Here is a 113,376-nt window from a genome sequence, read left to right as displayed (position 1 = left end):
CGGTCCAGGTGAACTCCGTGAACTGTTTGGGCAGTTCGTACGGCGACACCGAGGAGCGGCCCTCCAGGCTCGGCACGATGTCGTGCTCGTTGACGAGGGACACCACCCGGGTGCGGGGATCGGCGGCCCGCTTCTGGTCGATGGGCGACCCGATCGCCACCACGTGCGTCACCGTGTACAGCGCGTTGAAGTCGCGGCTCGCCGCCAGGTTCATCGCGGTGATCCCGCCCTGGCTGTGGCCGACCAGCGCGACCTGCGAACCGGAGGGGACGAGCCGGCGCAGGGCCCTGACCACCGCGCGGGTGTAGGTGGTGTCGAGGGCGCCCACGGCGTCGATGGCGCCCAGCAGGTCCTGCGGACTCTCCTGGTTGAAGCTCGGGCCCATTCCGGGCAGCTGGACGACGAACCGGCGCTCGCCGTCCGGCCCGGAGACCTGCTGGACGAGGAGCATGCCGCGGGAGCCGATCCGGCCGATGTTGCGCACGTAGCCGACGATGGTGCCCGAGGTGTCGATGCTGCCCAGCAGCGCGGCCGAGGGGGTGTGCGGTTCGGCGCGGCCGCGGCCCCGGTTGAGGAACGTCCACACCGAGTTGCCGACCCCCAGGAGGTAGTCGGAGGTCAGCGGCCGGCCGGTGGCGATCTGCCAGCCGGCGGTGTCGTTGAAGGGGTTCTCGTCGGTGAGCGCGTTCCACGCCATGATGTCGGTGAAGGACGGCGCCAGCAGGGCCAGGGCGTACTCCGCGCCCTTCTCGGTCAGCAGCCCCCTGAAGAGGCGTACCGCCTCGGCCTGGCGGTCCTCGTCGATGGCGCGCAGCAGCCGCGAGGTGGTGGGGTTGTCGAGCAGCTCCGGGTGGCGCACGGCGGCCGCCCGGATCCGCGCCTTGAGCCCGGCGACGGCCAGGCTGACGGCCAGGCTCTCGCGACTGGTGAGCACCCCGGCCAGCCAGAGCGCCCCGGCGAGCGGGCCGCCGCCCTGCGGGGCCCAGCCCAGGCCCTCCGGGTCCATCAGGGTCCGCAGCAGGCCGCGCTGGGCGGCGCGGGACCGGCGGGGACCGGCCGCCGCCAGCGGCAGCCGGGAGCCGAGGGCGATCCGGGAGGCGTAGCGCGCGGCGTCGCGTACGGCGTCGGCCGCTTCGGCCAGTTCGCGGCAGACGTGGTGCAGGGAGGCGATGTCCGGCTGGGTGACGGACGCGTCGGCTTCGGTCATGTCGGACTCCTCCTACAGCCGGCCGAGGCGGAGCCGGATGCCCGCCGTGTCGAGGATCCCCGGCAGCGGACGCCCCGGGTCGAGCACCGGGCGGGCCCCGGTGAGGCGGTGGCCGCGCAGCACCTCGGCACAGACCAGGGAGGTGAGCAGCAGGGCGACGTACTCGCCCGGGCAGCGGGCGCCGCCGTGGCTGAACGGCGCCACCCGGGTGTCCCGGTGGACGTCCGGAGCCAGCCACCGGCCCGGCGCGAACAGGTTCCCGCCGTCGACCTGCTCCGGGTCGCGCTGGTGGAACCCCATCGGCACCAGGACGTTGGTGCCGGCCGGGTAGCGCACCCCGCGCCACTCGGTCTCCGTACGGGTCACCCGTACGAGATCGGGCACGATCGGGTACAGCCGCACCGACTCCTCCAGGCAGGCCCGCAGCCGCGGCAGCCCGGGGACGCGGTCGGCCGCCTCGGCGTGGGCCGCGTCCTGCTCGGCCGGGTGGTGCGCGAGCAGCAGCAGGGTCCGGGCGACGACCGGCGCGGAAAGGTCGATGCCCAGCAGCCAGTGGTGGGTCTGGCCCAGCGGGTCGGTGCCCTCCGGAGAGGGTTCGGCCAGGGCGCGGGCGACGAGGGTGTGCGCGGGCGCGTCGGCGGCGTACCGGGTGATCCGGGCCTCGATCTTGGAGTAGAGCGCCTTGGCGGCCTCCGGCTTGCTGCGGCCCATCCAGTTGGCATGGCCGCGCAGGGTGGCGAGCCAGTCGGACAGTTCCTGGTCGTCGGAGGCCTGGTCGCCGAGGACCACCCGCCGGGAGATGCGGGTCAGCGTCTTCCACAGCAGCGGGAAGTCGACGACGGAGCGGGAGGTGAGCCGCCGGCACTCCTCCTCGACGACGGTCCGGAACTCCGCGCAGGAGGGGTGCACCGGCTGGTCCGCGGCGAGCGCGTGGTCGTTGACCCGGCGGCGGTCCTCGCGCACCTGGCCATGCGAGCAGATCACCCCGGTGGGTTCGAAGACGGACAGGCTGGCGTACTTGTCGTCCGCGTCCATGGCGAGGTCCGCGACGGGCTGTTCGAAGAACCGCCGGATGTCGGTCTGGTCGAACAGGACCAGCATCTCGCCGGAGAGCGCGCGCACCATCACGGGCGCGCCCCGGTGCCGGGCCCGCATCGCCCGCAGCGTGGCGTTCGACCAGGCCGGCTGGTTGACGCGGGAGTACAGCGCCATGACCGGGAAGCGCGGGCTGGCGACTCCGCGCACGAAGACGGGCAGGGTGTGGGTGGCGACGAAGCGGACGGTCTCCGCCAGACCGGCCCGGACGGGGGGCAGCGCCGCCGCCTCGCCGCGCGCGCTGTCCGGGGCGTCGATGGACTGCGTCATACCGTGACCACCTTCCCGGGGTTGAGCAGGTTCTTCGGGTCGAAGAGCCGCTTGAGGCCGCGCTGGAGCTCCAGGGAGACCGGGCCCAGCTCGCGCTCCAGCCAGTCCCGCTTCAGCGTGCCGATGCCGTGTTCGCCGGTCGTGGTGCCGCCCAGTTCGAGGCCGGCGGCCATGATGGCGTCGTACGCCTCCTGGGCGCGGCGGAGCTCGTCCGCGTCGGACTCGTCGAAGACGACCGTGGGGTGCAGGTTGCCGTCCCCGGCGTGACCGAGGGTGAAGATCTTCAGCCGGTACCGCTCGGCGATCTCCTCGATCCGGCCGATCAGCCCGGGCAGGGCCGTCCGCGGGACCGCGACGTCCTCGATGAAGGCGGTGAGGCCTCCGCCCCGGGCGGCCATGTACGCGGCGAGGGCCGGACTGACCAGCCGGCGCGCCTCGATGATCTCGTACGCCTCCTCGCTGGTGGCGGAGCCCGCGACGTGCTCGGCGCCGGCCTCCTTGCAGAGGATCTCCATGGCGGACAGGTCCGAGGAGGGGGCGGCGGTGTCGCTCTCGACGATCAGGGTGGCGGCGCTGCCGGGGCGCAGCAGCGGGTGGGTGCCGAGGTCCGCGATCGCCTGCGTCGTGGCCCGGTCGAGGAGTTCGAGCGCGGAGGGGGTGTGGCCGGCCGCGGTGATCGCGGCGACGGCGTCCCCGGCGGCGGTCAGGCTGGGGAACTGGGCCAGCAGCGACAGCGCCGGCGGGCGGGCGGGCCGCAGGGCGAGGGTGGCGCCGACGACCACCGCCAGGGTGCCCTCCGAGCCGACGATCAGCCGCGTCAGGTCGTATCCGGCGACGCCCTTGGCGGTGTCCCGGCCGGTGCGCAGGCGCCGCCCGTCGGGCAGGACGAGGTCCAGCCCGAGGACGTAGTCGGCGGTGACCCCGTACTTCACGCAGCAGATGCCGCCCGCGCCGGTGGCGATGTTCCCGCCGATGGTGCAGCGGTCCCAGGAGGCCGGGTCCGGCGGGTACGTCAGCCCGTGCTCGGCCACGGCCTCCGCGAGGCGCCGGGTGGTGACCCCGGGCTCGCAGCGCACGAGGCGGTTGGCGGGGTCGACGGACAGGATCCGGTCCATCGCGGCGGTGGACAGCACCACGCAGCCGTCGACGGCGTTGGCGGCGCCGGCCAGGCCCGTGCGGGCGCCCTGGGGGACGACGGGGACGTCCAGTGCGTACGCGGTGCGCATGACGTGCTCGACCTGCTCGGCCGTGCGCGGGACGGCGATCACGGCGGGGGTGCCGCACTCGGAGAAGGGAGCGGAGTCCCGGGAGTGCGCGGCGAGTTCCGCCGGGTCGGTGAGCAGGGCTTCCGGGGGGAGCGCGGAGCGGAGCCTGCCGAGCAGCAGGGAGGTGGTGTCGCTGGTGGGGGGCATGCGGGCCTTCCGGGGCGGTGTGGTGCGGCGGAACGGGGCGCAGGGGTGGGGGAGGGCTACATGGTGGGGAGCTCGGTGGTGACCGGTACGTCGATGAGCACCGGGCCGTCCTGCTGGAGGGCCGACTCGCGGACGAGCTTGGTCAGTTCGCCGAAGCCGGTCGCCCGGTGGGCGCGGACCCCGTAGCCGGTGGCGACGGCGGTGATGTCCAGGCCCGGGATGTCCAGTCCGGGGGCGCCCTGGGCCTGTTCCACCCGGGCGAACCACTGGAGGATCGCGTAGCGCTGGTTGCTGAGGACGACGAAGGTGACCGCCACCTTGTACGCGGCGGCGGTCCACAGCGCCTGCACGGCGTAGTGGGTGGAGCCGTCGCCGATCACGCAGACCACGGGCCGGCCGGGCGCGCCGAGCTGGGCGCCCACGGCCGCGGCGAGGCCGAAGCCGAGGCCGCCGCCCGCCGTGAAGAGGAAGGAGCCGGGGGTGTCGATGCGCGTGGCGTCGTGGAACTGGCCCAGGTTGGACGGGGACTCGTTGATCCAGAGGGTGTTCGCGGGTGCTCCCTGGGCGATGGCCGTCATCGCGGCGAGCGGGGTGAGCACGCCGTCGGCCTCCTCCAGGGACTCGGCCCGCTCGATCCTCGCCGCCGGGGCCGCGGTCTGCCGTACGGGCAGCTCGGCGAGCAGGGCCCGTACGGTCAGGGCGAGGTCGGCGACCAGCGCGTCCCCGACGGGGGCGCGGGCGGCTTCGTCCGCGTCCCGGGTCAGCTGCACCAGCTCCGCCCCCTCGGGCAGGTAGGCGCCGGGGACGTAGGGGTAGTAGCAGAAAACCGGGGCGCCGATCACCAGGACCAGGTCGTGGCCCTCCAGACAGCGGGACAGCGGCGCGATGGCCGGGGGGAGCGTCCCCCGGTACTGCGGGTGGGACTTGGGGAAGGCGACGCGGCCCTCGGTGGGCGCCGACCAGACGGGCAGGCCGGTGCGCTCGGCCAGTTCCACGACGGCGTCCCAGGCCCCGGAGGCGTCCACGTCGTTGCCGGCGACGAGGACGGCGCTGCGGGCGCCGGCCAGGCGGGCGGCCAGCTGCCGGACCGCCTCGGCGGAGGGGGCGGCGGCGTGCGTCACGGTGCGGCCCGCGGTCCGCCGGGCGGCCCGGTCGTCGGCCTCGTCCAGGACCACGTCGAAGTCGTCCATCGGCAGGGAGAGGAACACCGGGCCCTGCGGCGGGGCTTCGGCGACCTGCACGGCGCGGGCCAGCGCGGGTGCGACGTCCGCCGCGCGCGGGGGCTCGTACGCCCACTTCACGGCGGGCTGCGGCAGCAGGGTGGCCTGCGGGTTGGTGAGCAGGGCCTCCATCGTGAGCATGGCGCGGACCTGCTGGCCGGCGGTGACCACCATGGGGGTGCGGTTGGCGCGGGCGTTCAGGATCGCGCCCATGGCGTTGCCCGTGCCCGGGCCGGTGTGCAGGTTGACCAGGCTGGTGGTGCCGGAGGCGAGGGCGAAACCGTCGGCCATGCCGACGACCACGGCCTCCTGGAGCCCCAGTACGTAGCGGAAGTCGTCCGGGAACTGCTTGAGCATGGGCAGTTCGGTCGATCCGGGATTGCCGAAGACCGTGGTCATCCCACGGGTTCGGAGGACGTCGAGGACCGACTCTCGGACCGTGCGCATGGGCATTCCTTCGCGGAGCGGGCGGAAGCATTGGGTGATCAATCCATCACATTGCGTTGATCAAGGCAAAATCCATGATCCGTTCGGGTCGGACGCCGAAGAAGGCCCGGCAGCCGCCCGCCACGCGTGTTAGGGGGTGTCCGGACGGAGCCGCGCCGGGGCCGGACGGAGCGAACGCGGCGGGTCGGGGCGCGCGGTGGCGGTGGGTCGGATAAACCGCTTTAGGCCATCATGGCGCGGGCCTCGTTGACGGCTTCCCGCCGCGCGGCCAGCGTGGGCACCGCCCTCCGGCAGCGCAGCCGGAACCTCCCCGAAGGCGGCGACGATGACTCGTTCCCCCGTGACCCGCACGGCCATCGCCACGCTGGTGGCCGCCGGCCTCCTCACCGCGTCCGCATGCGGTCTGAGCGGAGGCGGCGCCGGCGCCGAAGAGGCCCGCAGAACCGGCGAGGTGAGCGGCGAGATCACCTTCCGGACCCTCCAGCTGAAACCCAAGTTCACCGCCTACGTGCAGGGCGTCATCGACTCCTTCGAGGCGAAGTACCCCCGGGTCCGGGTGAAATGGGAGGACGTGCCGGGCGACGGCTACAACGAGAAGCTCGTCGCCGACGCCCAGGCCGGGGCCCTGCCCGACGTGGTCAACCTCTCCACCGACTCCTTCCAGCTCCTCGGGGACCGCGGCATGCTCGCCGACGTGGCCCGGCTCGACGGCGAGGTCGCGAAGGACTACGTCCCGGGCGCCTGGGAGCAGTTCAAACTGCCCGGCAAGGGCGACGGCGTGTACGCCTACCCCTGGTACGTGACCCCCGAGATCCTCACCTACAACAAGGACCTCTTCGCCAAGGCGGGCCTGGACGCCGACAGGCCGCCGGTCACCGTCGAGCAGTTCTTCGACTACGCCGAGCAGATCGCCGCGCGCTCCGGCGGCCAGTACGCCGCCTTCATGGCCGACCCCAAGGGCCGGCTCCCCGGCGACTGGCAGAAGATGGGCGTCCCGCTGCTCAACGACGCGCGGGACCGGTTCACCTTCGACACGGACCGCGCCGTCGCCTGGGTCGAACGGATGAAGGACCTCTACGCGAAGGGCGCCATGCCCAAGGAGTCCCTCCTGAAGGCCGACGACATCAACCAGCTCTACGGCGCCGGCAAACTCGTCTTCGGCCCCGGCTCCCCGGGCTTCGTCAGGGACATCAGGCAGAACGCCCCGCAGGTCTACGAACGCACCGGGGTCGCGGGAGCCGTCACCGGCACGCTCGGCCACATCGGCATCTACGCCCAGTCCCTCGGCATCCGCAAGGACACCGAACACCCGGACGCGGCGGCCGAGTTCGCCAAGTGGGTCACCAACGGACCCAACCAGGTGGAGTTCTCGAAGAACGCCACCATCTACCCCTCCAACGCCAAGGGCCTGGCCGACCCGCGCTTCGCCGACCGGGGCGACGGCAAGGACGCCGAGACACTGGCCCGGGCCATCGGCGCCGAGCAGCTCAAGACGGCGGACCTCGACGCCAACACCCCCGTCCAGTGGACCAATCAGGTCGGCGACGCGGTGGTGCGGGAGGTGCAGAAGGCCATCCAGGGCGAGCAGGACGCCCGGACGGCGGTGCGCAAGGCCCAGGAGGAGGCCAACCGGCTGCTGGCCGCCGGGACGCGGAAGTGACCGCTCCCGCTGCCGCGCACCCCGTCACGGCGTCCGGCCGGCCCGACGCGAAGCGGCGCCGCCGGGCGCGACGGGCCATGGAGGCCGAACCGGGCCTGGTCCACCGCAGCTGGTGGACCCCCTACCTCTTCCTCGCCCCCGGCCTGGTGATGGTGGCCCTGTTCAGCGTCTGGCCGTTCCTCAACACCGTCGTCCTGTCCTTCACCGACGCCCGGATCCTCAGCGGCGGCTCCTTCGTCGGCTTCGACAACTACACCCGGGCCTTCGCCGATCCCGACTTCTGGACCGCCACCGGCAACAGCGTGCTGTACCTGGTGGTCGTCGTCCCCTGCCTGGTACTGCTGCCGCTGGCCCTCGCGGTACTCGTCCAGGCGAAGGTCCCCGGCATCGGCCTCTTCCGCTCCGCCTTCTACACCCCGGTGATCGCCTCGGCCGTCGTCGTGGGCCTGATCTGGCAGTGGGTGCTGCGCAGCGACGGGCTCGTCAACACCGTCTTCCGGGGGCTCGGCCTCATCTCCGAGCCGATCCCCTTCCTCACCGACAGCACCATGCTGCTGTTCTCCGCCATGCTCGTGACCGTGTGGAAGGGCCTCGGCTACTACATGGTCTTCTACCTGGCGGCCCTCGGGAACGTCCCCGCCTCCCTCCACGAGGCGGCCGCCCTCGACGGCGCGGGCGCCGTCCGCCGCTTCTTCAGCATCACCGTCCCCCAGGTGAAGCCGATGATGCTGCTCGTCGGGACCCTCTCGGCGATCTCGGCGCTGCGCGTCTTCACCGAGGTCTACGTCCTCGGCGGCGAGAGCGGCGGCCCCGGTGGCGGCGCCCGCACCCTGCCCTTCCTCATCCGGCAGGTCGGCCTCGGCTTCGCCGGTGAGACGGGCTACGCCTGCGCGATCTCGCTGCTGCTCTTCCTGCTGACCCTGGTCTTCAGCCTGCTGGGCCGCCGCCTGTCGAAGGGGGACGACGCGTGAGCGCCACCGGGACGGGCCGCGGGCGCCGCCGGAGCGGCCTCGCCGCCCGGTACGCCGTACTGCTGCTCATGCTCGTACTGATGCTGGGGCCGATCGTCTGGCAGTTCCTGACCTCGGTCCGCGGCCGCACCGAGAACGTGTACGACGGCCTGCTGCCCTCGCGGCCCACCCTCGACAACTACCTGCGCGTCGCCGAGTCCTTCCCGCTCGCCCAGTACGTGGGCAACACCCTGGTGGTGGCTCTGCTGGCGGTCGCCTCCAACACGCTGTTCGCGGCGATGGGCGGCTACGCCCTCTCCCGGGCCGGCTGGAAGGGACGCGGGGCGGTCTTCACCGTCCTCGTGGCGACGCTGATGTTCCCCTTCGAGTCCGTGATGATCTCGATGTTCCTCACGGTCCGGGAGATGGGCCTGGTCGACACCCTCGTCGGGGTGTGGCTGCCCGGCGCGGTCTCCGTCCTCAACGTCATGATCATGCGGGCCGCGTTCCTCGCCGTCCCGAGGGAGATCGAGGAGGCCGCGGTCCTGGACGGCGCGGGGGAGTGGACCCGCTTCACCCGGGTGTTCCTCCCGGGGGCCCGGGGCGCCCTGGCCGTCGTCTGCATCACCAGCTTCATGGGCGCCTGGGACGACTTCCTGTGGCCCCTGCTGGTCCTCACCGACAGCGACCACTACACCCTCCAGCTGGGTCTGAAGACCCTGGCCGGCGCCACCACGACCAGCGACCAGCGGATCGTCGCTGCCGGGGCGATGGCCGCGCTCCTGCCGATGATGCTGCTGTTCCTCGCCCTCCAGCGGTTCTTCTTCAAGGGAGTGGGCGAGGGCGCCGTCAAGACCTGAACCCGCCCGCCCCCCCGGCCGCGATCCGCCCCGCGCCGCCGCTCCCAGCCGTCAGCCGTCAGCCGTCCGCAGCGCGTTCCCGTCCGCCGTCCGTCCGCGTCCGCCGTCCGTCCACGTCGCCGAACGACCTCCTGGAGCCGCCGTCATGCACGACGACCGCAGCATCACCGAACACCGCCTCCGCCGGGTCCTCAAGGAGCGCATCCGGCCCGCCGTCCACTCCCGCCCGTTCCCCCTCACCGTCGAGCGCTGGGAGGCCCCCGGCGAACCGGTCCCGGTCGCCGAGGCACTCGCCGCCCCGTACACGCCCTGCGCGGCCGGCGAGGCCTGGGGCCCGGCCTGGGGCACCACCTGGTTCAAGGTCACCGGCGCCGTACCCGCCGACTGGGCGGGCCGTACCGTCGAGGCCGTCCTCGACCCCGGCTTCGACCGGATGATGCCCGGCTTCCAGTGCGAGGCGCTGGTCCACCGGGCGGACGGCGGCGAGGTCAAGGCCCTCAACCCGTACAACGACTGGGTGCGGGTGGCCGACTCCGCGACGGGCGGCGAGCGGATCGAGTGGTACGTGGAGGCCGCCTCCAACCCCGTCCTGGTCGAGCACGCCCCCACCTACGAGGGCGACCGGCTCACCAGCGGGGACCGGCCGCTGTACCGGATCGCCCGGATGGACCTCACCGTCTTCGAGACGGAGGTCTGGGAACTCGTACAGGACCTCGACGTCCTCCACGACCTGATGACCCAGCTCGGCGAGGACGACGCACGCCGCTACGCGATCCTGCGCGCCGTCGACTCCGCCCTCGACGAGGTCGACCTCGGGGACGTCGCCGGGACCGCCGCGGCCGCCCGTGCCCGTCTCGCCGGGGTGCTGGCAGCCCCCGCCCACGCCTCCGCGCACCGGATCAGCGCGGTCGGGCACTCCCACATCGACTCGGCCTGGCTGTGGCCGCTGCGCGAGACCGTCCGCAAGGTGTCGCGCACCACCTCCAACATGCTCGCCCTGATGGACGAGCACCCCGAGTTCGTCTTCGCCATGTCGCAGGCCCAGCAGTTCGACTGGATCAAGACCCACCGGCCCGCACTCTTCGAACGGGTGAAGAAGAAGGTGGCCGACGGGCAGTTCGTGCCCGTGGGCGGCATGTGGGTGGAGTCCGACACCAACATGGTCGGCGGCGAGGCCATGGCCCGCCAGTTCCTCTACGGCAAGAAGTTCTTCCTGGAGGAGTTCGGCGTCGAGACCAGGAACGTCTGGCTGCCCGACTCCTTCGGCTACACCGCCGCGATGCCGCAGATCGTCCGGCTCTCCGGCGCGCAGTGGTTCCTCACCCAGAAGATCTGCTGGTCCCAGGTCAACGAGTTCCCGCACCACACCTTCTGGTGGGAGGGCATCGACGGCACCCGCGTCTTCACGCACTTCCCGCCCGTCGACACCTACAACAGCGACCTCGGCGGCGCCCAGCTCGGCCACGCCGCCCGCAACTACCGCGAGAAGGGGCGCGGTTCGCGCTCCCTGGTGCCCTTCGGCTGGGGCGACGGCGGTGGCGGCCCCACCCGCGAGATGCTGGCCCGGGCCAGGCGCCAGCGGGACCTCGAAGGCTCCCCGCGCGTGGAGATCGAGCGGCCCGACGCCTTCTTCGAGAAGGCGCGCGCCGAGTACGAGGACGCACCCGTCTGGGCCGGCGAGCTCTACCTGGAGCTCCACCGCGGCACCTACACCTCGCAGGCCCGCACCAAGCAGGGCAACCGGCGCAGCGAGTCGCTGCTGCGCGAGGCCGAGCTGTGGGCGGCGACGGCCGCCGTCCGCGTCCCGGGCTTCCGCTACCCGTACGAGGACCTGGAGCGCCTCTGGAAGACCGTCCTGCTGCACCAGTTCCACGACATCCTGCCCGGCTCCTCCATCGCCTGGGTGCACCGCGAGGCGCGCGCGGTCTACGAGGGGGTCCGCGAGGAGCTGACCGCCCTCACCCTCGCGGCGCAGACCGCCCTCGCGGGACGGGGCGAGGAGGAACTGGTCTTCAACTGCGCCCCCCACGAGCGGCGCGGAGTCCCGGCCGGCGGCGCGGGCCGGGCCAGGGCGGCCGGGCAGCCGGTCACGGTGGAGGAGCGGCACGGCGGCGGGCACGTCCTGGCCAACGGGCGGCTGCTGGTGGAGATCGACGGGCGGGGGCTGATCGTCTCCGCGTACGACCTGGAGGGCGGCCGCGAGGCGCTCGCCCCGGGCGGCGCGGCGAACCTGCTCCAGATCCACCCCGACTTCCCGAACATGTGGGACGCCTGGGACATCGACTCCTTCTACCGCAACAAGGTCACCGACCTCACCGCCCTCGACTCCCTGGAGGTCACCGAGCGGGGACCGGACTCCTGCACCGTCACGGTCACCCGCTCCTTCGGCTCCTCCGCCGTCACCCAGGGCATCACCCTGCGGGCCGGGGCGAAGACCGTGGACATCACCACGGACGTGGACTGGCACGAGACGGAGAAGTTCCTCAAGGCGGCCTTCCCGCTGGACGTCAAGGCCGAGCGGACCGCCTCCGAGACGCAGTTCGGGCACGTCCACCGCGCCACCCACACCAACACCTCCTGGGAGGCGGCCAAGTTCGAGATCTGCGCCCACCGCTGGATCCACGCCGGGGAACCCGGGTGGGGCGTGGCGCTGCTCAACGACTCCACGTACGGGCACGACGTCACCCGCCACATCCGGGCGGACGGCGGCCAGACCACCACCGTCCGCCTCTCCCTGCTGCGCGCCCCCCGCTACCCGGACCCGGAGACCGACCAGGGCCGGCACACCCTGCGCTTCTCCCTCGCGCCCGGCGCGGGCATCGGGGACGCGGTGCGCGAGGGGCACGCCTTCAACCTGCCCGAACGGGTCCTGCCCGGCGCGGGCCCGGTCGCCCCGCTGCTGGCCGTCGACCACGACGCGGTGGTGGTGGAGGCGGTCAAGCTCGCGGAGGACCGCAGCGGGGACGTGGTCGTGCGGCTCTACGAGTCCCGGGGCGGCCGCGCCCGGGCCACGCTCTCACCGGGCTTCCCGGTCGAGGCGGCGGTCGAGAGCGACCTGCTGGAGCGCCCGCTGGCGGGTACGGCGGTGGGGGCGCCCGCCCCGGACGGCGGGGTGCCCCTCACCCTGAGGCCGTTCCAGATCGTCACGGTGCGCCTCCGGCGCGGGTGAGGTCCGCGGAGCCGGGCCGGCCCGCGGCCCGGCTCCCCGGCGGCTCCCCGGTGTCACCGGCGGCGACGCCCCGGCTGCTCCCGGGCGCCGCTCCGGGGCGTCCGCCGACGTCCGCCCGCCCCGGTCCGCCGCCCCCTCCGCGCGTGAACTGCGCCACAGCCCGGTCCGTGCGGGCCCGTGGCACCGGCGTGGAGGGCCTCCGGCGTCTCCACCCGGTTATGCACTTAGTTGCAAAACCGTGCCCTCCTCGCTAGAACAGGTTCATCACCCCCGCGCGAGGAGGCGCCCCCCCATGAGTTCCCAGAGCCGGTACCCGCACCTGCTGAGCCCCCTGGACCTCGGCTTCACCACCCTGCCGAACCGCGTGATCATGGGGTCGATGCACACCGGCCTCGAAGAGCACGCGCACGGCTTCGAGCGCCTGGCCGCCTTCTACGCCGAGCGCGCCCGCGGCGGCGCCGGCCTGATCGTCACGGGCGGCATCTCGCCCAACGACGCCGGGCGCCCCTTCGAGGGCGGCTCCCGCCTCACCAGCGAGGAGGAGGCCGCCGAGCACCGGGTGATCACCGACGCGGTGCACGCCGAGGGCGGGAAGATCGCGATGCAGATCCTCCACTTCGGCCGCTACGCCTACCACAAGGACCTCGTCGCCCCCAGCGCCATCCAGGCCCCCATCAGCCCCTTCGTCCCGAACGAGCTCACCGACGTCGAGGTCGAGCGCACCATCGAGGACTTCGTCCGCGCCGCCCGCCTCGCCCGGCTCGCGGGCTACGACGGCGTCGAGATCATGGGCTCCGAGGGCTACCTCATCAACGAGTTCATCGCCGCCGCCACCAACAAGCGCACCGACCGCTGGGGCGGCGCGTACGAGAACCGCGTGCGTTTCCCGCTGGAGATCGTCCGGCGCACCCGCGCGGCCGTCGGCGACGACTTCATCCTGATCTACCGGCTCTCGATGCTGGACCTGATCCCCGGCGGCTCCACCCTCGACGAGGTCGTCCACCTCGCCAAGGAGATTGAGGCGGCCGGCGCCACCATCATCAACACCGGCATCGGCTGGCACGAGGCCCGCATCCCCACCATCGCCACCTCCGTCCCGCGCGGCGCCTACACCTGGGTCACCAAGCGGCTGATGGGCGCGGTGAGCGTGCCGCTCGTCACCAGCAACCGCATCAACACCCCGGAGAAGGCCGAGGAGATCCTCGCCGACGGCCGCGCCGACCTGGTCTCGCTCGCCCGCCCCTTCCTCGCCGACGCCGACTTCGTCGCCAAGGCCGCCGCCGGCCGCTCGGAGACCATCAACACCTGCATCGGCTGCAACCAGGCCTGCCTCGACCACACCTTCAGCGGCAAGATCACCAGCTGCCTGGTCAACCCGCGCGCCTGCCACGAGACCGAACTCGTCCTGCCGCCCACCCGGACGAAGAAGCGCGTCGCGGTCGTCGGCGCGGGCCCGGCCGGTCTCGCCTGCGCGGTCACCGCGGCCGGACGCGGCCACGCCGTCACCCTCTTCGAGGCCTCCGGGCACATCGGCGGCCAGCTCGACGTGGCCCGCCGCATCCCCGGCAAGGAGGAGTTCGAGGAGACCATCCGCTACTTCGGCACCCAGCTCGCCGCCCACGACATCGACGTCCGCCTGGACACCCGCGCCGACGTCGACGCCCTGCGCGGCTACGACGAGGTCGTCGTCGCCACCGGCGTCACCCCCCGCACCCCGGCCATCGAGGGCGTGGACCGGGACAACGTCGTCAGCTACCTCGACGTACTGCGCGACGGCGCGCCCGTCGGGGAGCGCGTGGCCGTCGTCGGCGCCGGCGGCATCGGCTTCGACGTCGCCGAGTACCTCACCGACAGCGGAGAGGGCGCCGCCCAGGACCCCGACGTCTACTTCCGGCACTGGGGAGTCGACACCGCCTACGCCGGCCCCGGCGGCCTCACCGCCCCCGAGCGGCCCGCGACGCCGCGCCGGGTCACCCTGCTCCAGCGCAAGACCACCAAGGTCGGCGCGGGCCTCGGCACCACCACCGGCTGGATCCACCGCGCGGAGCTCAAGCACCGCGGGGTCGTCTCCGTCGCCGGCGCGACGTACGAGCGGATCGACGACGAGGGCCTGCACATCACCGTCGACGGCGAGCCGCGCCTCGTGCCCGCCGACACGGTCGTCCTGTGCACCGGCCAGGAGCCGCGCCGCGACCTGTACGAGGCGCTGCGCGCCGAAGGCATCGAGGCGCACCTCATCGGCGGCGCCGACGTCGCCGCCGAACTCGACGCCAAGCGCGCCATCCGCCAGGGCACCGAACTGGCCGCCGGCTTCTGAGGCCGTCTCCCCACGGGGAGTTGTGGCGGCCCGCACCGGGCCGCCACAATCGGCGGGTGACGTTGACACCGGCAGACGCGGACAAGATCCTCACCGACAACTTCGCCCCCTGGGTGCTCGCCCTCGGCCTCAGGGTCGAGGAGACCGGCGAGCGGCACGCGGTCCTGCGGCTGCCCTGGTCGGATTCCCTGGCCCGCGACGGCGGCGGCCTCAGCGGCCAGGCCCTGATGGCCGCGGCCGACACCGCCACCGTCATCGCGGTCTGCGCCGCGCGCGGGGCGTACGGCCCGATGACCACGGTCCAGCAGTCGACGAGCTTCCAGCGCCCGGTGACCGGCGCCGACGTACTGATCGACGTACGCATCACCAAACTCGGCAAGCGCATGGCCTTCGCCGACATCACCATGACCCCCGAGGGCGCCGAGGACCCGGCGGCGAAGGCCTCCACCGTCTACGCCCTGCTCGGCTGACGTCATTCGATACGAGCACGAAGACCGCCGGTATTCGTGCTTTCCACCAGTACGGCGCTCCGTCGGCCAGAGTGGAGACTCTCCGTCAGAAGCCGCGGCCCGCGGGAAGGGCCGCCGCCCATGAACACGGGGAGCAGTACGATGAGCGGTCAGCTGTACGACGAGATCGGCGAGGCGTTCGAGGGCTTCAAGACCCTCCCCCTCGCGCGCTACGGGGAGGTGCCCGGCTTCCTCGCCCTCGTCGGTGACGTGAAGGACAGGTCCGTCCTCGACCTGGCCTGCGGAACCGGCTTCTACAGCCGGGAGTTCAAGCGCCGCGGCGCGTCCGAGGTCTTCGGCGTCGACATCTCCGGCGAGATGATCGCCGCCGCCCGGTCCATCGAGGACAAGGAGCCGCTGGGCATCTCCTACGAGATCGGTGACATCGCCGAACTGCGGGCGTTCGAGAAGCCGTTCGACATCGGGATCGCGGTCCAGGCGTTCAACTACGCTGACAGCGTCGCCACCATCGAGCGGATGTGCCGCGCCGTCCACCGCAGTCTCGCGAAGGGGGCCGAGTTCTTCCTCTTCGGTCAGAACCCTGACTTCCGCTTCGGCGGTCCGTCCCTGGCCAAGTACGGGTTCACCTGCGAGGCCGTCGGCGGGGAGAACGAGATCGGGCCCCACACGAGGGTCACCGCGCTCCTCGACCCGCCGATCTCGTTCACCGTCCACCCGCCCCGCCGCGAGGTCTACGAGAACTCGCTGCGGGCGGCCGGCTTCACCGAGCTGACCTGGGTCCCCCTGGAGATCTCCGAGGCGGGCCTGCGCGAGTACGGCGAGGAGTTCTGGGCCGACTTCGCGGCCAACCCCGCGCTGACCATGCTGCGCTGCCGCGCCTGACCCCGGGGTCCGGTCCCCGCGCGAGAGCCCCCGCACGCGCGGTGACCGCACGCGCGGCCCCCGCACGCGTTCCGTACGGCGGAACGCGCGCGGGCCGGCCGCGCGGCGGGGCCGCCGTCAGAACCGCAGGGGTCCGGCCGGGAACGGCAGCGGCGACGCCGGCGACGGCCGGACGTCCTGGCGCTGCGCCGGGGCCGGGACCGACCGGCAGGTCACGTCCCGGGCGGGCAGCCGGCCCGTCGACAGGTAGGAGTTGACCGGGGCGTTGACGCACGAGCCGGGCTCGGCCAGATACACGCTGTGGCCCTCACCGCCCATCGCCAGGACCATCCGCGAGCCCGTCAGCGCCCGATGCAGGCCCTGCCCGCTGACCAGCGGGGTCTGCGAATCCCACTCGTTCTGGACGGTCAGCACGTTCGCCCGGGTCCTCATCGGAGTGGCCGCCTCGGCGGGCCGCTGCCAGAAGGCACAGGGCTTGATGTTGGACGCGAAGTCCCCGTACAGCGGGTACCGGGCCTTGTCCCGCGCCGCGTCCCGCGCGTACTGGCCGGGATCGCGCGGCCAGGAATCGGTGTCCCCGCACACGACGGACCAGAAGACGGCCGTGCCGTTGTCGGACGCCGGGTCCGCGGCGCGCAGCGCCTTCCTCAGGTCCGGCACCGTCAGGCCGGCGGGCTGCGGGGCGCCCTCGGCGGCCGCCTTGAGCGCGCTGACGAAGGGAGCGGCCTGCTGCGGGGAGAAGAACAGCGGGCGCATCGTACGGATGTCGTCACCCGTCAGTTTCGTCCCCTGGAACTCGACCGGCTCCCGGTCGGCCCGGGCCACCAGCCCCCAGAACGTCGCCGACACCGCCTCCGGCGTCGCCCCCAGCCGGTACTCGGCATCACGCTCGGCCGTCCACCGCGCCCAGCGGGCGAAGGCCGGCTCGGCCTCAGTGGCCCAGACCTGGAACATGCCGCGCCACAGCCGCTGCGGGTCGACCCCGCTGTCCAGTACGAAGCGGTCGGTCCGGGACGGGAACATCTGCGTGTAGACCGCGCCGAGGTACGTCCCGTACGAGTAGCCCACGTAGGAGATCTTCCGCTCGCCCAGGGCCTGGCGGATCGCGTCCATGTCGCGGGCCGTGTTGCGGGTGGTGATGTACGGGAGCACCGAACCGGCCTTCTCCCGGCACTTGTCCGCGACGGTCCGCGCCCAGGTGACGTCGGAGGCGAAGGTCTCGGGCCGGTACGGGCGCTCGAAGTTCTGCTCCGCGTCGTTCAGCCCGCAGCTGATCGGACTGCTGGCGCCGACGCCGCGCGGGTCGAAGCCGATCAGGTCGTACCGCTCCTTGACCTCCTTGGGCATCGCCTGGTCCATTATCAGCGGCAGGTCGAGCCCCGGGCCGCCGGGACCGCCGGGGTTCAGGAGCATGACCCCGTGCCGCTTGGCCGGGTTCTGGCTCTTGACCCGGGATATGGCGAGGTCGATGGTCCGGCCGCGGGGCCGCTGGTAGTCGAGCGGCACCGTGAGGGTGGCGCACTCGTAGGCGGCCGGCTGATCCGGGCTGCAGCGGTGCCAGGCGGGCTGCCGCGGACGGTAGTCGTCCGGACCGGGGGCGGCGGCCGCCTGGGTGGCGGAGAGCAGGGGGACGGAAGTCGCGAGGAGGCCGGCGGTGGCGAGCAGGGGCGCGAGCCGTTTCATGCGCACGAAGAGCCGTTCCTTTCGGAGAGGGGGCGGGTCCCTGCCCACCTTGAGGTACGCCGGCGGCGGGGCGAATCATCCCTCAGGGCGGCTCTCGAGCGTCTCCCTGCACCTCGCGAATGAGGAAGATCCGGACAACTGGCCGACGCGCCGAGCCCGTTGAAGGGGACCCGGCATGCCGACGGCCTCCGCGGGTCAGTGCCCGGAGTGCTCCGGGCCGGACTCCAGAGTGCCGCCGAGGCGTTCGCGGAGCCCGGCCAGGGCGTCCGCCGACGGCGCGGTGACCACCCATCGGTTCCCCACCAGGTAGACGCCGCCGTACACCCGTGTCTCGGCCAGCCACGACCGCAGGCCCCGCTCCGCGGCGAAGGTGGTCAGACGGTAGGCGCCCTGGCCGGTGGAACAGGCCCCCTGGCGCAGTTCGTCGGCCTCCGTGCTCACCTCGGCGGTGCAGCCGAGGGCGGCGGCGAGCTCCTCCACCGTGGCGGTCCTCCCCGGCGGGCCGTCGCTCGCCCGGTCCGCGTGGGCCGCCGCGCCGCCGTGCCCGGGCGGACCTCCGGCGCAGCCACCGGTCAGCAGCGCACCGCACAGCGCGGCACCGACCGCGAGGAGGCGGCGGCTTCGACGGTCGTACGGGGGCATGGCGACCTCACTGACTGACGGGGGAGGGGCGGGAGGAGAAGGGGTGTGGTGCCCGGCGGGGAGGGGAGGGGGCCGGGCACCACGGCTCTCGGGTGTTCCGGACCGGCTCAGCCGGCCGCCTTGGCCTTCTTCCCCTTGTCGGTGACGGCCCACCACAGGCCCTGCTTGCCCTGCCCGTTGACGTCCCCGGGCGCCTTGTCACCGGTGAACGTGTAGACCGGCCAGCAGTCGATCGTCAATTGCTCCGTACCGTCGGGCCGTTTCACCGTACCGACCAGTTTCGCGTCGATTCCCGACACCTGGGACGGGTCGACGGGTCCGGCGGGCTTCCAGCTGTCCGTACAGGAATCCACGCAGCCGATTTTCATCGGCCAGGCGCTGTCCTTGTCGAAACGGTAGAGGGTCCAGCCCTCCGCATTCTGGGCGATGGTGCCGAGCCGGGGATCCTGCCGGACCGAAAGCGCGGCTTTCCCCTCTTCCTCCGTTCCCGTTCCTCCTTCCTTCTCCGTTCCGTGTCCCTGCATTCCCGGGGCCTTCGCGGAGCCGGCCGGTTTCCCGTCGGGCCCCAGGACGTGCCAGGTGCCGCCGACTCCCTCACCGAGGGCGTCCCCGGCTTTGGTGTCTTTGGCGTAGCGGTACACCGGCCAGCCCCCGACCGTCAGCTGCCTGGTGCCGTCGGCCCGGGTGACGGAACCGAGCAGGGCCGCGTCCATGCCCGCCCCCGCCGAGGCGCCGTCCGCCGGGACGACCGGCCAGGCCTTGGCGCAGTCGCCCTCGCAGTTGGACTTGGGCGGCTTGGCGGTGTCCTTGTCGAACCGGTAGAGGGTGAACCCCTCGCCGTCGGTGACGCCGGAGCCCACGTTCGCCGTCTCCCGCACCTGGAGCTGCCCGGCCGGACCGCTCTGCCCGGCGCCGGCCGCCGGGGCGGCGCCGGAGCCCTCGCCGGACCCGGACCCGGCGCCCGGACCGTATCCCGAGCCGCCGTCGGAGCCGTATGCGCCGAGTTGATTTCCGGATCCCGCGGGCTGGACCGCATTCGCCTTGGAAGCGGGTTTGTCGGCGACACCGCAACCGGCCGTCAGCAGCAGTACCGCGACCGCCGACCCGGCGATTTTCTCCCGGCGCATTGTCTTCACGATCTCTCCTTGGGATTCGGTCCCGTGGTGCTCGTTTCCTGGGTCATTGATACGGGGCGAAAAGCCGCCGGAGCCAATATCCGCGGGAATTTGTCAGATCGCGCCAAGAATGAACACGGTAGCGTCCCGCGCACGTGCGCCGGCTCATTCCTGGATGCGCAGCGCGAGCGCGGGGCAGCGCCTCACCGCCCGCAGTGCCTTGGGCCGCAGCGGACCCGGCACCGGCATGGACGCCTCCGCCGGGTAGCCGTCCGCGTCGAGCCGTACGACCTCGGGCAGGACGTCCACGCACAGCCCGTGCCCCTTGCACAGGGTCCAGTCCACCACCAGCCGCTCCGGGGGGCTTTCGTCCCGCGGCAGCGGCAGTGCCCCCACGGTGCGGCGCCCGCAGCCGCTGCCGAGGGCGTGGTCGCGGAACTCGTCGGGGAACGCGGCCAGCGCGGAGGCCACGAAGTGCGAGGTGCCGTCGGGGTGGCTGCACGCGCCACGGCCCCGTACGGCTCTCAGCCGCGCCTCCACGGCGTCGAGCGCGCCGCGCCCCCCGCCCCGTACGGCGTCCTCGAGTACGTCGGCCAGCGCGGGCAGTCCCCGTACGCAGGGCCCGCACTGCCCGGCCGACTCCTTCGCCATCCAGCGCGTCACCCGCGCGACCTCCCCGGCCGGGCAGGTGTCCTCGGGAAGCGGCAGCACCGCCCCCGCCCCCAGCACCGCGCCGAAGGCGGACAGGGACCCCCGGGACACGTCCGCCGAGCGGGCCGCCCCGGGATCCAGCCAGCGCCCGTGGTATCCGCCGACCAGTACGCCCTGGCCGGTACGGGTGCCGCAGAGGTCGAGGACGTACGCCAGCGAGGTCCCGGTCGGGGTCTCGACCACCGTGTGACCGGCGACGGTCAGCAGCACGGTGCCCGGCTCGGAGGGCAGGCCGGCCGTCCGGTAGTCGGGGGCGCCCATCCGGGCGGCGACGGCGAGCTGGGCGTAGGTCTCGGTGTTCGACAGCAGCGTCGGCACCCCGCCCAGACCCCGTTCGCTGGTCCGCACCCGCCGCCCCGACGGCAGGGCCGCGCCGCCGTTCAGCCCGCCCACCAGGGCCGTTCCCTCGCCCGTCACGAAACGCTCGGGCAGCCGTGACACGCGGACCCGGCGCCCGCCCGGGCCGCGTTCGGCCACGGCGTCGCGTACCGAACGCTCCACGTCCGCCCGGGTGACGGCCACCACCACCTCCTGCGCGGCGACCGCGGCGGCGGCCAGCAGCGCGCCGTCGAGCACCAGGTGCGGGGCGTGCAGCAGCAGGGCGGTGTCCTTGAGGCAACTCGGCTCGCCCTCGCTGCCGTTGACCACGACGGCCGTCGGCCCCTCCCGCTCCTGGGCGGAGCCCATGACGGCACGCAGCTTCCGGGTGAAGGGGAAGCCGGCTCCGCCGCGGCCCCGCAGGTCGATGTCGGCGGCCAGGGCGGCGAGTTCCTCCGGGGAGTAACGGGGCAGCGGTCCGTGCGCCGCCAGATGGGCGTCGCGGTCGAGCCGCGGATCCCGGTCGAGCCCGGCCAGCAGCCGGGGGGTGCCCACGCAGCCGAGGCCGGGGCGGGCGGCGCCGCTCACGACCACCGCTCCCCTTCGCCGCGCCGCCCGGCCCGCCGTCCTGCGCTGCCGGGACCCGCCGCGGCGCCCGCGTACGGCGCGGGCCCGGGCGGTGCCGTACGCGGCGGGGGAACGGGAGCCGCGCCCCTGCTCGGACGGGGGCGTACCAGCAGGTCCGCGAGCGGCACGTCCTGGATGAAGAACGGGCGTACGCGGCCGGGTTGGGCGGGCGCCTCCCCGGCCCCGGTGTGCTGCGGGGCGGAGGGCCGCCAGGCGGCGCCGAGCCCGCGGGCCCGGAGGCGGAAGGCGAGCAGGCCGATGACCCCGGCCAGGCACAGTCCGTAAGCCGCCGTCACCCAGGTGTCGGCGGCGCGGCCGGCCTTCAGTCCGTGCAGCAGTGACGCGCCCCACGCCGGATAGGCACCGATGTGCAGGGCCCGCCACCACAGCGACCGGCTCTTGGTGGCGAACACACTACGCAGGGCCCCGGAGACCGCCACGGCCACGAAGAGATATCCGGCCAGGGTGCCCAGGCCGATGACGACGGGTCGGTCCGGGTCCGCGAACGGCACCACGGCGGCGGCGGCCTCCGCCTGCCGCTCGGCCACCTTGACCCAGACGTGCAGGCCGAGGAAGCCCAGGCCGGCCACGGCGAGGCCGCGGTGCACGCCCTGGGCCAGCAGCCGGTGACCGGACCCGAGCAGCACCCGGTCGGTGGCCACCAGCCCCCACAGGACGGTGGCGGTCAGGCAGACGAGCGAGAGCACGCCCGCCCCGAAGTCGAGGAACTCCCACAGGCGGGTCAGGGCGCCCGCACGGGCCGCCACGAGGAGCGAGACGAGGGCGGCGCCGGCGCCGCACAGGGCGCTGGTGCGCAGCCTTCCGGGGGCGGGCAGCAGCGGGGGCCGCCGGACGGCCCGCCGGCCGGCGGCCGGAGCTGCGGCGGCCTCCGCCGCGTGGCGACTCCTGCGTCGGGCCCTGTGGGAGCGGGGTATGTGCGGCTGGGGCAGGGGCATGCGGTTCTCCTGAGCACCCGGGCTCCGAGCGGTCCACCTGGCGCTCGGCACCCGGGGGTTGGGGACGGGGACGGCCGGCAGCGCTGCGAATTCCCGCGCCGGCCGAAGGGCTCGGGGGCCGGAGTGCAGCAGCATCGTGGAGCTGCGCATCATCTCCACAGGATTTATCGAAACGTGATAATTTCTCGCGCCGCGTCTACGGCGCATCGAACAACCCCGGAAGATTCCCCTCCAGTGGAGGTCGTGACAGGCCACCGCGTCGTCGGCCATCCATGCGTCCCCGAGGGCAAAAACAAGGCAAACCCGCGGGGCGCAAAGTGGCCGGAACCCTCCAGAAGGGGATGCGGTGGCTGCAACTCTCTTGGCAGACAGGGTTGTTGGCGAGGCAGGCAACCCTGGAGGGTCTGTCACCCCTGCACCGGACAGGCCTCACCCCGGCAAGAACGAGGAAACGATGTGCGAACTTCTGAACCGCATCTGGTCCCGCCCGCGCGGAGAGTGGACCCGTGTCCTGCGCAGGGAACTCCCCGCGCTGGCCGCGGAGATAGTGGAGGAGCTTCTGCATGGAATTCCGGGATTTTCCGCACTTGTCGATGACAACGATGCCATCGATGACGATCTGCTCAGGCTGAGGGTGGAGGAAGCCCTTCTTTCCGCTCTCGGATACCGCGACGCGGGCGAACGGGGCCCCCAGTGCCCGCCCCCCGCCGCACGACCCGTCGCACCCCCCGCCGCGGCTCCCCTCGCGACCCCCGTCGCGGCTCCGGACGAAGACCGCCACGACGGCCGCGTCGAGGAAACCCGCGCCGGCGTACGGGAGCACGTACGCGAGACCGCGCGCGAGCACGACCCCGCGGGTGGCCCCGGCCCCGGCCCGGGCCACCCGCCCCGCCAGGATCCCGCCGCCCCGCCCGAGCGGGCGCGGCAGGAACTGTTCCGCGCCCTCACCGACGACCGCACCCCGTGCGAGAACTCCCTCGGCGAACTCGCCGAGGCCGCCCACTGGCCCCTGCCGCCCGCCGTACGGGCCGTCGCCCTGGCCACCCCCGGCGAGACCCAGCAGCTGGCGGCCGTACTCGACGACGCCCTCGCCGGCATGTTCGCGGGCCGGCCCTGCCTGCTGCTCCCCAGCCCCGACCCCGACGCCCGCGCCGCCCTCGAACTCCCGCTGCGCGGCAGGTTCGCGGCCGTCGGCCACGCCGTCCCCCTGCGCGACACGGCCTCCTCCATGCGCTGGGCGCTGCGCCTGCTCACCCTGACGCCCCACCGCGGCGGCCTGGACGCCCGGGCCGTCTTCGTCGACGACCACCTCTCGACCCTGCTGCTGCTCCAGGACGAACCCCTCGCGCACGCCCTGGCCGCCCGCTGGCTCAAGCCGCTCGCCGACCTCACCCCGCGGCAGAGCGAGCGGCTGGAGGTCACGCTGCTCGCCTGGCTGGAGGGCGGCGGCGCCCCGGAGGCGGCCAAGGCCCTGAGCGTGCACCCGCAGACGGTGCGCTACCGGATGCGGCAGCTGGAGAAGCTCTTCGGACCCGGCCTGCGCGACCCCCGGACCCGCTTCGAGCTGGAGATGGCCCTGCGCAGCCGCCGGCTGATGGCGCAGGTGCGGCGCCAGAACTCCCGTACCGGCCGCAGGAACGGGCGGGTGGTCACCGCCGACTTCGCCCCTCCGGCGGGACGGATGGCCCGCGTCAACGGGCTGTGAGACGGCGGCCCGTCCTCGGACGCACTGCTACGGGCGGTGGCCCGGAGCCGTACGGCTCCGGGCCACCGCCCGTACGCGGGGGAGGGACCGCGCCGGTTCAGCGGCAGCTGCGCCCGCCGTTGATGCACCCCACGGCCCTGGCCATCAGAGCGTCCGACATGACGTTGATGAAGTCGCCGTGGTCGGTCACCGGCTTGTGCAGCTGCTCGGGGAAGCTGTCCACGGCGAAGCGCGCCCCCGGTGCCACGCCGTAGGTGATGCGCTGCACCAGCTGCGGAACGGCCGTGAAGCCCTTCTTGCAGCGCCCGTCGCCGTCCGCGAAGTCCACGTGCGTGCGGTGGTTCGCGCTGTCGGTGTTGCGGCCGTCCCAGCAGCTCTGGAAGGTGAACGTGCGCACCACGTCGCTGCCCTTGGGGCAGACCGGGTACTTGTCCTTCAGCTGGCGGTCCTCGAAGCCGGTGCAGCTCCAGGAGGCGTTGGCGTTGGCCGTGCCGTTGCTGAACGCCTTGGCGTCACCGGTGATGATCCGCAGGAACCGGGGCATCGCCCTGACCTGGCCGACGGGGCTCCCCTTGAAGCTGATCGTGACCTGCTTGGGCCGCAGGATCGTGCCCACGTTGGCGTCCTGCCCGCCGCCCGGGGCCTTGGCGTCCTTCTCCGCCCGGCCGTCGCGCAGCCGCAGCACCGGCCAGTAGTAGGTCGACTGGTCGCCGTTGCCGCAGGTGGTGCCGGAGGCGGCGAGGCTGTCGTTGGTGGAGAAGGCGTCGGTGGTCTTGTTGCCCACGTAGTCGTGCATGTGGTGCGCGCCGTTGGAGACGCCGGGGGCGACGATGACGTTGTCGGGGTTGAAGTGGCCGTTCTCGTTGCGGCCGCACTCGGAGGTGAAGGAGCCCTTGGAGGCACCCCGCCGGGGCTCGGGGGTGCGTACGTTCGGCTTCACCTTGGTGATGTCCACGAAGTCGCTCCGGGCCGGGCCGCCCTTCTGCCCGAAGCTCCGGGCGGCGGTGTCCTGGCCGTCGGCCGCGGCGGCCGCCGCGTCGGGCGCCTCCTCGTCGGGGGCGGCCGGTGCCTCCTTCATCTCGCACCCGCTGAGCTCCTCGAGCCCTTCCGGGCGTCCGGAGGAGCGGCCTATCGCGTCGGACACCCGGCTGATGGTCGTGGCGCGCTGGTCCCGCAGCCGCCCGAGGAGGGCGTCCTTCTGCTTCTCGTCCCGTACCTGCCCGGAGGCGAGCTGACGGTAGGCGTCGGCCACCTGGACGTCCAGCTGGGCGAGGTTCTCGTCGACCTCGCCCCTGGCCTGGTCGGGGACGGAGGTGAGGCGGTCGCCCACGTCCGGGCAGTCGATGGTGGCCGTCACCTGCCCCGTGCGGCCGTCCTGCCCGGCGTTCGCGCTGCCGGCGACGACGGCGGCGCCGCCACCGCCCAGCACCAGGGCGGAGACCACCGCGAGGAGCTTGAACCGGGGGCGCCTGTGGCCCTTGTGACTCATGCGATCACTTCACTTCGTTTCGTCGGTCGGACATCTGAGGGGGCGCGGCCCCCTGGTGGTGGACCGGGGCGGGGGAGGCGGGCGCCCGGCCCGCGTCGGAGAGGGAGTCGAAGTCGACCAGCCCGGTCTCCTCCAGGACCGTGATGTGGTCCAGCACGGTGGCGTTGGCCGAGGTGGCGAGGGCGCGCACCATCGAGTTGCGGGTCTGCGCCCGGATCTGCGCCAGCAGGGCGAACACCTTGCCGTGCGCGCGGCGCAGCAACTGAACGAAGAGCCGTTCGTACTCACCGCCGGGGGCTTTCGTCAGCTGGTTCAGCCAGTCCTGCTGCTGGGCACTGGGCCCGTCCGGGAGGTCCACGCCGAGGGCCTGGCCGACCTGGATCACCTGGCGGTCCAGGTCGGCGTGGCCTTCCACGAGGTGCGTCCCGGCCGTGCGCACCGAGGGGCGGGTCCCGCGCTGCTGGGCCTGCCGCCCGGCGGGGCCCTCCCACAGTCCGGCGAGCCGCACCTTGCGGACGAAGTCCCGGTCGGCGGCGGTCAGGGGCCCGTACGCCGTGCTCATGGTCCCGGCGCCGTCGTCGTCGGTACCGGGAGCCGCGGCCGCCCCCGCCACGGCGGCCGGGTCCCGGTCGCCGAACTTCGAGACGGGGATCAGCAGCGCGATGAGCGTCACGGCCAGGGCGGTGATGACCAGAGCGCTCCCGATCGTGTACCTCGTGGCCACCGACAAGCCGCTGACGGATCGCCGTCGCAGTGACAGCACAGTGCCTCCTCGCTCCGTGGGCAGGCAGGAGCAGCGGGGCGGCAGCGGCGGCAGGCGCCCTGCGGTGCGCACCCGAACTCCTGGGGTGCCACGGGACGCTAGCGCCCCGTCCGGGGGCGCCGCGGAAGGACCATCACCATCGGATAAACATCCGGGCAAGCCCTCGGAGGGCTGCTATCTTGCCGCCGTCTGCCGGTCTGGCGTGGTGTACGCGAAGTTCAGCGCGACCCGCCGCAGTCCCGGCCGGCGCAGCCCGGTCACCCGGTGGGCGGTGGTGTCGCTGCGCAGCAGGTAGCCGTCGCCGGGCCGGTGATGGGCCCGGCGCGCGAGCTCGTCGGACGCCGGCGGAGCACCGCCGGCGGGCCCGTACTGGAGCAGCCCGCCGTCGCGGGCCGACCCGGGCGCCTCGGTGAAGACGACCAGGGCCAGCGGGTGGGCGTGGTGGTGCGCGCCGTGGGCGTCGCCGTGCGGGTGCAGGATGTCGACCACGTGCCGCTCCAGCGGATCGGCGACGGTCACGGCCTCCAGCTCGGAGATCCCGCGCACCAGCCCGATCAGTGCCGGGTCGTGGTAGACGCGGGGGATCAGCTCGGACTCCTCGGCGATGATCCGTCCGCCGAGGGTGGTCATCGGCCGGGGCGGGGTCGCCGGGTCCTGGTGCGCCGCCATCGATTCGAGGCGGCGGATCTCGCGCCGGAGCAGGGGGAGCCGGTCGAGCGGCACGAGTCCGGGGAGCGGTACGTAGCCTTCCGCGGCGAAGCGCTCACGTAGGCCGCGGTGGTCGGCAGGCAAGGACAGCACGTACCGGTACTACCCGGCGACGCGCGCCACCAGACGGCCCGCCGGGCGAGGCCATCCGGTCGGCCCCACCGTCACCGGCGGCCGCCCCCGTCGCCCGGGCACAGGTCGAGCGGGTCGCAGAGCGTGACCTCCTGGTACGGGCCGCCCCCGCCGGGCTCCGCGCCGTGCGGCGCGAACCTCCACTGGGAGGGCTTGACGTGCCGTGTCCGGTCCTTCTTCTCCACGTGGGCGTGCAGGGTCCGCGTCGCGGAGTCGTTCGTCTCGACCATCACCTCGTCCGGGCCGAGCGGGAAGTGGTCGTGCAGGAGGCACAGACCGAAGCGGTCCAGGTTCCCGTGCTTCTCGAGCACCTCGACGAGGTCCCGTACGAAAGCCGCGTCCGAGGGGCCCAGCCCTTCGGCCTCCTCGAAGCGGGGGAGCGGCTTGCGGGTGGCGGTTTCCTTCGGCTGGGTCATGGCGTGTCCCGGGGCGAGATCGGCTGGAGCCCCTGAATCCATCATTGGCCGCCCCCGGCGCGGCCGCAATCGGGTCGCCCGCGCTCGGCACGGCCCCGATCCGGTCGGCCCCGATCCGGTCGGCGGCGGCCGGGCAGGTGAGCGCCGGTCCGGCGGCCGCGTGTCCGCGTGCGAGGGGTGCGGCCCGGTGTTAAGGCTGCACGGACGGAGTGCTGGACGGCGATGCGGACGGGGCGCGACGTGAAGACCCGCTGGTGGTGCCTGTTCCTCCTGCTGCTCGCTGCCGTGGTGGCCTCGGCAGGGGCGGCCCGGGCACACGGGGCCGACCCCTGTGACGCCGGGAAGCTGCAGGCCCGCAGGGTGACCGCCGGGCTCGACTTCGACTACCACGACCGCAGCTACGCCCAGGTGATCTCGAAGCTGACCGTCAGCGTCTCGGCGAAGGAATGGCCCCGCGCGACGGATCTGGCGCTCAGCGAGAAGACGGCCCCGTACCGGAAGGCCATGCGCTGCCTCCTGCGCGGCGACGAAGAGACCCCGCGCAGCCGGGAGTGGCGGTTCCAGGACCCGCGGGTGAGGGTGCGGGGCGACGTGGTCACCGTGGACTACGAGGCGACGGCGTGGATCGAGCAGAACAGGCCGTTCCTGCTCGGGCCGTGGAAGATCGACGTCGACTCCAAGGGGGAGAGCTGGCGCGTCTTCCTGCGGCCGCCGAGGACACTGGGCAACGCCGCATGGGGGCCGGTCGAGATCCGGCTGGACGGGCTGGAGGCCACCAACGTCTTTCCCCCGCCCTCTTCCGCCGACCGGGACCGTCTGGTGTGGTCCGAGCCGAAGCCCTTCAACGTGCGGGTGGAGGTCGACCCGCCCTGGCAGCGCTCCTTCAACGTGGGCGAGCAGTGGTGGTCCCTGGGCTGGGTGGGGGTCGCCTCGTGGTGGGTGTTCACCTCGGCGGTGAGCGCGCTGGCCGTGGGCTACGCGGCGCGGCCGAGGCCGTCCGGCCGTCCGGATTCCGCCGCCCCGCCCGGACCGCCGGCACGAGACGGCCTCGCCCGGGTGATCCTGCTGTGGGCATCGGTCAGCGTCGTCGTGGCCGCGGTGCTGCGGGTGCTGATCGTGGACCATCCCGCGTCCCTCCCCCCGCCCGCGCGTTCCCTCGTCGCCCTCGCACTGGGACTCGCGCTGGTGCTCGCCGCCCGCCCGTGGCGCCCCCTCGCCTCCGCGTCGGTGGCCTCCCCCACAGGGCGGGAGGCCTCCGGCGCCGGACGCGTCCGGCGCCGGAGGCGGGCGGTGATCCTCACCGCCTCGGCCGTCGCGGTGACCGGAGCCGTGCCGGCCGTCGCGGCCCCCGCCGGGGTCGCCGGGCTGACCCTGGTGGCGCTGGCCACGCTGTGGCTGTGGCTCGCCGCGATGACGGCATGGGCATGGCGCCTCGTACGCGAGGGTGAGATGGTCCGGCACTCCTGGAACGCGGCGTGGGACGGGGCGCCCGTCCGCTGCACGGTGGTCGCGTCGGCGGTACTGGCGACGGTCGCGGCCGCCCTGCTCGCTTCCTTCTGGTGGACCCACGAGCGCTGGTGGAGACGGGCGTACTGGCTCGTCGACCAGTCACGGACCGACCGGGACCGGGAGTGGGTGGAATTCCTGAAGCAGTTCCCCTACGCCGGGCTCACCTGGGTCTACGCCTACGCGTGGCTGCTGACGGGCATCGCGCTCGTCGCGCTGCTGCGGACCCGCGTCAAGGCGCGGCTGGCCGGGGCCGACGCCGACGGCGAAGGGCCTCCGCTGGGGCCGGCCGGAGCCGACCTCCTGCTGACGGTCGCGGTCTTCGCCCTGTGCGTGGGATTCCGGCAGGTCGAGTTCGCGGGCTCCAACGTGCTGTTCGGAGCCTGGCTCCTGCTGATGATCGCGTCCCTGTACGCCGTGGTCGTGATCGGCCGGCGGTTCTCCGTACTGGGCCGCACGGAGAAGGAGTTCCGCATCCGGAGGCTGGGATCGAAGCGGCGCCGGCACGTCCTCCTCAACAAGGCCCACGAGTTCCGCAACCTGCACCACAAGCTGTACGCGCTGGACCGGGGCCGGGGAGAGGGGGACCTCTCGCGCGAGGAGCTGGAGAAGAGACTGGACGGGCTGCACCACTGGCTGTTCGACGGGTGGTCCGGGGGCCGCCCACGGCACCAGATCTCCGTACTGGACGCCGCACTGAGCTGGGGACCCGGCGGCGACTGGTGGGAGAACGCGCGGAGCGCCGCGCGCCTGGCCTTCGGCTTCGGTTTCCCGGCCAGCATCGCCCTCGTCTGGCTCAGCTACCTCAAGGACGACCGCACCCAGATGGCCACGTTCCAGAGCCTCTCCGGAGTACCGGAGATCGTGGCGAAGTGCCTGGCCTGGCAGGTGGCGTGGGCCGGAGCGGGTCTGGCCCTGGGTGCGCTGTGGCGAGTGCTGCCCGGGCGGCGCAGCCCCGTGCGCGCGCTCAGCCTGACCGCCGCCTACGCCCTCCCCGTCTGCGTGGGCGCGCTGCTCACCCAGATCACCGACACGGAACTCGGGTACGTCTTCCTGCACGTCGCGCTCATGCTGCTCGTCCTGACGCTCACCAGCATCTGGATGGACATGGAGACCTTCAGCGAGGAGAGGAGGTTCTGGCCCAGCCGCCTCGGCCTGCTCCTCTCGGTCTACCAGTTGCGCGGGCTGTCCACGCAGGTCGCCTATCTCGCCGCCCAGCTGGCGATCGTCGTGAGCGTCTGGCGCAGCCTGGCCGGCAGCGACTTCCGTCCCAAGTAGGGACGCCCGGTCCCCACCGCACTCCGCCGGGCTCCGCCCCGGGCGCCGCCGTGAGGATTCCGTCACCGGCCCACCCGTGGCCCGCGCGCTCCGCATGCCGTTGAATGCCTTCCGGACGACGACGAAGGAGCGGGTCATGGGACGTGGGAACAGGCGGCGCCGACCGCTGGTGGCGGGCGCGGCGGCGCTGGCGGCGGTGCTCGTCGCCGCCGGGCTCTACTGGTTCCAGCCGTGGAAACTCTGGCAGGACCGGACGGTCCACGAAGCCCTGCCCAGCGCCGTTCCGGCGGCCACCGCGCCGTCCCCCGCCACGTCCGCCGCCCCCGGTGGCCCGCGCACGCTCGCGCGGGGGACCCTGATCAGCCACGAACACACCACCACCGGCACGGTGAGGATCGTCCGTCTCGCGGACGGCTCGCACACCCTCCGGCTGGAAGGCCTGGACACCAGCAGTGGGCCTGACCTGCGGGTCTGGCTGACCGACGCCCCGGTGAAGGAGGGCACCGCCGGCTGGCGCGTCTTCGACGACGGCAAGTACGTCAGCCTCGGCGGGCTCAAGGGCAACAAGGGCGCCCAGAACTACCCGATTCCGGCCGACGTGACGCTGTCCGAGTACACCAGCGTCACCATATGGTGCGACCGCTTCGACGTATCCTTCGGCGCCGCCGCCCTGACCGCCGCCTGATGTCGCTCCCCGGCCGCCCGCCCGTGCCGGCCCGGGTCCCGCCGTACGGTTCCGGCGTCCGGACCAGGCCAGGGTCAGCGCCGGTGAGGAAGAGTGACGGGCGCGGAGCCGGGTAGCCGCCTGGCATGAACGAGACCGACTACCGGACGCGCCTCATGACTGTCGGGTCGCTGGACGAGCTGGCCGGTCTGCTTTCGGAACGGCGGGGTCTCTACGTGCGCTGGTCCCTCGGCCCGCACACCGATCTGGCCTCTCCCTCCAGCCGCGACGAGCTGACCGGCGTGGAACTCCCCGGACTGTCCGCCAACCCCCTCGACGTCGAGGAATGGTGGCGGGACCGGCCGCTGCGCACGTGGGCCGCCCGGCGTCTGTACGACTACTCCCACCTCCCACGGGTCCGCGACGGCCGCGTCAAGCCCTGGCTGCTGCACGGCACCGAGGCCGGCCGCGGACCCGACAACGAGCCCCTCGTCCGGGATGTGGAACCGATCGGCTGGATCGACGAGAGCGTGATCACCGAAGCCGAAAGGGAAATCGGACGACAGGACGGCGCGTGGGGGCCCATCGATCGCCTCGGGAGCCCCGACGCGCACGGCACAGCCACGAGGAGCAAGACCCTGGGTGGCGCTCGGCAACCCGAAGCACGGCGCGGCGGAAAGGGCGCCGCCACCCCACAGGACAGCCGCCACCTGAAGGCGGCCCGACCGGAGAAGACGGGAAACGAACAGCAGGACCAGTCACGGACAGGAACCCCCACCCCTCCGGAACAGCGCCCCGGCCACCCCTGAGCACCGCCGGCCCGGGGCGTACGCGGAGGTGCTGGTCACACGCCCGCGCCGCCGAGACCCAGCGGGCCGGCCGCCGACATGTGCCCGCCGAGGTCTCGGACGAGGAATACCTGATCACGCTGAAGTACTGCAGCGCATGATGCGCAACGCGGGAGGAACGGTGTCCCCGGCCTGACAGACACCGCGGGCAGCCGCCGGAGACAGGCACCTGTGCGGCCACCAGCGGTCCTTGGAGGCGGAGGCGGAGGCGGAGGCGGAGGCGGGGGCCGCCCCTCGGCCGTACGGCCGCGTCACCGGCGGCGGCAGCGGCGGAGCCGCCTCCTCAGACGATCACCGAGCCTGCCGGCGAGCCGTGGGAGCCGGCACCGGACGCCCTGTCCGCGCTTCTCCTGCCCCGAGGCCGGGACGCTCGCCCGGCCTCTCGCGCCTCCGCCGCCGTCTACGGGTGGTTCGCGGAGAAGGAGGGCGTTTTTCCCAGGGCTTCGATCGTCGCCTCCATCTCGAGGACCTGACGGCGCAGCCGCACCAGTTCCTCCCGCTCGGCCGTGGTCAGCCCGCCCGCCGGCCCATCGCCCCGCTCCACCTCCAGTTCCTCCGCTATCGCCGCCGCGAACGCGTCCACGTCGGCCTCGGTGGTGTCGAAGGAGGTCATCCAGCGGACCTCGCCGGCCTGCTCGTCCCAGGTGTAGAAGCGGAAACGCTTCTGAAGACGCTCGGTCACGGCCGGCGGCAGGACGGCGAAGATCTGATTGGCCTGCACCGGGCGGGCGATCTCCAGGCCCGGCAGTTCGCGCACCGCCTCGTACAGCCGCCGGGTCATCGCGTTCGAACGGGCCGCCGAGCGCAGCCAGAGGTCACCGCCCAGCAGCGCCTCGAACTGCACCGACATGAACCGCATCTTGGAGCCCAGCTGCATGCTCGTCTTGCGCAGGTGAGCCATGCCGCGCACCGCGTCCTCGTTGAGCACGATCACCGCCTCGCCGAAGAGCAGCCCGTTCTTGGTGCCGCCGAGCGAGAGGACGTCCACGCCGACGTCGGTGGTCATCTCGCGCAGGGACACACCGAGGGTGGCGGCGGCGTTGGCGAGCCGGGCCCCGTCCAGGTAGACGAGCATGCCGAGGCCGTGCGCGTGGTCGCAGATCGCACGGATCTCGTCCGGCGTGTAGCAGGTACCGAGCTCGGTGGACTGGGCGATCGAGACGACCTTGGGCCGGGCCCGGTGCTCGTCCTCGAATCCCCATGCCTGCCGGTCGATCAGCTCGGGGGTGAGCTTGCCGTCCCAGGTGGACACCGTCAGGAGCTTGATCCCGGCGACCTTCTCGGGCGCCCCGCCCTCGTCGACGTTGATGTGGGCCGACTCGGCGCAGACCACGGCCTCCCAGCGGTCGAGCATGGTCTGGAGCGCGACCACGTTCGCGCCGGTGCCGTTGAAGACCGGGTACGTCTGCGCGGTGGGGCCGAAGTGTCCGCGCACCACTTCCTGGAGGCGCTCGGTGTAGACGTCGGCGCCGTAGCTGACCTGGTGGCCGCCGTTGGCCAGGGCGATCGCCGCAAGGACCTCCGGGTGCGCCCCCGCGTAGTTGTCGCTGGCGAAGCCGCGCTCGTCCGGGTCGTGCCGTCGCTGTACGGTCATGGTGCTCGCTTACCTGTTTCGGTTGTACGGGTGTGACAGATGCGGTTCGGGCGGGCGCCGGCCGCGCCGGCCTTCTCCAGGCCGCGCACCAACCGCGGCACGGCGGCCCCGCGGCGACGACGACCGCAGCCCCGTCCCGGTCCCGGGCAGAGCTGTACGGACCGGAACGGTGACCGCGGTCCTGATCGTGATCTTTCTAGCCGGGCGCCTTGAGTCCGGTCAATGGATCACCGCAAAAACATCTGCGAGAGCGTACCCGAACCGCATATTTTCCTGAACGGAAACGGTTCGGCGGGGCTCCTGTGACGGTGAAGCCGCCGTGCTCGCGCTGCCGACGCCGCGGCGGTGATCGACGCGGCCACCGCGGCCGGGCTGCGGGTCGGGCCCCCGCCGGAGACCGCCCTCGGGACCGGCATCCAGACCGCCCGTGGCGTCGTCCGGAGGGGCGTCCCGTCTCGTGGCCCCGCGCGGGCGCGCATGCCGACTGACGATCATTGGTTGATCATGGCCAGCTTCTGGATCGAATTTGAGCCAAGTTGACCCAGAAAGATCGTTTCATTCCCCTCAAACCGGCCTAAATCACGGGCCGAGCACGGCTGTGTGGGGTTGCGGAATGGCCGGGGTGGGCGCACGTTTTGGAGCTCGCCCACCGCGCGCGGGTTCTGACGTCCGCCCCTGCAATTGCGCAGGGCGCGCCGGGGCGACACGCAACACAACGAGGCGCGCCGAAAGGGAAGCAGGGATCTCATGACAGTGCAGGCCATCAAGCTGCCCATACTGAGGATGCCGTACCCGGTGCGGGTGAATCCGTACCTGCTGGCCCTGCGCGAGGAGACCGAGACGTGGGCGCGAGAGATGGGCATGCTGGACAGCGGCGGAGCACCGCCGGCCCGCCGGGCGATCTGGACCCTGTCCCAGTTCCACGCCATGGCCGTTGACCAGCTGACCGCCTGGGCTCTTCCTGACGCCTCACTCACCGACCTCCGGCTCAATCACCGGCTCAACCTCTGGGCTCTGGCCTGGGACGACTACTTCGCCTCCGCCTTCAAACGGACGGGCGACCTCACAGGCGCACAAGCCTTCACCGCCCGCCTCCATGCCTTCATACCGCCGGAGCCGGGCGCCCGGTTGCCGGAGCCGACCAACGCCGTCGAAAGGGGCATGGCCTACCTCCAGCAGCGGCTGTTCCCCCCGAGAATGGCGCACTGGCGGCAGGGGCTCAACCGTGCCCTGGCAAGGTACATCGACGCGGGAGTTCAGGAACTGGCCAACAGCCGCGCCGGCCGTGTCCCGGACCTCATCGAGTATGCCCAGTTCCGCCGTGAAAGCTTTGCCGCCTATACCGCCCCCTACTCCGTCGAACTCTCCACCGGAGCACGGATCCCTGAGCGGATCCGGCACAGCCGGGCCTTCCGCGCACTGCTCGACGCCTTCATGGACTACATGGGAATGGCGAACGACATCGCCTCCTATCAGCGGGAAGTCCATGACGAACACGACGTCAACAACCTCGTCATAGTCCTCCAGACATCCCTGCGCATCACTGTCCAGGAGGCGATGCACGCGGCCGCCGATCTGGTGACCGCCCGGCTGCGCCACTTCGAGCACCTCACACGGAGCGAACTGCCCCCGGTCGTCCAGCGAGCCGGGTTGAACCACGGCGAACGGATCGAGCTGGAGGCGTGGCTCCGGGGAGCCCGCAGCTTCCTGTCCGGCCTCCACGCGTGGTACACCGGGGCGCCCCGCTACGCTCCGGCGGACGGTCCGTTCCCGGCGCAACGGACTTCCGCCGCCGCTGCGCCCACCGTCGAGCGGTGTGTCTCAGCGTCATCAGGCCCCACGACGTCGACGGCGCGCGTGAACTGATGCGGGCTGCGAGGCCTACAGCCTCCGCAGGAACCACCTCAGCCGCGCCCGCCACGAGGTGCGGGGTTCGGTCGGACGCGACAACTGCTCCTCTGGCAAGGGCCATTGCGGCGCCGTCGGAACACCGCTGCTTGGCGGGGGCGCGGCCGGCAGCGGTGTCAGGACATCGTGGGCTTCCGGACTGCGGGACGCGAACTTCACGGGTAGCGCCGTCAGATGCCGGGACCAGGTGGAGGAGCGCCAGGTGAGGTCTTCCTCGGGTACGGCCAGGCTGATGTCGGGAAGCCGGGTGAGCAGGATGTCGATGCCGGTGTCGGCGATGACGCGGCCGATGTCCTGGCCGGGGCACTCATGCGCGCCGGCGCTGAACGACAGGTGCGCGCGGTTGTGGTGCACGCGGGTCGAGGGGTCCGGGCGGACCACGGGATCGACGTTCCCGGCGGCCAGGCCCAGCAGGAGCATGTCTCCCGCCTTGATCTGCTGTCCTCCGAGGGAGGTGTCACCGGTGGCCCAGCGGCCGGGGCACACCATCAGCGGTGGCTCGTCCCAGAGCACTTGCTCCACTGCTTCCGGCAAGGTCATCTGGCCCCCGGCCAACGACCCGCGGAACCGTGGGTCGGTGACCGCCATTCGCAGTACGTTGGACATGAGATTGGCGGTCGTCTCATAGCCCGCGAGCAGGATGAGACGCAGGTGGTGCTGCACCTCCTCGTCCGTGAGGCCGGCCGGGTGGGCCATCAGCACGGATGCGATGTCCTGCCCGGGCAGAGCGCGCTTGGCGACGACGAGCTGTTCGAGGGTCTCCAGCACATAGGCGTTGCTCGCGAGCGACGTTTCGGTTCCCTTGAAGAGGTCCCGGGCGGCGTGCACGAGCTTGGGACCGTACTCGTCCGGCATTCCGAGCAGGTGGGTGAGGACGAGCATGGGCAGGTGCTCGGTGAACTGACCGACCAGCTCCGCCCTGCCCGTTTCGCAGAAATCATCGACCAGCTGGTGCGCGAAGCGGGTGATGTGGCGGCGGATTCCGCGCTGGTCGAACTGGTTGAGGCCGGCCGTGACCGCGCCCCGCAGGCGCTGGTGCTCTTCGCCGTCCGCACATACGCAGTCGGGTCGCCAGCCGATCATCGGCACCAGTGGCGAGGTGGTGGCGTCGATCTCGCCACTCTTCCAGCCGTGCCAGGTGCGGGGGTCGCGGGAGAACTGGGTGGAGCGGCTGGCCACATCACGGTTCTCGAGGTATCCCAGGACGAGCCAGGCCCGTACGTCCCCGTCGAGCAGGACGGGCGCCACCGGACCGTGGGCGGCACGCAACTTTTCGTACAGGCCCATGGGGTCGGTCTCGGCCGCGACGCCCCAGAGCGGGGTCGCCGCGTCGAGTCCCGTGGCGGTGTGTGCCGGGCAACCCGGAGGCGGGGTGAGCCCTGGTTCCGTGGAGGTGTGGTCAGTGGGTGGGACGGTCATACGGACTCCTGAGCGGCGGCGAGGGTGCACAGGTAACCCATCAGCGAGAGCAGGGCGTCGCGGCTGGACGACCGGTCGCGTGCGTCACAGGTGATGATGGGCACCGATTCGTTGAGCGCCAGAGCGGTACGCAGGGCTGGTACCGGGTGCTGCGGCGCCTCGGGGAAGGTGTTGACGGCCACGACGAAGGGGACGCGGCGGTCTTCCAGACGGGTGATGATCTCGAAACAGACTTCGATCCTGCGGGTGTCGACGAGGACCACGGCACCGAGCGCGCCTTCGAAGATGCCGTTCCACAGGAACCAGAAGCGCTCCTGTCCCGGCGTCCCGAAGAGATAGAGGATCAGCTCCTCGTTGATGCTGATGCGACCGAAGTCCAGAGCAACGGTCGTGGTGTTCTTGCGTTCCGCACCGGGATTGTGGTCGATCCCGACGCCGGCCTGAGTCATGGATTCTTCGGTGGTCAGGGGCGGGATCTCGCTCACCGCCCCGACCATGGTCGTCTTGCCCACCCCGAAGCCGCCGACGATCACGACCTTGACCCCCCTGGCGCCGTGCGGCAGCAGCACGTCCGAGCGGCGGGGGCCGGCGGCGGGAGCGTCAGAGCCTGCGTAGTCCATGGATCACCGCCTCCAGAAGGCCGAGTTCGGGGACCGCCGCGACGGGAACGGGAGCAGTGGCCTGCACCCGCTCGTTGTCCACGAGCTTGGAGAGCAGCACCGTGATGACGCTGAACGGCAGGCTGAGGTACGCGGAGATCTCGGCCACCGACAGCGGGTACTGGCACATGGTGAGGATGGCCGCCTGCTCGGGCTGCATACCGGGTTCGGGTGCGGACCTCGATGAGATGAGGGTGACCAGGTTGAAGGCTTTGGCGGAGGAACCCGGGCCACCGGAGATGACATAAAGCGGCACGGGACTGCCTTCGTCCCATGCTTTCCGGTTCTGTGACGTCACATCGCCTGCCCGACGTCCTCACGAGGCGGGCTGGTCATGTGCTGGCCGATCCTGACCACCAGCGTGCGCATGCGGTCGCCCAGCAGGCCCGCGTCCACCTCCGCGTCGGCCAGCACCGCGAGATTGGCCCCGGGACCGGCCGCCATGAGGGAGAAGTACCCGCCGTCGACTTCGATTCCCACCATGTGGGTCGAGCCGTCTCCGTGCGGGAACTTCTGTGCGATGGCCTTCGCCAGGCTTTGGATTCCCGAGCAGGCGGCGGCGATCGCGTCAGCGGTGTCGGGCTCCGTGTTCGCTTGACCGATGCACAGACCGTCCGATGACAACACGACCACGTGTCGCACGTACGGGACGCTGGTTGCCAGCTCCTTGAGCATCCAGTCCATGTTGGGCAGTGGCGGCACGGTTACTCACCCTCGTCTGATGGCTCGTTGGTTCGAATGGAAGGGCCCGCACTCGGCCTCTTCTCGCCGCTGAACGCCTCCCACATCAGGCCCGGCTGCCGGGGTGCGCCGGCCGTTCCCGGGGTGGCGGCCGGAGCGGCCGGCGGATGGGGGGTCGTGCGGACGACCGGTGTGGGGACGGGTGACTCGCGTCGCCGTTGAGGCAGTCCGTTGACCGTCTTTTCGGCCCCGACGGAACCCGCTGCGGCATCGTGCGTCATCGTCGGCCTCGGCGCGGCCGGTGTGCCCGTGGGCCTCGGCGTGAACTGCTGGACTTTCGAGGCGGGCTGCTGAACCGTCGTGATCAGGCGCCGCGGAACGAGCACGACGGCCCGCACGCCCCCGTACGCGGAGGTGCGCAGGTCGACGTCGAGGCCGTGCTCGCGGGCCAGCCGGCTGACGACGGGCAGGCCGAGCTGCGTCGCCTCGCCCAGGTCGGCCAGATCCATGCCGGACGATGCCTGAGCCATGACGCGGTCGACGCGCTGGCGGGCCTCTTCGGTGAGCCCGACACCACGGTCCTCGATCTCGATCGCGACACCGGAGGGCACCTCGCTCGCGGTCACCTCGACCGGGGCGTGCGGCGGTGAGAAGGTAGTGGCGTTGTCGAGCAACTCGGCGAGCAGGTGGATCAGCGGCTCGGCTCCCTGGCCGATCACAGCCACCTCTGTCACCGACTGCAGCTTCACGCGGGGATAGTCCACGATGCGTGACATGGCCCCTCGCACGATGTCGTAGAGAGGGATCGCCTTCGACCACTGACGCCCGGGCCGGGCGTCACCCAGTACCGCGATGCTGGCCGCAAGGCGCCCGATCAGGGCGTTGCGATGGTCGATGTCCTGCAGGCCATGGGAGACCACTACATCCGTGCCGTGCAGGATCTGCATGTCGCGCAGGTCCTTGGCGAGTTGATGCACGATCGCCTGGACCCGCCGGGCGATCGCCACCAGTGCCCGCTGCGACGAGTCCCGTGTGCGTTCCTCGGCCTCCACGGCTTCCAGGAGCGTCCGCAGAGCTGCCCGGAGCGCTTCGGCGAACTCGCTGTCGAGATGTTCCCCGAACGGGACGGACTGCAGGATCTCCGAAGGGGGCTCACCCTTCTGCAGGCGGGCGACAGCCGCGGGGAGGAGCTCTTCGGCGAGCCATACAGTGGTGGCCCGCTGATCGGACAGGCGTGCGAGCAGCACGGTCTCGCGTTGCGCGTAGTACCGCTGCACCTCGGCATTGGCCCGTGCGTAGCGGGCCGCCTCCGCCAAGTGCGTCCGGCGCGCCGTCTCAGCCGAAGCGACGGCCGTCAGGACGACCGCGACGAGGCCGCACCAGGCAACCGGCGTGCGTATCTGGGCGGGTACAAAGATCAGCGCCACAACGCAGGCCCCGGCCAGAACACCAGGGGGGATAAGCCATGCTGGAGCCACTGCACGTGGCAGCGCTCTAGGGGTTGAACCTGCACGAACCATCGAAGGGTCCCTAAACAGTCTGGAATTGGTGGACTGGGCGTGATGCGGCGCGCCGACAAGAACGGTCGGGACTTCGCTCGACCGGGCAGAGATGTTCCAATGGGTGCGCCCGACGGGCCGGTTCGAGATCGCATCGGTGGTCACGCCTCCCGCGGCCAGGCTCCGTCTGCGCGCAATGCGACGTTCGACTCGCGGTGAGTGCAGTGCAACACGCGAGGCGAGCATAGTCAGTTCGGGTACGCCAGGTGGCCTTGACTGGAACGGAAGTCTCCGTTGATCGATCTGGACCCGTAGTTGATCGATCACCGCCGTGACGCGCACTGCGCATGCATGGAATCGACCGTATCCAGCAGCTTGCTGCTCATGGCTCCCAGCTCCGGCCTCCGGCGCCTCCAGGTCCGTGCGCTTGAGCGAGTTCGCGCGCATTGGCTGCCCCGTCCAGGGCCATGTCGCCGCCGACGGGCAGGCCGACGGCCGTGTCTTCGCGGCGGCGAGGCGGGGTGGCGCCGGCGGATGCCTCCGTGGTCCAGGCGTCGACCACGCTGCCGCGTTCCAGGAGTGCCACGGAGTCCATGGCGAAGGTTCGGCAGTCGGTCAGCGCGAGTCCTGAGAGAGCTGGGGAGAGCTGACCGGACATGCGAATGGCTGTAATCTGCGGGGACCGCCCTTGACCTGCAATGAGCAGGCAGGGAGCAGACACACCGGGAGTATTCGCATGCTTCGTACCATGTTCAAGTCCAAGATCCACCGAGCCACCGTGACGCAGGCCGACCTGCACTACGTGGGGTCCGTGACCATCGATGCCGATCTGCTCGATGCCGCCGACCTGCTGCCCGGGGAGCTCGTCCACATCGTGGACATCACCAACGGGGCGCGGCTCGAGACGTACGTCATCGAGGGGGAGCGGGGGTCCGGCGTCATCGGGATCAACGGGGCCGCCGCGCATCTCGTGCACCCCGGGGACCTGGTGATCCTCATCAGCTACGCCCAGGTGGACGACGCCGAGGCGCGGGCGCTCAAGCCGCGCGTCGTGCACGTGGACGGGGACAACAGGATCGTCGAGCTGGGGGCGGACCCGTCCGCCCCGGTGCCCGGGACGGACCAGGAGCGCAGCCCTCATTCCGTGGCTGTCTGAGCTGAAGGAGCGGGGCCGTGGCGATCGAGCTGGTGGACGAGCGGAAGGCCGGGCGGCTGCTGGCCGTCGAGGACCGGAGGGTGGTCGGGTTCATCGCGTACTTCGTGCTCGCGGCGGAACCCCACGCCCTGGTGGCGGTGCACACCGTCGTGGAGCCGGGGCAGGAGGGCCGGGGGATCGGCGCGGAGCTCGTGAAGGGGTTCTACGGGATCGCCGCGGCGCAGGGGGTGCCCGTCGTGCCGCTCTGTCCGTACGCGGCGAGCTGGGCCGGCCGGCATCCCGAGCAGGCGCCCGAGGCGCCGGCCGCGGTCGTCGAGGCCGCCCGGGCGCGGCTGGAGCGGGACGCCGACCTGTGGTGACCGGGCTGACGCTGCTCCACACCTCCCCGGTGCACGTCCCGGTCTTCGAGGCGCTGCGCGAACGGGAGCACCCGGGGGCCGTGCTGCGGCATCTGGTGGTTCCCGAGCTGCTGGACATGGCCCGGGAGCGGGGGCCGGAGGCCGTGGAGGCCGAGGTGCGGGCCGTGCTGGCGGAGTGCGGCGGGCCCGTGCTGGTCACCTGCTCGAGCATCGCGGGCGTCGCGGAGTCCCTGGCTCCCGAGCTCGGGTTCCCGGTGCTCCGGGTGGACCGGCCGATGGCCGCCGAGGCCGTGCGGAAGGGCCCGCGGATCGTCGTGCTGGCCTCGGTGGAGTCGACCCTGGCGCCGACCGGGGCCCTGCTGGCCGAGGAAGGGGCACGGGCCGTGCGCAGCCGGGTGGTGCCGGGCGCCTGGGAGCGGTTCACGGCCGGGGACGAGGACGGGTACCTCGCCGCGGTCGCCGGGGCCGCGGACGCCGTCACGGACGCCGACGTCATCGTCCTGGCGCAGGTCTCCATGGCCGGGGCCGCCGCCCTGGTGCGGACCCGCGTCCCGGTGCTGTCCAGCCCCGCGGCGGGGCTGGCCGTCGCCCTCGCCGGGGGGCGTACCGGCTGAGATCGGGGGAAGGTGGGCGGTATGGTGCGAAAACTTGAGCAGACGCAGCCGCCCGTACCGGACCCCGGGCCGGGCCCCAACCCGTTCCCGCCGCTGCCGGACCCGGAGCCCGTGCCGCGCCCCGTGCCACCGGTACCGGGGCCGGTACCCGAGCCCGACCCCGTGCCCCCGCCCCCGGGGCCCGCGCCGATCCCGCAGCCGGGGCCGCTGAGCTGACGTCCGGGTGCGGGGCAGGACCCGTACGGTGACCTCGCCGGGCCCGTACGCGGCCTGCCGCGCGCCCGCGGTCCTGGCCCGTGCCCGGCCGGGAGCCGGAGACCCCATGCCCACAGGTTGTCCCTGACCGGCACCGGGGCCCGCCGGCCGCAACCCGTCGATGCCGAGATCCGTGTCATGACGGCGCCGGGCTTCGGGCCCTTGCAGGCCGGCGGTGGCCGAAAGGCGCGCCGGTCGGCTCCCGTCTCGTGGACCACGCCCGCGTGCTCCTGGAGGAGCAAGGCGCGGGTGCCCTCCGCGCCGACGGAACGCCGTGCGCCGCGTTCCTTGACCGTCTTGACCAGGTCGGTGGCGGTGGCGAGCCGCCGGACGCGGTAGGGATTCCCCGGCCCCGCAGCTCCCCCGTCTCCGGTGTGGGCCGACCGGGGTCCGACTCCCGCGTGAGCGTCAACTCACCTCGTGGGACGGCTGGTTGTCGCCCTTGTCAGACCATCGGGCCGCCGTTAGGTTGTGCGGTTCCTGATGTCTTCCAGGGGGGCTCCCATGGGTGTACGGGGCCGGCACCGCCGGTACCAGCCGAGCAGCATCAACCGGGCCTCGCTCGCCGTCACCGCCGGCGGCGCCGGCATCGCGCTCCCCCTCATGGGAGCCGTGGACGCGCAGGCCGCCTCCGGGGACACCTGGAACAAGGTCGCCGCCTGCGAGTCCACCAACAACTGGAAGACGAACACGGGGAACGGCTACTACGGCGGTCTCCAGTTCAGCCAGAGCACCTGGCGCGAATTCGGCGGCACCGCATTCGCCCCCCGGGCCGACCTGGCCACCAAGGACCAGCAGATCGCGGTCGCCGAGAAGGTGCTCAAGGGGCAGGGGCCCAAGGCGTGGCCCGCCTGCGGGCCCAAGGCCGGACTCAGCCGCAGTGCGGCCGCCCCGCAGACCGGCGCCGCTCCCGCCAAACCCTCCGCGACGCGGGCGAAGCCGCCGCAGGGGCAGGCGCCCAAGGACCGGATCCAGCCGACCAAGGCCACCACCGGGGCCCCCGTCAGCACGCCCAGCCCGACCGGGACCTCCGTCCTGCCGCACCCGTACGTCGTCGCCCCCGGGGACTCCCTCTCGACGATCGCCTCCGAGCAGCACGTGGAGGGCGGCTGGCAGGCCCTGTACGAGACGAACCGGTCGACCGTCGGCGGCAACCCGAACCTGATCTTCCCGGGTCAGCGGCTCACCCTCCGGATCACCACCGCCCCGCCGGCCCAGAACCCGGAGAAGCCGCCGCGCACCGCCGAGCCGGTCAAGCCCGTGGAACCGGCCGCGCCCAAGCCGGAGCAGGCCAAGCCCGAACAGGCCAAGCCCGAGCAGCAGAAGCCCGAACAGGCCAAGCCGGCCGAGAAGCCGAAGCCCGCCGAGACGCCCAAGCCCGGGCCCGAGCCGGCCGCCAAGCCCGCCGGCAAGCCCGTCTCAGCGGAGCAGAAGCCCGCCTCGGGCAGCGGCGCCTTCACCTCGCCCGTCGACTCCGGCATCGGCACCGCCTACCGCGTCGCGGGATCCTCCTGGTCCAGCGGCTACCACACGGGCATCGACTTCCCGGTGCCCACCGGCACCAGCGTCAAGGCGGTCGGACCCGGCACGGTCCAGTCGGCCGGCTGGGCCGGGGCGTACGGCTACCAGGTCGTCATCAAGCACACTGACGGCCGCTACTCCCAGTACGCCCACCTGTCCGCGCTGGGCGTCAAGGCCGGCCAGCAGGTGTCCGGAGGCCAGCGGATCGGCCGCTCCGGCTCGACCGGCAACTCCAGCGGGCCGCACCTGCACTTCGAGATGCGCACCGGACCCGGCTACGGATCCGACATCGACCCGCTGAAGTACCTCCGCGGCAAGGGCGTCGGAATCTGACCCGCGCACGTGCGGCGGCACGGCCGTGAGCAGCACCAGGCCGGCCGCCGCCGCGGCGCCGCACACCAGCGCCGCCACCGCCCCGGCGGTCCCGTACCGGAAACCCTCGTCGAACAGCGAGACCCCGACCGCGGCGGCGACCACCGGGTTGACGACGGTCACCGTGGCCAGCGGGGCAGTCAGCCCCGCCCCCCGGTAGGCGGCCTGGGACAGCAGCAGCCCGCCCGCCGCCAGCACGGCGATCGCCGCGAGGTCCGGCCACAGCGAGCCCGGGGCCCCGGGGGAGAAGCCCTCGGCCACCGACTTCGTGAACACGGAGCCCATCCCGAAGGCCGTACCGGCCGCCGCGGCCAGAAGCACGCTGCGCAGCACCGCCCGCCGCATCCGCCCCGCCGCCGGGACCAGCGCCGCCGCCCCGGCCGCCGTCAACGTCAGCAGCAGGCTCCGCTCACCGCCCGAGAGGGCCTGGTCCCCGCGGCCGTCCCCGCCCGTCAGGGCGAGCAGCCCCGCCAGGCCCGCCGTCGCCAGCAGCGCCCCGCGCCACGCCGCCGCGCCCGCCCGGCGCCGTACGAAGACGGCCGCCATCGGAAGCGCGAACACGATGGTCAGCGCGCCGAGCGGCTGGACCAGGCTCAGCGGACCGTACGCCAGCGCCACCACGTGCAGCAGTGCGCCGAGGCCGTTCAGCGCGACCGCCGCCCACCAGCCCGCACGGCGCAGCGGGGCGCAGGGGCGGTCCGGCGAACTCGCCGCGACGTGTTCCTGGACGATCGCGCCCGCCGCGTAGGCGACGGCGGAGACCAGGCAGAGCAGAACCGACAGGGCCAGGGCACTCATGAGATCCACCATGCCCGAACGGGAGACGCTCTTCATCCGCCCGGAGGAGTCTTGATCGCGGGCCGAGTCATCCTCCTGACATACACCAGCGGGAGTACGCGCAAGCCGCCCGAGGGGGGGACGAAGCCGCTTGATCCCTTCCATACCGTGACGGCACGCTCGCGGTCGGTGAAGCCGGCGGGCACGGGTTTGGTTCCGGGCGTGTCGGATCCGTACAGTTGCGGTTTTGAGGACTTCCGCAGCAGGCGGACGCGGACGAGCGAGCAAGGAACGGCAGCGGCCATGACGGTGACCGAAGACAACCACGCATACGGGCCGGGCATCGACCCCGAGCGCCTCGCCGTCTGCCTCAGCGTGCTCGACGAGCTCGACAAGATCGACGTCGACCACCCCGACGCCATCACCGTACGCCGTGCCACCGCCGGCATCTACCGGACGGTCAAGCAGCGCCGCCGCCAGGAGCGCCGCGCGGCCAAGACCGCCAACGACAGGGCCGTCACCGAGGCGACCGCGACCGGCTCCGCCGAGCGCATCGACGACGAGACGGAGGGCATCCTGCCCTCCTCCGTGACCGAGGCCGGCCGGATCGCCGGGATACTCCAGCGCCCGCGCTCCTGCTACGTCTGCAAGACGCGTTACGTCGAGGTCGACTACTTCTACCACCAGCTCTGCCCGGCCTGCGCCGTCGAGAACCGCACCAAGCGGGAGGCCCGCGCCGACCTCACGGGCAAGCGCGCGCTGCTCACCGGCGGCCGGGCCAAGATCGGTATGTACATCGCGCTGCGCCTGCTGCGCGACGGCGCGCACACCACGATCACCACCCGCTTCCCCAAGGACGCCATCCGCCGCTTCAAGGCGATGGAGGACTCGGCGGACTGGCTGCACCGCCTCGAGGTCGTCGGCATCGACCTGCGCGACCCGGGCCAGTCCGTGGCGCTCGCCGAGCAGGTGGCCGAGGCCGGCCCGCTCGACATCCTGATCAACAACGCGACGCAGACGGTGCGCCGCCTGCCCACCGCGTACGCCGCGCTGGTCGAGGGGGAGAGCGCCCCGCTCCCCGCCGGCGAGCTCCCCGCCCACCACGTCATCGGTGCCTTCAACTCCGGCGCGGTCGACGGCCTGTCGGCGCTGCCCGTCGGCGTGAGCGGGCTGGAGGCGCAGAAGGTCGCCGACCTCGCCCTGGTCGCGGGCAACGCAAGCCTGGAGCGGCACCTCGCCGGTACCGCCATCGACGCGGGCGGCCTGCTGCCCGACGTCGTCGAGAGCAACACCTGGGTGCAGACCATCGACCAGATCTCCCCGGTGGAGCTGCTCGAGACCCAGCTGTGCAACTACACCTCGCCGTTCATCCTGATCAGCGCCCTGCGGCCGGCCATGGCCGAGGCCGCCCGGAAGGCGTCCAGCGGGCGTGCGTACGTCGTCAACGTCTCCGCGATGGAGGGCGTGTTCAGCCGCGGCTACAAGGGTGCCGGGCACCCGAACACCAATGCAGCCAAGGCCGCGATGAACATGGTGACGCGGACCAGCGGCCAGGAGATGTTCCAGACCGACCGCATCCTGATGACCTCGGTCGACACGGGCTGGATCACCGACGAGCGCCCGCACTTCGACAAGCTGCGCCTCGCCGAGGAGGGCTTCCACGCGCCCCTCGACCTGGTCGACGGCGCCGCGCGCGTCTACGACCCGATCGTCCGGGGCGAGGCCGGCGACGACCTGTACGGGGTCTTCCTGAAGGACTACGCCCCCGCCAACTGGTAGGCATCCCCGCCCGAACGCCCCTGAGGGGCCGGCCCGTCTCGTCGAGACGGGCCGGCCCCTCACTCGTACGGGCGAACCCCGTACCGGCTTCGACGGGCCCGGCGGCCGCCGGTTCCCGCAGTGGTCACCGGCCCTCCCGCCGCCCCGGCGGCGCGCCGGAGCCGCCGTCCCGAGCGCGTGGCCGCCCCGGTGGGCGTGCGGGAGTTCCCCCGGCTCGCCGACACTGTCGACCGTGGGCAACTCCGACATGGCCGCACCGGCTCACTCCGCCGTCCGCGCGCACGCGCCACCGCCGCCGAGCAGATCGGCCCGGTGCGCGTGCCGGCGTACGACTTCCGGGAACCGGGGCGCAAAACGATCGGTTCGGCGCGGATTTTACCGTTCCATCGAGCGGACCCCCGCTCATATGTGTACCCTAAGGCGCAAGGTGCCCCACCCGGGCGCCGCTCCACCACGGCGCCACCGCGTCCGGACGACCATCTGATTTCCCTCCTATCCGGCGCGCGGCCCCGCCCGCCGGGTTACGCGACACATAGGGAGTGCGCGGTGACTGAGACGAAGAAGCCCGAACCGACTCTGGAACGCACGGGACGGGGGCCGACCACGAGCACGCGGTCCGACGAACTCGGCAGCCTCGAGGTCTGGGCCCGATCCGCACCCATCCGGCTGGCGGGCTACGAGGACGACCTGGCGGAGCCGCACATCCTGCCCGGCATCGACTGACGACACGGGCACCGGCCCCCGGGCCGGATCCCCCTACCCGCCCCCGCGCCCCACGGCGACGGGGGCGCGGCATGCCCGCAGTCCCCGCCCGCCGGTTCCCGGAGCTCCTACGCCGTCAGCGTCATCGCTGTCGGCGATCACGCCTTCTCCCGCCCCGCCCCATCCGGCAGGGTCGGACGCATGAGACTTCTGATGCTGGGCGGGACCGAATTCGTCGGGCGCGCGATCACCGAAGACGCCCTGGACCGTGGCTGGGACGTCACCGTCTTCCACCGGGGGCACCACGCGCCCCCGCCGGGAACCTCCGTGCTGCACGGCGACCGCACCGCCCCCGGCGGACCGGCCGCCCTCGCCGAGGGGGAGTGGGACCTCGTCGTGGACACCTGGGGCGGCGCCCCCACGGCCGTCCGCGACAGTGCCCGCCTGCTCGCGGACCGCGTCGGCCGGTACACGTACATCTCCAGCCGCTCGGTGCACGCCTACCCCGCCCCGGCCGGTCTCGCGGAGGACGGCCCGCTGGTCGAGGGCTCGCCCGACGCCGGCTCCACCGCGTACGCCGAGGACAAGCGGGGCGCCGAACTCGCCGCCCTGGACGCCTTCGGCGACCGTGCGCTGCTCGTGCGCGCCGGGCTGATCCTCGGCCCGTACGAGAACGTCGGCCGGCTGCCCTGGTGGCTGAACCGCGTCGCCCGGGGCGGCCCCCTCCTCGCTCCCGGCCCCCGCGAGCTGCCGCTCCAGTACATCGACGTACGCGACCTCGCGCGCTGGACCCTGGACGCGTCCGAGGCCGGCCGCGGCGGGGCCCACAACCTCGTCTCCCCGGTCGGCCACGCCACCATGGGCAGCCTCCTGGACGCCTGCGCCGCCGCCACCGGCACCGCGCTCGACCCGCGCTGGACCGACGCGGCCGTGATCCTGGAGGCGGGGATCGAGCCCTGGACCGAACTGCCCATCTGGCTCCCGGAAGGCGAGCTGTACGACTACATGTTCGGCGCCGACGTCACCAAGGCCCTTGAGGCGGGCCTCGTCTGCCGGCCGGTCGAGGAGACCGTCGCCGACACCTGGGCCTGGCTCCGGTCGATCGGCGGAGTCGCTCCGCAGCGCCCCGACCGTCCGGAGAAGGGGATCTCCGCGGAACGCGAGGCGGCGCTACTCGGGCTCTGAGGAGGCGGCTTCCGCGAGACGCGTCGGCGGCATGTACTCGCGGACCAGCCGGCGGTGCCACCAGGCGCCCGTCTCGCGCAGCTCCCGCCAGGTGGTGAACCGGTAGCGGTACAGCCTGGCCCGTACGAAGCGGGGCGGGGCGTCCGGGAAGGGGTTGTGACGGATCAGCCGCAGCGTGTCCCGGTCGCCCGCCAGCAGCCGCTCCACGAACGGCCCGAACCAGTCCCGCGCGTAGCCGGGCGAGAGGGCCGCGAACCACATAAGCCAGTCGAGCCGCAGGTGGTACGGGGCGAACTGGCGCGGCATCCGGCCCGGTTCGCCCGGCTTGCCCTTGAAGCCGTACTCGCGCCAGTCGCCGTCCTCGTGGGGGACTCGGTCGGCGGTGCCCTCGACCACCACCTCGTCGCGGGTCCGGCCGACGGTGCCGAACGCCCCGTACGTGTTGACCAGGTGCAGGGAGTCGAAGGAGCGGTTCATCACCTGGCGGCGCGAGACCAGATTGGCCACGGGATTGCGGCTCAGCACCAGCACCAGCACGGTCACGGCGCACACCAGGACCACGTACCAGACGGGCCCGCCCCGCGAGGCGGCGGCGGGCGGGGGACCGGCGAGCCCGGTGAAGTCCACCGCCGACAGGGCGAGCGTGATCGTCAGCCAGTTCAGCCAGGCGAAGTTGCCGGACAGCACCAGCCACAGCTGGGTGGCCACGATGATCCCGGCGGCGTACGAGGCCACCGGCTGGGGAGTGAACAGCAAGACCGGGAGCACGAGTTGGGTGAAGTGGTTCGCCGCGCACTCCACCCGGTGCAGCGGCTTCGGCAGGTGGTGGAAGAACCAGCTCAGCGGGCCCGGCATCGGCTGCGTCTCGTGGTGGTAGTAGAGGCAGGTCAGCCGGCGCCAGCAGGCGTCGCCGCGCATCTTGATCAGCCCCGCGCCGAACTCCACGCGGAACAGCACCCACCGCAGCAGCCACAGCACCAGCACGGGCGGCCCGACCCGCGCGTTGCCGAGGAAGACCGCGAGGAAGCCGGCCTCCAGCAGCAGGGACTCCCAGCCGAAGGAGTACCAGGTCTGGCCGACGTTGACGATCGACAGGTACAGCAGCCACAGCACCGCCCACATCCCCATGGCGGCGCCCAGCGGCACCAGGTCCCCCACCCCGGCGGCGAGGGCGGCGGCCAGGGCCGCCCCGGCCCAGGCGCAGCAGGCGAAGAGCCGGTCGGAATACCGCAGTTGGAACAGGCTCGGGGCGTGCCGGAAGGGCACGTACCGCACGTAGCGCGGGACGGGCAGCATGCCGTGCGCCCCGATCAGTGCCCGGAACTGCAGGGCGGCCCCGACGAAGGCGAAGACGTAGACGCCGGCCAGGGCCCGCTGGAAGACCAGCCGGCTCAGCCAGTAGCCGGGCGCGGTGAACCAGTCCATCCCCTCCAGTATCGGCCCCGGGCGCCCCGCTCGCGCGGCCGCGCCACGCGCCCGTGGCGGCCGGGGGCGGGCCGCCGGGTGCTTCGAACGCGCTCACCGGCCGGCCCCGGCGCCGCGCCGCCCGGGAGGAGCGGCCCGGCGCTCCGGTTGCGGTGCCCGGGGACATGCGGCAGACAAGAGGGAGCAACCGGGGCGAAAAGGGAGATCAGCGTGAACGACCTGAACGACGTGCCCGCACCGACATCCCGTCAGGCAGCGCGCCGTCAGGCACCGCGCCGTCACGTACCGGCCCGCACGGCCCTCCTGGCCCTCCTCTCCCTGATCGCCGCCGGCTGCGGCGGCGCCGGGCCCGAACAGACCAAGGGGCCGGTCCCCGAAAGCCAGGCGCTCACCCTCCAGCCCGTCGGAGCCGCCGGACCGGACCCCTTCACCCCTTCCTCCGCCACCGCCGAGTCGGCCCCCGTCCAGCCCCCGCTGCCCAACCCGAGCGGCCGGGGCATCCGCACGGTCGGCGCCGCCACCCCCGGCCTCTACGGCGGAACCAGCCGGCTCGGCAGCTGCGACGTGGAACGCCAGGTCGCCTTCCTCACCTCCGACGACGCCAAGGCCCGCACCTTCGCCCAGGCCGCCGGCATCGAACAGGAGAAGCTCCCCGACTTCCTGCGCGCCCTCACCCCGGTCGTCCTGCGCGCCGACACCCGCGTCACCAGCCACGGCTTCCGCGACGGCCGGGCCGACGGCTACCAGGCCGTGCTCCAGGCCGGCACGGCCGTCCTCGTCGACGACCACGGCATGCCCCGGGTCCGCTGCGCCTGCGGCAACCCCCTCGGGCCTCCGCGCGCCCCCAAGGGGAGCCCCGTCCTCAAGGGCGACCAGTGGAACGGCTACCAGCCCACCCAGGTCATCGTCATCGAGCCGACCATCCAGACGATCAACCGGCTGGTCATCGTGAACATCGCCGACAACACCTGGATCGAACGGAAGGCCGGCGACGACGGGGCCCAGGACAAGCCCCCGAGGGTGCTTCCCCCCTACGACCCCGCCGGCGGCATCCCCAACGGCCCCCCGACCCCGCCCGAGGACCCGCCCGCCGACCCCTGCGCCCCCGCGGACCCCAACGGCCTCGCCCGCACCACTCCGAACCCGCCGCCGGCCCCGCCCTCGGGCGCCCCCTTCGCGGTGCCCGCCGACCCGCCCACCCCGAACGCCCCGGGCACGCCGCCCACCCCGAACGCCCCGACGGCCTCCCCCTGCCCGCCCGGGGCCGGTACCGTGCCGCGCGCTCCCGCCTCCCCGCAGGACCTCCCGAGCGGCGGCCTGCCTCCGTCCGACGGCCCCGCCGCCACCCCGCCCGACGCCGGCGGCGACCTCCCCGGCACCGGCGCACCCGACCCGGGGCTGTCCCTGACCCCGGACGACGGCCCGGGCACCGGCAACGACCCGGCCCTGCCCCCGGAGCCGGCCGATCCCGCCGATCCCGCCGCCCCCGACGGCCCGCCCGACGGGCAGCGGGAGACGGACCAGCCCGCCTACCTGGAGAGCGCCTGACGGGCCGCTGTGTCATGGTGGACCGGTGCCGAGCACCGTATCGCTGCCGGAGGACTGGCCCGCACACGCGGGCCGGTCCCTGTCCCTGAACCGGATGGGCAGTTTCGACTGGGACCTGGTCACCGGACTCATGCACATGGACGCGGCGGCCCTCGACGTCTTCGACACGACCCCGGACGAGTACGACGGACGGCCGGGATCGCTCTCCCCGCGCGTCCCGCCCGCCGAGTCCGCCCGCCTCGACGCCCTCGTCTCCAGCGCCCTCAAGAGCGGCGTCGACACGTACGGCGCGTACTTCCGCATCCGCCGCCGCGACGGGAACCTGCGCTGGACCCACACCCAGGGCCGGGTCATGCGCGGCGGGGACGGCCGCCCGTACCGGATCATCGGCATCGTCCGCGACGCGACCGAGGAACTGAGCCACTCCGCCGAACGCCTCGGGCTCGACGAGGAGCGCCGGCGCCAGACCTCCGTCGTCGAGAGCACCACCGCCGCCCTCGCCCACGCCCGGACCGTGCGCGACGTCATCGACGTCATCGGCGACGCCCACGGCCTGGAGCGGCTCGGTTCCATGGGCATGGTCATGGGCCTGGTCGAGGCCGGCCGGATCCACTTGGTGGCCGAGGGCCCCGCCGACAGCTTCGTGCCCGGAACCCGCTACACCCGCGTGGACGAGCAGTACCCGATGAGCGAGGTCGTCCGCTCCCTCCAGCCCCGCTTCCTCGACTCCGCCGAGGAGTTCGCCAAGGGCTACCCCGAGCTCTGGTCGAAGATCTCGGACATGAACATATCGGCCGCCGCCTACCTGCCCCTGATCGCGCAGGCCCGGCCGATCGGCGCCATCGGGCTGCTCTACCAGGACAAGGACGGCTTCAGCCAGGACGAGCGGAACCTCCTGGTCGCCCTGGGCAGCAGCATCGCGCAGAGCCTCCAGCGCGCCATGCTGCTGGAACAGGAGCACGACCTGGCCGAGGGCCTCCAGCAGGCCATGCTGCCCCGCCGGATCCCGTCCGTCCCCGGCGCGGAGATCGCCGTGCGCTACCGGTCCGCCCGGATGGGCCAGGACATCGGCGGCGACTGGTACGACGTCATCCCGCTGCCCGGAGGCCGGGTCGGCGCCGTCATCGGCGACGTCCAGGGACACGACACCCACGCGGCGGCCGTGATGGGCCAGCTGCGCATCGTGCTGCGCGCCTACGCCGCCGAGGGCCACTCCCCGGGCACCGTGATGGCCCGGGCCTCGGTCTTCCTGCACGAACTGGACACCGACCGCTTCGCGACCTGCACCTACGTGGAGGCCGACCTCTCCACCGGGGTGCTCCAGCTGGTGCGCGCCGGCCACCTCGACCCGCTCCTGCGCACCAGCGAGGGGGAGTGCCGCCGACTGCCGGTGGAGGGCGGGATGCCGCTCGGCCTCTCGGCGGAGTTCGGCCGGCTGGAGTACCCGGTCACGACCGTGGAGCTGGACCCCGGGGAAACGCTCCTGCTGTGCACCGACGGGCTGGTGGAACAGCCCGGCGCCGACCTGGACGACGGCGTCACCCTGCTGACCTCCCTGGTCCGGAGCGGTCCTGCCGACCTCCAGCGGCTCGCCGACCGGCTGTGCGAGGTGGTCGACGACCGGGGCGGCGACGACGACATGGCCCTGCTCCTGCTGCGCCGCCACAGCGAGGACCCCCGGCCCGGCGGCGGCCGGCTCCAGCAGCACGTGGCTCCCGGGGACCCCGAGGCGCTCGTCGCGGCCCGGCACATGATCGGCGCGGCGGTCCGCTCGTGGGGCGCGCGGGACCGGGCCGACGAGATCGAACTGGTCGCCGACGAGCTGATCGTGAACGCCCTGATGCACACGGACGGCCCCGCGATCGTGACCCTGCGCGTGCTGGCCGGTCCCCAGCGGCGGCTGCGGGTGGAGGTGGAGGACCGCTCCAGCGCCCTCCCGCGCCGCCGCGAGGCGGGGGAGGCCGGGGTGTCGGGGCGGGGTCTGATGCTGGTGGACCGGCTGGCGGACGTCTGGGGCGTGGAGTCCCGGGGCAGCGGCAAGTGCGTGTGGTGCGAGTTCGTGATGGGGTAGCCACCCCGTGGCTCCGGTCGCGGGGCGCCGGGCGGGGCGGGAGGCTGGGAGGGTGCCCGAACTGCCGGAGGTCGAGGCCCTGAGGGAGTTCCTCGACGAACACCTCGCCGGGCGGGTGGTCGAACGCGTCCTCCCGCTCGCGGTCAGCGTGCTCAAGACGTACGACCCTCCCCCGACCGCCCTCGAAGGACAGCCCGCCGGCCCCGTGGCCCGGTACGGCAAGTTCCTCGACCTGCGGATCGGCGAGCTGCACCTCGTCACCCACCTGGCCCGGGCCGGCTGGCTGCACTGGCGGGAGACCCTGCCCGACCGGCCGCCCCGCCCCGGCAAGGGACCGCTCGCGCTGCGCCTGGCCCTGGAGGGCGGCGGCGGCTTCGACCTCACCGAGGCGGGCACCCAGAAACGCCTGGCCGTCTACGTCGTGCGCGACCCCCAGGAGGTTCCGGGCATCGCCCGGCTCGGCCCCGACCCGCTCGCCGAGGGCTTCGACCGCGAGGCCTTCGCGGCCCTGCTGGCCGGGGAGCGGCGGCAGATCAAGGGCGTGCTCCGCGACCAGAGCGTGATCGCCGGCATCGGCAACGCCTACAGCGACGAGATCCTGCACGCCGCCCGGGTCTCGCCCTTCAAGCTGGCGGCCTCCTTCGACGAGGAGCAGGTCACGCACCTCTACGGGGCCGTGCGGGACACCCTGCGGGCGGCCGTCGAGCGGGCGCACGGACTGGCCGCCGGGGAGCTGAAGGCGGAGAAGAAGAGCGGGCTGCGGGTCCACGGCCGGGACGGCGAGCCGTGCCCGGTGTGCGGGGACACCGTCCGCTCGGTGTCCTTCGCGGACTCCTCGCTCCAGTACTGCCCCACCTGCCAGACCGGGGGCAAGCCGCTCGCGGACCGCAGGCTCTCCCGCCTCCTCAAGTAGCCGGCGCGCTGCGTAGACTCCGGCACCATGGCCGAGCAGCAGCAGCCGCCGAGGCGGGAGATCGTGACCGGCGTTCCGCGCGGTGCACGCCGCCGTCCGCCCGCGCACACCCCCGCCCGCTCGGAGATCTCCGAGCAGACCAGCCTCGGCGCCACCTACGTCCGGGCCCTGATGCGCAGCCAGCTGCGCGCCGGACTGGGGGCGCTGGCGGTGCTCGCCCTGGTGCTCGGGCTGCTGCCGCTGTGCTTCCTGCTGCCCCGGCCGGTCGCGGGCCCGCTGCTGTGGGTGGCCCTGGGGCTGGTGGCGTACCCGGTGATGTGGCTGATCGCCCGCTGGTACGTGGGCCGGGCCGAGCGCAACGAGGCCGACTTCACGGGGCTGGTGACGGACCCGGCCGAATCCGCCTGAGCGGCCGCCGCCCCGGCGCGGACGGCCCTCGCGGGCGCGGGGGCCGGTCCGGACGACAGGGCCTAGAACAGGTGCATGGCCAGGTGTCCCAGCGGCAGGCCGAGCTGCCAGGCCGGGGTCCAGACGCGGGCGTTCTCGTCCAGCGCCGAGGGGGTGTCGTGGCCGGGGCGGCCCGGGTCGAGGTTGGTGGCGAAGAGCTCCGTGCGGTCCAGCCAGCGCCATGCCGCCCGGGCCAGTTCGAGGTCCGGGTCCTCGCCGCGGCCGCGCTCGCGGGCCTCCTCGCCCAGGGCGAGGAACCGGGTGTGGACCCAGTCGCGCCAGGGGTGCCCGTACGCCGTCAGGGAGAGCCACTCGTCGAGCTGCGAGACCACCCGGATGCCGGAGAGCTCGCCGGCCGCGTCCGAGAGGTAGATCGTCAGCGCGAGCGTGTCGCGCCCGGCCCGGAACTCCAGCGTGCTCGCCGGGATCAGCCGGCCGGTGCGCAGCAGTTCGTCGGCGATGTACTCCGCGTAGAGCCACGCCATGGGCACAGCCAGTCCGCCGTCACTGGTGCCGTTCGTACCCTCGGGCTGCACCGTTCCACCCTCTCCCGCGTGTCGAGCCTGCCGCCGTCATCCCCGAGCCTTCACCGGACGGCTCGCGCGACGGGGGATGTTTACTCAACTTGCACGGACTGGTGCCCATATCGGTGTGCTTCATGTCCGGATCGTGCCCATCGAGGGCGTTCCCTGAGTGTTTCTCCACGGGCCCTGCGGCGGGACCGCCGGCGCGGGGGACCGGTCAGGCCCCGAGCCCGTATCCCTGGAGCCCCTTGCGCAGGGCGCGCAGGGCGTAGTACGTGCGCGACTTGACCGTCCCGGCGGGGATGCCGAGCTCCTCCGCCGCCTCGGCCACCGAGCGGTCCCGGAAGTAGACCTGCATCAGCACGGCCCGGTGCTCGGGTCCCAGGCTGCCCACCGCCCGCCGCACGTCGATCGCGGTGACCGAGCCGGCCACCGCGTCCTCGGGGGCGGGTGCCTGCTCCAGTCCGTCGGGGTCCACCTCCTGCGGCCGCGACAGCCGCGCCCGGCGGGCGTCGATGGCGAGCCGCCGGGCCACCGTGAACAGCCAGGGCCGCATGGAGTCGTGCCCGGTCGCCAGCACCTCCGGGTGCTGCCAGACGCGTACCAGGGTCTCCTGGACGAGGTCCTCGGCGCGCTGGGCGTCCCCGGCGGTCAGGCCGAGTAGGAAGCCGAACAGGGCCCGCCCGTGGTCGCGCTGGAGTGCGGCGAGCGCCTCGGGTTCCGTGCGCTGAAGGGTGGGGGAGGGCGACACGAGTGCTCCTTCCGGGTCCGGGGTCCGCTGGGGTGCCGGGCTCGCGGGCGGCCGGGCCGTCCGCCGGGCCGTGGGCCCGGTCTGCGGGCCGCGGGCGGTGGACCGGCCGTGGGCCGGGCCGCGTGCCGGGCTGTGGCGTCCCACTCACCCTCACCTGCACGGAGCCGCCCGGGAACCGTCCGGCGGGGGCGTTGCGCCCAAGGCCCCGGGTCGTCCGGTGGGCGGCCGCGCCGGGCGACGAACGGTCGAACGGCGCGGCGAACGGCCATGGGCCGTCGGAGGGGGAAGAAGGCCGCGGACGGCGCCGCTCCTTGACTTGCGCCCCCTTCTCCTATGGATTTCGGTTGATCCGACAGTCCTATAAAAGGGAGCTGGGACAGATGACCAAGCGCACCCGGCAGGCCCTCGCCCTGCTGTCGGCCCTCCTGCTCCCGGCGTCGGCGGCCGGCTGCTCCACCGCCGGGGACCGGACGCCGGCCCGCCTGGGCCCCACCGCCGCCGGCACGGCCCCCGCCGCGAAGGGGTTCACCCTGGTCGCGAGCGGCGACGTACTGCCGCACACCTCGGTCATCAAGCGTGCGGCGGCCGACGCGGGGGGCGACGGCCACGACTTCCGCCCCATGTTCTCCGGAGTCAAGCCAGTGGTCTCGGCCGCCGACCTGGCCCTGTGCCACATGGAGACCATCTACGGCGAGGACGACGGCCCCTTCAGCGGCTACCCGGCCTTCGTCTCCCCGCCCACCGTCGCCGACGCCCTCAAGGACACCGGGTACGACGGCTGCTCCACGGCCTCCAACCACACCCTGGACGACGGCGCCGAGGGGATCGAACGGACCCTCGACCGCTTCGACAAGGTCGGCCTCGGCCACGCCGGCTCCGCCCGCACCGCGGCCGAGGCGGCGCGCACCACGCTCTACCCGGCCGGCTCCGCGAAGGTCGCGCACCTCGCGTACACCTACGACACCAACGGCTACCCCATGCCGGACGGCCGGCCCTGGGCGGTCGGCCTGATGCGCCAGGACAAGATCATCGCGGACGCGCGCGCCGCCCGGAAGGCCGGCGCGGACGTGGTGCTGGTCAGCCTCCACTGGGGCACCGAATGGCAGACCGAACCCGACGGCACGCAGCTCTCCCTGGGGAAGTCGCTCACCGCGTCGCACAGCGGCGGCCGCCCCGACATCGACATGATCCTGGGTACGCACGCGCACGTCCCGCAGGCCTACGAGAAGGTCAACGGGACCTGGATCGTCTACGGCATGGGCGACCAGGTCGCCGGCGAGATGTTCAACCACTCCGGTGCGCGCGACATGCGCGGCAACTACGGCTCCATCGGCCGCTTCACCTTCGCCCCGCCCGCCGCCCCCGGGCAGCGCTGGCAGGTGGTGAAGGCCGAGTTCGTCCCGCAGATGATGGACCTGTCCCTCGGCAGGGTCGTCAACCTGCCCGCCGCCCTCGCCGCGGACCCCGGCGACGAGGAGTACGAGAGCGCCGACGAGGCCGTCACGGAGGCCGTGCTCAGCCGCGGCGCCGCCAAGGACGGCCTGAAACGGGCCCGGTAGCCCGCCGCGCGCGTGGGCCGGTGCCCGGCCGGCTCCCCGGTGCCGTCGGCGGCCCTTACGGGACCACCGTCACCGGCCAGCGGCCCGCCTTGACCAGGCGGACCGCGACCGAGCCCACGAGGCGGTGGCCGGCCCGTTCGGACGCGCCGACCACCACCGCGTCCGCCCGCAGTTCCTCCGCGGCGCTCACCAGGCCCGCGTACGGATCCCCGCGGAAGGTGTGGAACTGCCAGCGCACCTCGAAGACGCCCTTCAGCCGCTCGGCCGAGGCGCGGACCTCGGCGGCGATGCCCTCGGCGATCTCCCCGGTCGTGCCCGCCACCGGAGCGCCCAGGGAGGCCCCGGCGGCCATCAGCGGCTGGACGTACACCAGGGCCAGCAGCGCGTTCTGCCGCCGGGCCAGCCCCGCGGCGTAGGCCGCCGCCCGCAGCGAGGACTCCGAGCCGTCGATCCCGGCGAGGATTACCTTCGGCCCGTCCGTACCGCGCTCGAATCCCGAATCCACGTGCTCCGTCACCCTCCCGAGGCTATCGGGCTCGGCGCGCGGACCGGCGCGGGCCTCCCTACAGTGCCAAGCATGAGTGCCACGCTGGAGGAGACCCGCGGGACCCGCAACCGCTTCCTGCACCGGGTCCCGGACGCCTTCGGGGCGTTCTTCGGGTCGCTCGGGCTGGTGTGCGCGCTGCTGGCGCTCTCCCCGACGCTGCGCGGGCTGCTGCGGCCCGTGGTCCGCTTCCTCGACGACTTCGTGGTGCCGGTCAGCGAGAACCTCGCGTACGCCGTCTTCCTCTTCCTCCTCGCCGCCGCCCTCGGCACCCGCAAGAAGATCGCCTGGTGGATCGTCGTCACCTACCTGGCGCTGCTGATCCTGGTCGACCTGCTGATCATCGCCGACGGGGACTTCTGGGTCGGCGGCCCCTCGCTGGTCCTCGCGGTGGCCGCGCTCGGCATCCTGGTGGCCGCCCGCGGGGAGTTCTACGCGGCCTCGCGCCCCGGCGCCGTCTGGCGGGCCATGCTCGTGCTCGGCCTCGGGCTGCTCGGTGCCGTTCTCCTCGGCTGGGCCCTCGTCGCGCTGTTCCCCGGAACCCTGCCGAAGGGCCAGCGGCTGGACTGGGCCGCCAAGCAGGTCTTCGGCGGGCTCTTCTCCGCCCGGCAGTTCGACGGCCGCCCGGCCCGCCCGCTCTCCTTCCTGCTCGGCCTCTTCGGCGCCCTCGCCCTGCTGAACGCGGCCTCGACCCTGTTCCGCTCGCAGCGGCTGACCGCCGCCCTGCACGGGGACGAGGAGCCCCGGATCCGGGCCCTCCTGGGCGCGTACGGACGGGCCGACTCCCTCGGTTACTTCGCCACCCGGCGCGACAAGGCCGTCGTCTTCGCCCCGAACGGCAAGGCCGCCGTCACCTACCGCGTCGAGGCCGGCGTCTGCCTGGCCAGCGGCGACCCGGTCGGCGACCCCGGCGCCTGGACCCCCGCCATCAACGCCTGGCTGGCCGTCGCCCGCCGCCACGGCTGGCAGCCGGCCGTGATGGGCGCCTCCGAGGACGGGGCGACCGCGTACGCCCGCTCCGGTCTGAGCGCCCTCCAGCTCGGCGACGAGGCGATCCTGCACGTCGCCCACTTCGACCTCGACGGCCGTGACATGCGGGTCACCCGGCAGGCCGTCAACCGCGTCCGGCGGGCCGGGGCCACCACCGTGATCCGCCGCCACTCGGCCCTCACCGAGGAGGAGATGCGGACCATCGTCGACCGGGCCGACCGCTGGCGGGACACCGAGACCGAGCGCGGCTTCTCCATGGCCCTGGACCGGCTCGGCGACCCCGCGGACGGAAACTGCCTGCTGGTCGAGGCCTTCGACGCCGACGGCGAGCTGATCGCCCTGCTGTCCTTCGTCCCCTGGGGCAGGGACGGCATCTCCCTCGACCTGATGCGCCGCGACCGCTCCGCCCCCAACGGTGTCATGGAGTTCATGGTGGCCGAGCTGTGCGCGGCCGCCCCCGGCCTCGGCGTGCGCCGGATCTCCCTCAACTTCGCCGTGTTCCGCGCCGCCTTCGAGGAGGGCGGGCGGATCGGCGCGGGACCGGTGCTGAAGCTGTGGCGCCGGCTGCTGCTGTTCTTCTCCCGCTGGTGGCAGCTGGAGGCCCTGTACCGTTCCAACGTCAAGTACGGCCCCGAGTGGTACCCGAGGTTCCTGTGCTACCAGGACGCCGGCTCGCTCGCCCGGGTCAGCCTCGCCTCGGGCATCGCCGAGGGCTTCGTCTCCGTACCGAGCATGCGCAAGCTGTGGGGCAACGGCCACGCCAAGGGGCTTACCGCCCCCGCCAACACCGCCGGGCTGCCCTCCATCGACTCCCTGGGCCTCGACCTCGTCGGGGAGGGCGGCGAGCGGACCCCGGCGGAACGGCTGCCCGAGCAGGTCCGGGTGCGCCACGCCAAGCTGGACCGGATCCGGGCCGCCGGAACCGACCCCTATCCGGCCGGGATCCCGCAGCGCACCCACACCGCCGCCGAGCTGAGGGCCTCCCACCCGGGCCGGACCCCCGGCAGCCGCACCGGCGAGCGGGTCACCCTCGCCGGGCGGGTGATGGTCGTACGGGACCTCGGCGGCGTCGTCTTCGCCGTGCTGCGCGACTGGACCGGCGACGCCCAGCTGATGTTCACCCGTGACGAGTCCGGCTCCGACGTGCTGGACGCCTTCACGACCCAGGCCGACTTCGGTGACCACGTGGTGGCCACCGGCGAGGTCGGCGCGAGCCGCAGCGGGGAGCCGTCCGTGGTGGTCGGCGCCTGGCAGCTCACCGGCAAGTGCCTGCGCCCCCTCCCCGACAAGCGCAAGGGCCTGGCCGACCCGGAGGCCCGGGTCCGGCGCCGCTACCTCGACCTCGTCGCCAGCCCCGACGCGCGGGACGTCGTACGGGCCCGCTCCAGCGCGGTGCAGGCCCTGCGCCAGGGGCTGCTGGACCGCGGCTACCTGGAGGTCGAGACGCCGATGCTCCAGCAGATCCACGGCGGGGCCAACGCCCGGCCGTTCCGCACCCACATCAACGCCTACGACCTCGACCTCTACCTGCGCATCGCGCCCGAGCTGTACCTCAAGCGGCTGTGCGTCGGCGGCATGGAGAAGGTCTTCGAGATGGGCCGGACCTTCCGCAACGAGGGCGTCTCCTACAAACACAACCCCGAGTTCACGATGCTGGAGGCCTACCAGGCCTTCGCCGACTACGACGTGATGCTCGACCTCGCCCGGGAGCTGATCCAGGGTGCGGCGACGGCCGCCTTCGGCTCGCCGGTCGCGCACAGGGCGGGCCCGGACGGCAAGCTCGCCGTCCACGACATCTCCGGGCCCTGGCCGGTCAAGACGATGTACGGGGCCATCAGCGAGGCGCTCGGCGAGGAGGTCGACGCCGATACGGAGGAACACGTGCTGCGCGCGCTGTGCGACCGGGCACACGTTCCCCACGCGCCCGGGGACACCCGGGGCGACGTGGTGCTGGAGATGTACGAGCGGCTGGTGGAGGAGCGGACGCAACTGCCCACCTTCTACAAGGACTTCCCGACCGAGGTGTCCCCGCTGACCCGGCAGCACCGCAAGGACCCCCGGCTGGCCGAGCGCTGGGACCTGGTGGCCTTCGGCACCGAACTGGGCACCGCCTACTCGGAGCTGACCGACCCCGTGGAGCAGCGCCGCAGGCTGACCGCCCAGTCACTGCTGGCGGCGGGGGGTGACCCGGAGGCGATGGAACTCGACAACGACTTCCTCGACGCCCTGGAGTACGCCATGCCGCCCACCGGCGGGCTCGGCATCGGCGTCGACCGGCTCGTCATGTTCCTCACGGGTCTGACGATCCGCGAGACCCTGCCGTTCCCCCTGGTACGGCAGGGCTGATCAGCGGGGCGGCTGGTCCGAGGGGGTGACGGGAGCGGGGTGCGTCCGCGCCTCTCGACATCTTCCGCGGTGTCGTTGATACGTAGTAATAATGAAAAATGACGAGCCGACAGTGGGACGACGCGTGCTCCTGCGCACCGCCGTCTTCCTCGGAATCGCCGCCGCCTCCGGACTGCTCACCGCCGGCGAGGACGGCCCCGGGGGCGGGGCCACGGCCGGCGCCCCCGCTCCCGGCGCCCCCGGCGCACCCGCGCCCGGAGCACCCGGGCTGCGCCCCGAAGGGCCCCCGGACAAGTCGTACCGGCTGCGGCCCATGACCGCCGAGGCCCCCGCCCGGCCCCCCGTCGCCAAGCCCGCCGTCCGCACCCGGCCCATCCTGGAGCTGCCGGCCGACCCGAGCACGGGCAGCGCCATGGTGCTCACCTTCGACGACGGCCCCGACCCCCGCTACACCCCGGCCGTCCTCGACACCCTCGCCCGGTACGGGGTGCGCGCGATGTTCTTCGTCTGCGGGGAGATGGCCACCGAGAACCGTGACCTGCTGCGCAGGATGGCCGCCGAGGGCCATGTCATCGGCAACCACACCTGGACGCACCCGCTCATCCCCACGCTCGGCCGGTCCGCTCTCGAAGCCGAGATCGGGCGCACCAGCGAGGTCGTCCAGCAGACCGTGGGGCAGGCCCCGCTGTGGTTCCGGGCGCCGTACGGGGCGTGGAACCGGGCCGCCTTCGAGATCGGCGCCGAGCTCAACATGGAGCCCTTCGCCTGGACCCTGGACACCCTCGACTGGAAGGAGCCGGGGAGCGCCACCATCATCTCCCGGGTGCTCTCGGGCGCCGGGCCGGGGGTGATCGTGCTGAACCACGACGCCGGCGGCGACCGTTCGCAGACCGTCCGGGCGCTGGAGGCGTACCTGCCCCAGCTGCTCGGGCGCGGCTACCGGATGACGCTGCCGGCCCGCTGAGGGCCGGCCGCGCGCTTCCCCGGCGGCCCGGGGGAGCGCGGGGCCGCCGGGGGCGTTGGTGAATCGTTCCGTCAGCGTGCCGCCACCATCCGGGCGAAGACGACCACGTTGCCGTCGTAGCCCTTGGCCTTGGAGTAGCTGCCACCGCAGGTGATCACGCGCAGCTCCGGATGGCCGGTGTCCCCGTACACCCGCGAGCCGGGGAAGGCCTCCTTGGAGAACACCTCCACCCCGTACACCTCGAAGACGGCGGTCCGCCCGTCGTAGCGCTCCACCTCGATGCGGCTCCCGTGCCTGAGCGAGCCGAGCCCGTAGAAGACCGCCGGGCCCTGCGCGTTGTCCACGTGGCCCACGATCACCGAGGAGCCCTGCTGGCCCGGCGAGATGCCGTTGAGGTACCAGCCCGCCAGGTTGCGGTCCTGGGGCGGCGGGGCGTCGATGTAGCCCTGCGCGTCCAGCCCGACCGTCATCACCGGCGCGTCCACGTTGATCGTCGGAATCCGGATCCGCTGGACCGACGAGTGTTCCAGCACCTCCAAGTCCGCCGGCGGAGTGGGCGCCGCGGCCGGCAGGTGGTCCGCGCGCGCGGCGACCGCCGCCGCGGCGGCGGGCTGCGGCGGCCCGTCCTCGGCGCTCGCCCCGTTCCTCATCATGGCGAGGCCGCTGAGCATGACCAGCGCGAGCGCTCCCCAGGGGGAGCGTCTCCTCGGCCGCTGCTCGTACTCGTCCTCGGTCATGGCTCTCCCTTCCCGACGCGGGGGTCCCGACCCGCGTTCCAGTCCCTCCCCGGTACGCCCTTCTTCACGCACGCTAAGGGTGCACGCCCGGGACGGCGATCGGGGAAGGGACGAACGGGTGGTGCGTCCGGTCGGGGTGCGTCCATCCAGGTATTCGTCACATAAATGACTGACGGCTCATGACCTGCGGATCCGTCAGATGATCTTCGCGTGCTCCGGCGTGTCGCTCAACCGGGCGGCCCAAAGACGGAAATGCGCTGGTTGCGCAGTGCCCCGAGGGTTCGTGATGGGAGGCGTTCTCGTCGATCTGCCCGGGCCACCGCTCCGGGGCGCTTCCCGCTGGAGGTTCCACCATGCGTGTTCTGCGCGCTCTCACCGTGACCGCGGGCGCCTGCGCCGCGATCGGCCTCAGTGCCCCGTTCGCCGGCGCGAACCCGCCGCAGGGCGGCGGCAACGGGCCCAGCAACGTCACCGTCAACCCGTACTCCGTGCACCAGGGCGCCTCGATGCAGGTCAGCGCCTCGGGCTGCGGCCACGGCGGCACGGTCTGGTCGAACGGCAACTTTCCGCAGACCAACCTGTCGGCCGGCTCCATCGGCTTCGCGACCGTCCGGATCTTCAACCACGCGTCGCCCGGCAACCACACGCTGTCGGTCAAGTGCCACGACAACAGCCTGGTCGCCACGCACCGGTTCACGATCCTGCGGGGCAACGGGGCGCAGGGCGGCGTCGGCGGCTCCATCGGCCCGTCCGCCGCCGAGACGGCCATCGGCGCCGGGCTCGTCGGCATCGCGGCGGTCGGCGCGGGCGCGCACGTGATCCGCCGCCGCCGTCCGGTCGGCTCCCGGGGCTGACGCGCCCGCGAGCCGCGGCCACGGGCCGCCCCGGGTCCGCGACCCGGGGCGCGACCGGTGGTTCCGCGGTGGGGCGGGGGCTTCCGGGGCTTCCAAGGGCTTGTGGGACTCCGGGGGTTCCTGGGGTGTCCGGGACTTCTGGGGGTCGCGGGCGCTCCCGGGGTTCCGGGGAAGAGGCGCGGCGCGGGCTCAGTGGCCGCGGGCCGGCCGGCGGCGGCGCAGGGCGTACGCCGTACCGCCCGCGGCGGCGAGGAACAGCGCGGCGCCCGCCCCCAGTTCCACGGCGTCCGTCCCGGCCACGCTGCCGCCGAGACCGCCCCGCACCCCGAGGGTGGCCGCGGCGCTGCGGGAGGTTTCGGCGGAGCCGCGCGCGGTGGGCGGGATCCGTGCGGCCGGGGCGGTGCGGGCGGGCGTGGGGGTGGTGCGCGCCGGGGTGGGGGTGGTGGTGCGCGGCCGGACGCCGGCGGTGGTGCCCGTGGTGGGGGTGGGCCGGACGCCGGTGGTGGAGCTGGTGGTGGGCGTCGTCGTACCGCCGGTGATGGTGAGGTCGGCGGAGCCGTTCTCCCCGTTGCAGGTGAAGGTGACGGAGTACAGGGCTCCGCGCCGGGCGTCGCGGTCCACCGTGACCCGGGCGGTCTGCCCGCGCGCGATGCTCACGGTGTCGAAGACGCCGGAGGAGGCGGTGGCGTACGCGGCGTCGCAGCCCGTGACGGAGAGCACCACTTGGCCCCCGGGGGCGACCGTGGAGGGAGTGACGGCGAAGCCGAAGGAGGTGACCGGCGCGGCCTCGGCCGCCACGGCGGCGGGCACGCCGAACGCGCCGAACGCGAGGAAGGCGCCGGCGCTGAGCAGGACGGTGGCGGAGCCGCGTATCGCACCCATGGTGGGTCCTCCGGATCCCCGAGGAGCAGTCGCGCAGCGTTTCCGCACGTGGGGGGTCGTGCACCTCGATGTCCGCCACGCTAGGCGCCGGTCCGGCGACCCGCGATCAGGAACGGGCGAATGGGGCACGGCCGTAGGCCGAACCGGCGACGGGAGCCCGCTCCCGGTTTCCCGGGAGCGAGCGCGCGTTCAGTGTGTGAGCCCCAGGTGCGGGAACTGGGCGAGGAAGGGCTCGGCGGTGGCGGAGATCCCCCGCCCGAAGGGCGCGTCGAAGTCCCAGATGAGGAAGAGCAGGAAGGCGATCAGCGCGCTGAACAGGCCGGCCAGCAGCATTTCGCGGAAGGAACGGCGGATCTGCAGGGTGAAGATCAGACCCACCGTCACCATGGCCCCGGCGATCAGCCCGAACCACACCACGCCGGGCATGGTGGCGCCGGCGCTCTGGCCGCGCGAGTTGCGGGCGTCGTCCACGAGCGCGACCTGGTCGACCAGCGGCTGGTAGGCCTGCCCCTCGTGGTCGGTGCGCGGCTCGTAATCGGTGACGTCCCTGCGGATCGTCTCCAGCAGCTCCCCGCTGCGCTCGGTGATGACGCCGCTGTCGGCCATCTTCCGCCATTCCGTCTCGACCACGTAGGTCACGTACGCGTCGACGTCGGAGCGGATCTTCGTACGGACCTCGGCCGGGTAGACCTGGGAGCGGACGCTGATCTCGTGCAGGGCCTGGGCTTCCTGGCGTACGTACTCCTGCGCGGCCCCGCGGGCCTCCCAGACGCCCGCGATCGCCAGGCCCAGGACGATCGCGTAGATCACCCCGATCATCATCGTCATGTACTCGATGACGTCCGGGGTTTCGTTCGGATCGTCGTCCTCGCCGATCCTGCGGTGGTTGAAGAAGGCGATGGACAGCACCACGGCGCAGGCCGCGGCCATCGCGAGGGACAGGACGAGCCATTCCGACAAGACGACTCCCAATCGGTGGGCGGTGGGCGAGCGGGCGGTGGGCGAGTGGGCGGCCTAGCGCGGGCGCAGCGCGACGATCGCGAGCACGGCCGGGGCGGCGGTCATGAGGGTGAAGGTGACCGGTGAGATGTGGTGCTCCACCGGTTTGCGGGCGCGGGTGTGGTACGCGGGCCGGGCCACCGGCCTGGGCGTGGGAGCCGGAGCCGTCGCCGATGGCGGTGCCGGCGGCTCGGGCGCGGGCTTCGGCGGCGGCGCGGCGGGGGCGGCGCGCACCGGTGGCGGTGGCGGTGGCGGTGGCGGCTTGGGCGCCGGCGGCGGCTTCGGGGCCGGTACGGGCGGCGCGGGGGCCGGCTCGGACGGCGGTGGCGGGGTGGGCTTCGGCGGCGGCGGCGGAGTGGGCGGTGGCGGCTTCGGCGGTGGAGTGGGCGGCGGCGATGGCGGCGGCTTGGGAGTCGGCTTGGGCGGGCAGGGCGGGGGCGGGGGCGGGCAGTGGTGCGCGCCGGAGTGGCCCTTGCCGCGGTGGCCGCAGGCGTGGCCGTGGCCGTGACCGCCGTGATGTCCGCCACCCCGGCCGGCCCCGGCGCCGCCGCTGCCGGCGTAGGCGTACAGCTCGACGGCGGGTCCCCCGTCGAAGGTGCCGATCGTCGCGTAGGCGCAGCTATCGGCCACGGCCGGTGTGGTGGCGAGCGCCGCCCACAGCAGGACCGGGACCGCCAGCAGGCGTCTGGCACAGGCTCTGTTCACTGGGCGAGCATGGGCCCGCGCGCGCCCGCGCACGCGGAGCGCGGTGTCGGTTCGCCTGATCGGGTGGAGCATGGAGCGTAGATGTTTGAGCCAGCTTCGGGTCGCTTCTGATCGTTCACAGTCGAAATCTCAAATGGTATTTGTCGGTTTCCCCTTCATCGGTGACGGGGGCCGCACGTGCCTTTGGTGTGTGACCAAGAACGGACCGCCAATTTCCGCTTTTGCTCGCCCTGTTGGGAAATGATCAGTACATTCGGCTCGGACAGCAGTCCGACCACCGTCCCACCCCCCGGACGAACCCGCCCGACCATGGCATGACGAGGCTTGGAGACCCCGATGGAACGCCCCGCCTGGGCCCCGCCGGGCATCGACATATCGGTGCCCAGCGTGTCCCGCATCTACGATTACTACCTGGGCGGCTCCCACAATTTCGAGGTCGACCGCCAGGCGGCCCGCCGCGCCATGGAGTTCATGCCGGGCCTGCCCAAGATCATGCAGGCCAACCGGGCGTTCATGCGCCGCGCCGTCCGCCACGCCGTGGCCGAGGGCGTCACCCAGTTCCTCGACATCGGCTCCGGCATTCCGACCTTCGGCAACGTCCACGAGGTCGCCCGCGCCGCCAGCCCCGAGGCCCGCGTGGTCTACGTGGACCACGACCCGGTGGCCGTCGCCCACAGCCGGGCCGTCCTGGCCGGGGACGACCGCACCGGCGTCGTCTCCGCCGACCTGCGCAAGCCGCAGGACATCCTCGGCTCGCCCGAGGTCTGCCGGCTGCTGGACCTCGAGCGGCCCGTCGCCCTGCTGCTCGTCGCCGTCCTGCACTTCCTGGAGGACACCGACCAGCCGTACGACTCCGTCGCCGAGCTGCGCGACGCGCTGGCCCCGGGCAGCCTGTTGATCCTCACCCACGCCTCCTACGAGGGCATTCCGCTCACCGAGGAGGTCGCGGGCGGGGCCGTCGGCGTCTACCGGGACATCCGCAACCCGCTGGTCATGCGCAGCCACGAGCAGATCACCGGCTTCTTCGACGGGTTCGAGCTGCTGGAGCCGGGCCTGGTGTCCATGCCCGACTGGCGCCCCGAACGCATCGGGCCGCTTGAGGACGGCGAAGAGCCCGAGGACCCGTACGCGTTCTCGGGCTACGGCGGCGTGGGACGCAAGGCGTGAGACTCCCCGCTCCGACGCCCCCGCCCGCCGGCCCCCGCCCCGCGGGCCGTGCCCCCGTCAGCCCCGGCCCGGTCGGATCCGGCCCCATGGGCCCGGGTGCCGGCTCCGGTCCGGCCGGCTCCGGTCCCATGGCCTCCGCTCCTGTCGCCTCCGGTCCTCGCGCCTCCGGCTCCGTGGGCCCCGGAGCTGCTGTGCCCGGCCCGGCCGGCCCCGGTGCTGCCGGGGCGGCGCCCGCCGGGCGGCCGGGGTCCGCTCAGGGCCGCCCTGCGGCCACCGCCCCGCCGGCCGGCCTGCAGGAGGGCCGTGCGCCGCTGCGCGAGCCGCGCAGCGGGCTGGAGGACCGCATCGCCCGCTTCGCCACCATCTGGGGCCGGGCCATCTTCCCCGTCACCGCGACGTCCCTGACCCGCCCCGAGTTCGAACAGCACCTCGTGCCCCTCGCCCGGACCCTGACCGAGGCCCTGCACGCCCGTCCCTTCGACGCGTCCGTCGCGCAGCGCGTGGGCGCCGAGCTCGTCGCCGTGCACTGCACCGACCCGGAGGCGCTCGCCGGCACGCTCGGGGTGGTCGAGTCCTACCTGGTGCTCTACTGCGGCCCCGAAGGGCCCGACGGCGCCGGCACGGACAGCACCGAGGAGTACCGGTCCCGCTGCGCCCGGCTCCAGCACGGCATCGCCGCCGGCTTCGCCCGCGCCCTGCGCGAGCGCACCCTGCGGGAGCAGGAGGCCATCGCCCGTTCCGCGCTGACGGCCCGCAGCGACGCCCAGCAGGCCCTGCACGCCAGCGAGGAACGCTTCCGGGCGGTCTTCGAGGGAGCGGCCGTCGGCATCGGCATCGCCGACCTGGAGGGCAACGTCCTCGAGGTCAACGACGCCCTGCTGAAGATGTTCGGCGGCCTGGAGGGCCACGTTCGCAGCCGGAACGTCAGCGAATGGGGCCACCCCGACGACACCCCGCACGTCTGGCGGATGTACGGGGAACTCGTCCGCGGGGAACGCGAGCACTACCGCGTCGAGAAGCCCTACTACCGGCACGACGGCACCGTGCTGTGGACCAACCTGACGGTGTCCCTGCTGCGCGACGCCGACGGCGTGCCCCAATACCAGCTGGCCCTGATGGAGGACACCACCGAACGCCGGCTCCTCAACCTCCGGCTGCGCTACGAGGCCACCCACGACGCCCTCACCGGGCTGCCCAACCGGACGCTCTTCTTCGAGCGGCTGGAGAAGGCGCTGGGAGGCGCCCCCGGCAGCCGCTTCGGCCTGTGCTACCTGGACCTCGACGGCTTCAAGGCGGTCAACGACAGCCTCGGCCACTCGGCGGGGGACCGGCTGCTGGTGGAGGTCGCCGACCGGCTGCAGAGCTGCGCCACCGGACCGGGCGAGGTCGTGGCCCGCCTCGGCGGCGACGAGTTCGTGGCCCTCACCACGGGGCCCGCCGCCGGCACGGACGAGGATCCCGGGGACAAGGTGACCGACCTGGCGGTGCGCATCCTGTCGGCGCTGTCCACCCCCATCCGGCTGGAGGGCCGGGAGCTGTCGGTGCGCGGCAGCATCGGCATCGTCGAGGGCCGCGCGGGGGAGCGCACCCCGGCGGAGGTGCTGCGCAGCGCGGACATCACCATGTACCGGGCCAAGGCGGCCGGCGGCAACCGCTTCGAGTTCGCGGACGCGGAGGCGGACGCCCGCGCCATCACCCGGCACGGCCTGACCAACGCCCTGCCGGCGGCGCTGGAACGCGGCGAGTTCTTCATCGAGTACCAGCCCCTGGTGCACATGCACGACGGCAGCGTCCACGGCGCGGAGGCGCTGGTGCGCTGGTCGCACCCCCAGTACGGGGTGCTCGGCCCGGACCGCTTCATCCCGCTCGCCGAACGCACCGGGCTGATCGTGCCGCTCGGCCGCTGGGTGCTGGAGGAGTCCGTCCGACAGGCCCGCAACTGGCAGCGCCAGCACGGCGGGGCCGCCCTGCGCGTCAACGTCAACCTCTCGCCGACCCAGCTCCACCATCCCGGTCTGGTCGCCGACACCGTCCGCGTGCTGGAGACCTTCGGGCTGGCTCCGGGCGCCCTGTGCCTGGAGGTCACCGAATCGGCGCTGATCGGCGCCGACGACGAGCTCCTCGAACCGCTGCGCCGGCTCGCCGCGCTCGGCGTGGACATCGCCCTCGACGACTTCGGCACCGGCTACTCGAACCTGGCCAACCTGCGCCGTCTCCCCGTGAGCGTCCTGAAACTGGACCGCTCCTTCACCCAGGGGATGCAGCAGCAGCCGGCCAACCCCGTCGACGTCAAGATCGTGGAGGGCATCGTCGCCCTGGCCCACAGCCTCGAACTGGCGGTCACGGTCGAGGGGGTGGAGACCGGCGTCCAGGCGGCTCAGCTCCGTGCCCTCGGCTGCGACACCGCCCAGGGCTGGTACTACGCCCGCCCCGGGGCCCCGGACCGGATCCACGCCCTCACCCTCTCGGACGCCGTCCCCACCCTCTGAACCGGGACCCGGCCGGCGCCGTCCCGGCCGGCCCCGGCGAGGGTGCCGCCGGACCCGCCGGACCCGCCGGCCCGGCCGGGGTTGCGCCCGGCGGGGCCGCCCGGATCAGCCCATGCCGGCCTCCGTTCCCCGGCCGGGCTCGCGCACCGCGGCCATGACCCGCCGGTGCCGCTCGGAGGTGTCCGCCAGCACCCGCGCTGCCGCCGGCAGTCGCTCGGCCTCGTACACGTCGAGCACCTGAGCCCCGGCTTCCCCGGTGAGGGCCGCGCCCAGAGTCCGGCCGAGGACCACCGCGTCCTGGATGCCGGTGTTCATTCCGAGCCCGCCGGCCACGGAGTGGACATGGGCGGCGTCCCCGGCGAGGAAGGCCCGGCCCTCGCGCAGCCGTGTGGCCATGCGGACGTTGACCCGCCAGGTGGAGAGCCAGGTCGCCCGGGTCAGCCGTATGCCCCCCATCCGGGCGTGCCGGTCGAAGAGCCGCTGGAAGCCCTCCAGCGACGGCGGCACCGGCGCGCCGTCCTCGTCGAGCTCCGGCGAGGCCTGGAGCTGGAACGACGGCGTCCCCGGTATCGGACAGAGCATCACGGCCCCGCCGTCCGAGGTGAACCACTGGTGCCAGCGGTCCCGGCTCAGCCCCGGGGCCTCGACGTCACCGATCACCATCAGCTGGGTCTCGTCCGTGGTCCCCTCGAAGGGGATGCCGAGGAGCTTGCGGGTCGTGCTGTGGCCGCCGTCGCATCCGGCGAGGTACCCGGCGCGGATCGAGCGGCCGTCCGCCAGCCGTGCGGTGAGCCCCTCCGCGTCCTGGTCGATCCCGGTGACCCGGGCGTCGTACTCGACGTGGACGCCGAGGGCGGAGAGGTGCTCGCGCAGGATCCCCTCGATCTGCCACTGGCCGATGAAGAGGCCGCCCCCGGAGGGGGTGTCGTTGACGTACGCGCCGTCGAAGTACTTGCGCAGCACCAGCCCCCGGATGCCCGCTGCGGACAGCCGCTCGCCCAGACCGAGTCCGGCGAGGACCTCGAGGCTTTCCGGGTTGAGGCCCTTGCCGCGGGATTCGCGGTGCGGGCCGGGTCGCTGGTCGAGCACACGGACCGGGATGCCCCGGCGGGTGAGGTCGCAGGCAAGGGTGAGTCCGGTGGGGCCGGAGCCCGCGATCAGTACGTCGGTCATCGGAATGTCCTCTCGTCCTTCGGTGCCCTCGGTGGGTCGATGGCTCAAGGAAAGCGCGACCCGGGCAAAAATGCAACCCGGTCACGATATTGACTTGGTTGTTCTTTCGTGTCACGCTGGAGACATGGAGAACATGACGGATGCGCCCACGGGGCTGCGCGAGACGAAGAAACTGCGGACGAAGAACCAGCTGGCGGCCACCGCGCTCGAGCTCTTCCTGGAGCGCGGCTTCGACGCCGTGTCGGTGGCCGACGTCGCCGCCGCGGCCGAGGTCTCCAAACCCACCCTGTTCCGGTATTTTCCGAGCAAGGAGGACCTGGTGCTGGACCGGTTCGCCGACCACCAGGACGAGGCGGCGCGCATCGTGCGCGACCGTCCGGCGGGCCTGACCCCGGTCCGGGCGGTCCACGAGCACTTCCTGGCCGCTCTCGCCGAGCGGGACCCGATCACCGGGCTCTGCGACCACCCGAACGTCCTCGCGTTCCAGGGGCTGCTGTACTCGACCGCCAGCCTGGAGACCCGGCTCGCCCACTACACGGCGCGCGAGGTGGAACTGCTCGCGGCGGTCCTGGAGGCGGAAGAGATCCCCCCGTTCACCGCCCGGCTGGCGGCCCGGCACCTGGTGACCGTCCGACAGGAGCTGGGCCGGGAGAACTGGCACCGGCTCTCGGCGGGGCAGAGCGCCGACGAGGCATACCCGGCCGCCGCCGCCGAAGCCGACCGTGCCTTCGCCATGCTGGCCGACGGACTCGACCGGACCCTCGGGCCGCTCATACCCTCCTGACGCCGGCGCACGGGATCGCCGGTGACTCGAATCGCGGAGGCGGGAGCGCGCATGGGCGCCAGGTATGTCACCGAGCTGATCGGGGCGTTGGAGCGGTACGGGGACCGGTCGGCGATCGGGGCCGGGGCGGTCGTCCTGCGGTTCTCCGAAGTGCTGGACACGGTGTACCGGCTGGCCGGGGCGCTGGAGGAGGCCGGTGTCCGGCGGGGCGCAGGGTTGGCCTGCGTGACGGGCGGCAACCGGCCGGAGGCGCTCCTCGTGCGGATCGCGGCGCACGTGCTGGGCGCGCGGCTCACCCAGGTCGTGGGCGGTCCGGCCGTGCACGGCGTGGACTTCATACTGCGGGACTGCCGGCCGGCCCTGGTGGTGCACGACGTCCCGGTGCCGGAGACCGGTGCCCCGCGGCTCCGCCTGGACCGGCTGCTCGCGGCGGCGGCCGAACGGGAGGCCGCCGAAGTGCCGGCACGTGCGAGGGAGGAGGACCTCGCCCGCGTGATGTACACCGGCGGGACCACGGGCCGCCCCAAGGGTGTGGCCTCGACCTTCGGCGCGCTGGCCGCGCGGGACAGCGGCCGCGGGGCCCGGTGGACCGAGTCGGTGTACCTCTCGGTCACCACCCTGGCCCAGCGCTCCGGCGGGCGGTGCCTGGAGCAGCTGCGGGCCGGCGGCAGGGTGGAGATCCTCGATCCGTTCGAGCCGCGGGAGTTCGCGGCCGCCTGCCGGCGCCTGGGGCGGGTGTCCACGTACCTGACGCCGCCGATGCTCTACCGGCTGCTGGACGACCCGGCGACCGCCCAGGGGATTCCGGGACTCGAGGCGGTCTCGTACGGCGCCTCGCCCATCCTCCCCGCACGTCTGGGTGAGGCCGTGACCCGATGGGGCGTGAAGTGGCGGCAGGGCTACGGGATGAACGAGGCGGGGGTGATCTGCCGGCTCACCCCCGCCGACCACGACGCGGCGGTGGCCGGCCGGCCCGAGCTGCTGGCGTCGGCGGGGCGGCCCGCGTCCGGGGTGGAGCTCCAGGTGCGGGACGAGCGGGGCGGCGTACTGCCCCCCGGACACAGAGGAGAGGTGTGGGTCCGCTCGGGGACGGTGATGGCCGGCTACTGGAACCAGCCCGACCTGACGGCCGAAGTCCTGCGTGAGGGATGGCTGCGCACCGGGGACGTCGGGCACGTCGGCGAGGGCGGGTACCTCTACCTCGACGACCGGGTCAAGGACATGGTCATCGTCAACGGAGCCAACATCTACTGCCTGCCCGTCGAAGCGTCCCTCGCACGGCATCCCGCCGTGGCGCAGGCGGTGGTGGTCGGGCGTCCCAGCCCGGTCACCGGCGAGGAGCTGTGCGCCTTCCTGGTCCCGGTCCCCAGCCGTGAGCCGAGCGGGACGTCCGCGGCCGAGGCCTGTGATCTGGTGGAGCGGGAGCTGGCCCCGGCGCACCGGCCGACCACCGTGTTCTGGGAACGGGAGATCCCGCTGACCGACCGGGGCAAGCCCGACAAGCAGTGCCTGCGACGGCGCGCCGCGACCGCGTCGTCCCCGCCACCCGCATGACCCGAGAGGGCATGGGGAAGCTCCGGCGGAGCAGGGCCGGCCCGGCCGTGGTCCGCCGGACGCCGTCCTATCGCCGCGCGTGCTGCTTCCAGTCGTGGACGAGGAGCCCGAGCACCACCTCGTCCAGGAACTCTCCCAGAACCCAGGCCGAGGAGCGCAGCACGCCCTCCCGTACGAAACCGTTGCGCTCGGCGGAGCGCAGCATCGCGGCGTTGTCCGACAGCGTCTCGATCTGCAGCCGGTGCAGGCCGCGCACGACGAAGCCGTAGTGGCACAGCACCGCGACCACGTCGGTGCCGTAGCCCTTGCCCCGGCAGGACGGAAGCAGTCCCAGCCCGATGTGCGCGGACCGGCTGTGGTTGTCGATGCCCCACAGCGTCGCGGTGCCGACCAGGGTGCCGCCGTCCAGCTCCACCACGGAGAACTGGACGCTTCCCTCCCTCGTGTCGTCCACCACGAGCCGCGGATCCTTCGAGCCGGGCGTGATCGGCCGCCACGGCCCGCCTTCGGCCCGGGAGGAGTTGACCACGTCGTCGTAGAGCTCGGCCCGCAGGACCGGGATGTCATCGTCGTACCGGGCCCGGAGCCCGACCTTGCTGCCTATGAGCATAGGAGCTTCCTATCCGGCCGGACCGGCAGGCGGCAAACCATTAACCGCCGGCAAACCAATGAGCGGCCCCCCCGGCGGGGTTGCGCGCGGCGGCGGCCCCTGCGCCCGCCGTCCCGCGCGAGCCACCTGCGCCCGCCGTCCCGCGCGAGCCACCTGCGCCCGCCGTGCCGCGCGAGCCATCTGCCGCGCGCCCCGCGCGAGCCGCCCGCCGCCCGCCGGGGGACCGTCTCAGCCGACCAGGATCCGCTTCAGTTCCCGGGCCGCGCGCGGGGGCGCGACGTCCGTACGGTGGGCCAGGGCGATGGTGCGGCGCAGCGGGGAGCCGGCCAGGGGGGTGGCGCGCAGGCCCGGGCCGGCGTGGTCCACGACCATGGCCGGGACCACCGCGATGCCCAGCCCGGCGCGTACGAAGCCCAGCACCGCGTCCATCTCCCCGCCCTCCACGGTGAACACCGGCTCGAAGCCCGCCGCCCGGCACGCCCCCACCGTCAGGTCCCGCAGGTCGTAGCCGTGGCGGAACATCACCATCGGCTCCTCGCGCAGGTCGGCGATGGTCAGCTCCCCGCCGCCCGCCGGGGGCGGGAGGTCCGCGGACGACACCACCACCAGGTCCTCGGTGAGCAGTTCCACCGTGGTCAGGGCGGGCGCCGACGGCGGCAGCGGCAGCGCGATCAGAGCCAGGTCCAGCACCCCGCGCGCGAGTTCGCGTACCAGGTCCAGCGAGCCGCTCTCCTCGATCAGCAGCTCGATGCCCGGATGGGCCGCGTGGAAGGCGCGCAGCACGGCCGGCAGCAGGCCCGTGCACACGCTCGGCGTCGCCCCCAGCCGCACCCGGCCCCGCCGCAGCTGCGCCAGCTCCTGCACCTCCAGCCGTGCCGTGTCCGCGTCCGCCAGGATGCGCCGTGCCAGCGGCAGCAGCGCCTCGCCCGCGTCGGTCAGCGCGATGTTGCCGCGCGCCCGGCTGAACAGTTCGGCGCCGAGCTCGCGCTCCAGCGCCTTGATCTGCTGGGACAGCGACGGCTGGGCCACGTGCTCGCGCTCGGCGGCGCGCGTGAAGTGCCGGGTCTCGGCGACGGCCACGAAATAGACCAGCTGCTGGAACTGCATGCCCCCCAGGCTACCGCCCACCATAGGCTGTGCCTATCGCGATCAGCTCCACCATGTCTTGGACCTCTCGGGACCTTCGTCCTTACGGTCATTCCATGGCTCTGGCAACGCGGACGGCACGACGGCCGTCCACCACGCGCACGCTCTGGGACTCCACCGTCGGCAAGAAGTCCGTGATGGCCGCATCAGGCCTGGTCATGCTCGGCTACCTCGTCGTGCACATGCTCGGCAACCTCAAGATCTTCTTCGGGGCGGACGAGTTCAACGGCTACGCCCACTGGCTGCGCACCCTCGGCTCCCCTTTCCTGCACCACGAGTGGGCCCTGTGGATCGTCCGCGTGATCCTGGTCGCGGCCGTCGTCGCGCACGCCGTCTGCGCCTACCAGCTCAGCCGCCGCGACATCAGGGCGCGCCCCGTCAAGTACGCCCGCAAGCGCCGCCGGGCCGGCTACGCCACCCGCACCATGCGCTGGGGCGGCGTCATCCTCGGCCTCTTCATCGTCTGGCACCTCCTCGACCTCACCACGCTCACCGTCAACGAGCGCGCCTGGGCCGGCCACCCCTACGAGAACGTCCTCTCGACCTTCTCCACCTGGTACGGCAACACCATCTACATCGTGGCGATGACGGCACTCGGCCTGCACGTGCGCCACGGCTTCTGGAGCGCCGCCCAGACCCTCGGCGCGGGCAACGCCCGGCGCGACCGGGCGCTGAAGTCCCTGGCCAACGTCCTGGCCCTCGTCCTCTTCGCGGGCTTCGTGTCCGTGCCCCTCGCCGTCATGACCGGAGTGGTGAGCTGACCATGAGCACCGAGTATCCCGCCTACACCACCGGAGCCCCCGTCCGCGACCCCAAGGCCCCCCAGGGCCCGATCGCCGAACGCTGGGACCGCCGCCGCTTCGAGGCGAAGCTGGTCAACCCGGCCAACCGCCGCAAGCACACCGTGATCGTCGTCGGCACCGGCCTGGCGGGCGGTGCCGCCGGCGCGACCCTCGCCGAGCAGGGCTACCACGTGGTCCAGTTCTGCTTCAGCGATTCCCCGCGCCGCGCCCACTCCATCGCCGCACAGGGCGGCATCAACGCCGCCAAGAACTACCGCAACGACGGGGACTCCGTACACCGGCTCTTCTACGACACCGTCAAGGGCGGCGACTTCCGTGCCCGCGAGTCCAACGTCCACCGCCTCGCCCAGATCTCCGTCGAGATCATCGACCAGTGCGTGGCCCAGGGCGTCCCCTTCGCCCGCGAGTACGGCGGCCTCCTCGACACCCGCTCCTTCGGCGGCGTCCAGGTCTCCCGCACCTTCTACGCCCGTGGCCAGACCGGCCAGCAGCTGCTGCTCGGCGCCTACCAGGCGCTGTCCCGGCAGATCGCCGCCGGCAACGTGGAGATGCACGCCCGTACCGAGATGCTCGACCTGATCACCGTCGACGGGGTGGCGCGCGGCATCGTCGCCCGGGACCTGATCACCGGCAGGATCGACACGTACTACGCGGACGCGGTGGTCCTGGCGAGCGGAGGTTACGGCAACGTCTTCTACCTCTCCACCAACGCCATGAACTCCAACGCGACCGCCGTCTGGCGGGCGCACCGGCGCGGCGCCTACTTCGCGAACCCCTGCTTCACCCAGATCCACCCCACCTGCATCCCGCGCACCGGCGACCACCAGTCCAAGCTCACCCTGATGAGCGAGTCCCTGCGCAACGACGGCCGCATCTGGGTCCCCAAGGCCAAGGGCGACACCCGCCCCGCCGCCGAGATCCCCGAGGCCGAACGCGACTACTACCTGGAGCGGATCTACCCCTCCTTCGGCAACCTGGTCCCGCGCGACATCGCCTCCCGCGCCGCGAAGAACGTCTGCGACGAGGGCCGCGGCGTCGGCCCCGGCGGCCAGGGCGTCTACCTCGACTTCGCCGACGCCATCCGCCGCATGGGCCGGGACAAGGTCGCCGAGAAGTACGGCAACCTCTTCGAGATGTACGAGCGGATCACCGCGGAGGACCCGTACGAGGTCCCGATGCGGATCTACCCGGCCGTCCACTACACGATGGGCGGGCTGTGGGTCGACTACGACCTCCAGACCACCGTCCCCGGCCTGTTCGCGATCGGTGAGGCCAACTTCTCCGACCACGGGGCCAACCGCCTCGGCGCCTCCGCGCTGATGCAGGGCCTCGGCGACGGCTACTTCGTCCTCCCCTCCACCATCAGCGACTACCTCGCCCGCCGCACGGCCGGGGAGGGCACCGGCGCGGTCGACGACACCCACCCCGAGGCGCGGGAAGCCGTACGCGAGACCCGCGAGCGGCTCGAACGGCTGCTGGCCGTCGACGGCGACCGCACCCCCGACTCCTTCCACCGGGAGATCGGCGAACTCATGTGGGAGTACTGCGGGATGGCCCGCACCGAGGAAGGCCTGCGCAAGGCCCTCGCCCGCATCCCGGAGATCCGCGAGGAGTTCTGGCGGCGGATCAAGGTCCCCGGCAGCGGCGAGGAGTTCAACCAGTCGCTGGAGAAGGCCAACCGCATCGTCGACTACCTCGAACTCGCCGAGCTGATGTGCCTCGACGCCCTCCACCGCGCCGAGTCCTGCGGCGGCCACTTCCGCGAGGAGTCCCAGACCCCGGACGGCGAAGCCGCCCGCCGCGACGAGGAGTTCGGCTACGTCGCCGCCTGGGAGTACGCCGGCACCGGCGCCGCGCCCGTCCTGCACAAGGAAGACCTCGTCTTCGAGTACGTCCACCCCACCCAGCGGAGCTACGCATGAAGCTCACCCTGCGCGTCTGGCGCCAGCAGAACGCCGACGCCCCCGGCGCCATGGCCTCCTACGAGGTCGACGGCATTTCGAAGGACATGTCCTTCCTGGAGATGCTCGACACGCTCAACGAGGACCTCATCCTGCGCGGCGAGGACCCGGTCGCCTTCGACCACGACTGCCGGGAGGGCATCTGCGGCGCGTGCAGTCTCGTCATCAACGGTGACGCCCACGGCCCCGAACGGACCACCACCTGCCAGCTCCACATGCGGTCCTTCGACGACGGCGACACCATCGACGTCGAACCGTGGCGCGCCTCGGCCTTCCCCGTGGTCAAGGACCTCGTGGTGGACCGCAGCGCCTTCGACCGCATCATCCAGGCCGGCGGCTACATCACCGCGCCGACCGGCTCCGCCCCCGAGGCGCACGCCACGGCCGTGCCCAAGCCGGCCGCCGACCACGCCTTCGAGCACGCCGAGTGCATCGGCTGCGGCGCGTGCGTGGCGGCCTGCCCCAACGGCTCCGCGATGCTGTTCACCTCAGCCAAGATCAACCACCTGAACGTGCTCCCGCAGGGCTCGCCCGAGCGCGAGACGCGGGTGCTGGACATGGTGGCGCAGATGGACGGCGAGGGATTCGGCGGCTGCACCCTGACGGGAGAATGCGCGACGGCCTGCCCCAAGGGCATTCCGCTGCCGTCGATCGCAGCGATGAACAAGGAGTGGCTGCGGGCCCTGCGCAAGGCCTGACGCTCCCTGCGGCGGGGCGGCGGCCGCGCCCGTGTGCCGCCCAGCCCCCGCAGGAGCCCGGCCCCGGACCGCGAATCCCGGCCCGGGCCCCTGCCCCCGCCCCCGGCCTGGGCCGATCGGCTGACCCGCTCCGCCGACCGGGCGCTCGTACAGCCGGTACGCCGCGCCGCGCCCCGGCCCGGTCCGGCGCGTGGGGTTCAGTGGACCCCATGCCCCACGCCCCCGCCGGGTCCGGACCGCGCCGCCGCACCGCGCTGGCCGCCGCCCTCGCCTGCCTGGCGCCGGCCGGCTGCACGGCGCGCGACAATGCCACCCGCCACAGGGCGCCCCGCCCCGCCCCCGGCGGGCAGGCCCCCGGCAAGGACGCCCTCGTGATGGTGATCCGGCACGCGGAGAAGCCGTACCCCGGAGCCACCGGCGAGGACGACGAGGGCAACGAGGACCCCGGCTTCCTCGCCGGACGCGGCCGCCGCCGCGCCGACGAGCTGCCCCGGCTCTTCGGCCCCGCCCACAGTGCCCGGCTGCCCCGGCCCGCCGCGCTGTTCGCGACCGGCGGGCCGGAATCCGCCCCCGCCCGGTGCAGGCAGACCCTGGCGCCCCTGGCCGCCGCCCTGCGGGTCCCCGTAAACGCGCGGTACGCCCTCGGAGCCGAAACAGACCTGGCCCGGGCCGCGTTGGAGGCCCGGACACCCGTCCTCGTGTGCTGGGAGCCCGCCGGGATCCCCCGCCTGGTCCGCGCCCTCGGCGCCCACCGGGTCCTCGGCGTGCCCGCCGTCTGGCCCGACCGCTACGACCTCGTCTGGACCCTGACCCGCACCCGCGGCGCATGGGCCTTCCGCGAACTGCCGCAGGACCTCCTGCCCGGAGACGCCTGATCCGCCCCGGAGCCCCCTACAGACCCAGCACCCGCGCCAGGTAGGGGGCCGTGCGGGCGTCCGGCGAGGCGGCCACCGCCGGGGGCGGACCGGCGGCCGTGATCCGGCCGCCCTCCGCGCCGCCGCCCGGCCCCAGGTCGATGACCCAGTCCGCCCCCGCCACCACCTCCATGTCGTGCTCCACGACCACCACCGAGTGCCCCGCGTCCACCAGCCCGTGCAACTGCCGCAGCAGAACCCGCACATCGGCCGGATGCAGCCCCGTCGTCGGCTCGTCCAGCAGGTACAGGGTGTGGTCGCGGCGCAGCCGCTGGAGCTCCGTCGCCAGCTTGATGCGCTGCGCCTCCCCGCCCGACAGTTCCGTCGCCGGCTGCCCCAGCCGCAGGTAGCCCAGGCCGATGTCCTCCAGCGCCCGCAGGCTGCGCGCCGCGGCCGGGACCTCCGCGAAGAAGCCCGACGCCGCCTCCACCGTCAGACCCAGCACCTCCGCGATGTTCAGCCCCGCGTAACGCACCTCCAGCGTCTCGGGGTTGTACCGGGCGCCCCCGCAGTCCGGGCACGGGGCGTACGTGCGGGGCAGGAAGAGCAGCTCCACCGAGACGAAGCCCTCGCCCTGGCAGGTCTCGCAGCGCCCGCCCGGCACGTTGAAGGAGAACCGGCCGGCCTTCCAGCCGCGCTCCCTGGACTCCGGAGCGGCCGTGAAGAGCCTGCGCACGACGTCGAACAGGCCGGTGTACGTGGCCAGGTTGGAGCGGGGCGTCCGCCCGATCGGCTTCTGGTCCACCTCCACCAGCCGCCGCACCGGGAAGTCCGCCTCCCCGAGCCGCCCGGTGACCTCGCCCGCCAGCACCTGCCCCACCAGCGTGGACTTCCCCGAACCGGACACCCCCGTCACCGCCGTGAACACCCCCAGCGGGAACTCCACGTCCACACCGCGCAGGTTGTGCCGGTCGGCGCCCGTCAGCCGGACGGCACCGGAGGCCGCGCGCGGGGGCCGATCCCGGCCCCGGGGCGCGGCGGGAGCGAACAGGTGCCGTGCCGTCGCCGACTCCGCGACGGCGGCCAGCTCCCCGGGCGGCCCGCTGTACAGCACCCGTCCGCCGTGCTCCCCGGCCAGCGGCCCCACGTCCACCACCCAGTCCGCGCGGCGCACCACGTCCAGCTGGTGCTCCACGACGAAGACGGTGTTCCCCGCCCGCTTCAGCCGCTCCAGAACGCCGAGCAGCGCCTCGGTGTCCGCCGGGTGCAGCCCCGCCGACGGTTCGTCCAGTACGTACACCACCCCGAACAGCCCCGAGCGCAGCTGGGTCGCCAGCCGCAGCCGCTGGAGTTCGCCCGCCGAGAGGCTGGGCGCCGTCCGGTCCAGGCTCAGATAGCCGAGCCCCAGCTCCGCCACGGGCGCGATCCGCGCCCGGAGGTCCCCGGCCAGCACCCGCGCCGCCTCACCCTCCAGCGGAGCCGTGGCCAGCAGGCGGTCCAGGTCGCTCAGTGCCAGCGCCGCCGTCTCCGCGATCGTCCGGCCCGCGAACGTCACCGCCAGCGCCTCCGGCCGCAGCCTGCGCCCCGCGCACGCCGGACACGGGGCGTCGGTGAGGAACTTCTCCGCGCGCGCCCGCAGGGTGGCGCTCTTGGTGTCGGCGAACGTCCGCATCACATAGCGGTGGGCGCTCGTGTACGTGCCATGGTAAGGCCGTTGGATCCGGTCGGCATCGCGCACCGGATGCACGGTGACCACGGGCTGCTCCTCCGTGAACAGGATCCACTCCCGGTCCTCCGCCGGCAGCTCCCGCCAGGGCCGGTCCACGTCGTGGCCGAGCACCTCGAGGATGTCGCGCAGGTTCTTGCCCTGCCACGCTCCCGGCCAGGCCGCGATGGCTCCTTGACGGATCGACAGGTCCGGGTCGGGTACGAGGAGTTCCTCGCTGGTGCGGTGGATCCGGCCCAGCCCGTGGCAGGAGGGGCAGGCGCCGGCCGCCGTGTTGGGGGAGAAGGCGTCGGAGTCGAGCCGCTCGGCGCCCGGGGGATAGGTTCCGGCCCGCGAGTACAGCATCCGCAGGGAGTTGGAGAGCAGGGTCACCGTCCCCACCGAGGACCGCGAGCCCGGAGCGGAACGGCGCTGCTCCAGGGAGACGGCGGGCGGCAGCCCGGTCACCGAGTCGACCTTCGGGGCGCCGATCTGGTGGATCAGCCGCCGGGCGTACGGGGCGACCGACTCGAAGTAGCGCCGCTGGGCCTCGGCGTAGAGGGTGCCGAAGGCCAGGGAGCTCTTCCCGGAGCCGGACACACCGGTGAAGACGGTCAGGGTGTCGCGCGGGATGTCCACGTCGACCCCCCGCAGGTTGTGCTCCCGGGCACCGCGTACCCGTACGCAGGGGTCGGGGGCGGCGTCGGGCCGTTCGGGCCCGGAGGGCGCATCGGGGGAGTGGTGCATTCGTCCCAGTTTAGGGGCCCTTCGGGGCTGAGGGTGCACGACCCGGCGCCGGAGGCCGGCCGGCGGGCCGGGGCCCGCCGCCTGTTGGGCAGGGAGTTCCGCCACCCGGTCCGGACGAGCCGACCCGGCCGGCTCCGTGTCTAGCCCAGCCCGCCGATCCGGGCCAGCCGGGTGAAGGAGTCCAGCAGGGCGGTCCGGTCGTACGTGGAGGTGGTGACCAGGAGCTCGTCCGCACCCGTGGTCTCCGCGACCTCGGCCAGCGCGGCGGCGACCTGATCGGCGGTACCGGCGATGTGCCCGGCGAGGCCTCCCTCGTACAGCTCCCGCTCCTTCGGGGCCATCTCCAGCGCCGCGACCTCCTCGGCCGGGCGCAACGGCGGGAAACTGCCCCGGGTCCGCGAGAGCGCGAGGGCCCAGGCCTCCGGCCGCAGCATTCGCCGGGCGGCCTCCTCGGTGGCGGCGACCGCGACCGTCCCCGAGACCACCACGTACGGCTCCGCCGCCCACGCGGACGGCCGGAACTCCTCCCGGTACCGGCGCACCGCCTCGGTGACCTTGGCGCGGCCCCGCAGGTCTCCGACCACCACCGGGAGTCCGGCCCGGGCGGCGATCCCCGCGCCGTTCCCCGTGGCCAGCACGAAGGGCGGGATCCGCAGCCCCTCCGCCGGGCGGGCGTGCACCTCGGGGTGGACCCGCTGGCTGCCGTCGATCCACCCCAGCAGCTCGGCCAGCTGCTCCTCGAAGCGGTCGGCGTCGGCGGTGTCACGGCCCAGGGCCCGCCGGATGCCGCCGGTGAAGCCGACCGAGCGGCCGAGCCCCATGTCGATCCGGCCGGGGAACAGGGCTTCCAGGACCCCGAACTGCTCGGCGACGACCAGCGGCTGGTGGTTGGGCAGCATCACCCCGCCGGTTCCGACCCGGATCCGCCGGGTGGCGGCGGCCACGGCGGCGGCCAGCACGGTGGGCGCGGAACCGGCGACCCCGGGCACGCTGTGGTGCTCCGACACCCAGAAGCGGTGGTAGCCCAGCTCGTCCGCCGCGCGGGCCAGCTCCACGGTGTCCCGCAGGGCCTCCGGGGCGGTGTGCCCCTCGCGGGTGCGGGACCGGTCGAGTATCGAGACTTTTGGGATCACAGAGGTCTCAACGCGCGGCGGCGGGAGGCATTCCCCGCCGGTGCGCTGGCCGGTGCGCTGTCGGAGGCGGGACCTAGGCTGCGTACATGACCAAGACCGCATCCCGTCGGCCGCTGGCCGTCTTCGACATCGACAACACCCTCGCGGACACGAGTCACCGCCAGCACTTCCTGGAGGGCCGGCCCCGCGACTGGGCGGGCTTCTTCGGCGCGGCCCCCGCCGATCCGCCGCTCGCCCGGGGCGTGGCGCTGGCGGTGGAGAGCGCGGCCGACTGCGAGGTGGTGTACCTGACCGGCAGGCCCGAGCGCTACCGGGCCGACACCGCCGACTGGCTGTCCCGGCACGGGCTGCCCGAGGGCCGGGTGTGGATGCGCGGCGACCAGGACCGGCGCCCGGCCAGGCTGACCAAGCTGGACGTGCTCAGGCGCATCGCCCGCGACCGCGAGGTGCGGGTCCTCGTCGACGACGACGAGCTCGTCTGCGACGCCGCCCGGGCGGCCGGTTTCCGGGTGCTGCTGGCGGACTGGGCCGCGGACGCGCCGGAGCTGAAGCAGGCGCAGGAGGGCGAGGGCCGCACCTGACCGGCTCTTGTCCGTAGCCCAGTCCTCGGCCTCAGTTCTCGCCGTCGAGGCGGAAGCCCACCTTCAGTCCGACCTGGTAGTGCGCGATCTCACCGTTCTCGATGTGCCCGCGCATCTGTGTGACCTCGAACCAGTCCAGATTGTGCAGGGTCTGCCCCGCACGGGCGATCCCGTTCCGGATGGCCTGATCGATGCCCTCGTGGGAGGTGCCGACGATCTCGGTCACCCGGTAGGTGTGGTTGGACATGGGGTCTCCCGCCAGTCGTCGCTGTTGCCTTGTTCCAAGGTGCCCCAGTAAGGCCCGGTCCGCGAACTTTGCGCGAACAATCCCGGGTGAAAGAGGGTTGACCCGGCCATTGGTCTATGCCAATTTCAAGCCATCTGAGATCCGTCCCCAGAAGGTGACCCCGTGAAGATGCGCTTCCTCGCCGTGTGCACGGCCCTCGTGGCCGCCGCCGCCCTCACCGGATGCGGCCGATCGGCGGGATCCGACGGAGGCGCCGACAAGGTGACGCTGTGGCTGATGAGGGGCAGCGCCTCCGAGGACTTCATCGCCGGGTTCACCGCCGACTTCGAGAAGCGGCACCCCGGCACCGACCTCGACGTGCGGATCCAGGAGTGGAAGGGGATCGGCGACAAGGTCAACGCCGTCCTCAGCGGGAAGGCCGAGGACGGCGCCGACGTCATCGAGGTCGGCAACACCCAGGTCGCCCAGTACGTCGAGACCGGCGGCGTCTCCGAGGTGACCCTCGAAGGCCTGCGCGCATGGGGCAGCAAGGACTGGCTCAAGGGCCTCTCCGACCCGGGAAGCGTCAACGGGGCCCAGTACGGAGTGCCCTGGTACGCCGCCAACCGGGTGGTGATCTACCACAAGGACCTGTTCGCGGGCGCCGGCATCAAGACCCCGCCCAGGAACCGCCAGGAGTGGATCGCCGCCACCCAGAGGCTCGACAAGGGCGAGCAGCAGGGCATCTACCTGCCCGGCCAGAACTGGTACGTCCTCGCCGGGTTCGTCTGGGACGAGGGCGGCGAACTCGCCGTCGAGACCGGCGGCCAGTGGGTCGGCGGCCTCGACGACGACAAGGCCCTCGCCGCGATGGACTTCTACAAGCAGCTCCAGGCCCTCGGTGACGGCCCCAAGTCCGCCGACGAGGAGACGCCCCCGCAGTACGAGGTCTTCGCCCGCGGCCAGGTCGCCCAGATCATCGCCACGCCCGGGCAGGCGGCCCAGATCGAGGCCGCCAACCCCGCGCTCAAGGGCAAGCTCGGCTTCTTCCCCATCCCCGGCAAGACCTCAGAGAAGGCGGGGGCCGTCCTCACCGGCGGCTCCGACCTGATCATCCCGGAGAAGACCCGCAACCGGGCCCGCGCCGTGGACGTGATCACCGCCCTGGTCAGCGAGAAGTGGCAGACCGAACTCGCCCGCACCATGAGCTACGTCCCCAACAAGACCACCCTCGCGCGCGTGGTGGAGGGCAACGACGGCGCGGCCGCCATGGCGCCCGGCGCCGCCCAGGGCCGGGCCACGCCGAAGTCCGCACGCTGGGCCGAGGTCGAGGCCAAGAACCCGATCAAGCCGTACATGACGGCCGTGCTCACCGGCCAGGACCCCCGGCAGGCGGCGAAGACGGCCTCGGACACCCTCGGCCGGATCCTCAGCTCCGACCGCTGAGCCGTCCGGGGCAGCGGGCTGGGGCAGCCGCCCGGAGCAGCCCCGGGCCAGCCGGCCCGGGATCCCGCCGGAGCCCCGGCCGGGGCCACGCCGGGCGCCCGCCCGCCGCGTCACCCGCCGAGTTCAGCCTCCGCACATCCGGGTGCCGCTGCGCGGTCACGCCGAATCCAGCCGGTCACGGAAGAAGTAGAGGAGCCGGGCCCGCCACCTGCGGCCCGGCTCCCCGTGCCCGGATCAGGAGCAGCCATGACCATCGCACCCCTGTCCCCGTCCCCCCTCGCACACCGAGTCCCGGCCGCGGCCGCCCCCACGGCCCCCGCCGCCCCCGGCTACACCGTCCGCCTCGCCCGGAACGAGGACGAGGTCCGGGCCGCCCAGCGGCTGCGCCACCAGGTCTTCGCCGGAGAGCTCGGCGCCCGCCTCGAAGGCCCGGAGCCCGGCCTGGACACCGACGCCTTCGACGCGTACTGCGACCACCTGCTGGTCCTCGACGAGGGGACCGGGCAGGTCGTCGGAACCTACCGGCTGCTGCCCCCGGAGCGCGCCGCCGTCGCCGGACGCCTCTACTCCGAGGGCGAGTTCGACCTCTCGGCCCTCGCCCCGATCCGCCCCGACCTGGTCGAGGTCGGCCGCTCCTGCGTGCACCCCGACCACCGCAACGGCGCCGTCATCGCCCTGATCTGGGCCGGCCTGGCCCGCTACATGGAGCGCAGCGGCCACAACTGGCTCGCCGGCTGCTGCTCGATCCCGCTCGCCGACGGCGGGGCGCTGGCCGCCGCCACCCGAGAGGCCGTCCTCGCCCGCAACCTCGCCCCGCAGGAGTACCGCGTCACCCCGCACCTGCCGTGGAGCCCCGAGGGCATCACCGTCCCCGGGCGCATGGAACTGCCGCCCCTGCTGCGCGGATACCTCCGCCTCGGCGCCTGGGTCTGCGGGGAGCCCGCCCTGGACGCCGGGTTCGGCTGCGCCGACCTCTACGTGCTGCTCTCCCTGCGCCGGACCAACCCGCGCTACCTGAACCACTTCCTCTCCCTCGCCCCGGGCGCATGAGCGGCTGGCTGCCCACCTCGCCCTGCACCCCCGAGGCCTGCGCCGGACACCCGGGGAAGAGCGCGAGCGCGGCCCGCGCGGCGTTCCGGCTCGCCACCGCCCTCACCCTGGTCCTGCTCGCCGTCGCCGCCGCCCCGCCGGTCCGGCTGCTTCCCGCCCGGCCCCGGCACGCCCTGGTCCGGGCCTGGGCCGCCGCGCTCGTGCGGTCGATGGGCGTACGGATCACCGTGCGCGGCACCGCGGGCCCGGACGGGGCACCGGAGGGCCGCCTGATCGTCGCCAACCACATCTCCTGGCTGGACGTCCCGCTCGTCGCCGCCGTCCTGCCCGGCCGGATGCTGGCCAAGAGCGAGATCGGCGGCTGGCCGGTGCTCGGCCGGCTCGCCGCCCGGGCGGGCACCCTGTTCATAGAACGCGACCGGATCCGGGCGCTGCCCCGCACCGTCGAGGCCCTCGCCGGCGCGCTGCGGGCCGGGGACCGGGTCACCGTCTTCCCCGAGGGCTCAACCTGGTGCGGCCGCACCCAGGGGCCGTTCCGGCGGGCCGCGTTCCAGTCGGCGCTGGACGCGCGGGTAGCCGTACAGCCGGTGCGGATCGCGTACCGGCTGGCGGACGGGGAGCCCGCCGGGGCGCCCGCCTTCGTCGGGGAGGACCCGCTGACGGCCTCCCTCTGGCGGATCGCCCGGGCGCGCGGGATACGGGCCGAGGTACGGCTGCTGCCGCGGATCCCGCCGGGCCGCCACAGCGCCCGGCGGGACCTGGCGGAGGCGGCGCGGCGGGCCGTCCTCGGCGACGCCGCGCGGGAGCTGCCGCCGCCGGCGGGCGTACCCGCACGGAGACGGCCCGGCGCGGCGCCGGATCAGCCCCCGGCCACCGACAGGGACAGCGCGAAGCGGCCCGCCGCGTCCGTCCACCAGTGCGTCAGCTCCAGCCCGGCCTCCGCCAGTTCCGCGCGCACGCCGTCCTGACGGAACTTCGCGGAGATCTCCGTCAGGATGTCCTCGCCCGCCTCGAACGGCACCAGCAGGTCCAGCGCCCGCACCTTGACCGTGACCGCCCGCCGGGCCCGCAGCCGCATCTCGATCCACTCGTGCTGCCGGTTCCACACCGCCACGTGGTCGAAGTCGGCGGTGTGGAAGTCCGCGCCCAGCTCCCGGTCGATCACCGCCAGCACGTTCTTGTTGAACTCCGCCGTCACCCCCCGCGCGTCGTCGTACGCGGCCACCAGCACGGCCTCGTCCTTCACCAGATCGGTGCCGAGCAGCAGCGCGTCCCCGGGCGAGAGCATCGCCCGTACGGACTCCAGGAACACCGCCCGCTCCGGCGGCAGCAGATTGCCGATCGTGCCGCCCAGGAACACCACCAGCCGGGGACCCGGCGAGTCAGGCAGGCGCAGCGGCTTCGTGAAGTCGGCCAGCAGCGCGTGCACCTGCAGCCCCGGATGCTGCGCCGGCAGCAGCTCGCCGGCACCGGTCAGCGCGCTCTCGCTCACGTCCACCGGCACGTACGTCCGCAGCGCGGGCATCACCTCGATCAGGTGCCGGGTCTTCTCCGAGGAGCCCGAGCCCAGCTCCACCAGGGTGCGCGCACCGCTGACCGCCGCGATCTCCACCGCCCGCTCCAGCAGGATCTCCCGCTCGGCGCGGGTGGGGTAGTACTCGGGCAACCGGGTGATCTCCTCGAAGAGTTCACTGCCCCGGGCGTCGTAGAACCACTTCGGCGGCAGCTCCTTCGGGAAGCGGGTCAGTCCGTTCAGCACGTCGGCGCGCAGCGCCTTGTCGGCGGCGTGCTCGTCGAGGGTGCGGGTGATCTGGAAATCGCTCACGGGGAGGTCTCCTTGAGGGGGGTCAGGGCGACCCGCGTGCGGGTGGCGGTCAGCAGGGTCCGGTCGGGCACCTCGTTCCAGCGGGCGTCGTCGTCATGGGGTTCGGACGCCACGACCACGCGCCCCGCCGCCGGGTCGGCCAGGTACCACAGGGAGTCGCCCCAGGCGGTCGCCGCGATGGTCGCGCCGTCGGTCAGCAGCAGGTTCAGCCGCGAGCCGGGAGCCGCCGAGGACAGCTCGCGAACCGGCTCCGCCAGGGCCGTGCCCATGTCGTCGCCCTGCCGCAGCCGGTGCAGCACCAGCGCCCAGACCAGCGCCGAATCGGTACGCGCCGCCAGCTGGAGCAGGCCCCGCGGCGGCAGGCCGGCGGCGAGCGGGGCCGCCGCGTCGGGCCAGTCCCGCACCGCCCCGTTGTGGCTGAACAGCCACGGCCCCGACGCGAAGGGGGCCGCGGCGGCCTCCCCGTCCGCGCCCGGCAGCGTGGCGTCGCGTACGGCGGCGAGGAACGCCCCGCTGCGCACGACGCGGGTGAGGTCGGCGAAGGTCAGGTCGCTCCATACGGGCCCGGAACGCCGGTAGCGGGCCGGGACCGGATCGCCCTCGGCGTACCAGCCGACGCCGAAGCCGTCCGCGTTGACCGTGCCGGACCGCTGGCGGCGCGGCTGCCAGGACTGGCGGACCAGGGAGTGCTCCGGCTCGCTCAGCAGCCGCTCCAGGGCCACCGGCGGCCCCAGGTAGGCGAGATGACGGCACATCAGACGTCCCTCGCGGTGCGGAAGCCGGAGAAGATCTGCCGGCGCACGGGCAGGTCCCAGTTGCGGAAGGTGCCCCGGCAGGCCACCGGGTCCACGGCGAAGGAGCCGCCGCGCAGCACCTTGTGCGCCGTACCGAAGAACACCTCCGAGTACTCCCGGTAGGGGAAGGCGCGGAAGCCCGGGTAGGGCAGGAAGTCCGAGGCCGTCCACTCCCACACGTCGCCGATCAGCTGGCGCACCCCGAGCGGGGATGCGCCGGCCGGGTAGCCGCCCGCCGGGGCCGGCCGCAGGTGGCGCTGGCCCAGGTTGGCGTGCGCGGGCGTCGGGTCGGCGTCGCCCCAGGGGTAGCGGCGGGAGCGGCCGGTGGCCGGGTCGTGGCGGGCGGCCTTCTCCCACTCCGCCTCGCTGGGCAGCCTGCGGCCGGCCCAGCGGGCGTACGCGTCCGCCTCGTACCAGCTCACATGCAGAACCGGTTCCTCATCGGGCACCGGCTCGGTCACGCCGAAGCGGCGGCGCAGCCACTGGCCGCCCTCGCGGTGCCAGAACAGGGGCGCCCCGATGTCGTGCGCACGGATCTGCTCCCACCCCTCGGCGGCCCACCAGCGGCGCTCCCGGTAGCCGCCGTCCGCGATGAAGGCCTGGTAGGCGGCGTTGGTCACGGGCACCGTGTCGATCCAGAAGGACGCCACTTCCCGCACGTGCGCGGGCCGTTCGTTGTCCAGAGCCCACGGCTCGGCGGAGGTGCCCATGGTGAACGGGCCGCCGGGGACGAGCACTTCCGCCGCCGGCGGCGGGGGGCCCTGCGGCGGCTCCGGGTCAGGCGCGGTCAGCACCGGGGCACCGGCCCGCAGCTGGTGCGTGATCAGCATCGTCTCGTCGTGCTGCTGTTCGTGCTGGGCGATCATCCCGAAGACGAACCCCTCGTCGAGCAGGGCCGTACCCTCCAGCGGAGTGCGCTCCAGCAGGGCGAAGACGCGGCCGCGCACCTCGGCCGCGTACCGGCGGGCCGCCTCCGGGCCGAGCAGGGGCAGCTTCGGCCGCTCGGAGCGGGGGTGCTCGAAGGCGTCGTACAGGGAGTCGATCTCCGGGTGCATGGACTCGCGGCCGGCGACGTGACGCAGCAGCCACAGCTCCTCCTGGTTCCCGATGTGCGCCAGGTCCCAGACCAGGGGCGACATCAGGGGGGAGTGCTGCGCCGTCAGGTCCCGGTCGCTCACCACGTCGGTCAGCGCGGCGGTACGGGCCCGGGCGGCGGTCAGGGCGGCCACGGCGCGCTCGCGCAGCGGCTCCGGGTGGATCTGGGGGCGGGTCTCGGTGGTCACGGGCGCGGTCCCTTCGCGGCGGGCGGCCGTCGCCGGTGTTCCCCGGCGCGGGCGGTGACATCGGCCTGGCCGGCTCCGGCTCCGGCTCCGGCTCTGGTTCCGGCGTCGGCTGCGGTTCCGGCTCCGGCTCCGGCTTCGGCGTCGTCGGCGGGGCAGCGGCCGCGCCGTACGTAGCGCTCCGCGAATTCCCCCACCGCGTCCAGGACCTCCGTGTCCGCCCCGAGCCGGGGCAGCGCCTCGCCCGCCGCCCGGAAACAGAGCGCCGCGGCCGCGCGCAGCTCCGGATCGGCCGGCCCCGACCGGGCGGCGGTCCGCCACAGGGGGTTGCGCGGCGCGCACCGGGGCCCGTACGTGTCGGCCAGAGCCTTCACGGCCCGGTAGGCGGTCTCCGAGGCCTCCGGGTCGTCGAAGAGCGCGTGCACGAGCGCCACGGGGACCAGCCAGCCGTTCTCGCCCGGCTGCGCGTCGATCATCCGCAGCTCCAGGTGACCGCGCGGCCGGACCGGCGGGAAGAGCGTGCTGAGGTGGTACTCCAGGTCCTCGGCGGTGGGCCGCCGCTCGCCGCCCGTACGGAGCCAGTCGCGGAAGCGCAGCCCGCTCGGCACCGCCCAGGGGCCGTCGCCCGGCGACCGTACGCACATCACCTCGGTGTCCAGCGCGTGCCGGACCCAGCCGGCGCGGGGCTCGGCGTCCAGGGGCGGGGCGAGCGCCCGCCGCGGGTCGATGTCGCTCCAGATCCCCTGCCGGGCGCACCGCCAGCCCCGGTACGGGCCTTCGCGGCCGGGGGAGTTGGCGAAGACGGCCACCAGTACGGCGCCCAGCAGGTGGGCGAGCTGCCAGCGGCGGCCGTACCCGAGCGGACCCGGCTCCTCGTGGCCGGCGTCCACGCAGACCTGCACCGAGGCGGAGGAGCGCATCATGGCGCGCCCGGCGGGGCCGGTGCGGTCGAAGTAGGTCTCCATCGCGTCGTAGCGCGGGCTGGTCAGCAGGCGGTCGAGCGGCCCCCGGGGGTCCTGGCCGAGGCCGCGGAGGGCGAGGCCCTGGCCGCGCAGGGCGCCGCGCACGGCGGTGAGGTCGGCCCGCAGGCCGTCCAGGCAGGCGGCGAGGGAGTCGGCGGGGGCCGAGCTGAGCTCCAGCTGGCCGCCCGGTTCGACGGTGAGCCGGGAGTTCAGGGGCAGCGCGCGGGCGGCCGCGTGGGCGGCGGTCAGCCTCTCGGGGGTCAGCGGCAGCCACGGCCGCTCGATGTCCACGACGAGCCATTCCAGCTCGGCGCCGAGGAGGCGGGGCGGGCCGGTCTTGAAGCAGATGCCGTGGACGAGGTCCTCGGCGGCCGCCTCGGTCAGGGGGTTCTGCTCGGCGTTCTGGGCGAATGGAGCGGGGGAGTCCTCGGGCATGGCCGGAACCTCGTCTCCTGTCGTCGGCCGTGATGTCACCCGTGCCTACCCGTCATCGGAGCGCTAATTCCTTTGCCGCCACGCGCCCTGCGCCACAGGATGGGGGCGTGAGCGGCAGATTGCGTGAGATCGCGCGGGAGAACGCGTTGATCGTGGCGTCCGGGGAGTACCGGACGCGGTCGGGGCGGCGGGTCTCCCTCGCCGCCGACCTGGCGGAAGCCAAGGCCGGAACCAGAATATATGGGCCGAAACAGGTCATTCCAGACGGGGAGTCCGTTGGAGGTGGCCACCGGACGGTCTTCGAGGTCACGGGGGAGAGCAGCACGGTCGCGGCGCGCCGCCTCGCGGCGGAGGGCCGCGTGGCCGTCCTGAACTTCGCCTCGGCCCGCAATCCCGGGGGCGGATACGTCAGGGGGGCCAAGGCCCAGGAGGAGGCCCTGTGCCGCGCCTCGGCCCTGTACGAGACCCTGCTGGAGGCCCCGGAGTACTACGAGGTCCACCGCGCGGGAAAGAGCACCTTCTACACCGACCGGGTGATTCACTCCCCCGGGGTGCCGGTCTTCCGCGACGACCGGGGCGAACTGCTGGACACCCCGTTCCGCGCCGGATTCCTCACCTCCCCGGCCCCGAACGCGGGCACCATCCGCCGCCAGGAGCCGGAGCGCGCCCACGAGATCCCGGCTGCCCTCGCCCGGCGGGCCGGGCTGGTCCTGGAGGTGGCCGCGCTGCACGGCTACGGGCGGCTGGTGCTGGGCGCGTGGGGGTGCGGGGTGTTCCAGAACGATCCGGAGCAGGTGGCGGAGGCCTTCCGGGCGGCGCTGACCGGCCGCTTCGCGGGGGTCTTCGAACGGGTGGTGTTCGGCATCCTGGACCGAGGCCCCCGCACCCGTGAGGCCTTCGCCGCGGTTTTCGCCGGCTGCTGAGCCGGCGCCGGGCCGACGGGAGGAGCGCCGCTCCAGCCCGGCGCCGACGGGGTTGGTCCGTCCGGGCGACGGGAAGCCGTACGCACCGCCGCGCGGGCCGACGCCTCTCCCGCCCCGGACCGGATCCCCGGCCCACCACGGCGCACACCCACCGTACGGGCCCGACCAGGCCCGGGCCCCGCAACCGTGGAGCCCCGGGCCCGGCACCGGGGCACGCGCGTCCGGCCCCCGGACGCGCGCTACTGCCAGCCGTACCGGTCGCGCAGGCGGTCCACCACCAGGCGGAAACGTGGCAGGTCCAGCGCGCAGGCCTCGCGCCGCATCCCCGACTCGTGCACCCGCAGCACCCGGTCCAGGTTCACCCAGGACTCCCGGCCCGTGCCGTCCCAGGGTCCGGATCCGATCGGCACCCACTCCCGGTCGAAGTCGTGCCGCTTGCTGGAGAGCTGGACCGCGAGCAGCGTCGCCCCGCCCGCCTCCCGCGCGACCACGAGCACGGGACGGTCCTTGCCCCGCCCGTCGTTCTCCTCGAAGGGCACCCAGGTCCACACGATCTCGCCCGGATCGGGGTCCCCGTCCGGATCGGGGGCGTACTCCGTCCGGACCGGGCCGATGGCGCGCGGATCGGCCTCGGCGGTGGCGGTGAGGCCGTTCCGGCCGGGCTGCTCGACGTGGCTGCTGCCGTGCTGCGAAGGTGCCGTCATGCGGGCGAGGTTAGTGGCTCCCGCACACCACGGGCCCCGCGCGGCGCGCGCCGTCCTCCTCCTCCCGGCCGCCCTCCCCGCCGACGCGGACATCACCGCACCCGGGGGCGGGGAAGCCGCCCACCCCCTGAGAGGGGTCAACTCGCAGCGAGCTTGGGGCGGTATCCGTGGGCGGGGGCAAGCTGTCGTCAACTCCCCCAAAGACGTCGGGAGCGCCCGGGGAACTTCTCCCGTCCCCGGGGCGTCTCACCCCATGAGAAGAAGATCACTGAGCGTGCGGGAGTAGCGGAATGGCGATCACACTGGCGGAAGAGGTCGTTCTGCTGTCCCTGGACGACGAGTCCGGCTCAGCGCAGCAGCGGCAGTCGGCCGGCTGGGCCGTGGCGGGCGGTCTGCTGCTCGAACTGGTCCTGGAGGGAAAGGTCTCGGTCACCGGCAAGCGTCTCGAGCTGACGGACGACACCCCGACCGGGGAGCCGCTGCTGGACAGCCGTACGGAACTGATCGGGACCTGGCTGCGGCAGCGCGCCAAGCACGGTGTGTCGGAGTGGCTGACGAAGGACCAGCCCAAGGCCGTCGCGGCGGCCGTGGCGCGCCTCTGCGAGCGCGGGGTGGTCGCCGAGGAGAAGCGCAAGGTGCTCGGCGTGTTTCCGGTACGCCGCTACCCGGAGGCCGACGGCACGGTCGAGCGCGAGCTACGCGACCGGCTCCGCGCCGTCGTGCTGGACGGTGCCGATCCGGACACCCGCACGGCCGGCCTCATCGCCCTGATCCACTCCACGAAGCTGCACGGCCTGGCCTTCCCCGACGGCCCGCGCAAGCCGGTGGCCGCGCGGATGGCGGAGATAGCCGAGGGCCAGTGGGCGGCCGAGAGCGTTCGCGCCGCCATCCGCGACACCCAGGCGGCCATGGTCGCGATCACGCTGGTGACGGCGACCACGATCCTCCTCTGAGCCCGCCGCGCCCGGCCACCCGACCGCGACGCGGCATCCGGTCGGGCGATGCCGACGCCGGGCGGGCGCCGGGCGATCGTGAGCCCCCCGGCCGGGGGCTCCACCGTCGCCCCGAACGCGGGAGCCGGCAGTTCCCGCCCCTCGTCGCCGGCCCGTGCCGCGGACGCCTCGGCCGTGCCCAGGACGCAGGCCCCGCCCCCGGCGCCAGCGAGGCCACCCGCGGCCGGGCCGGACGTCGGCGTCGGCACACCTGACCCGGCCCCGCCCCACGGGGCACCCGCACCCCGCCCGGCCGGGGCAAGGGCCACCCCGTCCACCGTTGACACGCACCGACGCCGCGGCGGAGACTGCGGGCGCGCCCCACCGGGCGTGCCCGGGGGCCTGTCCCGGTGCCCCACTCCGGCACCGGCCCGCCGCCGGCCGTACGGAGCCGCCCAGGAGAGCCGCCATGAGCATCCGCACCGTCCGCGACGTCTACGTCGTCGACGCCGTCCGCACCCCGATCGGCAAGTTCGGCGGAGCCCTGGCCGGGGTCCGCCCGGACGACCTCGCGGCGCACGTCGTGCGCGCGCTGGTGGACCGTACGCCCGACCTCGACCCCGCCCGCATCGACGACGTCGTCTTCGGTGACGCCAACGGCGCCGGCGAGGACAACCGTGACGTCGCCCGCATGGCGGTGCTGCTGGCCGACCTGCCGGTGACGGTCCCCGGCGTGACCGTCAACCGCCTCTGCGGGTCCGGCCTCGAAGCCGTGATCCAGGCGGCCCGCGCCATCGCGCTCGGCGACGCCTCCATCGCCATCGCCGGCGGGGTCGAGTCGATGTCCCGCGCCCCCTGGGTGGTGGAGAAGCCCGAGCGCACGTTCCCCGCCGGACACCAGCAGATGTGGTCCACCACCCTCGGCTGGCGGATGACCAATCCCCGGATGCCCGCCGAATGGACCGCCTCCCTCGGTGAGGGCGCCGAGCTCGTCGCCGAGAAGCACGGCATCACCCGCGAGGCCCAGGACGCCTTCGCGCTGGAGAGCCACCGCAAGGCCGCGGCCGCCTGGGCCGGCGGGCTGTACGGCGACGAGGTCGTCCCCTACCCCGGCGCGGACCTCCCGCGCGACGAGTGCATCCGCGAGGGCTCCACCCCCGAGGCCCTCGCCCGCCTCAAGCCGGCCTTCCGGACGGACGGTTCGGGCACCGTCACCGCGGCCAACGCCTCCCCCCTGAACGACGGCGCCGCGGCCCTGCTGCTCACCGACGAGGAGGGCCTTGCGGCCACGGGCCGCGAGCCGCTCGCCCGGATCAGCGCCTCCGCCGTCACCGGCATCGAGCCGCAGCTCTTCGGCCTCGGCCCGGTCGACGCCGTGGAGCGGGCCCTCGCCAAGGCGGGCCGTTCCCTCCCGGACCTGACCGCGTTCGAGCTCAACGAGGCGTTCGCCGCCCAGGCGCTGGGCTGTCTCGCCGCCTGGCCGGAGCTGGACCCGGCGGTGGTCAACCCGCGCGGCGGCGCCATCGCCATCGGCCACCCCCTCGGCGCCTCGGGCGCCCGGCTGGCGGGTTCGGTGGCGCATCAGCTGGCGGCGGCCGGTTCGGGTACCGGGATGGCGGCGCTGTGCATCGGCGTGGGTCAGGGCATCGCCCTCGTCCTGGAACGCTGAGCCCCCGGGCCGGGGGACCGCGTCGATCATTTCCGGTCACGTCATGCCCTCAACTGCCCAATAACTGAACAGAGATGATGCCTCCGGTCTGGCACGATGGCGCCTGCCGCCGTCCCACCGCCCCGCCCGCCCATCCCCACCCGGAGGCCCCGCGCCATGCCGCTGCTCGACCCGACCCTCTGGCAGGACGGACCCACACTCACCGGCGGTACCGGCCCGGTCGTCGAACCGGCGACCGGCCGTACCCTCGCCACCGTCGACCTCGCCGCCCCCGCCGACGTCGCCGAGGCGGCCCTGCGGGCCCGGGCCGCGCAGCGGGACTGGGAGCGGGCGACCCACCTGGAGCGGGCGGCCGTACTGCGCCGTGCCGGGGACCTGTTCGCGGCCCACACGGACGAGCTGCGCGAGTGGCTGGTCCGGGAGTCGGGATCCATACCGGGCAAGGCCGACTTCGAACTGCACGTCGCCGCCCAGGAGTGCTACGAGGCCGCCGCGCTGGCCTCACGCCCGGCCGGGCAGGTGCTGCAGAGCGAGGCGCCGCGCCTCTCCTTCACCCGCCGCGTTCCCGCCGGGGTGGTCGGCGTCATCGCCCCGTTCAACGCCCCGCTGATCCTCTCCATCCGCTCCGTCGCACCCGCCCTCGCGCTCGGCAACGCGGTCCTCCTCAAGCCGGACCGCCGCACCGCCGTCAGCGGCGGCCTCGCCCTGGCCGCCGTCTTCGCGGAGGCCGGACTGCCGGCCGGGCTGCTCCACGTACTGCCCGGCGGGGCCGATACGGGCGCCGCGGTGGTCGCCGACCCGCTCGTGCGCGTGATCTCCTTCACCGGGTCCACCGCCGCCGGCCGAGCCGTCGGCGAACTGGCGGGCCGCCACCTCAAGCGCGTCCACCTGGAGTTGGGCGGCAACTCCGCCCTCGTCGTACTGGCCGACGCCGACGTCGGGGCCGCCGTCGCACAGGCCTCCTGGGGTTCCTTCTTCCACCAGGGCCAGATCTGCATGACCGCGGGCCGCCACCTCGTCCACACCTCGCTGTACGACGAGTACGCGGAGCGGCTCGCGGCCCGAGCCGAGGCCCTCGCCGTCGGCGACCCCTTCCGCGAGCCCGTCCACCTGGGCCCGCTGATCGACCGGAGCCAGCTGGAGCGGGTCCACGGCCTGGTCGAGGCCAGCGTCCAGCAGGGCGCCAAGCTGCTCGCGGGCGGCACGCACCGGGACCTCTTCTACCGGCCGACCGTGCTGGCGGGCGTGGCCGACGACACCCCCGCCTACGCGGAGGAGGTCTTCGGCCCCGTGGCGCCCGTACGCTCCTTCTCGACGGAGGAGGAGGCCGTGGAGCTGGCCTCGGCGGGCCCGTACGGGCTCTCCCTGGGCATCGTCACGGCCGACGCGGCGCACGGCCTGGAACTGGCGCGGCGCATACCGACCGGGATCGTGCACGTCAACGACCAGACCGTGAACGACGAGGCGGTGGCCCCCTTCGGCGGGGTCGGCGCCTCGGGTACGGGGGCCCGGTTCGGCGGGGAGGCCAACCTGGACGCCTTCACCGAACTGCGCTGGACCACGGCCCGCCCCACCCCGCCCGGTCACCCCTTCTGACGGAATCCGCCAGGGGGATCCAGGAGGTTCCCCGGCCCCGGCCCTGCCCGTCCCGCCCGTCAGGAATGCGGAAGGGCGGCCGTTCGTTCCTTCAGGACATCCCGCAAACAGGAGGTCTGGACACCGTGGCTACTGTCGAGCTCACCAAGGAGAACTTCGACGAGACGGTCAGCGAGAACCCGTTCGTGCTGATCGACTTCTGGGCGGGCTGGTGCCGCCCCTGCCTCCAGTTCGCCCCGGTCTACGAGAAGGCCGCGGAGGCCAACCCGGACCTCCTCTTCGCCAAGGTGGACACCGAGGCCCAGCAGGAGCTGGCCGCCGCCTTCCAGATCACCTCGATCCCGACGTTGATGATCGTCCGGGACCAGGTGGCGGTCTTCGCGCAGCCCGGAGCCCTGCCGGAGGCCGCCCTCAGCGATCTCATCGGCCAGGCCCGCGCCCTCGACATGGACGAGGTCCGGGCGCAGATCGCCGCCTCCCAGCCGAAGGACGGGCCCGCGGCGTAGCCCGCAGCCCCCGGCACGCCGCAGGCCCGGGATTGCCGCACGCCGCCCCTGGAGTGCGGTGACACTGGACCGCATGACCGAAGCCGTGGAGTACGACGTCGTGGTGCTCGGCGGGGGACCGGCCGGCGAGAACATCGTCGACCGGACCCGCGCCGCCGGGCTGAGCACGGCCCTGGTGGAGAGCGAGCTCGTCGGCGGCGAGTGCTCGTACTGGGCCTGCATCCCCAGCAAGGCCCTCCTGCGCCCCGCGCTCGCCCGCGCCGACGCCCGCCGGGTGCCGGGGCTCGCCGGCTCCGTCCGGGGGCCGCTCGACGCCGAAGCGGTCTTCGCGCACCGCGACTACTGGACGGGCCACTGGAACGACGAGGGCCAGCTCGACTGGCTCGACTCCATCGGAGCCCACCTCTACCGGGGCCACGGCCGCCTCTACGGCATCCGCAAGGTCGCCGTCACCAGCCCCGAGGGCGTGCACCACGTGCTCGCGGCCCGGCACGCCGTGGTCGTCGCGACCGGCAGCCGGGCCGTGCTCCCGGACGTGCCCGGCCTCGCCGGAGCCGGGGCGTGGACCAGCCGCGAGGCGACCTCCGCCCGGGAGGTGCCCGGCCGGCTGCTGATCGTCGGCGGCTCCGTCGTGGCCGCCGAGATGGCCACGGCCTGGCAGGCCCTCGGCTCCCGGGTCACCGTCCTCGTACGGGGCTCCGGGTTGCTGCCCCGGATGGAGCCCTTCGCGGGCGAGCTGGTCGCCGGGGCGCTGGCCGAGGCCGGCGCGGTGGTCCGTACCGGGGTGTCGGTGGAAGCGGTCGTACGGGACGGTCCGACCGGCCCGGTCACGGTCGTCCTGGAGGGCGGCGAGCTGCTGGAGGGCGACGAACTGCTGATGGCGACGGGCCGCGCGCCCCGGACCGAGGACATCGGGCTGGACACCGTCGGGCTGACGCCCGGCGACTGGATCGGGGTCGACGAGAGCTGCCGGGTCACCGGCCACGACTGGCTGTACGCCGTCGGCGACGTGAACCACCGCGCGCTCCTCACCCACCAGGGCAAGTACCAGGCCCGCATCGCGGGCGCCGCCATCGCCGCCCGGGCGGCCGGGCCGGGCGCCCCCGCCCCCGACACCGGCCGCTGGGGCGCGCACGCGGCCACCGCCGACACGGCGGCCCTGCCGCAGGCCGTCTTCACCGACCCGGAGGCGGCGGCGGTCGGCCTCACCCTCGCCGAGGCGGAACGGGCCGGCCACCGGGTCCGCGCCGTGGACCACGACCTGGGGAAGGTCTCCGGCGCCGGGCTGTACGCCGACGGCTACCGGGGCCGGGCCCGGATCGTCGTCGACCTCGACCGGCAGGTGCTGCTGGGCGCCACCTTCGTCGGCCCCGGCGCCGCCGAGCTGCTGCACGCGGCGACGATCGCCGTCGCGGGGGAGGTCCCGCTCGACCGGCTGTGGCACGCGGTCCCCGCCTTCCCCACCATCAGCGAGGTGTGGCTCCGACTCCTGGAGGCCTACCGGGGGTGACCCCCGCGCACCCGGCGCGCGTACGGAGCCCCCTGGGCCGCGCTCAGCGCAGGTACGAGGCCCCGTTGACGTCGAGCACCGCGCCCGAGCTCCACACCGCCGCCGGCGAGGCCAGGTACAGCACGGCGGCCGCGACCTCCTCCGATTCCGCCACCCGGCCGAAGGGGCTCTGGGCGCGGATCCGCTCGCCCCTCCGCGCCGCCCAGCCGGCCGGAGACCCGCTCGGTGGCGACGAATCCCGGTGCCACGGAGGCGACCGCGATGCCGTGCGGGGCGAGGGAGACGGCCAGGGACTGGCCGAAGGCGTGCAGGGCGGCCTTGGTGGCCCCGTACGCGGGGTGGTCGGGTTCACCGCGGAACGCGCCGCGCGAGCCGACGTTCACGATGTGCCCGGTCCGGCCGTCGTCGATCATCCGGCGGGCCACGCAGTAGCTGAGGTTGGCGGCGCCGAACAGGTTCACCCCGGCCGTGCGCTGCCAGGCCTCCTGCCAGTCCGCGTACGAGGTGGAGGGCAGCGGGTGCCGGAACATCGGGGCGGCGTTGTTGACCAGGACGTCCACCCCGCCGAGCGCCTCCGCGGCCTCGGCGGCCAGGGCCTCCACGCGGGCCGGGTCGGCGAGGTCCCCGCTGACGAGGGCGTGGCCCGTCCCGTCGAGCAGGGCCAGGGTCTCCTCGGCGTCGGAGTGCCGGGCGGAGCAGTGCACGGCGACCCGGTCCCCCTGCCGGGCGAAGGCCGCGGCGACGGCCCGCCCGATGCCCCGCGACGCGCCGGTGACCAGTACGCCCCGGCTCATGCGGCCACCCCCCGGAGGTGAGGATCAGGGGGGGGGACGGGGACAGAGGTACGGGGACTCCTTCGCGGACGCCCTCCGGAGCGGCTGGTCTCGACCCCGCCATCCCATCACGGCAGCGCGCCGCGATCATCCGGATTCCGGCGGCGCCGCGGGCCCCTCCGCGACTCCCGGGACGGATCCGTGCCGGGCCGCCGCCTCGGCGAGCACGGCGACCACTTCCTCGTCCGGGGTCTGCGAGAAGTCCCGGTACCACTCGCCGACCGCGCGGAACGCGGGCGGCGACGACAGGCACACCACCTCGTCCGCCGCCCCGCGCAGCCGGGCGACCGCGTCCGGAGGGGCCACCGGGACGGCCAGCACGACCCGCGCCGCCCCCGACGCGCGGGCGATCTCGCAGGCGGCCGCGGCCGTGGCGCCCGTCGCGATCCCGTCGTCGACCACGATCACCGTCCGGCCGCCGAGCGGCACGCGCTCCCGGCCCTCGCGGAACCGGTGGGCCCGCCGCTCCAGCTCGGCCTCCTCGGCACGCTCGACCTCGGCCAGTTCCCGTTCCGAAGCACGGCTGCGGCCGGCGATGTCCTCGTTGATGATCCGTACCCCGCCCTCGCCGATGGCGCCGAAGCCCAGCTCCGGGTGGTGGGGGACGCCGAGTTTGCGGACCACGATCACGTCGAGGGCGGCGTCCAGGGCCCGCGCCACCTCGAAGGCCACGGGCACCCCGCCGCGCGGCAGGCCGAGTACGACGGGATCCTCGCCCCGCAGGTGACGCAGTGCGTCCGCGAGACGCCGTCCCGCGTCCGTACGGTCGGTGAAGATCACAGTGCTCACCCCGTCCGTTCCGGGCCTCCCTTCGAACGAACCCCATCCCCCGGTCTCCCGCAACCGGGGGCGGCACGGGTACTCCCCGGCCACGGGACCCGCCGCCGCCGAAGATCGCGTCGGATAGGTTGAACACACCCCGGACGGTGCCACGGTGACCGGCCGTCACCGGCTGCCGCCGGACCGCACCAGCGACGAAGGAGCCACCGCCCGTGATCGTGATAGCGCAGCTCAGTGATGTCCACCTCGACGGCGGTCCCCGGGCCGCCGCGCGCACCCGCGCCGTGATGGAGTACCTGGACGGCCTCCCGTACGACCTGGCGGCGGTGCTGGTCAGCGGGGACATCACCGATCACGGGAGCCCGGCCGAGTACGAGGAGGCCCGCAAGCTGCTCACTTCGCGGCACCCGCTGGTCATCTGCCCCGGCAACCACGACGAGCGGCTCGCCTTCCGGCGGGTGCTGCTGGACGAGGAGGAGCCCTCCGCGGCCCCGGTCGACCAGGTGCTGCGCGGGGAGGGATTCGTCCTGGCGGTGTGCGACTCCTCGGTCCCGGGGGAGGACCACGGCCGGCTGGAGGACTCCACCCTCGACTGGCTCGACGGCATCCTGACGCGGACCCCGCACGAGGTGCCCGTCCTCGTCGCCTTCCACCACCCGCCGGTCCCGCTGCACACCCCGTACGTGGACGAGATCCGGCAGTTCGGCGAGGAGCGCCTGGAGGCGCTGGCCGTACGCCACCCCCACCTGCGCGCCTTCCTGTGCGGGCACGCGCACACGGCGGCGGCGACCACCTTCGCGGGCCGGCCGCTGCTCGTGGCGCCCGGGGTGGTGTCCACCCTGCGGCTCCCGTGGGAGACGCGGACGGCCCCCGACCACCACGTGCACCTGGACGAGCCGCCGGCCGTCGCCTTCCACGTGCTGAACGGCGACGGGCGGCTGACGACCCACTACCGGGTGGTCGTCGCCCGGCGGTAGCTGCTGCCGTCCCGGGTCCGGGTGAGCCGGCCCGAGGTGATCAGGTAGCGGCGCAGGGCGGAGCAGTCCTCGTGCACGGTCCGCAGGGCGTCGTTGACCTCGGGCTCCGAGTAGTCCCGGCCGGCCGCGAAGAGGGTCTCGGTCAGGTGCTCCAGCAGTTGTTCGCGCCGGGCCGCCTTGCGCGGGATGGCGATGAGCCGCCCGCCGGAGAAGAGGTCGGCGACCCCTCGCCGGCTCTGGTGGCCGGCGGATTCCCTTTGGCCGGGGCTGTGTTGAGTGCTGTGCTGAGCGGTGTTCTGTGACATGCCCCGAGCTTTGCCCGCCACTGCCGGGACGCGCAACGCGTTTTCCCCGCTCCCCGGGACGACCGACCCGGGGAACGGGGACGCGGAGCCGGAGGTGCCGGGCCTCAGGGGGTGACGGTGATCTGCTGGGCCGGGTCGGTGGTGTCGGTGACCTTGTAGACCGCGTTGAAGGTGGACGTGGTCGCGCTGGTCGGGCAGCCGAAGCCGCCGGTGACGGTGACGGGTACCACCGCGTTGGTGAACGTCAGGCTCGACGGGGCTCCGTTCGCCCAGCTGCCGGGGACGTTCGCCGGGCCGCCCGGCGCGGTGGTGACGGTGCAGTTGGCCAGGCCGGTGGTCTGCACGACGAGCCCGCCGGCCGGGACCGTCATGGTCGCGGTGATCGGGGAGCCGTTCTGCATGGACACCGACCAGGACCCGCTGGTCGTCACGGTCGGGGTCACGCCCGGCATGCTGGACGTACAGGAGCTGTAGGTCGGCGGCGAGATGGGCGAGGAGACCGGACCGGCCGGGTTCTGGTTGCCGGGGGCGGCCGGCACCGAACCGGCGGCGACGGAGACCGTGCAGGTCACCGTGACCGAACCGGCCTTGAGGGTGGCCTTCCCGCTGAGGGTCGCCTTGAAGGCGTGCCCGGCCGGGGTGACGGTCGTCGACCCGGCCACCGGTAACGGCGCGGCGGTGGCGGTGGCGGTGGCGGAGGCCGCCGTCAGTGCGGCGGCGGCGGCCATTCCGAGGGCGAGCGCGGTGCGCGTTCGGCTCATGGCTGTGCTCCTTGGGGATCGGGGTGCGGAGTGGGGGACTTCCCGGCGGGGGAGGGCCGGGCGGGGGTGGCGGAGCCCCTGGCGCGCGGGGCGGCGTACGGCTGCCAGGCGAACATCAGCCCGCCGCCGAGGATGCCGAGCAGGGTGCCGATCAGGAACCCGCCGAGGTTCGACATGACCAGCGCGGCGGTGGCGACGAGCGTGGTGAGGATCCCGGCGAGGGTGCGCTGTGCGGGGGAGAACCAGGCGGTGAGACCGAGGACGATCATGACGAGACCCATCAGGACGGACGGGATGCCCGCCACCCCCTGCTGGAGCATGATCTTCAGTGGGGCCAGCGGCAGCACGCTGATCCACACCCCGGCCAGCACGGCGAAGAGGCCGCCCCAGAAGGGCCTGCCGCGCCGCCACCGCCGCCAGCGGCTCAGAAGCATTCCTTCTTGCCCTTGCTGATGTTCATGCTCAGCCCGGAGAGCTTGAAGGTGCCGGCGTTGGTCGCCCACGCCGTCTGCTGGAGATTGCTGATGCTGACCTTGTCGGCCTGCTGGGCGAACAGGTCCTGCATGCCCTGCGCCTCGGCCGGGCCCTTGTCGAGGGTGGAGGCGTCGCGCCCGATCTCGATGTTCGTGAACTCCGCGTCGCCGGCGAGCTGGGTGGCGTCCACGAACAGGTTGGAGGCTTCGACGGGGGACTTCTGACCGGCGGTCAGATTCAGCGAGATGTCCCCGACGACCGGGAGGGTGGTGACCACCGACTGGCAGAGGTGGTGCAGCTTGGCCTCCCTGATGGCGGTGACCGCCACCGGGATCAGCTCCTGGCGGGCGTTGACGTCGACGCTGCCGTACTGGGCGAAGCCCTCGCCCTCCAGGCTCCTCGCCGACACCTTGAACTGCTGGCCCGACACCGCGAAGGAGGCGGCGAGGGCGCCCTCGGCGAGGGCGATGCCGAGGCCGGCGGTGACCGCGACGGCGGGTGCGGTCAGGAGCACGAACCGACGCCAGCGCACCCGGCCGCCGTCTCTGACGAGCTCGTCGCCGGGCGGTCCCGCCTGGGAGGGGGAGCCTGATCCGGCCTCGGATAAGTTCGGTGAGTCTGCCATGAGATGGTCCTTATCTCGGCTGTGCACCTTTGTTACCGACGAGTTGAATGTAAGAGTGCCAATGGTGGTTGGCAAGGTTGTGCGAGCGCACCCTTTAGGCCGACTCCTACTGCTCCGTACGCAGGAGTTCGGTGACCTCAGCCTCCACCCGGCGCCCCATCGCCCGGGCGAACTCCGTGGCCACCACCTCACCGGCCACCGGCCGCAGTGCCGCCACCGCCTCCCGGACATGATCCAGCTGGCTGGCCGAAAGTGGCCCCAGGCCCTCCGCGCCGATCACATGCCGCCGGAACAGCGCCACGAACCGGTCCGCCAGCGCCGCCGCCTGGACCTGTACGAAATCCCCCGCGTCCAGGATCTCCCCGAGCGGCACCCCCTGGCGCACCAGCGCCACCGTCGCCTCCAGCAGGTGCCGGTTCGGGTACGTGACCCGCTCGCCCTCCAGGCGTACGTAGCCCAGCTCGGCCGCCCGCCGGGTGTGCTCGGCCGTCGCCCCCGGGCCGAACAGCTCGCGCAGCTCGGCCCGGGTCATGGTCACCGGCTCCTCCTGCACCCAGCCCCGGGTCATCTCCCGCTCCAGCCCGAGGAGTTGGGAGAGCCCGCCGCCCTGCTCCCAGGCGGCCAGCAGCTCACCGATGCCGTTGACCGTGTACCCGCGCCCCAGCAGGTCGCTGATCAGCCGCAGCCGGGTCAGGTGGTCGTCGGAGTACCAGGCGATCCGCCCCTCGCGGCGCGGCGGCGGGAGCAGCCCGCGCTCCTGGTAGTAGCGCAGATTGCGCACCTTGACCCCGGCCGCGCGGGCCACGTCCTCCCGGCGGTAGCGCCGCTGCCCGCCGGCGCCCTCCGCCCTGCCGTCCGCCCTGCCGTCCGTCTGCGCCTCGGTGCTCACGCGGCCGAGTGTAGGACCTACCGACGGGTGTACCGGCAGGTCACATGGGGCGGGGCCGCGCCTCGCGCTTGACCGCCCGCAGCACCACGAACTTCGGCTCGCTCGCCACGACTTCACTGTTGCCGAAGAGGCGGCGCAGGTGCGTGTGGTAGCCCATGTGCCGGTTGGCGACCACCCACAGCTCCCCGCCCGGGCGCAGCGCCTTGCGCGACTGCGCGAACATGCGCAGCGCCGTGGCGTCCGTCGTCGCCTGGTGGGAGTGGAAGGGCGGATTGCTCAGGATCAGGTCCACCGAGGAGGGGGCCAGCATGGCCACCCCGTCACCGACGAGGAACTCCGCCGTCCGCCGGCCCGGGCGCACGTTGGCCTCGTACGTGGCGCGGGCCGAGGCGAGCGCCTGGTACGACTCGTCGGTGAAGACCACCTCCGCGTCCGGGTCGGCGACCTGCACGGCCGTGCCGACCACACCGTTGCCGCAGCCCAGGTCCACGACCCGGGCCCCGTCGGTGTTGGTCGGGATGTTCTGGAGGAAGAAGCGGGTGCCGACGTCCAGGCGGTCCGCGCAGAAGATCCCGGCGTGGTTGACCACCGTCAGCCCGGCCCCGGAGCCCCCGTCCTTGTCGACCTCGTACGTCACCGGCCACGGCGAGGCGCCGGCGGCGGCCAGCAGCGCCGGGTCGGGGGTGCAGAAGATCAGCCGGGCCTTCTTCTCCGCGAGCGAGGTCCGCGTCGGCCCCAGGATCTTCTCGAAGAGGTTCAGCGTGGAGGTGTGGATCTCCTTGACCATGCCGGTGCCCACGACCACCGTGCCCTCGTGCACGTGCGGGGCCAGCCGGTGCAGCTGGTCCTCCAGCAGCGCCAGGCTCTTGGGGACCCGTACGAGGAGCACGTCGATCCGCGCGGGCGGCGCGTCCTGCGTGGTCAGCAGGGTCACTGTGGACTTGGAGGTGCCGATCCCGGCCCGGTCCAGGTTCGCCTCGGTCGCGGCGCGGGCCAGCGCGGAGTCGGTGATCTGCGCGGGGCGGTACGCGGCCAGGGCCGTCGTCAGCGCCCCCCAGCGGTCGCCGACGACCGTGATCTGCCCGGCGCCGGCCAGGTCCACCGGTCCGCGCTCGCCGGTACCGGCGTCGAGATGCTGGAGCAGGTACTCGTCCGCGGCGTCCCAGGCGCGGAGCCGGTCGCGGGGGTCGGCGGGGAAGCGGGTGAGTTCGTAGGAGCCGAAAGGCGTGGTCAGGCGGTTCATATGGCACCCAGGCTAGCCGAGACGGCCCCGCCCCGCGTCCGGCCGCACCCCGTGCCCTGACATATCCCGCGAAGGTGCGGCGCCGGACCGCACCCGCGAGGACTAAGTTGTGCGGCATGAGCAATCTCGATCGCCAGCCCGCTCTCTCCGCCTGCGGCGGCCGCGGCTTCGTCGTGGCCGAGCCGGTGCGCGAGCTCCTCAGCCCGCGCACGGTCAGGCTCGGGGAATCCTCCGAGGTCCGCAGACTCCTGCCGAACCTGGGCCGCCGCATGGTGGGCGCCTGGTGCTTCGTCGACCACTACGGCCCGGACGACATCGCCGACGAACCCGGCATGCAGGTCCCGCCCCACCCCCACAGCGGGCTGCAGACCGTGAGCTGGCTGCACGAGGGCGAGGTGCTGCACCGCGACAGCACGGGCAGCCTCGCCACGATCCGCCCGCGCGAGCTGGGCCTGATGACCTCCGGCCGCGGCATCAGCCACTCCGAGGAGAGCCCGCGCCCCCACGCCCGCTTCCTGCACGGCGCCCAGCTCTGGGTCGCCCTGCCCGACGCCCACCGCGACGTCGCCCCGCGCTTCGAGCACCACGCGGAACTCCCGCGGGTCACGGCCCCCGGCCTGGACGCGACGGTCATCCTGGGCACCCTGGACACGGCGGCCTCCCCGGGCACCGCGTACACCCCCATCGTCGGCGCGGACCTCGCCCTGACGGCCGGCGCCGAAACCCGCCTTCCCCTGAACCCGGACTTCGAGTACGCGGTCCTCTCCATGTCCGGCGAGGCCCACGTCGACGGCGTCCCGGTCCTGCCGGGCTCGATGCTCTACCTGGGCTGCGGGCGCACGGACCTCCCGCTGCGCGCGGCCTCGGACGCGGGCCTGATGCTGCTGGGCGGTGAGCCGTTCGAGGAGGAGATCGTGATGTTCTGGAACTGGGTCTCCAGGAGCCATGAAGAGGTCGTTCAGGCCCGTGAGGACTGGATGAACGGAACCCGATTCGGCGAGGTCAAAGGCTACGAGGGTGCCCCGATCCCGGCCCCGGAGATTCCGCCGACTCACCTGAAACCACGGGGTCGTGTGCGATGACCGCGTGAGAGTCGTGGAGCGGCGTGGGGTACCTCGTCGCGGTCGGCGAGGTCCCGGCGTGCCGGGAGGACGCGAGCCCCCCAAGGAGTGATCGAGTTCCTGGCCGAGCACGGGGTCAGGCTGTTCGACTCGCGGGAGCGGTTGAAGGCTGGGCTGAGCCGGCACGCCGAGCACCGGGCGGCGGGACCTCCCACGGCCACAGGCCCAAGCGCCACCATCGCCGCGCGGTGAACACGGTGTGTCTCAGGGCAGGATCATCGAGAATTCCGCTGTCCAGGCGCCCGACGATGCGGACGAGCTCGCGTGCATGTCCTCGGGGTCCTCGTCGGCGTCCCCGTGCGTGTAACGCAGGCGCCGCATCGGCCCCGGCCCGGGTTCTGTCGTCAATTGTCACGTCCACATCAGGAGTGATGCCAGGGTGACGGCCGCTTCGTAGGACTGGGCGGTCTTGTCGTAGCGGGGAGCGGCCCGAGAGCTGCCCCCGCCGCATGGCGGGGGCAGCTCTGCCGGGTGGCGGAGTGGCACCGGACAGCCGTCGGATACCGGCGGACTGTACGCAGCGTGAGGCTGAGGTCGGCGCCGCATCACCAGGCGGTTCGGTCCTCCGTGCGCGGCGTCACCGTCACCAACACCGCCCCCACCCGCCCGACCGTCGCCCTCCCCAGCGCCCGCCACGGTCTCATCGGCCTGAAAGAACGCGCCGAACTCCTCGACGGCACCCTCACCGCCGAACCCACCCCGGGAGGCGGATACAAGATCGAACTACGAGCCCCCGCCCGGTCCGACTGAACATCAGCCGGGGCGCGAGGTCTCGCAACGCGCCTCAAGCACGGACACCTCGGCCGAGGCGCCGACGATGATGCGAGAGCCTGTGAGATGGGCTCGCCCCGCAGTGAGTACCGCCGCAGAGGTAACCACCTGAGGACCTCGTGGTCGCGGTGTACGACCTTGGCCAGACCGCCGCTGCCAAGGACGAGCGCGCCGTTCGCCCGACCGCCCCGGATCTGGACGGGCGCCGCCGGTGAGTGCGCGAAGAGCTCGCGCGTAGTGCCCATGGCGCCCGTAATGCACATTGATCTTGAGTCCCATTTGCGTCGCTGGTGCCGCTGACCTGCGCTTTTTCTTAACTCGGTTTCTGTAGACCTGTTTCTTGTGACCCATCATGTCGAGTGCGTCGCGATCCTTGAACCGGTTACAAAGGGCCTCTGACCTGGGCCACATCCGCGTGCCGACGGCGCCAGTCCGCGTAGACCGGGCTGGCGGCACACGTGTCCAGGTATCCGGCCGCCACCGTGCGCAGGATGTCGTCGCCGTGGGAGGCCAGAGGGCCGTCACGGTGCCAGGCCAGGACGTGGCGGTACCAGAGCGGGTTGCCCGCGAGAGGGCGGACGGCGACGCCGTGGGTTTGCGAGAAGGTGGCTTGGCAGAGGCTGACGGCCAGGCCCGCGCGGACCAGTTCGATCAGCTGGCGCCCCTCGGCCTCGTGCGGAGCGGAGGGACGGCGGCCGGTCAGTGCGCATACTGAGGACCAGTACTCGCGGGTGCGGTCGCCGTCGGGCCGGGGCATCGCCCAGTCGTGATCGGCGAGTTCGGTCAGGGACACGGCCTCCTGGCCGGCCAGCGGGTGGGTCGCGGGCAGCAGGGCGAAGACGGGTTCGGTGACCAGGGGGGTGAGGACCACCCCGTCGCGCGGCGGCAGGACCTGCTCCGGGTGGTCGCCGAGGACCGCCGCCTCCAGGCGGCCGGCGGCGAGGTCGTCCAGGAGCGTGACGGGGGAGTAGTGGCACCGGGACGTCACCTCGGCCTCGGGCAACAACGTCCCTATGGCCAGGACGAGATGGCCGATGAGGGGGGCGCCGACCGATCCGACGCGGACCCGGTCCGGGGACGCCAGGTGGCGGGCCGCGCGGGCGGTGTCGGCGAGGAGCGCGTCGATGCCCGGCAGGACGGCGCGGGCCCGGGCCAGCACCAGCTCGCCGAAGGCCGTCGGCGTGGCTCCGACCCGCCGCCGGTCGAAGAGGACACCGCCGAGCATCGACTCGATGCGGCGCAACTGCGTGCTGAGGCCCGGCTGGGTCATCGACAGCGCGGCGGCGGCCCGGGTCAGGCTGCCGGCCTCGGCGATCGCGCACACCACCCGCAGGTGCCGTACCTCCAGTTCCATGCCGCGCATGTTATTGAGCGGCGACAGCTTTCGGACAGGAGCCGGACTCGGCAGTCTTATGTGAAATGTCACACGTGACTCACGGGAGGTTGCGGCTGCCGATCCGTACGTGGCCAAGCCGGCCGCCGCCCCCGCCGCCGGCTGCCGCGGCGTGGAGGCGGCAGCGCCCCCGGCTCCACACCAAGGAGCCGGGGGGCACCGCGCGGGTTGGGTCAGTCGCTGCTCTTCGCCGGGTCCTTGAGCCCGATCTCGGCGTAGTCGAGCTGGCCGCCGAAGGACGTGTGGCCGAAGGCGCCGGCGATGTTGGTGCCGAGCAGCAGCGGCATGCGCTCGATGACGGCGGGCGCCGTCGGGGCCTTGGCGAGGATCTCCCCGTCCAACTGCCGCCACGCCGTGTTGGCCTGCGCGGCGTCGGTCATGTCGGCGATCTCGTCCATCCGCTTCATCGTCGCCTCGTCGCGGAAGAGCGAGTGATTGCCGGAGTTCCCCTTCTCCTTGATGTAGCGCCCGTCGAAGAGGAAGGGCAGGAAGGTGGAGCCGGAGGGGTAGTCGGGGCACCAGCCGGTGTAGACGAGGTCGGTGCGGTTCTTGGTGTCACCGATGGTGTCGTAGAAGGCCGACGGGTCGACGGCGTCGATCGTGACCTTGATCCCCGCCCGGCCCAGGGACTGCTGGATCGCCTCGCCAACCCCCTTGTCCCCGTTGGAGACGGTGATGACGGTCGTGAACCCGTCCGGCTTGCCCGCCTCCTTCAGGAGCTGTTTCGCCTTCTCCACGTCACCCGAGGCCGGGATCCCCATCGTGTCGGGCTGTGTGCCGCCGAAGAGCGAGCCGGGCATGAGCGCGGTGGCGGGGTCGTTGAGGGCCGGGCCGCCCGAGGCGGTCAGCACCGCTTCGCGGTCCAGGGCGTACAGCACGGCCTGCCGGACCTTGACGTTGTCGAAGGGGGCGCGGCCCGTGTGCATCTGCACCATCTCGGTGCAGTTGGTGGACTCGGCCAGCAGCCGCGCCTTGACGTCGGCCTTGGTGAGCACCTTGGGGGTGCTCTCGGGGCGCAGCTTGCCCCAGGAGACCGCAGAGGCGTCCAAGCCCTCCGAGGCGATGAGCCGGTCGTCGATCTGGTTGGCCCTCAGCCCCATCACCACGACCAGCTTGTCCGGGTACGCCTTGCGCACGGTGTCCGTCGCGGGGTTCCAGTGGGGGTTGCGGACCAGCACCAGCCGCTTGTCCCGGTCGTAAGTCTCGATCTTGTAGGGGCCCGAGGAGAACGGGCGGTTGTCGTATTGGGGGCCCTTGTCCTGGGCCCTGGGCACCGGGGCGAAGGTGGGCAGGACGGTGGCGTTGGGGAATTCCGCGAAGGGCTTGCGGAGTTCGAAGATGATCGTGTGATCGTCGGGGGTCTTGACGGAGTCGAGGTGCTGTCCCTGGGCGGGGCCCCGATAGCCCTCGGCGCCGGCCAGGTAGCGGGCGGCGTAGTCCGGGCCGCCGGGCAGATCGGGGGAGAAGGACCGCTCGACGTTGTACTTGACGTCCTGGGCGGTGATCGGGGTGCCGTCCTCGTACGTGAGGCCCCTCTTGAGCTTGAAGGTCCAGGTCTTGGCGCCGTTGGAGGAGACACCGAGGTCCTCGGCGAGGTCGGGGACCAGCTCTCCGCCCTTCGCACCCGGTTCCGCCTTGTATGTCACCAGCGTGCGGTAGAGCAGCCGGGTGCCGAAGTCCATGTCGCCGATCACCCAGTTGCGGGCCGGGTCGAGGTGGGTGAAGTCCTGGTTGGACAGGACGGTCAGCGTGCCGCCCTTCTGCGGAGTGCCGCCGACCGTGGCCCCAGCGTTGGCGAGTGCGGGGTTCCTCGAGTCCTTGTTCTGCTGACTGCCGCCGGAGTGGCTGCCGCTGGTGCAGCCGGCCATGCCGAGTGTGACGGTCGCCGCCAGGGCGGTGGCGACGGCGTGGAGAGTGCGCTTGTTCATCAGTGGTCACTCCGTGAACAGTCGGGCAGCCTGAGGAGGCTGGAATGTGACCGATAACATAGTTATGTGAAATGGCACCCACAATTGTCGCGCCTCCATAGCGCGGAGTTATGGGTAAGTGGGGGCTCCGCAGCCACCGTTGGCCGCGGCATGCTGACGTGCAATGTCACGTCACAATGCGGCCCGACGCCATGCGGCCGCGAAAGGGACCCATGAACCCTGCGTACGCGACCGTCGACCACGTCTTCACCGTTCCCCTGGACCATGCGGCCCCGCACGGTCCGACCATCCAGATCTTCGCCCGGGAGGTCACCGACGCGCACCAAGCAGGTCGGCGACAGCAACTGCCCTGGCTGCTGTATTTGCAGGGCGGACCCGGCGGCAAGTCGCCCAGGCCGTCCTTCGGTTCACCCGGCTGGCTGCCCCAGGCCCTCAAGACCCACCGGGTCCTCCTCCTCGATCAGCGCGGCACGGGCCGCTCCACCCCCGTTACCGCCCGGGCGGCCTCCCGCTTCGACTCGCCGGCCCGGCTGGCCGACCACCTCGGCCACTTCCGCGCCGACTCGATCGTCGCGGACGCCGAACTGATCCGCCGGCAGCTGTGCGGCGACGAGCCCTGGGAGACCCTCGGCCAGAGTTACGGCGGCTTCATCACCCTCACCTATCTCTCCCAGGCCCCCGAAGGTCTGCGGGCGTGCTACGTGACCGGTGGCCTGCCCGGCCTCTCGGCCACCGCCGACGACGTCTACGCCCGCACCTACCCCCGGGTGCGGGACCGCGTCCTCGACTTCTACGCACGCTACCCCGACGACGCCGCCCGGCTGCGGGACATCGCCGGCCTCCTGGCCGTCACCGATGTGCGCCTGCCCGACGGAGACCGGCTCACCCCCCACCGCCTGCGCACGCTCGGCCTCGCCCTCGGCATGGGTGACGGCTTCGAGCGGATCCACTGGCTTCTCGACGAATCCCTCGATGAGGAAGCGAAGCTGACCGACACCTTCCTGCACCAGGTGATGACACTGACCGGCTTCACCGACAACCCGCTCTTCGCCGTCATGCAGGAGACCCTGTACGGCCAGGGCGCGGCGCCGACGGGCTGGGCGGCGTCCAGGGCCTTGGCGGCCTTCCCCGAGTTCGCCGAGGACGCCGACCCCCTCCTGCTCACCGGAGAGATGATCTACCCCTGGATGTTCCGAGAGATCAAGGGCCTGCGCCCCTTCGCCGACGCCGCCGATGTGCTCGCCGGACGCCCCGACTGGCCACCGCTGTACGACCCTCGCCGCCTCGCCGCCAACCGGGTCCCGCTCGCCGCACTCGTCTACCACGACGACATGTACGTGGACGCCGGGCTCTCCCTGCGCACCGCGCGCGAGGTCGGCACCACCCGGGTATGGGTCACCAACGAATGGGAGCACGACGGCGTCACCGCCTCCGGCGGCCGCGTGCTGTCCCGCCTGATCGACCTGGCCGCGGATCGCGCGTAGGACCCGCGCAGCTCCCTCCCTCCCTCGTCCCTCCCTCGTACCCCCGCAACCTGCCTCCGACGGGAAGACATGACCAACGCGCTCCACCGCCTGCGGCCGCTCGCCGCGGCCATCGCCCTCATCTCCTGCCTGTCCGTCCCCACCGCGGCCGCTGCCCCCGGCTCGCCCGCCCCCGCCGCCGGCTGCGCCCTCTCAGGCCGGACCGGCTGGACGGACGAGGGCCACGACACCGACCGGACCCAGTTCCAGCCCGCCACCGGAACCCGCCGC

General features: G+C 73.3%; 97 protein-coding genes and 4 pseudogenes (2 of these 101 only partly in view). 51 read left to right on the top strand and 50 right to left on the bottom strand.

Annotation, left to right across the window (positions count from 1 at the left end; genetic code table 11):
• The 4 genes in view from ACZ51S_RS06215 to mdlC are tightly spaced (at most 56 nt apart) and all read right to left on the bottom strand, a layout consistent with a single transcriptional unit that may run on beyond the window.
• Window positions 1-1,207: the 5' portion of an alpha/beta fold hydrolase gene (locus ACZ51S_RS06215; RefSeq protein ID WP_468802672.1), read on the bottom strand. 158 nt of this gene lie to the left of the window's left edge; 1,207 of the gene's 1,365 nt are visible here — the first part of the coding sequence; its start codon is at window positions 1,205-1,207; its stop codon lies off the left edge, out of view.
• 12 nt (window positions 1,208-1,219) lie between these two features.
• The gene (locus ACZ51S_RS06210) at window positions 1,220-2,572 is read right to left on the bottom strand and encodes a cytochrome P450 (RefSeq protein ID WP_468959905.1); all 1,353 of its coding nucleotides are present in this window, start codon (window positions 2,570-2,572) and stop codon (window positions 1,220-1,222) included.
• Complete coding sequence (locus tag ACZ51S_RS06205) at window positions 2,569-3,984, bottom strand: FAD-binding oxidoreductase (protein ID WP_468959903.1); 1,416 nt, start codon at window positions 3,982-3,984, stop codon at window positions 2,569-2,571. Before ACZ51S_RS06205 ends, ACZ51S_RS06210 begins: the two co-directional genes overlap by 4 nt.
• Window positions 3,985-4,040: 56 nt before the next feature.
• Complete coding sequence (mdlC, locus tag ACZ51S_RS06200; protein WP_468959900.1) at window positions 4,041-5,651, bottom strand: benzoylformate decarboxylase; 1,611 nt, start codon at window positions 5,649-5,651, stop codon at window positions 4,041-4,043.
• 325 nt (window positions 5,652-5,976) lie between these two features.
• Between mdlC and ACZ51S_RS06195 the strand changes: the two genes are divergently transcribed.
• From ACZ51S_RS06195 to ACZ51S_RS06165, 7 genes are all read left to right on the top strand, one after another.
• Window positions 5,977-7,311 carry an ABC transporter substrate-binding protein gene (locus tag ACZ51S_RS06195; protein ID WP_468802670.1) on the top strand — a complete coding sequence of 445 codons (1,335 nt, stop codon included), beginning with the start codon at window positions 5,977-5,979 and terminating at the stop codon, window positions 7,309-7,311.
• A 77-nt stretch (window positions 7,312-7,388) separates the two neighbouring features.
• On the top strand, window positions 7,389-8,282 hold the full coding sequence (locus ACZ51S_RS06190) for a carbohydrate ABC transporter permease (RefSeq protein WP_468478936.1): 894 nt from the start codon (window positions 7,389-7,391) through the stop codon (window positions 8,280-8,282).
• On the top strand, window positions 8,279-9,121 hold the full coding sequence (locus ACZ51S_RS06185; RefSeq protein ID WP_388931530.1) for a carbohydrate ABC transporter permease: 843 nt from the start codon (window positions 8,279-8,281) through the stop codon (window positions 9,119-9,121). The genes ACZ51S_RS06190 and ACZ51S_RS06185 overlap by 4 nt, the downstream gene beginning before the upstream one ends.
• Before the next feature lie 145 nt (window positions 9,122-9,266).
• The gene (locus ACZ51S_RS06180) at window positions 9,267-12,290 is read left to right on the top strand and encodes an alpha-mannosidase (protein WP_468959898.1); all 3,024 of its coding nucleotides are present in this window, start codon (window positions 9,267-9,269) and stop codon (window positions 12,288-12,290) included.
• A gap of 292 nt (window positions 12,291-12,582) precedes the next feature.
• Window positions 12,583-14,607, top strand: coding sequence for an oxidoreductase (locus ACZ51S_RS06175; protein ID WP_468959896.1), 2,025 nt, complete (start codon window positions 12,583-12,585; stop codon window positions 14,605-14,607).
• A gap of 56 nt (window positions 14,608-14,663) precedes the next feature.
• Entirely contained in the window at window positions 14,664-15,077 is a 414-nt protein-coding gene (locus ACZ51S_RS06170; RefSeq protein ID WP_388931539.1) for a PaaI family thioesterase, read from the top strand.
• A 141-nt stretch (window positions 15,078-15,218) separates the two neighbouring features.
• On the top strand, window positions 15,219-15,959 hold the full coding sequence (locus ACZ51S_RS06165) for a class I SAM-dependent methyltransferase (RefSeq protein ID WP_468802669.1): 741 nt from the start codon (window positions 15,219-15,221) through the stop codon (window positions 15,957-15,959).
• A 117-nt stretch (window positions 15,960-16,076) separates the two neighbouring features.
• Here ACZ51S_RS06165 and ACZ51S_RS06160 read toward each other — a convergent pair whose 3' ends face one another.
• From ACZ51S_RS06160 to ACZ51S_RS06140, 5 genes are all read right to left on the bottom strand, one after another.
• Entirely contained in the window at window positions 16,077-17,648 is a 1,572-nt protein-coding gene (locus ACZ51S_RS06160; protein WP_468959893.1) for an alpha/beta hydrolase, read from the bottom strand.
• Window positions 17,649-17,837: 189 nt separating this feature from the next.
• On the bottom strand, window positions 17,838-18,284 hold the full coding sequence (locus ACZ51S_RS06155) for a hypothetical protein (RefSeq protein WP_468478930.1): 447 nt from the start codon (window positions 18,282-18,284) through the stop codon (window positions 17,838-17,840).
• Window positions 18,285-18,391: 107 nt separating this feature from the next.
• Window positions 18,392-19,411 (bottom strand): SCO0930 family lipoprotein, encoded by a 1,020-nt coding sequence (locus tag ACZ51S_RS06150; protein ID WP_468478937.1) that lies wholly within the window; start codon window positions 19,409-19,411, stop codon window positions 18,392-18,394.
• A gap of 153 nt (window positions 19,412-19,564) precedes the next feature.
• A complete protein-coding gene (locus ACZ51S_RS06145; RefSeq protein ID WP_468478931.1) occupies window positions 19,565-21,016 on the bottom strand; it encodes an NADH-ubiquinone oxidoreductase-F iron-sulfur binding region domain-containing protein in 1,452 nt (483 codons plus the stop codon).
• Complete coding sequence (locus ACZ51S_RS06140; protein ID WP_468802668.1) at window positions 21,013-22,011, bottom strand: hypothetical protein; 999 nt, start codon at window positions 22,009-22,011, stop codon at window positions 21,013-21,015. Before ACZ51S_RS06140 ends, ACZ51S_RS06145 begins: the two co-directional genes overlap by 4 nt.
• A 454-nt stretch (window positions 22,012-22,465) precedes the next feature.
• On the opposite strand from ACZ51S_RS06140, the gene ACZ51S_RS06135 reads away from it, so the two are divergent.
• On the top strand, window positions 22,466-23,716 hold the full coding sequence (locus ACZ51S_RS06135) for a PucR family transcriptional regulator (protein WP_468478933.1): 1,251 nt from the start codon (window positions 22,466-22,468) through the stop codon (window positions 23,714-23,716).
• Window positions 23,717-23,813: 97 nt separating this feature from the next.
• On the opposite strand, the gene ACZ51S_RS06130 is transcribed toward ACZ51S_RS06135, so the two are convergent.
• The 4 genes from ACZ51S_RS06130 to ACZ51S_RS06115 all read right to left on the bottom strand — a co-directional run bounded on the left by ACZ51S_RS06130 (window position 23,814) and on the right by ACZ51S_RS06115 (window position 27,224).
• Window positions 23,814-25,205: a DUF1996 domain-containing protein gene (locus tag ACZ51S_RS06130; protein ID WP_468479940.1), complete on the bottom strand. Its 1,392-nt coding sequence runs from the start codon at window positions 25,203-25,205 to the stop codon at window positions 23,814-23,816.
• A 4-nt stretch (window positions 25,206-25,209) separates the two neighbouring features.
• A complete protein-coding gene (locus tag ACZ51S_RS06125; protein WP_468479939.1) occupies window positions 25,210-25,929 on the bottom strand; it encodes a DUF4142 domain-containing protein in 720 nt (239 codons plus the stop codon).
• Between the two features lie 213 nt (window positions 25,930-26,142).
• Complete coding sequence (locus ACZ51S_RS06120) at window positions 26,143-26,769, bottom strand: HalD/BesD family halogenase (RefSeq protein WP_468479938.1); 627 nt, start codon at window positions 26,767-26,769, stop codon at window positions 26,143-26,145.
• Between the two features lie 71 nt (window positions 26,770-26,840).
• A complete protein-coding gene (locus ACZ51S_RS06115; RefSeq protein ID WP_468959891.1) occupies window positions 26,841-27,224 on the bottom strand; it encodes a hypothetical protein in 384 nt (127 codons plus the stop codon).
• A gap of 222 nt (window positions 27,225-27,446) precedes the next feature.
• On the opposite strand from ACZ51S_RS06115, the gene ACZ51S_RS06110 reads away from it, so the two are divergent.
• The 3 genes from ACZ51S_RS06110 (at window position 27,447) to ACZ51S_RS06100 (ending at window position 31,481) form a co-directional block, all read left to right on the top strand.
• Window positions 27,447-30,008: a DUF6185 family protein gene (locus ACZ51S_RS06110; RefSeq protein WP_468959889.1), complete on the top strand. Its 2,562-nt coding sequence runs from the start codon at window positions 27,447-27,449 to the stop codon at window positions 30,006-30,008.
• 136 nt (window positions 30,009-30,144) lie between these two features.
• The gene (locus ACZ51S_RS06105; protein ID WP_468959887.1) at window positions 30,145-30,693 is read left to right on the top strand and encodes a DM13 domain-containing protein; all 549 of its coding nucleotides are present in this window, start codon (window positions 30,145-30,147) and stop codon (window positions 30,691-30,693) included.
• 125 nt (window positions 30,694-30,818) lie between these two features.
• Window positions 30,819-31,481 (top strand): DUF6098 family protein, encoded by a 663-nt coding sequence (locus ACZ51S_RS06100; protein ID WP_468802665.1) that lies wholly within the window; start codon window positions 30,819-30,821, stop codon window positions 31,479-31,481.
• A gap of 439 nt (window positions 31,482-31,920) precedes the next feature.
• Here the strand turns inward: ACZ51S_RS06100 and ACZ51S_RS06095 are convergent, their stop codons facing one another.
• Window positions 31,921-33,114 (bottom strand): threonine aldolase family protein, encoded by a 1,194-nt coding sequence (locus ACZ51S_RS06095; RefSeq protein ID WP_468479933.1) that lies wholly within the window; start codon window positions 33,112-33,114, stop codon window positions 31,921-31,923.
• Window positions 33,115-33,861: 747 nt separating this feature from the next.
• On the opposite strand from ACZ51S_RS06095, the gene ACZ51S_RS06090 reads away from it, so the two are divergent.
• Window positions 33,862-34,980 carry a terpene synthase family protein gene (locus tag ACZ51S_RS06090; RefSeq protein WP_468885794.1) on the top strand — a complete coding sequence of 373 codons (1,119 nt, stop codon included), beginning with the start codon at window positions 33,862-33,864 and terminating at the stop codon, window positions 34,978-34,980.
• Window positions 34,981-34,995: 15 nt separating this feature from the next.
• Here ACZ51S_RS06090 and ACZ51S_RS06085 read toward each other — a convergent pair whose 3' ends face one another.
• The 6 genes from ACZ51S_RS06085 to ACZ51S_RS06060 form a co-directional block, all read right to left on the bottom strand.
• The gene (locus ACZ51S_RS06085) at window positions 34,996-36,441 is read right to left on the bottom strand and encodes a cytochrome P450 (protein ID WP_468479931.1); all 1,446 of its coding nucleotides are present in this window, start codon (window positions 36,439-36,441) and stop codon (window positions 34,996-34,998) included.
• Entirely contained in the window at window positions 36,438-37,061 is a 624-nt protein-coding gene (locus ACZ51S_RS06080) for a GTP-binding protein (protein WP_468479930.1), read from the bottom strand. Before ACZ51S_RS06080 ends, ACZ51S_RS06085 begins: the two co-directional genes overlap by 4 nt.
• Window positions 37,042-37,356 carry a DUF742 domain-containing protein gene (locus ACZ51S_RS06075; RefSeq protein WP_362055927.1) on the bottom strand — a complete coding sequence of 105 codons (315 nt, stop codon included), beginning with the start codon at window positions 37,354-37,356 and terminating at the stop codon, window positions 37,042-37,044. Before ACZ51S_RS06075 ends, ACZ51S_RS06080 begins: the two co-directional genes overlap by 20 nt.
• Before the next feature lie 38 nt (window positions 37,357-37,394).
• Window positions 37,395-37,784: a roadblock/LC7 domain-containing protein gene (locus tag ACZ51S_RS06070; protein ID WP_468479929.1), complete on the bottom strand. Its 390-nt coding sequence runs from the start codon at window positions 37,782-37,784 to the stop codon at window positions 37,395-37,397.
• 20 nt (window positions 37,785-37,804) lie between these two features.
• Window positions 37,805-39,208, bottom strand: coding sequence for an ATP-binding protein (locus ACZ51S_RS06065; RefSeq protein WP_468479928.1), 1,404 nt, complete (start codon window positions 39,206-39,208; stop codon window positions 37,805-37,807).
• 454 nt (window positions 39,209-39,662) lie between these two features.
• A complete protein-coding gene (locus ACZ51S_RS06060; RefSeq protein ID WP_468479927.1) occupies window positions 39,663-39,938 on the bottom strand; it encodes a hypothetical protein in 276 nt (91 codons plus the stop codon).
• 78 nt (window positions 39,939-40,016) lie between these two features.
• Here ACZ51S_RS06060 and panD point away from each other — a divergent pair, with 78 nt between their 5' ends.
• The 5 genes from panD (at window position 40,017) to ACZ51S_RS06035 (ending at window position 43,717) form a co-directional block, all read left to right on the top strand.
• Window positions 40,017-40,436, top strand: a complete 420-nt coding sequence (panD, locus tag ACZ51S_RS06055; RefSeq protein WP_468479926.1) for an aspartate 1-decarboxylase — start codon at window positions 40,017-40,019, stop codon at window positions 40,434-40,436.
• Window positions 40,437-40,453: 17 nt separating this feature from the next.
• Window positions 40,454-40,795 (top strand): GNAT family N-acetyltransferase, encoded by a 342-nt coding sequence (locus ACZ51S_RS06050; RefSeq protein WP_468479822.1) that lies wholly within the window; start codon window positions 40,454-40,456, stop codon window positions 40,793-40,795.
• Window positions 40,789-41,409 (top strand): arylsulfatase, encoded by a 621-nt coding sequence (locus ACZ51S_RS06045; RefSeq protein WP_468479821.1) that lies wholly within the window; start codon window positions 40,789-40,791, stop codon window positions 41,407-41,409. Before ACZ51S_RS06050 ends, ACZ51S_RS06045 begins: the two co-directional genes overlap by 7 nt.
• Before the next feature lie 759 nt (window positions 41,410-42,168).
• The gene (locus ACZ51S_RS06040) at window positions 42,169-43,518 is read left to right on the top strand and encodes a transglycosylase family protein (RefSeq protein WP_468959882.1); all 1,350 of its coding nucleotides are present in this window, start codon (window positions 42,169-42,171) and stop codon (window positions 43,516-43,518) included.
• 25 nt (window positions 43,519-43,543) lie between these two features.
• Window positions 43,544-43,717, top strand: coding sequence for a hypothetical protein (locus ACZ51S_RS06035; RefSeq protein WP_468960218.1), 174 nt, complete (start codon window positions 43,544-43,546; stop codon window positions 43,715-43,717).
• Here the strand turns inward: ACZ51S_RS06035 and ACZ51S_RS06030 are convergent.
• Window positions 43,639-44,355: pseudogene (locus ACZ51S_RS06030) on the bottom strand (DMT family transporter); the annotation flags it as partial. The gene ACZ51S_RS06035 and the pseudogene ACZ51S_RS06030 sit on opposite strands and share 79 nt — an antisense overlap.
• Window positions 44,356-44,637: 282 nt before the next feature.
• On the opposite strand from ACZ51S_RS06030, the gene ACZ51S_RS06025 reads away from it, so the two are divergent.
• The 3 genes from ACZ51S_RS06025 (at window position 44,638) to ACZ51S_RS06015 (ending at window position 48,000) form a co-directional block, all read left to right on the top strand.
• On the top strand, window positions 44,638-46,113 hold the full coding sequence (locus tag ACZ51S_RS06025; RefSeq protein WP_468479818.1) for an SDR family NAD(P)-dependent oxidoreductase: 1,476 nt from the start codon (window positions 44,638-44,640) through the stop codon (window positions 46,111-46,113).
• A gap of 546 nt (window positions 46,114-46,659) precedes the next feature.
• Window positions 46,660-46,836: a hypothetical protein gene (locus ACZ51S_RS06020; protein WP_468479817.1), complete on the top strand. Its 177-nt coding sequence runs from the start codon at window positions 46,660-46,662 to the stop codon at window positions 46,834-46,836.
• Between the two features lie 180 nt (window positions 46,837-47,016).
• The gene (locus ACZ51S_RS06015) at window positions 47,017-48,000 is read left to right on the top strand and encodes an NAD-dependent epimerase/dehydratase family protein (RefSeq protein WP_468479816.1); all 984 of its coding nucleotides are present in this window, start codon (window positions 47,017-47,019) and stop codon (window positions 47,998-48,000) included.
• Here ACZ51S_RS06015 and ACZ51S_RS06010 read toward each other — a convergent pair.
• Window positions 47,986-49,425 carry a lipase maturation factor family protein gene (locus tag ACZ51S_RS06010; protein ID WP_468479815.1) on the bottom strand — a complete coding sequence of 480 codons (1,440 nt, stop codon included), beginning with the start codon at window positions 49,423-49,425 and terminating at the stop codon, window positions 47,986-47,988. The two genes, ACZ51S_RS06015 and ACZ51S_RS06010, sit on opposite strands and share 15 nt — an antisense overlap.
• 210 nt (window positions 49,426-49,635) lie before the next feature.
• Between ACZ51S_RS06010 and ACZ51S_RS06005 the strand changes: the two genes are divergently transcribed.
• The 4 genes from ACZ51S_RS06005 to ACZ51S_RS05990 are packed head-to-tail and all read left to right on the top strand — an operon-like array spanning window position 49,636 to window position 54,365.
• Window positions 49,636-50,973, top strand: a complete 1,338-nt coding sequence (locus ACZ51S_RS06005; RefSeq protein WP_468479814.1) for a DUF6777 domain-containing protein — start codon at window positions 49,636-49,638, stop codon at window positions 50,971-50,973.
• A 7-nt stretch (window positions 50,974-50,980) separates the two neighbouring features.
• Window positions 50,981-53,044 (top strand): SpoIIE family protein phosphatase, encoded by a 2,064-nt coding sequence (locus ACZ51S_RS06000; protein WP_468479823.1) that lies wholly within the window; start codon window positions 50,981-50,983, stop codon window positions 53,042-53,044.
• Window positions 53,045-53,096: 52 nt separating this feature from the next.
• A complete protein-coding gene (locus ACZ51S_RS05995) occupies window positions 53,097-53,957 on the top strand; it encodes an Fpg/Nei family DNA glycosylase (protein ID WP_468479813.1) in 861 nt (286 codons plus the stop codon).
• A 27-nt stretch (window positions 53,958-53,984) separates the two neighbouring features.
• Window positions 53,985-54,365, top strand: a complete 381-nt coding sequence (locus tag ACZ51S_RS05990) for a hypothetical protein (RefSeq protein WP_388931623.1) — start codon at window positions 53,985-53,987, stop codon at window positions 54,363-54,365.
• 62 nt (window positions 54,366-54,427) lie between these two features.
• Here ACZ51S_RS05990 and ACZ51S_RS05985 read toward each other — a convergent pair whose 3' ends face one another.
• Together ACZ51S_RS05985 and ACZ51S_RS05980 are read right to left on the bottom strand one after the other, a co-directional pair.
• Complete coding sequence (locus ACZ51S_RS05985) at window positions 54,428-54,889, bottom strand: hypothetical protein (RefSeq protein ID WP_388932251.1); 462 nt, start codon at window positions 54,887-54,889, stop codon at window positions 54,428-54,430.
• Between the two features lie 256 nt (window positions 54,890-55,145).
• Complete coding sequence (locus tag ACZ51S_RS05980; protein WP_468802656.1) at window positions 55,146-55,679, bottom strand: sigma-70 family RNA polymerase sigma factor; 534 nt, start codon at window positions 55,677-55,679, stop codon at window positions 55,146-55,148.
• A 380-nt stretch (window positions 55,680-56,059) separates the two neighbouring features.
• On the opposite strand from ACZ51S_RS05980, the gene ACZ51S_RS05975 reads away from it, so the two are divergent.
• Complete coding sequence (locus ACZ51S_RS05975; RefSeq protein ID WP_468479811.1) at window positions 56,060-57,238, top strand: CapA family protein; 1,179 nt, start codon at window positions 56,060-56,062, stop codon at window positions 57,236-57,238.
• 55 nt (window positions 57,239-57,293) lie between these two features.
• Here ACZ51S_RS05975 and ACZ51S_RS05970 read toward each other — a convergent pair whose 3' ends face one another.
• A complete protein-coding gene (locus tag ACZ51S_RS05970; protein WP_388931632.1) occupies window positions 57,294-57,755 on the bottom strand; it encodes a universal stress protein in 462 nt (153 codons plus the stop codon).
• A gap of 60 nt (window positions 57,756-57,815) precedes the next feature.
• Here ACZ51S_RS05970 and lysX point away from each other — a divergent pair, with 60 nt between their 5' ends.
• On the top strand, window positions 57,816-61,118 hold the full coding sequence (gene lysX / locus ACZ51S_RS05965) for a bifunctional lysylphosphatidylglycerol synthetase/lysine--tRNA ligase LysX (protein ID WP_468959877.1): 3,303 nt from the start codon (window positions 57,816-57,818) through the stop codon (window positions 61,116-61,118).
• Between the two features lie 91 nt (window positions 61,119-61,209).
• Entirely contained in the window at window positions 61,210-62,082 is an 873-nt protein-coding gene (locus tag ACZ51S_RS05960; RefSeq protein ID WP_468802653.1) for a polysaccharide deacetylase family protein, read from the top strand.
• A gap of 71 nt (window positions 62,083-62,153) precedes the next feature.
• Here the strand turns inward: ACZ51S_RS05960 and ACZ51S_RS05955 are convergent, their stop codons facing one another.
• Window positions 62,154-62,819, bottom strand: coding sequence for a class F sortase (locus tag ACZ51S_RS05955; protein ID WP_468802652.1), 666 nt, complete (start codon window positions 62,817-62,819; stop codon window positions 62,154-62,156).
• Between the two features lie 353 nt (window positions 62,820-63,172).
• Here ACZ51S_RS05955 and ACZ51S_RS05950 point away from each other — a divergent pair, with 353 nt between their 5' ends.
• The gene (locus tag ACZ51S_RS05950) at window positions 63,173-63,673 is read left to right on the top strand and encodes a hypothetical protein (protein ID WP_468474687.1); all 501 of its coding nucleotides are present in this window, start codon (window positions 63,173-63,175) and stop codon (window positions 63,671-63,673) included.
• Between the two features lie 189 nt (window positions 63,674-63,862).
• On the opposite strand, the gene ACZ51S_RS05945 is transcribed toward ACZ51S_RS05950, so the two are convergent.
• The 3 genes from ACZ51S_RS05945 to ACZ51S_RS05935 form a co-directional block, all read right to left on the bottom strand.
• Window positions 63,863-64,555, bottom strand: coding sequence for a hypothetical protein (locus ACZ51S_RS05945; RefSeq protein WP_468802651.1), 693 nt, complete (start codon window positions 64,553-64,555; stop codon window positions 63,863-63,865).
• Window positions 64,556-64,744: 189 nt separating this feature from the next.
• Window positions 64,745-65,515: a bestrophin-like domain gene (locus ACZ51S_RS05940; protein WP_388931648.1), complete on the bottom strand. Its 771-nt coding sequence runs from the start codon at window positions 65,513-65,515 to the stop codon at window positions 64,745-64,747.
• Window positions 65,516-65,569: 54 nt separating this feature from the next.
• The gene (locus ACZ51S_RS05935; protein WP_468959875.1) at window positions 65,570-66,259 is read right to left on the bottom strand and encodes a hypothetical protein; all 690 of its coding nucleotides are present in this window, start codon (window positions 66,257-66,259) and stop codon (window positions 65,570-65,572) included.
• A 336-nt stretch (window positions 66,260-66,595) separates the two neighbouring features.
• Here ACZ51S_RS05935 and ACZ51S_RS05930 point away from each other — a divergent pair, with 336 nt between their 5' ends.
• Window positions 66,596-67,426 (top strand): SAM-dependent methyltransferase, encoded by an 831-nt coding sequence (locus tag ACZ51S_RS05930; RefSeq protein ID WP_468959872.1) that lies wholly within the window; start codon window positions 66,596-66,598, stop codon window positions 67,424-67,426.
• 290 nt (window positions 67,427-67,716) lie between these two features.
• Window positions 67,717-69,915, top strand: coding sequence for a putative bifunctional diguanylate cyclase/phosphodiesterase (locus ACZ51S_RS05925; protein ID WP_468960193.1), 2,199 nt, complete (start codon window positions 67,717-67,719; stop codon window positions 69,913-69,915).
• A gap of 105 nt (window positions 69,916-70,020) precedes the next feature.
• On the opposite strand, the gene ACZ51S_RS05920 is transcribed toward ACZ51S_RS05925, so the two are convergent.
• Complete coding sequence (locus tag ACZ51S_RS05920; protein ID WP_468959871.1) at window positions 70,021-71,088, bottom strand: FAD-dependent monooxygenase; 1,068 nt, start codon at window positions 71,086-71,088, stop codon at window positions 70,021-70,023.
• Window positions 71,089-71,221: 133 nt separating this feature from the next.
• Between ACZ51S_RS05920 and ACZ51S_RS05915 the strand changes: the two genes are divergently transcribed.
• On the top strand, window positions 71,222-71,872 hold the full coding sequence (locus ACZ51S_RS05915) for a TetR/AcrR family transcriptional regulator (RefSeq protein ID WP_468474888.1): 651 nt from the start codon (window positions 71,222-71,224) through the stop codon (window positions 71,870-71,872).
• Between the two features lie 51 nt (window positions 71,873-71,923).
• On the top strand, window positions 71,924-73,426 hold the full coding sequence (locus ACZ51S_RS05910; protein WP_468959868.1) for a class I adenylate-forming enzyme family protein: 1,503 nt from the start codon (window positions 71,924-71,926) through the stop codon (window positions 73,424-73,426).
• 67 nt (window positions 73,427-73,493) lie between these two features.
• Here ACZ51S_RS05910 and ACZ51S_RS05905 read toward each other — a convergent pair whose 3' ends face one another.
• Both ACZ51S_RS05905 and ACZ51S_RS05900 read right to left on the bottom strand, forming a co-directional pair.
• The gene (locus tag ACZ51S_RS05905; RefSeq protein ID WP_468474693.1) at window positions 73,494-74,036 is read right to left on the bottom strand and encodes a GNAT family N-acetyltransferase; all 543 of its coding nucleotides are present in this window, start codon (window positions 74,034-74,036) and stop codon (window positions 73,494-73,496) included.
• A gap of 228 nt (window positions 74,037-74,264) precedes the next feature.
• Complete coding sequence (locus tag ACZ51S_RS05900) at window positions 74,265-75,143, bottom strand: LysR family transcriptional regulator (RefSeq protein WP_468474694.1); 879 nt, start codon at window positions 75,141-75,143, stop codon at window positions 74,265-74,267.
• Between the two features lie 95 nt (window positions 75,144-75,238).
• On the opposite strand from ACZ51S_RS05900, the gene ACZ51S_RS05895 reads away from it, so the two are divergent.
• The 4 genes from ACZ51S_RS05895 to ACZ51S_RS05880 all read left to right on the top strand — a co-directional run bounded on the left by ACZ51S_RS05895 (window position 75,239) and on the right by ACZ51S_RS05880 (window position 79,519).
• The gene (locus ACZ51S_RS05895) at window positions 75,239-75,943 is read left to right on the top strand and encodes a succinate dehydrogenase (RefSeq protein ID WP_468474695.1); all 705 of its coding nucleotides are present in this window, start codon (window positions 75,239-75,241) and stop codon (window positions 75,941-75,943) included.
• Window positions 75,944-75,945: 2 nt separating this feature from the next.
• Window positions 75,946-77,907, top strand: coding sequence for a fumarate reductase/succinate dehydrogenase flavoprotein subunit (locus tag ACZ51S_RS05890; RefSeq protein ID WP_468959866.1), 1,962 nt, complete (start codon window positions 75,946-75,948; stop codon window positions 77,905-77,907).
• Window positions 77,904-78,644: a succinate dehydrogenase/fumarate reductase iron-sulfur subunit gene (locus ACZ51S_RS05885; RefSeq protein WP_467884526.1), complete on the top strand. Its 741-nt coding sequence runs from the start codon at window positions 77,904-77,906 to the stop codon at window positions 78,642-78,644. The genes ACZ51S_RS05890 and ACZ51S_RS05885 overlap by 4 nt, the downstream gene beginning before the upstream one ends.
• Before the next feature lie 209 nt (window positions 78,645-78,853).
• Entirely contained in the window at window positions 78,854-79,519 is a 666-nt protein-coding gene (locus tag ACZ51S_RS05880; protein ID WP_468959864.1) for a hypothetical protein, read from the top strand.
• A 16-nt stretch (window positions 79,520-79,535) separates the two neighbouring features.
• Here ACZ51S_RS05880 and ACZ51S_RS05875 read toward each other — a convergent pair whose 3' ends face one another.
• Window positions 79,536-81,950, bottom strand: a complete 2,415-nt coding sequence (locus ACZ51S_RS05875; protein ID WP_468959862.1) for an ATP-binding cassette domain-containing protein — start codon at window positions 81,948-81,950, stop codon at window positions 79,536-79,538.
• 140 nt (window positions 81,951-82,090) lie between these two features.
• Window positions 82,091-83,083, bottom strand: coding sequence for an MsnO8 family LLM class oxidoreductase (locus ACZ51S_RS05870; protein WP_468474699.1), 993 nt, complete (start codon window positions 83,081-83,083; stop codon window positions 82,091-82,093).
• Window positions 83,084-83,169: 86 nt separating this feature from the next.
• Here ACZ51S_RS05870 and ACZ51S_RS05865 point away from each other — a divergent pair, with 86 nt between their 5' ends.
• Window positions 83,170-83,664 (top strand): phosphatase domain-containing protein, encoded by a 495-nt coding sequence (locus tag ACZ51S_RS05865; RefSeq protein WP_468474700.1) that lies wholly within the window; start codon window positions 83,170-83,172, stop codon window positions 83,662-83,664.
• A 31-nt stretch (window positions 83,665-83,695) separates the two neighbouring features.
• On the opposite strand, the gene ACZ51S_RS05860 is transcribed toward ACZ51S_RS05865, so the two are convergent.
• Window positions 83,696-83,911, bottom strand: coding sequence for a dodecin (locus ACZ51S_RS05860; RefSeq protein WP_388931705.1), 216 nt, complete (start codon window positions 83,909-83,911; stop codon window positions 83,696-83,698).
• 162 nt (window positions 83,912-84,073) lie between these two features.
• Here ACZ51S_RS05860 and ACZ51S_RS05855 point away from each other — a divergent pair, with 162 nt between their 5' ends.
• From ACZ51S_RS05855 to ACZ51S_RS05845, 3 genes are all read left to right on the top strand, one after another.
• Window positions 84,074-85,336 (top strand): extracellular solute-binding protein, encoded by a 1,263-nt coding sequence (locus tag ACZ51S_RS05855; protein ID WP_468474701.1) that lies wholly within the window; start codon window positions 84,074-84,076, stop codon window positions 85,334-85,336.
• A 246-nt stretch (window positions 85,337-85,582) separates the two neighbouring features.
• The gene (locus ACZ51S_RS05850) at window positions 85,583-86,386 is read left to right on the top strand and encodes a GNAT family N-acetyltransferase (RefSeq protein ID WP_468474702.1); all 804 of its coding nucleotides are present in this window, start codon (window positions 85,583-85,585) and stop codon (window positions 86,384-86,386) included.
• Window positions 86,383-87,354 carry a lysophospholipid acyltransferase family protein gene (locus ACZ51S_RS05845; protein WP_468474703.1) on the top strand — a complete coding sequence of 324 codons (972 nt, stop codon included), beginning with the start codon at window positions 86,383-86,385 and terminating at the stop codon, window positions 87,352-87,354. The genes ACZ51S_RS05850 and ACZ51S_RS05845 overlap by 4 nt, the downstream gene beginning before the upstream one ends.
• Here ACZ51S_RS05845 and egtD read toward each other — a convergent pair.
• The 4 genes from egtD to egtA are packed head-to-tail and all read right to left on the bottom strand — an operon-like array spanning window position 87,246 to window position 91,682.
• Window positions 87,246-88,211 carry an L-histidine N(alpha)-methyltransferase gene (gene egtD / locus ACZ51S_RS05840; protein WP_468474704.1) on the bottom strand — a complete coding sequence of 322 codons (966 nt, stop codon included), beginning with the start codon at window positions 88,209-88,211 and terminating at the stop codon, window positions 87,246-87,248. The two genes, ACZ51S_RS05845 and egtD, sit on opposite strands and share 109 nt — an antisense overlap.
• On the bottom strand, window positions 88,208-88,966 hold the full coding sequence (gene egtC, locus ACZ51S_RS05835) for an ergothioneine biosynthesis protein EgtC (protein ID WP_468959857.1): 759 nt from the start codon (window positions 88,964-88,966) through the stop codon (window positions 88,208-88,210). The genes egtD and egtC overlap by 4 nt, the downstream gene beginning before the upstream one ends.
• Window positions 88,966-90,288, bottom strand: a complete 1,323-nt coding sequence (gene egtB / locus ACZ51S_RS05830; RefSeq protein WP_468802638.1) for an ergothioneine biosynthesis protein EgtB — start codon at window positions 90,286-90,288, stop codon at window positions 88,966-88,968. The genes egtC and egtB overlap by 1 nt, the downstream gene beginning before the upstream one ends.
• Complete coding sequence (gene egtA, locus ACZ51S_RS05825) at window positions 90,285-91,682, bottom strand: ergothioneine biosynthesis glutamate--cysteine ligase EgtA (RefSeq protein WP_468474707.1); 1,398 nt, start codon at window positions 91,680-91,682, stop codon at window positions 90,285-90,287. Before egtA ends, egtB begins: the two co-directional genes overlap by 4 nt.
• A gap of 107 nt (window positions 91,683-91,789) precedes the next feature.
• Between egtA and ACZ51S_RS05820 the strand changes: the two genes are divergently transcribed.
• Entirely contained in the window at window positions 91,790-92,605 is an 816-nt protein-coding gene (locus ACZ51S_RS05820; RefSeq protein WP_468959853.1) for a TIGR02452 family protein, read from the top strand.
• 239 nt (window positions 92,606-92,844) lie between these two features.
• On the opposite strand, the gene ACZ51S_RS05815 is transcribed toward ACZ51S_RS05820, so the two are convergent.
• The gene (locus ACZ51S_RS05815) at window positions 92,845-93,309 is read right to left on the bottom strand and encodes a type II toxin-antitoxin system PemK/MazF family toxin (RefSeq protein WP_468474709.1); all 465 of its coding nucleotides are present in this window, start codon (window positions 93,307-93,309) and stop codon (window positions 92,845-92,847) included.
• A 290-nt stretch (window positions 93,310-93,599) separates the two neighbouring features.
• Between ACZ51S_RS05815 and ACZ51S_RS05810 the strand changes: the two genes are divergently transcribed.
• From ACZ51S_RS05810 to ACZ51S_RS05790, 5 genes are all read left to right on the top strand, one after another.
• Entirely contained in the window at window positions 93,600-94,262 is a 663-nt protein-coding gene (locus tag ACZ51S_RS05810) for a GOLPH3/VPS74 family protein (protein ID WP_468802635.1), read from the top strand.
• A gap of 448 nt (window positions 94,263-94,710) precedes the next feature.
• Window positions 94,711-95,910 carry a thiolase family protein gene (locus ACZ51S_RS05805; protein ID WP_468802634.1) on the top strand — a complete coding sequence of 400 codons (1,200 nt, stop codon included), beginning with the start codon at window positions 94,711-94,713 and terminating at the stop codon, window positions 95,908-95,910.
• 156 nt (window positions 95,911-96,066) lie between these two features.
• A complete protein-coding gene (locus tag ACZ51S_RS05800) occupies window positions 96,067-97,506 on the top strand; it encodes an aldehyde dehydrogenase family protein (protein ID WP_468474712.1) in 1,440 nt (479 codons plus the stop codon).
• A gap of 125 nt (window positions 97,507-97,631) precedes the next feature.
• On the top strand, window positions 97,632-98,012 hold the full coding sequence (locus ACZ51S_RS05795; protein ID WP_468474713.1) for a thioredoxin family protein: 381 nt from the start codon (window positions 97,632-97,634) through the stop codon (window positions 98,010-98,012).
• Window positions 98,013-98,085: 73 nt separating this feature from the next.
• Entirely contained in the window at window positions 98,086-99,522 is a 1,437-nt protein-coding gene (locus ACZ51S_RS05790; protein WP_468474714.1) for a dihydrolipoyl dehydrogenase family protein, read from the top strand.
• A 43-nt stretch (window positions 99,523-99,565) separates the two neighbouring features.
• Here the strand turns inward: ACZ51S_RS05790 and ACZ51S_RS05785 are convergent.
• Window positions 99,566-100,316, bottom strand: a pseudogene (locus ACZ51S_RS05785) (SDR family NAD(P)-dependent oxidoreductase).
• Window positions 100,317-100,493: 177 nt separating this feature from the next.
• Window positions 100,494-101,135 (bottom strand): annotated as a pseudogene (locus ACZ51S_RS05780) (phosphoribosyltransferase); the annotation flags it as partial.
• A 212-nt stretch (window positions 101,136-101,347) separates the two neighbouring features.
• Here ACZ51S_RS05780 and ACZ51S_RS05775 point away from each other — a divergent pair.
• Complete coding sequence (locus tag ACZ51S_RS05775; protein ID WP_468474715.1) at window positions 101,348-102,112, top strand: metallophosphoesterase; 765 nt, start codon at window positions 101,348-101,350, stop codon at window positions 102,110-102,112.
• On the opposite strand, the gene ACZ51S_RS05770 is transcribed toward ACZ51S_RS05775, so the two are convergent.
• The 6 genes from ACZ51S_RS05770 to ACZ51S_RS05745 all read right to left on the bottom strand — a co-directional run bounded on the left by ACZ51S_RS05770 (window position 102,085) and on the right by ACZ51S_RS05745 (window position 106,400).
• A complete protein-coding gene (locus tag ACZ51S_RS05770) occupies window positions 102,085-102,417 on the bottom strand; it encodes a DUF2087 domain-containing protein (RefSeq protein ID WP_468802631.1) in 333 nt (110 codons plus the stop codon). The genes ACZ51S_RS05775 and ACZ51S_RS05770 overlap by 28 nt on opposite strands.
• A 104-nt stretch (window positions 102,418-102,521) precedes the next feature.
• Window positions 102,522-103,178: a hypothetical protein gene (locus ACZ51S_RS05765; RefSeq protein ID WP_467884567.1), complete on the bottom strand. Its 657-nt coding sequence runs from the start codon at window positions 103,176-103,178 to the stop codon at window positions 102,522-102,524.
• Window positions 103,175-103,612 carry a DUF6114 domain-containing protein gene (locus tag ACZ51S_RS05760; protein ID WP_468474718.1) on the bottom strand — a complete coding sequence of 146 codons (438 nt, stop codon included), beginning with the start codon at window positions 103,610-103,612 and terminating at the stop codon, window positions 103,175-103,177. The genes ACZ51S_RS05765 and ACZ51S_RS05760 overlap by 4 nt, the downstream gene beginning before the upstream one ends.
• Window positions 103,603-104,160, bottom strand: a complete 558-nt coding sequence (locus ACZ51S_RS05755) for a DUF6230 family protein (RefSeq protein ID WP_468474889.1) — start codon at window positions 104,158-104,160, stop codon at window positions 103,603-103,605. Before ACZ51S_RS05755 ends, ACZ51S_RS05760 begins: the two co-directional genes overlap by 10 nt.
• A gap of 223 nt (window positions 104,161-104,383) precedes the next feature.
• Window positions 104,384-105,166 (bottom strand): MerR family transcriptional regulator, encoded by a 783-nt coding sequence (locus tag ACZ51S_RS05750; protein ID WP_468959851.1) that lies wholly within the window; start codon window positions 105,164-105,166, stop codon window positions 104,384-104,386.
• A 40-nt stretch (window positions 105,167-105,206) separates the two neighbouring features.
• Window positions 105,207-106,400 (bottom strand): methyltransferase, encoded by a 1,194-nt coding sequence (locus tag ACZ51S_RS05745; RefSeq protein WP_388932262.1) that lies wholly within the window; start codon window positions 106,398-106,400, stop codon window positions 105,207-105,209.
• 125 nt (window positions 106,401-106,525) lie between these two features.
• On the opposite strand from ACZ51S_RS05745, the gene ACZ51S_RS05740 reads away from it, so the two are divergent.
• Together ACZ51S_RS05740 and ACZ51S_RS05735 are read left to right on the top strand one after the other, a co-directional pair.
• Entirely contained in the window at window positions 106,526-107,491 is a 966-nt protein-coding gene (locus ACZ51S_RS05740; RefSeq protein ID WP_468474720.1) for a pirin family protein, read from the top strand.
• Between the two features lie 612 nt (window positions 107,492-108,103).
• Window positions 108,104-108,280 (top strand): annotated as a pseudogene (locus ACZ51S_RS05735) (two-component sensor histidine kinase); the annotation flags it as partial.
• Between the two features lie 403 nt (window positions 108,281-108,683).
• On the opposite strand, the gene ACZ51S_RS05730 reads toward ACZ51S_RS05735, so the two are convergent.
• Together ACZ51S_RS05730 and ACZ51S_RS05725 are read right to left on the bottom strand one after the other, a co-directional pair.
• Entirely contained in the window at window positions 108,684-109,655 is a 972-nt protein-coding gene (locus tag ACZ51S_RS05730) for a LysR family transcriptional regulator (RefSeq protein ID WP_468474721.1), read from the bottom strand.
• A 212-nt stretch (window positions 109,656-109,867) separates the two neighbouring features.
• A complete protein-coding gene (locus ACZ51S_RS05725) occupies window positions 109,868-111,622 on the bottom strand; it encodes an ABC transporter substrate-binding protein (protein ID WP_468959848.1) in 1,755 nt (584 codons plus the stop codon).
• A gap of 212 nt (window positions 111,623-111,834) precedes the next feature.
• On the opposite strand from ACZ51S_RS05725, the gene ACZ51S_RS05720 reads away from it, so the two are divergent.
• Entirely contained in the window at window positions 111,835-113,106 is a 1,272-nt protein-coding gene (locus ACZ51S_RS05720) for an alpha/beta fold hydrolase (RefSeq protein WP_468474723.1), read from the top strand.
• A 69-nt stretch (window positions 113,107-113,175) separates the two neighbouring features.
• Window positions 113,176-113,376 carry the beginning of a M6 family metalloprotease domain-containing protein gene (locus ACZ51S_RS05715; RefSeq protein ID WP_468959846.1) on the top strand. 978 nt of this gene lie beyond the right edge of the window, so 201 of the gene's 1,179 nt are visible here — the first part of the coding sequence; it begins with the start codon at window positions 113,176-113,178; the stop codon falls past the right edge of the window.

The organism is Streptomyces sp. NPDC034043 (genome assembly GCF_055575675.1).
This window is presented reverse-complemented; position numbering and strand designations above follow the sequence as displayed.

Excerpts from the sequence above, each read along its gene's own strand:
- ACZ51S_RS05850 (WP_468474702.1), top strand. The coding sequence starts at position 85,583 with ATGACCATCGCACCCCTGTCCCCGTCCCCCCTCGCACACCGAGTCCCG.
- ACZ51S_RS05865 (WP_468474700.1), top strand. The coding sequence starts at position 83,170 with ATGACCAAGACCGCATCCCGTCGGCCGCTGGCCGTCTTCGACATCGAC.
- egtA (WP_468474707.1), bottom strand. The coding sequence starts at position 91,682 with ATGCCCGAGGACTCCCCCGCTCCATTCGCCCAGAACGCCGAGCAGAAC.
- ACZ51S_RS05805 (WP_468802634.1), top strand. The coding sequence starts at position 94,711 with ATGAGCATCCGCACCGTCCGCGACGTCTACGTCGTCGACGCCGTCCGC.
- ACZ51S_RS06110 (WP_468959889.1), top strand. The coding sequence starts at position 27,447 with ATGCGGACGGGGCGCGACGTGAAGACCCGCTGGTGGTGCCTGTTCCTC.
- ACZ51S_RS06070 (WP_468479929.1), bottom strand. The coding sequence starts at position 37,784 with ATGGACTGGATGCTCAAGGAGCTGGCAACCAGCGTCCCGTACGTGCGA.
- egtC (WP_468959857.1), bottom strand. The coding sequence starts at position 88,966 with ATGTGCCGTCATCTCGCCTACCTGGGGCCGCCGGTGGCCCTGGAGCGG.
- ACZ51S_RS05810 (WP_468802635.1), top strand. The coding sequence starts at position 93,600 with ATGGCGATCACACTGGCGGAAGAGGTCGTTCTGCTGTCCCTGGACGAC.
- ACZ51S_RS05760 (WP_468474718.1), bottom strand. The coding sequence starts at position 103,612 with ATGCTTCTGAGCCGCTGGCGGCGGTGGCGGCGCGGCAGGCCCTTCTGG.
- ACZ51S_RS06115 (WP_468959891.1), bottom strand. The coding sequence starts at position 27,224 with ATGACCCAGCCGAAGGAAACCGCCACCCGCAAGCCGCTCCCCCGCTTC.
- panD (WP_468479926.1), top strand. The coding sequence starts at position 40,017 with ATGCTTCGTACCATGTTCAAGTCCAAGATCCACCGAGCCACCGTGACG.
- ACZ51S_RS05725 (WP_468959848.1), bottom strand. The coding sequence starts at position 111,622 with ATGAACAAGCGCACTCTCCACGCCGTCGCCACCGCCCTGGCGGCGACC.
- ACZ51S_RS06025 (WP_468479818.1), top strand. The coding sequence starts at position 44,638 with ATGACGGTGACCGAAGACAACCACGCATACGGGCCGGGCATCGACCCC.
- ACZ51S_RS05860 (WP_388931705.1), bottom strand. The coding sequence starts at position 83,911 with ATGTCCAACCACACCTACCGGGTGACCGAGATCGTCGGCACCTCCCAC.
- ACZ51S_RS05910 (WP_468959868.1), top strand. The coding sequence starts at position 71,924 with ATGGGCGCCAGGTATGTCACCGAGCTGATCGGGGCGTTGGAGCGGTAC.
- ACZ51S_RS06155 (WP_468478930.1), bottom strand. The coding sequence starts at position 18,284 with ATGCCCCCGTACGACCGTCGAAGCCGCCGCCTCCTCGCGGTCGGTGCC.
- ACZ51S_RS05905 (WP_468474693.1), bottom strand. The coding sequence starts at position 74,036 with ATGCTCATAGGCAGCAAGGTCGGGCTCCGGGCCCGGTACGACGATGAC.
- ACZ51S_RS05915 (WP_468474888.1), top strand. The coding sequence starts at position 71,222 with ATGACGGATGCGCCCACGGGGCTGCGCGAGACGAAGAAACTGCGGACG.
- ACZ51S_RS06195 (WP_468802670.1), top strand. The coding sequence starts at position 5,977 with ATGACTCGTTCCCCCGTGACCCGCACGGCCATCGCCACGCTGGTGGCC.
- ACZ51S_RS06165 (WP_468802669.1), top strand. The coding sequence starts at position 15,219 with ATGAGCGGTCAGCTGTACGACGAGATCGGCGAGGCGTTCGAGGGCTTC.
- ACZ51S_RS06095 (WP_468479933.1), bottom strand. The coding sequence starts at position 33,114 with ATGACCGTACAGCGACGGCACGACCCGGACGAGCGCGGCTTCGCCAGC.
- ACZ51S_RS05960 (WP_468802653.1), top strand. The coding sequence starts at position 61,210 with ATGAAAAATGACGAGCCGACAGTGGGACGACGCGTGCTCCTGCGCACC.
- ACZ51S_RS06150 (WP_468478937.1), bottom strand. The coding sequence starts at position 19,411 with ATGCGCCGGGAGAAAATCGCCGGGTCGGCGGTCGCGGTACTGCTGCTG.
- ACZ51S_RS06085 (WP_468479931.1), bottom strand. The coding sequence starts at position 36,441 with ATGACCGTCCCACCCACTGACCACACCTCCACGGAACCAGGGCTCACC.
- ACZ51S_RS06010 (WP_468479815.1), bottom strand. The coding sequence starts at position 49,425 with ATGGACTGGTTCACCGCGCCCGGCTACTGGCTGAGCCGGCTGGTCTTC.
- ACZ51S_RS06140 (WP_468802668.1), bottom strand. The coding sequence starts at position 22,011 with ATGCCCCTGCCCCAGCCGCACATACCCCGCTCCCACAGGGCCCGACGC.
- ACZ51S_RS05875 (WP_468959862.1), bottom strand. The coding sequence starts at position 81,950 with ATGCACCACTCCCCCGATGCGCCCTCCGGGCCCGAACGGCCCGACGCC.
- ACZ51S_RS05790 (WP_468474714.1), top strand. The coding sequence starts at position 98,086 with ATGACCGAAGCCGTGGAGTACGACGTCGTGGTGCTCGGCGGGGGACCG.
- ACZ51S_RS06190 (WP_468478936.1), top strand. The coding sequence starts at position 7,389 with ATGGAGGCCGAACCGGGCCTGGTCCACCGCAGCTGGTGGACCCCCTAC.
- ACZ51S_RS05770 (WP_468802631.1), bottom strand. The coding sequence starts at position 102,417 with ATGTCACAGAACACCGCTCAGCACAGCACTCAACACAGCCCCGGCCAA.
- ACZ51S_RS05920 (WP_468959871.1), bottom strand. The coding sequence starts at position 71,088 with ATGACCGACGTACTGATCGCGGGCTCCGGCCCCACCGGACTCACCCTT.
- ACZ51S_RS06100 (WP_468802665.1), top strand. The coding sequence starts at position 30,819 with ATGAACGAGACCGACTACCGGACGCGCCTCATGACTGTCGGGTCGCTG.
- ACZ51S_RS05990 (WP_388931623.1), top strand. The coding sequence starts at position 53,985 with ATGGCCGAGCAGCAGCAGCCGCCGAGGCGGGAGATCGTGACCGGCGTT.
- ACZ51S_RS05730 (WP_468474721.1), bottom strand. The coding sequence starts at position 109,655 with ATGGAACTGGAGGTACGGCACCTGCGGGTGGTGTGCGCGATCGCCGAG.
- ACZ51S_RS05815 (WP_468474709.1), bottom strand. The coding sequence starts at position 93,309 with ATGACGGCACCTTCGCAGCACGGCAGCAGCCACGTCGAGCAGCCCGGC.
- ACZ51S_RS06210 (WP_468959905.1), bottom strand. The coding sequence starts at position 2,572 with ATGACGCAGTCCATCGACGCCCCGGACAGCGCGCGCGGCGAGGCGGCG.
- ACZ51S_RS06175 (WP_468959896.1), top strand. The coding sequence starts at position 12,583 with ATGAGTTCCCAGAGCCGGTACCCGCACCTGCTGAGCCCCCTGGACCTC.
- ACZ51S_RS06015 (WP_468479816.1), top strand. The coding sequence starts at position 47,017 with ATGAGACTTCTGATGCTGGGCGGGACCGAATTCGTCGGGCGCGCGATC.
- lysX (WP_468959877.1), top strand. The coding sequence starts at position 57,816 with ATGAGTGCCACGCTGGAGGAGACCCGCGGGACCCGCAACCGCTTCCTG.
- ACZ51S_RS05890 (WP_468959866.1), top strand. The coding sequence starts at position 75,946 with ATGAGCACCGAGTATCCCGCCTACACCACCGGAGCCCCCGTCCGCGAC.
- ACZ51S_RS06080 (WP_468479930.1), bottom strand. The coding sequence starts at position 37,061 with ATGGACTACGCAGGCTCTGACGCTCCCGCCGCCGGCCCCCGCCGCTCG.
- ACZ51S_RS05950 (WP_468474687.1), top strand. The coding sequence starts at position 63,173 with ATGCGTGTTCTGCGCGCTCTCACCGTGACCGCGGGCGCCTGCGCCGCG.
- ACZ51S_RS06040 (WP_468959882.1), top strand. The coding sequence starts at position 42,169 with ATGGGTGTACGGGGCCGGCACCGCCGGTACCAGCCGAGCAGCATCAAC.
- ACZ51S_RS05740 (WP_468474720.1), top strand. The coding sequence starts at position 106,526 with ATGAGCAATCTCGATCGCCAGCCCGCTCTCTCCGCCTGCGGCGGCCGC.
- ACZ51S_RS05945 (WP_468802651.1), bottom strand. The coding sequence starts at position 64,555 with ATGGGTGCGATACGCGGCTCCGCCACCGTCCTGCTCAGCGCCGGCGCC.
- mdlC (WP_468959900.1), bottom strand. The coding sequence starts at position 5,651 with ATGCGCACGGTCCGAGAGTCGGTCCTCGACGTCCTCCGAACCCGTGGG.
- ACZ51S_RS05930 (WP_468959872.1), top strand. The coding sequence starts at position 66,596 with ATGGAACGCCCCGCCTGGGCCCCGCCGGGCATCGACATATCGGTGCCC.
- ACZ51S_RS05885 (WP_467884526.1), top strand. The coding sequence starts at position 77,904 with ATGAAGCTCACCCTGCGCGTCTGGCGCCAGCAGAACGCCGACGCCCCC.
- ACZ51S_RS06130 (WP_468479940.1), bottom strand. The coding sequence starts at position 25,205 with ATGAGTCACAAGGGCCACAGGCGCCCCCGGTTCAAGCTCCTCGCGGTG.
- ACZ51S_RS05975 (WP_468479811.1), top strand. The coding sequence starts at position 56,060 with ATGACCAAGCGCACCCGGCAGGCCCTCGCCCTGCTGTCGGCCCTCCTG.
- ACZ51S_RS06135 (WP_468478933.1), top strand. The coding sequence starts at position 22,466 with ATGTGCGAACTTCTGAACCGCATCTGGTCCCGCCCGCGCGGAGAGTGG.
- ACZ51S_RS05955 (WP_468802652.1), bottom strand. The coding sequence starts at position 62,819 with ATGACCGAGGACGAGTACGAGCAGCGGCCGAGGAGACGCTCCCCCTGG.
- ACZ51S_RS05845 (WP_468474703.1), top strand. The coding sequence starts at position 86,383 with ATGAGCGGCTGGCTGCCCACCTCGCCCTGCACCCCCGAGGCCTGCGCC.
- ACZ51S_RS05720 (WP_468474723.1), top strand. The coding sequence starts at position 111,835 with ATGAACCCTGCGTACGCGACCGTCGACCACGTCTTCACCGTTCCCCTG.
- ACZ51S_RS06205 (WP_468959903.1), bottom strand. The coding sequence starts at position 3,984 with ATGCCCCCCACCAGCGACACCACCTCCCTGCTGCTCGGCAGGCTCCGC.
- ACZ51S_RS05895 (WP_468474695.1), top strand. The coding sequence starts at position 75,239 with ATGGCTCTGGCAACGCGGACGGCACGACGGCCGTCCACCACGCGCACG.
- ACZ51S_RS05880 (WP_468959864.1), top strand. The coding sequence starts at position 78,854 with ATGCCCCACGCCCCCGCCGGGTCCGGACCGCGCCGCCGCACCGCGCTG.
- ACZ51S_RS05985 (WP_388932251.1), bottom strand. The coding sequence starts at position 54,889 with ATGGCGTGGCTCTACGCGGAGTACATCGCCGACGAACTGCTGCGCACC.
- ACZ51S_RS06060 (WP_468479927.1), bottom strand. The coding sequence starts at position 39,938 with ATGTCCGGTCAGCTCTCCCCAGCTCTCTCAGGACTCGCGCTGACCGAC.
- ACZ51S_RS06090 (WP_468885794.1), top strand. The coding sequence starts at position 33,862 with ATGACAGTGCAGGCCATCAAGCTGCCCATACTGAGGATGCCGTACCCG.
- ACZ51S_RS05765 (WP_467884567.1), bottom strand. The coding sequence starts at position 103,178 with ATGAGCCGAACGCGCACCGCGCTCGCCCTCGGAATGGCCGCCGCCGCC.
- ACZ51S_RS06105 (WP_468959887.1), top strand. The coding sequence starts at position 30,145 with ATGGGACGTGGGAACAGGCGGCGCCGACCGCTGGTGGCGGGCGCGGCG.
- ACZ51S_RS06180 (WP_468959898.1), top strand. The coding sequence starts at position 9,267 with ATGCACGACGACCGCAGCATCACCGAACACCGCCTCCGCCGGGTCCTC.
- ACZ51S_RS05800 (WP_468474712.1), top strand. The coding sequence starts at position 96,067 with ATGCCGCTGCTCGACCCGACCCTCTGGCAGGACGGACCCACACTCACC.
- ACZ51S_RS05900 (WP_468474694.1), bottom strand. The coding sequence starts at position 75,143 with ATGCAGTTCCAGCAGCTGGTCTATTTCGTGGCCGTCGCCGAGACCCGG.